This window comes from Enterobacter sp. MGH 33 (genome assembly GCF_000534535.1).
Taxonomy (GTDB): domain Bacteria; phylum Pseudomonadota; class Gammaproteobacteria; order Enterobacterales; family Enterobacteriaceae; genus Enterobacter; species Enterobacter hormaechei_C.
In genome coordinates this window covers 2,748,528-2,863,870 of sequence record NZ_KI973212.1, presented here as the reverse complement: position 1 = coordinate 2,863,870, position 115,343 = coordinate 2,748,528, and the positions used below count along the sequence as shown (strand labels likewise).

Genomic DNA, 115,343 nt, shown 5'->3' with positions numbered 1-115,343 from the left:
CTTTAACTACTACGGCACCGTAGGATCGAACCGCGATGAGTTCGTGGTGGTACGTAAGATGAAGAATATTAACTGGTTAGATGGCGAAGGTAATGACCAGGTACAGGAGAGCGTAAAATGAAAATTCGTTCACAAGTCGGCATGGTGCTGAATCTGGATAAATGCATCGGCTGTCATACCTGCTCAGTCACCTGTAAAAACGTCTGGACCAGCCGTGAAGGTATGGAGTACGCCTGGTTCAACAACGTGGAAAGTAAGCCGGGCACTGGCTTCCCGACCGACTGGGAAAACCAGGAGAAGTGGAAGGGCGGCTGGATCCGTAAAATCAACGGCAAACTGCAACCGCGCATGGGTAACCGTGCCATGCTGCTGGGAAAAATCTTCGCTAACCCGCATCTGCCGGGCATTGATGATTACTACGAGCCGTTTGATTACGACTACCAGAACCTGCACAACGCGCCGGAAAGCAAACACCAGCCGATCGCCCGTCCTCGCTCGCTGATCACCGGTCAGCGCATGGACAAAATTACCAGCGGTCCAAACTGGGAAGAAATTCTGGGCGGCGAGTTCGAAAAACGCGCCAAAGACCAGAACTTCGAGAACATGCAGAAGGCGATGTACGGCCAGTTCGAAAACACCTTCATGATGTACCTGCCGCGCCTGTGCGAACACTGCCTTAACCCGGCATGCGTGGCGACCTGCCCAAGCGGCGCCATCTACAAGCGTGAAGAAGATGGCATTGTGCTGATCGACCAGGACAAGTGCCGCGGCTGGCGTATGTGCATCACCGGCTGCCCGTACAAAAAAATCTACTTCAACTGGAAGAGCGGTAAGTCTGAGAAGTGCATCTTCTGCTACCCGCGTATCGAAGCCGGTATGCCGACCGTCTGCTCAGAGAGCTGCGTAGGTCGTATCCGCTACCTCGGCGTGCTGTTGTACGACGCGGACGCGATTGAAAATGCCGCAAGCACCGAGAACGAGAAAGATCTGTATCAGCGTCAGCTGGACGTCTTCCTCGATCCAAACGATCCGAAGGTTATTGAGCAGGCGCTGAAAGACGGTATTCCGCAGAGCGTGATTGACGCCGCACAGCAGTCCCCGGTGTACAAAATGGCGATGGACTGGAAGCTGGCCCTGCCGCTGCACCCGGAATACCGCACGCTGCCGATGGTCTGGTACGTGCCGCCGCTGTCTCCGATTCAGTCTGCGGCGGACGCGGGTGAACTGGGTAGCAACGGCATTCTGCCGGACGTGGAAAGCCTGCGTATTCCGGTTCAGTATCTGGCCAACCTGCTCACCGCAGGGGATACCCAGCCGGTACTGCTGGCGCTGAAACGTATGCTGGCGATGCGTCACTTCAAACGTGCGGAAACCGTTGACGGCGTTAACGATACCCGCGCGCTGGAGGAGGTCGGCCTGACCGAGGCGCAGGCGCAGGAGATGTACCGCTATCTGGCAATCGCTAACTACGAAGATCGTTTCGTGGTGCCGAGCAGCCACCGTGAACTGGCTCGCGAGGCCTTCCCGGAGAAAAGTGGGTGTGGCTTTACCTTTGGCGACGGTTGCCACGGGTCAGACAGCAAATTCAACCTGTTCAACAGCCGCCGCATTGACGCGATGGATGTGACCAGCAAAACGGAGCCGCACCAATGATTGAACTCGTCATTGTTTCGCGTCTGCTCGAGTACCCTGATGCTGCGCTTGTGCAGCATCAACAGGAACTCTTTGATGCACTCGCGTCATCTGAAAACCTGGATAAAGAGGATGCCCAGAAGCTGGGCGTTTTCCTCCGCGATCTGCTGGCACGCGATCTTCTTGATGCGCAGGCGGACTACAGCCAGCTGTTTGACCGGGGCCGTGCCACGTCTCTGCTGCTGTTCGAACACGTTCACGGTGAATCCCGCGACCGTGGTCAGGCGATGGTGGATCTGATGGGCCAGTACGAGCAGCACGGTTTGCAACTCGACAGCCGCGAGCTGCCGGATCACCTGCCGCTGTATCTGGAATATCTGGCGCAGTTGCCGAAAGAGGAAGCGCTGGGCGGGTTGCAGGACATTGCTCCCATTCTGGCGTTGCTCGGCGCGCGTCTCCAGCAACGTGAGAGCAGCTATGCAGTCCTGTTCGATCTGCTGGTGAAACTGGCTAACGCCTCGGTTGACAGTCAAAAAGTGGCGGAAAAAATTGCGGATGAAGCCCGTGACGATACCCCACAAGCACTGGATGCCGTCTGGGAAGAAGAGCAGGTGAAATTCTTTGCTGACCAGAGCTGTGGCGAATCTGAAATCTCCGCGCATCAGCGTCGTTTTGCCGGAGCGGTGGCTCCGCAATATTTGAATATCTCTAACGGAGGACAGCACTAATGCACTTCCTGAATATGTTCTTCTTTGACATTTACCCGTATATCGCGGGCACCGTATTCCTGGTGGGAAGCTGGCTGCGTTATGACTATGGCCAGTACACCTGGCGTGCTGCCTCCAGCCAGATGCTGGATCGTAAAGGGATGAACCTGGCGTCAAACCTGTTCCACATCGGGATTTTGGGAATTTTCGCCGGCCACTTCCTGGGGATGCTGACCCCGCACTGGATGTACGAAGCGTGGCTGCCGATTGAAGTGAAGCAGAAGATGGCGATGATTGCCGGCGGCGCCTGTGGCGTGATGACCCTGGTGGGTGGTCTGTTGCTGCTGAAACGCCGTCTGTTCAACCCACGCGTGCGGGCTACCACGACCGGAGCGGACATCCTGATCCTCTCCCTGCTGATGGTGCAGTGTGCGCTTGGTCTGCTGACCATTCCGTTCTCTGCGCAGCATATGGACGGCAGCGAAATGATGAAGCTGGTGGGATGGGCACAGTCTGTCGTGACCTTCCGCGGGGGCGCTTCTGAGCATCTGGACGGCGTGGCGTTTATCTTCCGCGTTCACCTGGTGCTGGGTATGACCCTGTTTGTGCTGTTCCCGTTCTCTCGCCTGGTGCACATCTGGAGTGCGCCGGTGGAGTACCTGACGCGCAAATATCAGGTTGTGCGTGCTCGTCGCTGATTCGCTGTATTAATACAACCCCGCATTTGCGGGGTTTTTTTTGTCCCCGATCCAGGGGGGCGTGCGGATGCCGGGTGGCGGCTGCGCCTTACCCGGCCTACAGACCCTATTCGTAGCCCCGGTAAGCGAAGCGCCACCGGGGAAAACAGGCAGGGAAGGATTACTCCCGGCATCGAGAAATATGGAGCATTGTGCTTGAGTGAGTGCTTAAGAATCTGGAAGTGATGGTGGTGGGGGAAGGATTCGAACCTTCGAAGTCGATGACGGCAGATTTACAGTCTGCTCCCTTTGGCCGCTCGGGAACCCCACCAGGGATAATTCATATTTTGAGGTAAAGCTGGAGATGGTGGTGGGGGAAGGATTCGAACCTTCGAAGTCGATGACGGCAGATTTACAGTCTGCTCCCTTTGGCCGCTCGGGAACCCCACCACGGGGTAATACTTTTAACTGGCCTGCTTCCTGTTGGAAGCGGGGCGCATCATATCAAATGAGACGCCCCTGTAAAGCATTCCTTTAGGAAAATGAAGCTGTTTGCCTGCTTTTTATCCGTAAAGGCGTAAAGCTAATCAATTCATTTTCCGAGGGATTAAAGAATAATCGTTCTGTTGCCGTACACAAAGACGCGCTGAGCAAGTACCTGATACAGCGCACGGCTCAGTACATTCTTCTCAACGTCACGGCCAGCACGCATCATATCTTCTGCCGTATAGGTGTGATCCACGTGAATCACGTCCTGCATGATGATTGGACCTTCGTCCAGATTGTCATTCACGTAGTGCGCGGTTGCGCCAATGATCTTCACCCCACGCTCGTATGCCTGGTGATACGGACGCGCGCCAATAAAGGCTGGCAGGAAGGAGTGGTGGATGTTGATAATTTTGTTCGGGAAGCGTGCCACAAAGGATGGCGTCAGCACGCGCATATATTTCGCCAGCACCACGTAGTCCGGGTTATGCGCTTCAATCGCAGCTGACATCAGGTTGTCGTGCTCTTCACGGGTATGGCCTTCGTGACTGACCAGTTCAAACGGAATGTCGAAACGTTCTACCAGCGTACGCAGCGTCTCGTGGTTGCCAATGACGGCGGCAATTTCGACGTCCAGGCCACCGTAGTTGGCTTTCATCAGCAGATCGCCCAGGCAGTGTGCCTCTTTGGTGACCAGAATGACAATGCGGCGACGGCCCGCCGGGTTCAGCTCGCGCACCGAGCCTTCCGGCAGGGCGCTGTCCAGATCGGCAAGCAGGGTTGTGTCGTTGAAAATGCCTTCCAGTTCGGTACGCATAAAGAAGCGACCGGTACGGTGGTCAACGAACTCGTTGTTCTGCACGATATTCAGTTCATGCTTGTAGCAAATGTTGGTAATTCGTGCGATCAGCCCTTTTTGATCGGGACAGATAGTGCGCAGAACTTTACGTTGTAATGATTGCATCGCCGGGAAATCCTGTTTATGTATTTGCGAAGTCTGAGTTGTCAGGCATTACTGCCGCAACACTTTTTAAATTTTTTTCCTGAACCACAGGGGCAGGGATCGTTACGACCGAATTGCGGACGTGTGCCGTCAATATAATACCATTGCCCGCTGTCCTTTAAGAACCGTGAGCGTTCAATGATGGCGCCGGGCTTGTTTTGTTCGCTAAAGCGGGCGACAAAACTGACATAGCCCTCGTTGGCATCGCGGCCGGGAGCGGCTTCAAAGACGGTGAGGCCCAGCCAGACGGTGTTGGCAAATCCGGCTTCAATCTCCTGGCGAAAATCGGCAGCATGGCAGGACGGATGCCAGGTTTTAATCAGGTAGTCTGCGTTTTTGATCACAAAAGCAGTATACCGCGAGCGCATAAGGTGTGACGGGTCTGGTGCAACCTGCTCGCCAGAAAGATATCGCTGGCAACATAGGCTATACTCCAGAGCGCTACCACAGGGGCAGAGTTGAGACACGATTCTCTTCCTGGAACAAAAAATAAGGCGTTAAACGCTTAAGGTAGCAATATGTTAACTGAGCAGGTGCGTTGACGCTATGTCAGGAATCCAGGGGAAGTAAAACAGGGCTAATGAGAAAGGTAAAAATTGGACTGGCGTTGGGCTCAGGTGCAGCCCGGGGTTGGTCACATATTGGCGTTATCAATACCTTAAACCAGATGGGGATTGACGTTGATATTGTCGCAGGATGTTCTATCGGGTCGCTGGTCGGATCCGCGTACGCCTGCGGTAAGCTCCCGGAGCTTGAAAGCTGGGTGCGCTCCTTCAGATACTGGGATGTGCTGCGCCTGATGGATCTCTCCTGGCAGCGTGGCGGCCTGCTGCGCGGCGAACGCGTGTTCAATCAGTTTCGTAAGATAATGCCCCTCGCTGACTTCAGCCACTGCCAAATGCCTTTCGGTGCCGTTGCAACCAACCTCAGTACGGGCAGGGAGTTATGGCTCACCGAAGGGGATATACATCTCGCCGTTCGCGCATCCTGTAGCATGCCGGGGTTAATGGCGCCTGTGCCTCACAACGGCTACTGGCTCGTTGATGGGGGCGTAGTGAATCCTGTACCCATCTCTCTGACCCGCGCCATGGGGGCGGATATCGTTATTGCCGTGGATTTACAGCACGACGCACATCTTATGCAGCAAGATTTGATGCCGGTTAATCTTCAGAGCGATGACGCGGAAGAAGAGAAACTTGCCTGGCATGCGCGATTACGCGGCAGAATAGGGCGCCTGACCGCCCGTCGCGCGGTGACCGCGCCGAACGCCATTGAAATCATGACGACCTCTATTCAGATCCTTGAGAATCGCCTGAAGCGAAACCGTATGGCTGGCGATCCTCCGGATATTCTTATTCAACCCTATTGTCCACAAATCTCTACCCTTGATTTCCACCGGGCTGAGGCCGCCATAGCAGCGGGCTCGTTAGCCGTCGAAAAGAAAATAGATGAACTGTTGCCTTTTGTGCGTACAGCACGTTGAGCACTTTTTTGATTACTTCAGCAAAATCTGACAGGCGATAGTACCAATAGCATGCCACTATTGAGTAACTGTCAGCCAGGGGAGGAACCATGACACAGCCATTGGCCGGAAAACATATTTTGATAGTAGAAGACGAGCCCGTTTTCCGATCGCTACTGGATTCGTGGTTATCCTCACTGGGTGCAACCACGTCCCTTGCCGAAGATGGCGTCGAGGCACTGGAAAAAATGGCCAGCATGGCGCCTGATCTGATGATCTGCGACCTTGAGATGCCGCGCATGGACGGATTAATGCTGGTGGAAAACCTGCGTAATGAAGGTTATCAGACACCGATACTGGTGATCTCGGCAACCGAAAATATGGCGGATATTGCTAAGGCGTTGCGTTTAGGTGTGCAGGATATTCTGCTCAAACCGGTTAAAGATTTGAACCGTCTGCGTGAAACGGTGTTGGCCTGCCTGTATCCCAATATGTTTAATTCCCGGGTGGAAGAAGAAGAACGTCTTTTCCAGGACTGGGATGCTTTAGTCAGTAATCCGCTCGCGGCCGCGAAGCTGCTTCAGGAACTTCAGCCGCCGGTGCAGCAAAATATCTCTCATTGCAGAGTAAATTATCGCCAGCTGGTAGCGGCTGACCAGCCTGGACTGGTGCTGGATATTGCGCCGCTATCAGATTCTGACCTCGCTTTTTATTGCCTGGATGTTACCCGGGCGGGAGATAACGGCGTTCTGGCGGCCTTATTACTCCGTGCGCTGTTTAATGGATTGCTACAGGAACAATTATCCCATCAGGGGCAACGACTTCCTGAGTTAGGCAGTTTACTAAAACAGGTCAACCAACTTTTTCGCCAGGCCAATTTGCCGGGGCAGTTCCCGCTTCTGGTTGGCTATTATCACAGCGGGTTGAATAACCTTATTCTGGTCTCTGCGGGTTTAAATGCCACGCTGAATACTGGCGAACACCATATTCAGGTGAGTAACGGTGTGCCGTTGGGTACGCTGGGAAATACTTACCTTAATCAAATTAGCCATCGCTGCACCTCCTGGCAGTGCCAAATTTGGGGTGCCGGAGGGCGGTTACGCTTAATGTTGTCCACGGAGTAAGCAGTCAGATTTTATTTTTCAGATTGCTTTACCTGTGTTTTTGCTGGCAGTGCTACTATCGCTGCAAGTTTCATGCGTATTTGTCTTAATTGATCGGCAACGCGTTCTTTTCAGACCCGGATTAGTGGCTGAGACTGTATACTCAACGCGTTATTCAATGCATAAAAGTTCAAAACTTGAACAGTTCAGGAGAATTTCAATGGCTGCCCTTAATTCGAAAGTCAGAAAGGCCGTTATCCCGGTGGCGGGATTGGGTACCAGGATGTTGCCAGCGACGAAGGCAATCCCAAAAGAGATGCTGCCTCTGGTTGATAAGCCATTAATCCAGTATGTCGTGAATGAATGTATTGCAGCAGGTATCACCGAAATTGTGCTGGTGACGCATTCATCTAAAAACTCTATCGAAAACCATTTCGATACCAGTTTCGAACTCGAAGCAATGCTGGAAAAACGCGTTAAGCGCCAGTTGCTGGAGGAAGTGCAGTCTATTTGCCCTCCACACGTTACCATTATGCAGGTTCGTCAGGGCCTGGCGAAAGGCCTGGGGCACGCAGTATTGTGTGCACACCCGGTAGTGGGTGATGAGCCGGTCGCGGTTATTCTGCCTGACGTGATTCTTGATGAGTACGAGTCCGATCTTTCCCAGGAAAACCTGGCGGAAATGATTAAACGCTTCGACGAAACCGGCAGCAGCCAGATTATGGTTGAGCCAGTCGACGACGTGACCGCTTACGGCGTGGTTGACTGCAAAGGCGTTGACCTGCAACCTGGCGAAAGCGTACCGATGGTTGGCGTTGTTGAAAAACCTAAAGCGGACGTCGCGCCGTCTAACCTTGCTGTCGTTGGTCGTTACGTACTGAGCGCTGAAATTTGGGCTCTGCTGGCGAAAACGCCTCCGGGTGCGGGCGATGAAATCCAGCTGACGGATGCTATCGATATGCTGATCGAGAAAGAGACCGTGGAAGCCTACCATATGAAAGGTAAGAGCCATGACTGCGGGAATAAGCTCGGTTATATGCAGGCATTCGTCGAATATGGTATTCGCCATAACAGCCTGGGTGAAGAATTTAAAGCCTGGCTCAAAGGTAGCGTGGGTATTAAGTAATAAACTCACAGCCCAGTGAACAAGACCGGTGGAGCGATGCCCACCGGTTTTTTTATGCCTGTCGCTCCGTAATTGGCGGAGGATTGTCAAGGACGTTAAATAGGGAGCCTCACAATATGACAGAATGTAAGGAGATGTTCGGGCAAATATTACAGGCATAAAAAATCCCGCATTAAGCGGGATTTTTCAGAATCTTTCCAGATTAATCCTTGATCAGGAAGTCATCCAGTTGTTTACCTTGTTCGTCCATTGCTTTCTTGATTACAGCAGGAGTACGGCCCTGGCCGGTCCAGGTTTTCTCTTCGCCGTTCTCATCGATGTAGCTATATTTAGCAGGACGTGCCGCGCGTTTTGCTTTGGTACCGGTTTTAGCCGCAGCCATGCTGTTCAGCAATTCGTTTGGATCGATACCATCGGCAATCAGCATTTCACGATACTGTTGCAGTTTACGTGTACGTTCTTCGATTTCAGCCGCAGCAGCGCTTTCTTCTTCACGACGTTCGTTAACTACAACTTCTAATTTTTCGAGCATTTCTTCAAGCGTCTCAAGGGTACATTCTCTTGCCTGCGCACGAAGAGTACGGATGTTGTTCAGAATTTTAAGTGCTTCGCTCATTGTAGTAATCTCAAACTTATAATGGGGGTGGGTTTGTTGTCCTAATAATAGAGCCTTAATTTCACTTGTGCAATAGGTGGGAATGTAAGGAATTCAAAAAATACAAAATAAACGACGCTATTATTAATTACGCTAAGGAAGGTGCGAATAAGCGGGGAAATTCTTCTCGGCTGACTCAGTCATTTCATTTCTTCATGTTTGAGCCGATTTTTTCTCCCGTAAATGCCTTGAATCAGCCTATTTAGACCGTTTCTTCGCCATTTAAGGCGTTATCCCCAGTTTTTAGTGAGATCTCTCCCACTGACGTATCATTTGGTCCGCCCGAAACAGGTTGGCCAGCGTGAATAACATCGCCAGTTGGTTATCGTTTTTCAGCAACCCCTTGTATCTGGCTTTCACGAAGCCGAACTGTCGCTTGATGATGCGAAATGGGTGCTCCACCTTGGCCCGGATGCTGGCTTTCATGTATTCGATGTTGATGGCCGTTTTGTTCTTGCGTGGATGCTGTTTCAAGGTTCTTACCTTGCCGGGGCGCTCGGCGATCAGCCAGTCCACATCCACCTCGGCCAGCTCCTCGCGCTGTGGCGCCCCTTGGTAGCCGGCATCGGCTGAGACAAATTGCTCCTCTCCATGCAGCAGATTACCCAGCTGATTGAGGTCATGCTCGTTGGCCGCGGTGGTGACTAGGCTGTGGGTCAGGCCACTCTTGGCATCGACACCAATGTGGGCCTTCATGCCAAAGTGCCACTGATTTCCTTTCTTGGTCTGATGCATCTCCGGATCGCGTTGCTGCTCTTTGTTCTTGGTCGAGCTGGGTGCCTCAATGATGGTGGCATCGACCAAGGTGCCTTGAGTCATCATGACGCCTGCTTCGGCCAGCCAGCGATTGATGGTCTTGAACAATTGGCGGGCCAGTTGATGCTGCTCCAGCAGGTGGCGGAAATTCATGATGGTGGTGCGGTCCGGCAAGGCGCTATCCAGGGATAACCGGGCAAACAGACGCATGGAGGCGATTTCGTACAGGGCATCTTCCATGGCACCGTCGCTCAGGTTGTACCAATGCTGCATGCAGTGAATACGCAGCATGGTCTCCAGCGGATAGGGCCGTCGGCCATTGCCCGCCTTGGGATAAAACGGCTTGATGACAGCGGTCATATTCTGCCATGGCAGAATCTGCTCCATGCGGGAGAGGAAAATCTCTTTTCGGGTCTGACGGCGCTTAGTGCTGAATTCACTATCGGCGAAGGTGAGTTGATGGCTCATGATGTCCCTCTGGGATGCGCTCCGGATGAATATGATGATCTCATATCAGGAACTTGTTCGCACCTTCCCTAACTTAAATTTCATTGTTTGTTGGGTCTGTGAGATATCGTTTCAAACGGCAAAAGCGCGTCATTTGCGTGTATGTTTTGTGACTTTTACCTCAGGAATTATAGTTGCGATTGATAAATATCAGCCTTTTGTATTACCCCGAGTAAGCGCAGCGAAGACAAGAATAGTTAATAAATAGTGAATTTTAATGAACGAAGAAGACACTATAAAAAGAAGTGTTATCTCTGGTTGCGGACTCACCTTATTGTCAGTGTTTAATGCCTTTACTGCCTGTTTTAACGCATTATTTTGCCCTATTCGCGAAGGATTTACTGATGCATGGCAGGCTGGAGAGCGCAGCCCGCCGCTGATGACGGTACAAAATATGGTACAATGATCCATCGGGAATATTACACATTGATTAGGGTTCTTCGGCCAATGGCACAACTTTATTTCTACTATTCGGCAATGAATGCAGGGAAATCGACGGCGTTACTGCAATCCTCATACAATTATCAGGAGCGGGGGATGCGTACCGTTGTTTATACCGCCGAAATCGACGATCGCTTTGGGGCAGGGAAGGTGAGCTCAAGAATAGGGCTCTCGTCGCCTGCAAGGCTGTTTAACCCTGAAACGGACCTGCTGGAGGACATTCGTGCCGAGCATGCCTTCAAGCCTGTCCATTGCGTTTTGGTAGATGAAAGCCAGTTCCTGACCCGAGAGCAGGTCCATGCGCTTTCAGAGGTCGTTGATGAGCTGGATATTCCCGTTCTTTGCTATGGATTACGTACCGATTTTCGTGGGGAATTATTTGCCGGCAGTCAGTATCTACTGGCCTGGTCGGATAAGCTGGTTGAGCTGAAAACAATCTGCTTTTGTGGCCGCAAGGCAAGTATGGTTCTTCGCCTGGACCAGTCGGGTAAACCCTATGCTGATGGCGAGCAGGTGGTGATAGGAGGCAATGAACGTTATGTCTCGGTCTGCCGCAAGCATTATAAAGAGGCGCTGGCTGTAGGCTCGCTGACGGCGTTACAGGGCGACAATCGAAAATAATAAGAATGTTTTACGGATCCTCAGATATAAAAAAACCCGCCAGCGGCGGGTTTTTTTATCATACTGTCAATCAAGCATTTTTCTTCGCTTTCTTGTCAGCCTTTACAACTGCGGGGATTTCAACTTTTACGGCAGCGACATCGCTTTCAGTGAAGTTACGACCGTAATAAGTATCCAGCAGGATCTGTTTCAGTTCGGAAATCAGTGGGTAGCGCGGGTTAGCACCAGTACACTGGTCATCGAATGCATCTTCAGACAGCTTATCTACGTGAGCGAGGAAGTCAGCTTCCTGAACGCCTGCTTCGCGGATAGATTTAGGAATACCCAGTTCAGCCTTCAGGCTCTCCAGCCATGCCAGCAGTTTCTCGATCTTCGCGGCAGTACGGTCGCCCGGTGCGCTCAGACCGAGGTGATCTGCGATTTCAGCATAACGACGGCGCGCCTGTGGGCGGTCGTACTGGCTGAATGCAGTCTGCTTGGTTGGGTTGTCGTTGGCGTTATAGCGGATAACGTTGCTGATCAACAGGGCGTTCGCCAGACCGTGAGGAATGTGGAACTGTGAACCCAGCTTGTGCGCCATGGAGTGACAGACACCCAGGAAGGCGTTAGCAAACGCAATGCCCGCGATGGTTGCCGCACTGTGTACACGTTCACGCGCAACAGGGTTTTTCGAACCTTCGTTGTAAGAAGCTGGCAGGTTTTCTTTCAGCAGTTTCAGCGCCTGCAAAGCCTGACCGTCAGAGAACTCAGAAGCCAGTACGGAAACGTAAGCTTCCAGAGCGTGAGTTACCGCATCCAGACCACCGAACGCACACAGTGATTTCGGCATTTCCATGACCAGGTTGGCGTCAACGATAGCCATATCTGGCGTCAGTGCGTAGTCAGCCAGCGGGTATTTCTGACCGGTTGCGTCATCAGTCACAACGGCAAATGGCGTCACTTCTGAACCAGTACCGGAAGTGGTGGTGACGGCGATCATTTTCGCTTTCACACCCATTTTCGGGAACTTGTAGATACGTTTACGGATATCCATAAAGCGCAGCGCCAGTTCTTCGAAGTGAGTTTCCGGATGTTCGTACATCACCCACATAATTTTCGCGGCGTCCATTGGGGAACCGCCACCCAGTGCGATGATCACATCAGGTTTGAAGGAGTTCGCCAGTTCAGCGCCTTTACGTACAACGCTCAGGGTTGGGTCAGCTTCAACTTCAAAGAAGACTTCAGTTTCGACGCCAGCCGCTTTCAGAACAGAGGTGATCTGGTCTGCATAGCCATTGTTGAACAGGAAACGGTCGGTCACGATGAGCGCACGTTTGTGGCCATCAGTAATCACTTCATCCAGCGCGATTGGCAGAGAGCCGCGGCGGAAGTAGATAGATTTCGGAAGTTTGTGCCACAACATGTTTTCAGCTCGCTTAGCAACGGTTTTCTTGTTGATCAGGTGTTTTGGACCAACGTTTTCAGAGATGGAGTTACCACCCCAGGAACCACAACCCAGAGTCAGGGAAGGTGCGAGTTTGAAGTTGTACAGGTCACCGATACCACCCTGAGAAGCAGGGGTGTTGATCAGGATACGTGCCGTCTTCATCTTCTGACCGAAGTAAGCAACACGCTCAGGCTGGTTATCCTGGTCGGTGTACAGGCAAGAGGTGTGGCCGATACCGCCCATCGCCACCAGCTTCTCTGCTTTATCTACCGCGTCATCGAAATCTTTCGCACGGTACATTGCCAGCGTCGGGGAGAGTTTCTCGTGAGCAAACGGCTCACTTTCATCAACGACTTTCACTTCACCAATCAGAATCTTGGTGGTAGCAGGGACGCTAAAGCCAGCGAGCTCAGCGATTTTATACGCAGGCTGACCTACGATAGCCGCGTTCAGCGCACCATTTTTCAGAATCACGTCCTGAACGGCTTTCAGTTCTTTACCTTGCAACAGGTAGCCGCCGTGGCTGGCGAAACGTTCACGAACGGCGTCGTATACCGAATCAACCACGACAACAGACTGTTCAGATGCACAGATAACGCCGTTATCGAAGGTTTTAGACATCAGCACAGAGGCAACAGCACGCTTGATATCAGCCGTTTCGTCGATCACCACAGGGGTATTACCTGCGCCTACGCCGATGGCTGGTTTACCGGAGCTGTACGCAGCTTTAACCATACCAGGACCACCGGTCGCCAGAATCAGGTTAATGTCCGGGTGATGCATCAGGGCGTTGGACAGTTCAACAGAAGGTTGGTCGATCCAGCCGATGAGATCTTTTGGCGCACCCGCCGCAATGGCAGCCTGAAGCACGATATCTGCTGCTTTGTTGGTGGCGTCCTTCGCACGTGGATGCGGGGAGAAAATGATTGCGTTACGTGTCTTCAGACTGATGAGAGATTTGAAGATGGCGGTAGAGGTTGGGTTAGTGGTTGGAACGATACCGCAAATGATGCCGATCGGTTCTGCGATGGTGATGGTGCCGAAAGTATCGTCTTCTGACAGCACACCGCAGGTTTTCTCATCTTTATAGGCGTTGTAGATATACTCTGAAGCAAAGTGGTTTTTGATCACTTTATCTTCAACGATACCCATGCCGGATTCGGCAACAGCCATTTTAGCGAGAGGGATTCGAGCATCAGCAGCAGCCAGAGCGGCCGCGCGGAAGATTTTATCAACCTGTTCTTGGGTGAAATTGGCATATTCACGCTGGGCTTTTTTTACGCGCTCGACGAGGGCGTTCAGTTCAGCGATATTGGTAACAGCCATAATGCTCTCCTGATAATGTTTAAACTCTTTTAGTAAACCAGCGCTCGATACGTCTGACAGTATAGTCAGAGCCGATCCCACTTGCGTAACACACAGTAAAACAAAGGATTACTCACTGCTCCAGCTCACTAATTTACTAAAAGAGCCTTACCTTAGCATCATACCTTTTTGATAGGTGATCTCCCTGGCGGCGTAACCAAGATTACTCACTTCTGAGTACGAAAATTATGATCGAGATCAATTTTGTCCTAAGCTGATACCTTTCAGCAGGGTTATTTTGTGCTAATTATTCTACTGTTAAATAATTAAGTAACTATTGGAAGCAGCGATATCATTGATTACACAAATGTTTAACATCATGAATTGATAACGTTTAAGAACAGATTTCTGGTGAAGTATGCGGCTAAAAAGCGTATCTTCAGCGCGGATTTATCATGACACGCAGTTTATCCCTGGCCATGCTCAATTGCGGAGCTTAATGTGATTCAAACGCTCTTTGATTTCCCTACATATTTCAAGTTTTTTATCGGCTTGTTTGCTCTGGTTAACCCGGTAGGGATCATCCCTGTCTTCATTAGTATGACCAGTTATCAGACGGCTGCGGCACGAAATAAAACCAACCTGACGGCAAACCTGTCGGTGGCGATCATCCTACTTACCTCTCTTTATCTCGGAGACGCCATTCTTCAGGTCTTCGGCATCTCAATTGATTCGTTCCGTATAGCAGGCGGGATCCTGGTGGTGACGATTGCCATGTCGATGATCAGCGGCAAGCTGGGGGAGGATAAACAGAACAAGCAGGAAAAATCAGAGACAGCTATCCGCGAGAGCATCGGGGTCGTGCCACTGGCACTGCCGCTGATGGCGGGCCCGGGGGCGATCAGTTCCACTATTGTCTGGGGAACGCGCTACCACAGCCTGATGCACCTGATTGGCTTTTCCGTCGCTATTGCGCTGTTCGCGCTGTGCTGCTGGGGTGTATTTCGTATGGCGCCATGGCTGGTTCGCTTGCTGGGACAAACGGGCATCAACGTGATTACTCGTATCATGGGTCTGTTGTTAATGGCGTTGGGCATCGAATTTATCGTTACCGGTATTAAAAGTATATTCCCCGGGTTAGTACACTGACTTTCATTTGAAAGAGCGGAGCCAGCGGCTCCGTTTTTTTTACGTGATTATCTGCAAATCATATAAATAAAGTTGAAATAGGCGCCAGTCATAATAAGTTCTACTAATAATCCTCTTTTGTTGTTTTTCAAGGGGTTGTTTATTTTCATTTCCCCGTGCCGCGCATAAATCCCTCAAACCCTCTGTTATTTTACTCACATGATACTCTGGGGCTTGCTGACAGATAACCGAAATGATATTAGTAATTTCGACGCTGACTCAGACGAATGTGCTAAATAATAATCAATTGTTAAATTATCGTGAAAAATCGTTCAGCCAAGCTTTGTCGTCGCGTTTGTAGCAACAAAATTTCTTATCTGTATGAATTACATCTCTTTTTGTTGATTTCGGCGTAAGCCAGGGCTGGCACCATAGTTATGCCAGCCATCGTAAAAGAGAAATGCTTAACAAATTTGCAAAATGTATTGGCGAGAGTTGGCACCATTTGGTACTTTCCGGCCTTATATTTTGCAGCATTAAACAAGTTGATGAGAACTATTTTCATATAGCCCTCACATAAGATATCCAACGCATCTCTCTGACAGGGGAGAGGTGTAAAGAATCGACGCAAGACCGCCGTACGAGCGGTCAGTAATAATGAAGTCGGTGATAGCAAGAAGTAAAAAAAGAACCTGACAGTAGCAAAAAAAACTCCTGCGCTGTACAGGCCCCAACAGGGGATTACACAACTGGCGAAGGCCGGTCATTATAATGAGTGGAGTATCAACACAATGTCCATCATCACAAAAAAAAGTCTGGTAGCGGCGGGGATTTTAACTGCGCTAATCGCGGGCAACGCTGCAATGGCTGCGGACGTTCCTGCTGGTGTTCAGCTGGCTGAGAAGCAAACGCTGGTACGTAATAACGGTGCGGAAGTGCAGTCTCTTGATCCGCACAAAATTGAAGGTGTTCCAGAGTCTAACGTTAACCGCGATCTGTTTGAAGGTCTGCTGGTGACTGACGTAGACGGCCACCCGGCTCCGGGCGTGGCGGAAAAATGGGACAACAAAGATTTTAAAGTCTGGACCTTCCATCTGCGTAAAGATGCGAAATGGTCCGACGGTACGCCGGTTACCGCCGAAGATTTCGTCTATAGCTGGCAGCGTCTGGCGGATCCGAATACCGCCTCCCCGTATGCGAGTTACCTCCAGTATGGCCATATTGCCAATATCGATGACATCATCACGGGTAAAAAGCCAGTTACCGACCTGGGCGTAAAAGCCATCGATGCCAACACCTTTGAAGTGACGTTGAGCGAACCTGTTCCGTACTTCTATAAGCTGCTGGTTCACCCGTCCGTCTCCCCGGTACCAAAATCCGCAGTAGAAAAATTTGGTGAAAAATGGACGCAGCCTGCGAATATCGTGACCAACGGTGCATATAAGCTGAAGGACTGGGTCGTTAACGAACGTATGGTGCTGGAGCGCAACCCGCAGTATTGGGATAATGCGAAGACCGTTATCAATCAGGTCACCTACCTGCCAATCTCTTCTGAAGTGACGGACGTAAACCGCTACCGCAGCGGTGAAATCGACATGACCTATAACAATATGCCGATTGAACTGTTCCAGAAGCTGAAAAAAGAGATACCTAAAGAAGTTCACGTCGATCCGTATCTGTGCACCTACTATTACGAAATTAACAACCAGAAAGCACCGTTCACCGACGTACGTGTTCGTACCGCACTGAAGCTGGCTCTGGATCGCGACATTATCGTGAATAAAGTGAAGAATCAGGGCGACCTGCCGGCTTACAGCTACACCCCGCCTTACACCGACGGTATGAAGCTGGTTGAACCTGAATGGTTCAAATGGTCCCAGGAAAAACGTAACGAAGAAGCGAAAAAACTGCTGGCTGAAGCTGGCTATACCGCCGACAAGCCGCTGACCTTTAGCCTGCTGTACAACACCTCCGATCTGCATAAAAAGCTGGCTATTGCCGTCGCGTCAATCTGGAAGAAAAACCTCGGCGTGAACGTGAAGCTGGAAAACCAGGAATGGAAAACCTTCCTCGATACGCGCCACCAGGGAACCTTTGACGTGGCTCGTGCAGGATGGTGTGCGGACTATAACGAACCGACTTCATTCCTGAACACCATGCTGAGCGACAGTTCGAACAATACCGCACACTATAAGAGCCCGGCGTTTGATAAGCTGATTGGCGAAACCCTGAAGGTGGCAGATGACGCCCAGCGCGCCGATCTGTACGCGAAATCAGAACAACAGCTCGATAAAGACTCTGCGATCGTTCCGGTTTACTACTACGTTAACGCCCGCCTGGTGAAACCATGGGTAGGGGGTTATACCGGTAAAGACCCGTTGGATAATATTTCCGTTAAGAATCTTTATATTATCAAGCATTAATGGCAATACGTGGGGCGAGCGAGCTTGCCCCACTGTGTCTATTTTGTAACATTCATCAGGCACACGCCAGAAGGTACGGGCAATGTTGAAATTTATCCTGCGTCGCTGTCTTGAAGCGATTCCAACGTTATTTATTCTAATTACAATTTCCTTCTTCATGATGCGTCTTGCACCGGGCAGTCCTTTTACCGGTGAACGCACGCTTCCGCCAGAAGTTATGGCCAACATCGAAGCGAAATACCATTTAAACGATCCTATCACCACGCAGTACTTCAACTATCTGAAGCAGCTTGCACACGGTGATTTTGGTCCGTCATTTAAATATAAAGACTATTCCGTTAACGACCTGGTGGCGTCCAGCTTCCCGGTATCGGCTAAATTAGGGGCTGCTGCATTTATCCTGGCCGTTGTTCTCGGTGTCACTGCGGGCGTTATCGCAGCGCTAAAACAAAATACCCGATGGGATTACGCCGTAATGGGGGTCGCAATGACCGGGGTGGTTATCCCCAGCTTCGTTGTCGCGCCGTTGCTGGTCATGATATTCGCCATAACCCTGAAATGGCTTCCCGGGGGCGGCTGGAACGGCGGGGCGCTGAAGTTCATGATATTGCCGATGGTGGCATTATCTCTGGCCTACATCGCCAGCATCGCCCGTATTACCCGCGGTTCAATGATTGAAGTCCTGCACTCGAACTTCATCCGTACCGCCCGTGCGAAAGGGCTGCCGATGCGCCGGATTATTTTCCGTCATGCCCTCAAGCCTGCACTGTTACCGGTACTCTCCTATATGGGTCCGGCTTTTGTCGGCATTATCACGGGTTCAATGGTGATTGAAACCATTTATGGCCTGCCGGGCATCGGGCAGCTGTTTGTTAACGGGGCGCTTAACCGTGACTATTCGCTGGTGCTGAGCCTGACGATCCTCGTGGGCGCGCTGACCATTCTGTTTAATGCCGTTGTCGATGTGCTATATGCCGTTATCGACCCGAAAATCCGTTACTAACTGGAGCACGCCATGATGTTGAGTAAGAAAAACAGCGAGGCGCTGGAAAACTTCAGTGAAAAGCTGGAGGTCGAAGGTCGTAGCCTTTGGCAGGACGCCCGCCGTCGTTTTATGCATAACCGTGCCGCCGTTGCCAGCCTGGTCGTGCTGGTGCTTATCGCGCTGTTCGTAACCCTGGCACCAATGCTCTCCCAGTTCACCTATTTCGATACGGACTGGGGCATGATGTCCAGCGCGCCGGATATGGAATCCGGGCACTATTTCGGCACCGACTCCTCCGGGCGTGATTTGCTGGTGCGTGTGGCGATTGGCGGCCGTATCTCCCTGATGGTTGGCATCGCGGCGGCGCTGGTGGCGGTGATTGTCGGCACGCTTTACGGCTCGCTTTCCGGTTACCTCGGCGGGAAAGTGGACTCCGTGATGATGCGTCTGCTAGAAATCCTGAACTCCTTCCCGTTCATGTTCTTCGTCATTCTGCTGGTGACCTTCTTTGGTCAAAATATCCTGCTAATCTTCGTGGCGATCGGGATGGTGTCCTGGCTGGATATGGCGCGTATTGTGCGCGGCCAGACGCTGAGCCTCAAACGTAAGGAGTTTATCGAAGCCGCACAGGTTGGCGGCGTTTCTACCGCCAATATTGTGGTGCGTCATATCGTTCCTAACGTGCTGGGCGTGGTGGTGGTGTACGCCTCCCTGCTGGTGCCAAGTATGATCCTGTTTGAATCTTTCCTGAGCTTCCTGGGATTAGGTACGCAAGAGCCGTTGAGTAGCTGGGGCGCTCTGTTAAGTGATGGCGCAAACTCCATGGAAGTGTCACCGTGGTTACTGCTGTATCCGGCGGGCTTCCTGGTCGTCACCCTGTTCTGTTTCAACTTTATCGGCGATGGCCTGCGTGATGCCCTCGACCCGAAAGACCGTTAAGGAGCGCCGTCATGACCATTATTGAAACGGCAACCGCGCCACAGGCGCAACAGCGGACCAGCGCACTGCTGGACGTTAAAGACCTCCGCGTGACGTTTAAAACCCCTGACGGTGATGTTACTGCCGTTAACGATCTCAACTTCGACCTGCGTGCCGGTGAAACGCTGGGCATTGTGGGCGAATCCGGTTCCGGTAAATCCCAGACCGCATTCGCGCTGATGGGCCTGCTGGCGTCAAACGGCGTGATCGGCGGTTCGGCGACGTTTAACGGGAAAGAGATCCTGAATTTGCCGGAACATGAGCTGAACAAGCTGCGCGCCGAGCAGATTTCAATGATTTTCCAGGATCCGATGACGTCCCTGAACCCCTATATGCGGGTGGGCGAACAGCTGATGGAAGTGCTGATGCTCCACAAGGGGCTGGGCAAAGCCGAAGCGTTTGAAGAGTCCGTCAAAATGCTGGATGCGGTGAAAATGCCTGAGGCACGCAAGCGCATGCGCATGTATCCGCACGAATTCTCCGGCGGTATGCGCCAGCGCGTCATGATCGCGATGGCATTGCTTTGTCGGCCAAAACTGCTGATCGCTGATGAACCAACCACCGCCCTGGACGTGACCGTCCAGGCGCAGATCATGACGTTGCTGAACGAGCTGAAGCGCGAGTTCAACACCGCCATCATTATGATCACCCACGATTTAGGCGTCGTTGCCGGGATCTGCGACAAAGTGTTAGTCATGTATGCAGGCCGCACGATGGAATACGGTAATGCCCGCGATGTGTTCTATCAGCCAGCCCATCCGTACTCTATCGGGCTGTTGAATGCCGTTCCGCGTCTTGATGCGGAAGGGGAGTCGCTGCTGACTATCCCGGGTAACCCGCCAAACCTGCTGCGTCTGCCAAAAGGCTGCCCGTTCCAGCCGCGTTGTCCGCATGCGATGGAAATCTGTAACAGCGCACCGCCGCTGGAAGCGTTTGCCCCAGGCCGTCTGCGCGCCTGCTTTAAGCCGCTGGAGGAGCTGGTATGAACGCGATCGACGAAAAAAGAAATGTGCTGCTCGAAATCGCTGACCTGAAGGTCCATTTCGATATCAAAGACGGTAAACAGTGGTTCTGGCAGCCAGCCAAAACCCTGAAAGCGGTGGATGGCGTCACGCTACGCCTGTACGAAGGCGAGACCCTGGGCGTGGTAGGCGAATCCGGCTGCGGCAAATCGACGTTTGCGCGTGCGATCATCGGCCTGGTGAAGGCCACCGACGGGAAAGTGGCCTGGCTTGGCAAAGATCTGCTGGGGATGAAGCCGGATGAATGGCGCGACGTGCGCAGCGACATCCAGATGATTTTCCAGGATCCGCTGGCGTCCCTGAACCCGCGTATGACCATTGGCGAAATCATTGCCGAGCCGCTGCGCACCTATCATCCGAAGATGCCGCGCCAGGAAATTCGCGATCGGGTGAAAGCGATGATGCTCAAGGTGGGTCTGCTGCCTAACCTCATCAACCGCTACCCACACGAGTTTTCCGGCGGTCAGTGCCAGCGTATCGGTATCGCACGCGCGTTGATCCTTGAACCAAAACTGATTATCTGTGATGAGCCGGTTTCGGCGCTGGACGTTTCCATCCAGGCCCAGGTGGTTAACCTGCTACAGAAACTGCAACGGGAAATGGGGCTGTCGCTGATCTTCATCGCCCACGATCTGGCGGTGGTAAAACACATTTCGGACCGTGTGCTGGTCATGTATCTGGGCCACGCCGTGGAGCTGGGCACGTATGATGAGGTGTACCATAATCCTCTGCACCCTTATACCAAAGCGCTGATGTCTGCGGTTCCCGTTCCGGACCCCGATCTGGAAAAAAATAAAACCATTCAGCTTCTGGAAGGTGAACTGCCTTCGCCAATCAACCCGCCTTCAGGCTGCGTATTCCGTACTCGATGTCCAATAGCCGGGCCGGAATGTGCAAAAACACGGCCGGTTCTGGAGGGCAGTTTCCGACATGCGGTTTCCTGCCTGAAAGTAGACCCGTTATAATCGCAAGGGCTGACATGATGTCAGCCCTTATTTTTCGAGGTTAATGTGTCGCGATTATTCACGTCGGCCCGCCAGCGGCTGTATCACCTTTTATTTGATCCTGAAACGGTTTCCGGTCGCCGCTTCGAAGGTCTGTGTGGTTTATTTGCGCTGATTAGCGTCATTATTATCTTTATCGAATCCGGCGCCGGAACGCAGTACCACATGACGTATGAGGAGTGGCACGTTTTCGTCTGGCTGGAATTGATTGTCACGCTGGTGTTTACTGCGGAATATGTGCTGAGGGTCATTAGCTGGCCAAATCCGGCGAAATACGTTTTCAGCTTCTGGGGATTTATTGATTTAGCCACCATCCTGCCGCTGTATGTCATGTGGCTGTGGCCTGAGATCAGCTTGAATTATGTGTTTGCCTGGCGTGCAATGCGGGCGATTCGTGTGTTACGGATTCTCAAACTGCTGCGCTTTATGCCGTCGCTGCGGGTTTTTTGGGTTGCCATTGTCAGCGCCCGCCACCAGCTGATTCTCTTCTATTCGTTTATTGCTATCGTGATGATCGTTTTTGGCTCCCTGATGTATTTAATCGAAGGGCCGAAATACGGGTTTACCACGCTTAATGCGTCTGTTTACTGGGCTATCGTCACGGTGACCACCGTGGGCTATGGCGATATTACCCCGCATACGCCGCTCGGACGTATTGTGGCATCGGTTCTTATCCTGATCGGCTATTCGGTGATAGCGATTCCGACGGGGTTAATTACCACCCATATGAGCAGCGCCTTCCAGAACTGCAAGCAGCAACGCAAATGTCCGAATTGTCAGCAGGGGAATCATGAACCCGGCGCGCGGTTTTGTCACCGCTGTGGAAATGCCTTACCGGATTAAATAAAAAGGCTGCGCGGGCAGCCTTTTTTATTATTCGCGCCAGAGGATATGGCACAGTTTGTGATCTTTCTCGCGGCACAGCAGGACGCGGGCAAAGATGTCGTTAATTTCTCCGCCGTCTTCATCTGCAAGGCCAATCACCACCTCGGCGAAGAAGTCCGGGTTGAGATCAAAATCGACATGTTCGGCCCAGTCTTCAGCCGGATCGAACAGCTCAGCACCGCCACGCTCTTCGAATTGCAGGTTGAAAAGAATGACGTCAGCAGGGTCGAGATTATCGACCGCCAGCTCGAGAAAAATATCGTAGGCCTGTTCGAGCGTTTCGTCTTCGGTCAGGCGATTGTTCAGATCCATTTCCATGATGACTACCTGTTAAACATCGTTGGGCACGTTTTACAGCAACGGACTAAAGAAGTAAAACAGTCGTTCGGCAATTCGCTGCCAGAGCGGACGTTTCGCCCACAATCTGGCGTCCAGCAGGCGTGAGCGGGAGATATAATCGTCCTGAACCGCCGCCAGATCGCCACCGAACCCGGCGTCATCAATGACCAGCGTAATTTCAAAATTCAGCCACAGACTGCGCATATCGAGGTTGACGGTACCCACCAGGCTCAGCTCTCCGTCCACCAGCACGCTCTTGGTGTGTAACAGGCCGCCTTCGAACTGATAAATTTTAACGCCTGCGGCCAGCAGCTCACTAAAGAACGCGCGGCTTGCCCATCCCACCAGCAGCGAATCGTTCTTGCGCGGCATAATAATGCTCACATCCACTCCGCGCTGTGCCGCTGTACAGATGGCATGCAGAAGGTCGTCGCTGGGAACGAAATAGGGCGTGGTCATGATCAGATATTCCCGCGCGGAGTAGGCGGCGGTAAGCAGTGCCTGATGGATCAGATCTTCCGGGAAGCCAGGACCGGAGGCGATAGTGTGGATAGTGTGCCCGCTGGCTTCCTCAAACGGCATGATATTGCCATCCGGCGGCGGGGGAAGAATGCGTTTCCCGGTTTCAATTTCCCAGTCGCAGGAGTAGACGATGCCCATTGAGGTCGCGATCGGTCCCTCCATCCGCGCCATCAGATCGATCCATTGCCCCACGCCGGAATCCTGCTTGAAGAAGCGGGGGTCAACCATGTTCATGCTGCCGGTGTAGGCGATATAGTTATCGATCAGAACCATTTTCCGGTGCTGGCGGAGATCCATGCGACGCAGAAAGACGCGGAAAAGATTCACTTTCAGCGCCTCGACCACCTCGATACCGGCGTTGCGCATCATGCCTGCCCACGGGCTACGGAAAAAGGCCACGCTGCCGGCGGAGTCCAGCATCAGGCGGCAGTGGATACCGCGACGTGCAGCGGCCATTAGCGATTCGGCGACCTGGTCCGCCATGCCGCCCGGCTGCCAGATATAAAACACCATCTCGATATTATGCCGGGCGAGCTGGATATCACGGATCAGCGCCTGCATCACATCATCAGAAGAGGTCATCAGTTGCAGCTGATTGCCTTTTACCCCAGCAATCCCCTGGCGGCGTTCGCACAGCTTGAACAGAGATGCGGCCACGCTACTGTTCTCTTCAGCGAAGATATGCTTGCAGGCTTTAAGGTCGGCAAGCCATTTCGCCGTGGAGGGCCACATGGCGCGGGCGCGTTCGGCGCGGCGTTTACCCAGATGAAGTTCACCGAAAGATAGATAGGCGATGATGCCCACCAGCGGCAGAATGTAGATAATCAGAAGCCAGGCCATGGCGGAAGGTACCGCTCTGCGTTTCATCAGAATGCGCAACGTCACCCCGGCAATTAACAGCCAGTATCCTAAAATGACCAGCCAACTCACCACGGTGTAGAAGGTTGTCATAAATAAAAAATCCTTTTGAAAGCGTATTGTTATGAGTTTACGCATCAGGATTCATCTGGCAAATAAAAACGGCAGATAAAAGCGCTGGTTTGCCGCCTGCTTAGGCATATAATGGCATCTCTGTTAGAGAAAGAGTTGTAGACATGAAGCGCAGTAGAACTGAAGTTGGGCGCTGGCGCATGTTGCGACAGGTGAGTCGTCGTAAGGCTCGTTGGCTGGAAGCACAATCCCGCCGCAATATGCGTATCCACGCCATCAGAAAATGTGGCCTGAACAGACACCGTAACGCGCTGTTGTTCGCGGTCCAAGACATCTGAAAAGCATGAAGGGCACCGTAAAGGTGCCCATTAAACATCCAGGCTATCAATTTTTGCAGTCTCTTCCCATCTGCTTCCGCGATATACTAACTTCCCATAACGTCATGATATTAAAAGATGAATCCTTATCTCTGGATTTTTATTGTACTTTTGGCGCTGGATGCGCTCAGGGAAGATTTAGGACTTTCGTCATTTTCCTCATTGGCAGATTATGTTTTCGCATGGGGAATACATTTTTATTAAAGGAAAAAAGGATGAACGGAAAAGTAATGGCAGCACTCTTTGGGATTGCGATATTAAGCGGTTGTGCCAGCAGCAAAACCTCACCCGAACGGCACGCGTTTTATTTCGTGTCGCATCAGTCCAGCTTTACTGGCGGCAATTACACCTCCAGCGTGCAGAAAAATTATCAGCTGAACGTGGCGCAGTTCCGCGAGCTTTATGCCCGGGGCAAAGCTGACCGCGCGGAAGGGCGGACTGAGGCTGAAGCCAGTGAATACGCGCAAAGCATTCGCGATCAGCTAAAAGAAAATGCGAAGTCGCAGGAATTGTTCGCAGGCAACGCGAAGGATAAATGGTCTTCGGACATGGACAGTAAAGACGCCCTATTATTTGGTAACGAACTGGCCGCGACTTATCTTGATGGCTATAACGGCGTACAATAGCGCAACTGATTCAGGGGATACCGTAATTACCGGTATCCCCGCTGTTTTTGAGCGAAAGGAGTGAGACGTGTTTGCGGAGTTTGGTGTACTGAATTTCTGGACCTATGTTGTCGGCGCATTTTTTATCGTGCTGGTTCCAGGACCGAACACCTTGTTTGTGCTGAAAACAGGGATTGGCCACGGCGTTAAGAAAGGCTATCTGGCAGCCACCGGTGTGTTTATTGGTGATGCCGTGCTGATGTTTCTGGCCTGGGCGGGCGTCGCCGCGTTGATCCAGACCACTCCGGTTTTATTTAATATTGTCCGCTATCTGGGCGCGTTTTATCTGCTGTGGCTGGGCGGAAAAATGCTCTGGTCCGTTATGACGCGTCAAAAAAATGCGCACGAAAGTAGCGCCGAACCGGCAAGCGCAATCCTTAAGCGTTCGCTGGTGCTGAGCCTGACGAACCCGAAAGCGATTCTCTTTTACGTGTCGTTCTTCGTGCAGTTCATTGATGTCAATGCGAAGAATACCGGCACGTCGTTCCTGATCCTCGCCACAACGCTTGAGCTGATCAGCTTCATGTACATGAGCTTCCTGATTTTCTCAGGCGCGTTTGTCACGCGTTACCTCAAAACCAAAAAGAAACTGGCGAAGCTGGGGAACGGGCTGATAGGTCTGCTGTTTGTCGGATTTGCGGCGAGGCTGGCGTCGCTGCACTGAATGAAGAAAAGGCTCCCGAGGGAGCCTTTCGTTTCAGAATACTTTTTTATACGGACGAACCGTGACTTTCTCGTACACGCCGGCTGCGACGTACGGGTCTGCTTCTGCCCAGGCCTGCGCGGCTTCCAGAGATTCAAACTCGGCAATCACCGTGGAGCCGGTAAAACCCGCCGCGCCCGGATCGTTGCTGTCAACGGCAGGCATCGGGCCTGCGGTCAGCAACCGACCTTCATCCTGTAGCAACTGTAAACGCGCCAGATGAGCAGGGCGAACGGAAAGACGTTTTTCCAGAGAATCAGGTACATCTTCAGCGTAAATCACGTAAAGCACGGCAAAGCTCCTTAACCGGTAAAAGTGACAATTACGTTATGTGAAAGCACAAATGACTGCAATGTAAAGATAATAACAATGTTAAAACCCTGATCTGGATGCCCCTTTTTTGCCCTCATGTACGCTTAAATTGCGCCAGGACAAAGTGTCTTATTGAATATGATTGCTATTTGCATTTAAAATCGAGGTTCGGTTTTTTAACGTTGATGATTATGACTTCGATGACCCTTGATTTACCTCGCCGCTTTCCATGGCCGACGCTGCTTTCCGTCGTGATTCACGGTGCTGTCGTGGCGGGTCTGCTCTATACCTCGGTTCATCAGGTTATTGAAATGCCGGCGCCTGCGCAGCCAATTTCTGTGACCATGGTATCGCCTGCGGATCTTGAGCCGCCGCAGGTTGCGCCGCCGCCGCCACAGCCCGTTGTTGAACCCGAGCCGGAGCCAGAGCCCGAGCCGGTTCCTGAACCGCCGAAAGAAGCGCCGGTAGTGATCCATAAGCCGGAGCCGAAACCTAAGCCGAAGCCAAAACCCAAGCCGGTCAAAAAGGTGGAAGAGCGTCCGAAACGCGAAGTGCGTCCGGTTGAGCCACGCGCCACGCAGCCGGTTGAAAATGCCGCCCCGTCACGTCCGCTGATGAATAACACCACGACCGCGACAAAACCGACGGTAACGGCGCCCGCGGGCCCGCGCGCGCTGAGCCGTAACCAGCCGCAGTACCCGGCACGTGCCCAGGCGTTACGTATTGAAGGGCGTGTACGGGTGAAATTCGACGTTACGGCCGATGGACGTGTCGATAACGTGGAAATCCTGTCCGCACAGCCGGCGAATATGTTTGAACGCGAAGTTAAATCGGCCATGCGCAGGTGGCGCTATGAAGCCGGTAAACCCGGCAATGGGTTGATTGTGAACATTGTCTTCCGCCTGAACGGCGGGGCACAGATGGAATAAAAGAAGCCTCCGCAAGGAGGCTTTTTTTACCTGAGGATCAGCTCCGTGGGAGCTGGCGGGGCTTACCGTCGCTATCCACCGCCACATAGATGAATAATGCCTCCGTCGCCTTATAGCGCTGACCAATCGGCTCAGAAGAGACTTTTTTCACCCATACTTCAATGTTGATGGAGACAGACGTATTGCCGCGTTTTACGCAGCGTGCGTAACAGCACACCACGTCCCCCACCGCGACAGGGCGCAGAAAGGTCATGCCATCGACCCGGACTGTCACCACGCGCCCGTGTGCAATCTCTTTTGCCAGGATTGCACCGCCCATATCCATCTGCGACATCAACCAGCCGCCAAAAATATCGCCATTGGCATTCGTATCCGCAGGCATTGCCAGTGTGCGTAAAACCAGTTCGCCCTGTGGGGCGTCATTTGTTGTCATTGTTTTTAAACTCGTAACTGAAGACTTCAGGCGGGATGCTACTATGATTTCTGGCTGGAGAGAATAGGGTTAGCGCCCGCAGAGCAGGCGCCAGCGGGTCAGAAGGACAGGGTCACGCCTGCGTAATACGCACGGCCTGGTTCGTTATAGGTCGATGCACCGTCATTTTCTCGGTAAATCTGCTTATCAAAGAGGTTGCTGATCCCGGCATTCAGGCGGAGATCTTTTGTCAGCTGATAATTGCTGCCGATCCCAACGATGGAATAGGCGCCAATCTCTTTATCTGACATCGCATTCTGCTCTTTGCGGATTTCAGCATTTTCTCTTGGCTTCTGGCGGCCATAAATCGTCCAGCTAAGGTTCGCTGAAAGTTTGCTGCTAACCTGCCAGTCGAGCATTGTGTTGACGGTATATTTTGGAATAATCGACAGAGGGTTGCCGGTGTCCTTACTTTCAGACTGAATCATATACGTCGCATTGGTACGCCAGGTTAGCGTGTCGCGGATAACCGGGACGGTGAGGTTGCCTTCCAGTCCCTCAACAACAGCCTTTCCTCCGTTCTGCCACTGAAGGATATTTGCGCCGCTGCTTGTCTGGCCCAGCACATCCGTTCCTGAAACGATCTTGTTTTTGTAATCGTTGCGGAACCAGGTTATGCCAGCCTCGTAGCCTTCCAGCGCAAAGGCCAGGCCAATCTCTTTGTTCACGCTGATTTCAGGATCCAGATCCGGGTTACCTAACAGGTAACAGCTTCCTTCGGAAACGTTGTTCGGGCAACCATTACCGCGGGTGGAAAGCAGATAGCCTTCGCTGGATTGATACAGGTTTGGCGCTTTAAATACCCGAGCGATACCCGCTTTAACCTTGAACATGTCACCCAAATCCTGAGAGAGGTTCAGGCTCGGGCTCCAGTTGCTGCCAAACTGATTGTGATAATCAAAGCGGAGCCCTGGGATCAGGTTGGTGCCCTGACGCGCTTCAATATTGTCCTCAAGATAGATGCCAGTGAGGTCAGCGCTGTTTTTGCTGTTGCGCTCAGAAGCCGTGCCGGGAACGCCGTTAATCACTTCTCCCGACACATTTGTCGCCTGCATTGAGGCCGGATCGTTCAGTTCATCACGGTTCCATTCTGCACCCACGGTTAGCGTCTGTTCGACCAGCCAGAAGAAAGGAATGTTCAGTTCACCCGTTGAACGGTATGACTCCAGCCGGCTGGTATCGTATTTATCGCTATTGATCATCCCCTCAACTTTGCCCGTAGAGCCTTCTTCCAGGCGGGTGTTGTTGGTCTTTTCATAATAAACACCGAACTTAGACTGACCCCAGTCCCAGATGCCGTTGTGCGTAATGCCATAGGACTGGCGGTACATTCGGTTCGTTTCGTGTCCATACAGGGACGACACCAGACCGTCAGGGCTGACGTTGCTGTTGCTGTATTGAGTATCACCCGCGTAGATATTGCCCTGGCGGCTGTAGCTGTAGTCGAAATCGATAATCTGCTGTGGCGTGAGTTTCCAGGAGAGCAGGGCATTAATGTCCTTGTTGCGCACGCCTTCACGTCCGGCGGCGTAAGAGCCGTTTTGCGCGGTGTTGATGTCCTGAGCATCTGCGTCAGTTTTGTTGATATTCCCGTACAGGCGCATCGTTAACGCATCGCCCGCAAGGGGGCCGCTCAGATCAAAATTAGCGCGTTTCGTCGCTCCCTCTTTATCATTTTCAGGCTGGTTAGTGTACAGGGAGAGCGAGCCGTGCCAGTCGTTGGTCGGGTGTTTGGTAATGATGTTGACGACGCCGCCGCGCCCCCGAACCATAGCGGGCGGCAGCAGGTCCCCGGAGCACTTCAATGCGCTCAACCATCTCTGGCGGAACCCAGTTGGTATCCCCGCGGGTGTCGCGCTCCCCGCGCCAGCTGTAGCGCACCGAGTTACGTGACGTCACCGGCACACCGTCAATCAGAATCAGCGTGTTCTCCGGCCCCATACCGCGGATGTCGATCTGGCGGTTGTTACCGCGGCTGCCTGTCGCGCTGTTTCCGGTGAGGTTAACCCCGGGCATTTTGCGAATAATTTCAGAAAGATCGTTAACCGGTGGATCCTTTTCTATGTCCTTTGCCGTGATGATGGAAACCCCCGGCTGTTGCTTCAGCGCCTCTTCAGCGGTGGCCTGAACAACCATTGTTTCACCATCGGCGAGAGGATCTTCCGCTGCGTGTGCGCTCTGATAAAGCGTTGAAAGAATGGCGAGCGTAAGTGTAGCCGGGGCAAATCTTATTATGTTATTCATCAACTCATTTCCATTTGTTAAAAATGCGATGACGAATATTAATGATAGTCATTCTCATTACAATAAAGTGACAGCAATCTCCATAAAATCTTCATGATTCAGACATTTTCGCAGGAAGGATGTAGAGAAAAGAGAAGGCGGGAAAAGAGGCCAGACCGCGCGGCGATCTGGCCAGAAGGATCAGTGCTTGTCATCCTGCGGCATGTGGCGATAAATATAAACGCCGCTGAGCAGGGTGAAGATAAGAGTCAGCGCCGTCAGGCCAAACACCTTGAAGTTGACCCAGATATTCTGCGGCAGCCAGAATGCGATATAGATATTCGCCAGACCACACAGAATAAAAAATAGTGCCCAGGCGATATTCAGACGCCCCCACACAGCCTGCGGCAGGGTCAGTTCTTTCCCCAGCATGCGCTGGATCAGCGGCTTCTTCATCACCCACTGGCTGATGAGGAGTGCGCCCGCAAACAGGCCGTAAATCACCGTGACCTTCCATTTGATAAATTCATCATTGTGGAAGAACAACGTCAGACCACCAAACACCGCCACCATCAGGAAGGTGATGAGCGCCATCTTTTCAACTTTGCGATAGCGAACCCAGCTGTAAATCAGCACCACAGCCGTTGCCACAATCAGCGCCAGCGTGCCGGCATAAATGTCGTACAGCTTATAAAAAGCGAAAAATACGATCAGCGGTAAAAAATCAAGAAACTGCTTCATTCTGCGATCCCAGTTACTGACGAATTAACATGTACAGGCGGAACAAATAGACCAGCAGCACGGCTGAAATCAGATTGCTCAGCGTATTGGCGACAACCGCTCCGACGTTTGGCGTTAACACCGCAAAATTCGGCGCAAACAGCAACAGCAGAGTTTTGGCCAGCAGCCAGCTGATAACGGCCGGGGCGACCAGTCGCATATTGGCCCATGCGAGCCTGATGCTGCTGCGCATGGCGGTGAAAATGCCCATTTTGTCCTGCACAATCATTACTGGCGCGAATGAAAGCACGATAGCCAGCAGCACGCCCGGAACGACAACCAACATTATCCCCATCTGAACCAGCAGCGTGGTCAGGAAGATGAGGATAAACAGTTTTGGCAGCACCGGAGCGCTGGCCCCGATTGCACGTAACGCGCTGACGCGTTGGCCGGCAGACACCAGCTGGATCATCAGCAACACGCCACCCGCCAGAATGGCGTTGCCAATCAGGCCCGAGAAGGTAGATGCCGCAGATGCGCGCAGCAAGATTTGCTGTTGCTCTGGCGTCATATTCTGCACAAGGTCAAACAACCCTGCGCTGCCTGCAAGATTTTCCCCCTGGCTCAGCGTGGCAATCTGTTCATCACTGGGTGAGAACGCATGACCCAGCACCACCGTAATAAAGGCGCACAACAACGCGATCAGTAAAAAGGTAATGAACTGATTGCGGAAAAAATTTCCCGTGTCACGGTAGACAGACTTCGCCGTGATAGACATGCACTCTCCTTGAGTATTGCAGGTGTTAATTAGCCGGCAATTGTACACCGGATAACACGCTGGTGGCAGCATCAAGGCTTGTATGGAAAAGCATATCTTTGTAAAGCGGCGGTAATCCATAGCGGGCGCGGGCGCGATTGCATGCCTCATTGACCTGCCCATCCTCTCCCGACATCGCGAAAGTGCGACACGGGCTGGGGCGATCCGCGTAAATGGAACAGCGGGTGGATACCCCAGGCTCACCTTGCAGTGCCACACAGCGGCTCTGTTTTTGGTTGGTGCCGCGCATACAGCGCAGAAAAGGGGTTAACGGTTCAGTGAGATCAACTGGAACGGTGCCGCCGCCATCGCTGGCTTCAGCCCAGTAGAAAGAGACTCGAAAATACGCACAACAGGCTCCGCACGTCATGCACGGGTTATGATCACTCATGGCACACCTGCAAAAGTAGAACGCATCAAATCACATTGTGAGAGCGATAAATTATCCAGCCGCTACAGGAAGCGCAAGAGAGGGAAAACAGAAAATTTTGTAACCATGAAATGCCAAAAATTGACGCGGTAACAACTTATTGCTTTATGAGGCGTCACCAAAAATTAACCTAGATCAATGAATGTTAACTTACTGGTTTTAATGTGATCTGTGTTAGATCACTTATTACTCATTTGTGAGTATATTCTCCTCCGCAATTAAAACCACAACGATGGAGCGGATATGAAAAAATTAGCGGTGGCAGCCCTTATCTTAAGCAGTCTCTCTGGCGGCGCGTACGCGCATGAAGCAGGCGAATTCTTTATTCGTGCCGGTTCGGCAACGGTACGTCCAACGGAAGGGTCCGATAATGTACTGGGTATGGGCGGGTTTAACGTCAGCAATAACACCCAGTTAGGCCTGACGTTTACGTATATGGCAACGGATAACGTTGGCGTCGAGCTTTTAGCCGCCACGCCATTCCGTCACCGCGTCGGTTTAGGACCGACCGGGGACATTGCCACGGTTCACCATTTGCCACCAACGCTGATGGCGCAGTGGTACTTCGGCGATTCCAGCAGCAAGGTGCGCCCTTATATTGGTGCAGGGGTTAACTACACCACCTTCTTTGATGAGAAATTTAACGATACCGGTAAAAAGGCCGGGCTCTCCGATCTCAGCCTGAAAGACTCGTGGGGTATGGCGGGGCAGGTTGGTCTGGATTATCTGATTAACCGTGACTGGCTGATCAACGCCTCGGTCTGGTATATGGACATTGATACGGACGTGCGCTTTAAAGCTGGCGGGCAGCAGCAAAGTATCAATACCCGACTGGATCCGTGGGTATTTATGTTCTCAGCAGGCTATCGTTTCTGACAGAAGATATATCCCCTGTCAGCCGGTGATTGCTGTATGGTGGTTGTTCCATACACCTGGCTGGAGGGGATATCCCCAACATCAAATTTGAGTGTCCGGTTTGTGCAGGTAAACAGTTTCAGTTCACGACGTTCAGCCCAGCACATAGCCTACCTCACGGTGCTATCTGTTCCGTTTGCGGAACACGTCTCACCATTCATTCATGCCTGCCGAAGCTCAGACGACGACGGTGGCCAAAGCCAGTAAACTAGAAAAGGCCTCTGAGAGGCCTTTTTCGATCGTGAAGTCACTTCTGAATTAAATAACGAATGGTTGGTCCGTCCTGCTGGATATCCAGCACGGTATAGCCGTGATTTTTGGCATCAAGAGGAATGTTATTGATCGACTGGGGGCAATCGCTCACCACTTCCAGAATTTCACCTTTCTTTAGCTGCGGTAGCGCTTCAAGCGTGGCGACGGCCGGGTAAGGGCAAGGTTCACCCACCATATCGAGACGATAATCAGGCACGATCTCTTTCATGCGGCATTCTCCTGAGTTTCAGTTTTGGCGGTGGCGCGTCGGAAGAAGCGCTTCTCTTGTGCAACAACCAGTAAGAAGGCGATAAGCAGCAGGGCATAGGTCACCAGGAGCCCCCCGAGTGGACCAAAGGTATTCAGCAGGTTGACCTTGTCCCAGTTTGTTGCCAGTACCGGAGAGACGTCATCCCAGTAGTAGGCCAGAATGGTAGAGCCAATCACGTTACCCAGACCCACCCACCAGTAATGCACCTGGCCTTCCACAGCGCGATACATCCAGCCGGTTTCACACCCGCCCGCCAGCACGATGCCAAAACCAAACAGCAGTCCGCCAATGACGGCATTTGGGCCCGCCCACATGATTTTCGGTTCCACGCCGAGCTGAACGTAGCTGAAGATGCCGATCGCGCTCACGGCCATACCGGCAATGATCGCCTTCGCCATCATGCTTCGTCCGGTGATCCACATATCGCGAAACGCGGAGGTAAAGCAGATCTGCGCGCGTTCAATCAGCAGACCAAAACCGACGCCGAACAGCATGGCCAGGCCGAGTTTTGGCTGATTCATCGCCGTGCAAATCGCCCAGGCAACCATGGCAAAAAAGACCAGCATACCGAGGCGGAAGCGACGACGCGCCTGATCGGGTTTTTGCGTTAACGGAGAGGCAGCGCTAACTTTCGTCATTTTCACCGGAATGCGGAACAGCGGCAGCAGGGTGAATTTAGCACCGAAGTAGGAGCCGATGGCGGTGGCGACGGCAAAGAACCAGGCATGCAGCGAGAACTGCGGAATACCGGTAAAGAACGCGGCCAGATTACAGCCCATCGCCAGGCGGGCGCCAAACCCGGCAATGATGCCGCCGACCACGGCCTGCATAATGCGGATGCGGCTTTTCGGCATGCGCAACTTAACGTTGTTGGCCCACAGCGCGGCCGCAAAACAGCCGCCGAACATGCCAATGATCATCATCCCGTCGATGCGGGTCAGCGGTGTGCCCTCAAGATGGATCAGTTTGAAGTAGCCCCACTCTTCGGCATGGACACCTGCCAGCTGTAATAGCTGCCCACCCCAGCGGGTAAACTCGCCCGTAACAGCCCAGAAGGTGCCGGTAATACCGAAATAATAAGTAGAGAGAATGCCTGCCGCGATAACGGCCGGAACAGGTGACCAGAACTTAACCAGGTAAGTCTGTTTGAAGGAATGCCATGACATGAATAACCTCTGAACTCAGAAGGGTAACGCTAAAAAGAGCCCAGATCATACGCTTACGCGAAAGTTTGGAAAGTCATTCACACCGAAAATATTGACAGGATCAATTTTGACCTGCTTCTTTCAGGAAGAGAGAAGGGAAAACCGCCTGACGCCGGGGCCAGACGGTGTTAACGGTTACGCCTTGCGCGTGGCCGCTTTCATGGATGTGACGAATGCGTGTAACTCAGCCAGCATCTGCTCTGGCTTATCCACGTTCTTCTCGATGATTTTCACGATAGCCGAACCGGAAATGGCTCCGGCGGCTTTCGCGTCAATTGCCGCAGTAACCTGATCCGGTGAGGAAATGCCAAAGCCCTGAAGCGGCGGTGCAGCATGGTATTCTGCCAGCTTCTCCACCAGATGATGCAGCGGCAGCGCGGCTTTGTTTTCCGCACCGGTGACGCCCGCACGGGAGAGCAGGTAGGTGTAACCTCGTCCGTAAGAGGCAATCTGGCGCAACAGATCGTCATCGGCATTCGGTGGACAGATGAAAATCGGCGCGACGTTGTGGCGCATTGCCGCCTGACGGAATGGCGCAGACTCTTCAACGGGCACGTCAGCCACCAGCACGGAGTCAACGCCCACGCGGGCGCACTCTGCGTAAAACGCATCAATACCGCGGCTGAACACCAGATTGGCGTACATCAGCAGGCCGATCGGAATGGTCGGGTGCTTCTGACGGATCGCCGCCAGCATTTCAAAGCACTGGCTCGGCGTCACGCCCGCGGCAAACGCGCGTAGCGTTGCGTTCTGAATGGTCGGGCCATCCGCCAGCGGATCGGAGAACGGAATACCGAGCTCCAGCGCGTCGGCACCGGCATCAATCAGGGTGTCGATAATCTTCAGCGACTGCTCCGGGCCGGGGTCGCCCAGCGTCACGAAGGGAACGAAGGCGCCTTCCTGGCGAGCTTTCAGTTGTGCAAATGCGTTGTCGTAGCGTTCCATCAGATTTCCCCTCGTGCTTTCAGAATATCGTGAACGGTGAAGATATCTTTGTCACCGCGCCCGGAAAGGTTTACCACCAGCAGCTGCTCTTTTTCCGGGTTTTCCTTCATCATTTTCAGCGCGTGCGCCAGCGCGTGGGAAGACTCCAGCGCCGGGATGATCCCTTCATTGCGGCACAGCGTTTTGAAGGCCTCCAGCGCTTCGTCATCGGTGATGGAGACATAATCCGCGCGGCCGGTGCTGTTGAGGAACGCGTGCTGCGGCCCTACGGACGGGAAATCCAGCCCGGCAGAGATTGAGTAAGACTCTTCAATCTGCCCTTCATCGGTCTGCATCATCGGGGCCTTCATGCCGAAGTAGATCCCCACGCGGCCATGCTTCAGCGGCGCACCATGCTCGCCCGTTTCAATACCGTGGCCGGCAGGCTCAACGCCAATCAGCCCAACGCTGGTTTCGTCGATAAAATCGGCAAACATGCCGATGGCGTTAGATCCGCCGCCAACGCAGGCGATCACCGCATCCGGCAGGCGACCCTCTTTTTCGAGGATCTGCGCTTTAGTCTCTTCGCCGATCATGCGCTGGAATTCACGCACGATGGTCGGGAACGGGTGCGGGCCCGCGGCGGTACCGAGCATGTAGTGGGCGGTTTCGTAGCTGCCAGACCAGTCGCGAAGCGCTTCATTACAGGCATCTTTCAGCGTGGCAGAACCGCTGTGCACCGGGATCACTTCCGCCCCCATAAGACGCATACGGAACACGTTTGGCGACTGGCGCTCAACGTCCTTCGCCCCCATGTAAATGCGGCATTTCAGACCGAGCAGGGCGCTGGCGAGCGCTGAGGCCACACCGTGCTGTCCCGCGCCGGTTTCGGCGATGATTTCGGTTTTACCCATCCGCTTCGCGAGCAGCGCCTGGCCAAGCACCTGGTTAGTTTTATGCGCGCCACCGTGCAGCAGATCTTCACGCTTAAGATACAGCGTAGTTTTAGTGCCTTCGGTCAGGTTGCGGCACTTTGTCAGCGCCGTCGGACGACCGGCGTAGTTTTTCAGCAGGTCGGTAAACTCCGCCTGAAACGCCGGATCTTTCTGTGCGCTCACGAACGCTTCTTCCAGCTGGCGCAGCGCGGGCATCAGGATTTGTGGGACATACATCCCACCGAACTCACCAAAATACGGGTTAAGTAATGTCGTCATCTTCTCTTCCTTAATATGCACGCAGAGTTTTAAATACCGATGCCAGCTTGCTGGCGTCTTTAATGCCCGGTTGGGACTCTACGCCTGAATTGAAATCGAGGCCTGCGCAGCCGGTTTTGGCCGCTTCCACACAGTTATCGGGGCTTAATCCCCCCGCCAGCAGGACATTGTCCAGCACTTCGCCACGCAGCAGTGACCAGTCAAAACGCTGCCCCGTGCCGCCCTGGCCGTTGTCGAGCACGTATTTATCAACATGCTTCAGGTTACGCGCGGGCAGGGTGGCGCCAACGCTTTGCGCTTTCCAGATCTGAACCTGAGGCGCCAGAACATGTCGCAGAGCATCGATGTACGCCTGATCTTCATCGCCGTGCAGCTGGATCGCGCTCAGGGATAACGCGTCCGCTTTTGCCGCAACTTCGTTAATATCCGCATTGCGGAACACGCCCACGTAGCTCAGTGGCGCAGCCGCCATCACCTTGCGCGCCTGTTCTTCATTTGCTGCGCGAGGAGAGGACTCAACAAAGATCAGACCACCATAGATTGCGCCCGCTTCATATGCGGCCTGCGCATCCTGTTCACGGGTCAGGCCGCAGACTTTGTTCTCACCCAACAGTACGCGGCGCACGGCCGCGTTAAGGTCTTCGTGTTCCATCATTGCGGAACCTATCAGGAAACCGTTGGCAAAGTGGCTGAGTTCGCGCACCTGAGCGTAGCTGTTAATCCCGGATTCGCTGATCACCGTGACGCCCGCGCCCAGACGCGGCGCAAGCTGGCGCGTACGGTTGAGGTCAATCGACAGGTCGCGCAGGTCGCGGTTGTTAATGCCGACCACTTTGGCTTCCAGCGCGATGGCGCGCTCCAGCTCCTCTTCGTTGCTCACTTCGGTCAGCACGCCCATATTCAGGCTGTGCGCGACGGCGGAGAGCTGGCGATACTGCTCGTCATCCAGAACGGAGAGCATCAGCAGGCAGGCATCTGCCTGGTAAAAGCGCGCCAGCCAGATCTGATACGGGTCGATAATAAAGTCTTTGCACAGAATCGGCTGCGGCGCGATGCCGCTGACAACGGGCAGAAAATCGAAGCTGCCCTGGAAATATTTCTCATCCGTCAGCACAGAAATGGCAGACGCATGATGCTTGTAGATACCGGCAATACGCGCCGGGTCGAAATCGTCGCGGATCACGCCTTTGGACGGAGACGCTTTTTTACACTCCAGAATAAACGCGGTACGCGCGCCCTGGAGCGCATCATAAAAACGACGGCTGCTCGGAACGACGTCATTCTGAAAACTGGCGAGCGGCTGCTGTTGCTTACGGGCTTCCACCCAGATGGCCTTATCGGCGACGATTTTCGCTAAAACGGTCTGCATTATTTACCCTCTTGCCGCAAGTGCGGTAACGCGATCGTAAGCTGCACCGGAGCGCAGTACGTCCAGAACTTTTTGGGCGTTGGCTTTCAGATCTTCCTCGCCATGTAAACGCATCAGCATGGCTACGTTGGCCGCCACGGCGGCCTCATGGGCGGCCTCACCTTTACCTTGTAATAAGCGCGTGAGAATGTCACGGTTTTCTTCCGGCGTGCCGCCCGCCAGGGCGTCCTGATGGTACGGGGTCAACCCGAAGTCAGCGGCCTCAAGCTGATAGTTCAGCACTTCGCCGTTATTCAGTTCCGCCACCAGCGTGGGCGCATGCAGGGAAACTTCATCCATCCCGCCGCTGTGTACCACGGCGGCGCGTTGGTAACCGAGGACGCGCAGCGTCTCCGCAATCGGCAGGACCAGTTCCGGGCTGTAAACGCCAATCAGCGCCAGCGGCGGGTGCGCCGGGTTAATGAGTGGACCGAGCACGTTAAACAGCGTACGGGTTTTGAGCTGCTGGCGAACCGGCATCGCGTGGCGGAAACCGGTGTGATACTTCGGCGCGAACAGGAAACAGACGCCCAGGTCATCCAGCGCTTCACGGGAACGCTCGGCGTTCATGTCCAGGTTGATACCGAAAGCCGCCAGCAGGTCGGACGATCCTGAACGGCTGGACACGCTGCGGTTGCCGTGTTTCGCCACCTTCAGACCGCATGCCGCGGCCACAAAGGCGCTGGCGGTGGAAATATTGATACTGTTACTGCCGTCGCCACCGGTCCCGACAATATCGGCAAACGGATAGTCCGGGCGCGGGAACGGGGCGGCATTTTCCAGCAGCGCGGTTGCCGCGCCGGCGATCTCCTGCGGGCTTTCGCCACGTACCTTCATGCTCACCAGCGCAGCGGCCAGCTGCTCAGGCTTCAGCTCGCCGCGCACGACGGCGGAGAATAGCTGATGGCTCTCCTGCTGGCTCAGGGTCTGAGCCTGATACAGTTTTTCCAGAATCGGTTGCAGGGTGTTGGTCTGCTCCAGCTTTTGTAGCGCCCAGTCGAGCGTTTGCTCCAGCAGACGCGCGCCGTTGGACGTCAGGATAGATTCCGGGTGGAACTGCATCCCGCAGACGCGATCCGCATCGTGACGCACCGCCATCACCATCCCTTCAAACGAGGCGTTAATGGTCAGCCCGGCCGGAATGTTGCTGCCGACCAGCGAGTGGTAACGCGCTACCGGAAGCGGGTTCGGCAGACCGGCAAACATCGCCTGACCGTCATGTTCAATACTTGACGCTTTACCATGGAGGATCTCCCCCGCCTGACCCACGTAACCGCCGTAGGCTTCGACAATCGCCTGGTGGCCGAGGCAGATGCCGATAATCGGCAGCTTGCCGCGCATACGGGTCAACAGCTCAGGCATACAGCCTGCTTCGCTCGGTGCGCCTGGGCCCGGGGAGAGCATCAGCACCGGGTTTTGCATGGTCGCCAGACGGTCAATTAGCGTCTGGGCCGGAACGTGGTTGCGATAGATAACGACATTGTGACCATTCGCACGCAGCTGATCTGCCAGGTTGTAGGTAAAGGAGTCGATATTATCGAGCAGCAGAATGTCAGCCATCAGAAAATCTCCTGTGCATGGTGTGCGGTAGCAATGGCGCGCAGTACCGCGCGCGCTTTACTGCGGGTTTCGTCGGCTTCCGACTGCGGAACAGAATCCAGCACAATTCCGGCCCCGGCCTGGACGGTGGCAATGCCGTCCTCAACGTAGGCGGAGCGGATCACGATGCAGGTATCAAGGTCACCGTGAGCGGTGAAATAGCCCACGGCACCACCGTAGCTGCCGCGACGGCGTCCTTCCGCTTCGGCGATCAGCTGCATGGCGCGGACTTTCGGCGCGCCGCTCAGGGTGCCCATGTTCATGCAGGCGCGGTAGGCATGCAGAACGTCGAGGTCGTGGCGCAGTTCACCCACCACGCGGGATACCAGGTGCATGACGAAGGAGTAGCGGTCGACTTTGGTCAGGTCCGCCACGTAGCGGCTGCCTGGGGTGCAAATACGTGCCAGATCGTTACGCGCCAGGTCAACCAGCATCAGGTGTTCGGAGAGCTCTTTATGGTCGGTACGCATTTCCAGTTCGATGCGGCTGTCGAGATCGCGGTCCAGGGAGCCATCGGCACGACGGCCGCGTGGACGGGTTCCCGCTATCGGGTAGATCTCAATCTGGCGGCTGGTGGCGTCGTACTTGAGGGAGCTTTCCGGCGACGCGCCAAACAGGGTGAAATCATTGTCCTGCATAAAGAACATGTACGGGCTTGGGTTGCTCTTTTTCAGCACATCGTAAGCCGCCAGCGGCGACGGGCAGGGCAGTGTGAAGCGACGGGACGGCACTACCTGGAAAATCTCCCCGGCACGAATCGCTTTTTGCATCTGACGTACCACCGCGCCGTACTGATCGTCGGTCTGACTCACCTCGCAGGTCATCTTTTCAACACGCTGCACCGGGAGCGCGGGCGGTGCTTCTGACATCTGCTGTTGCAGTTGGGCGATGCGCTGCGCGAGGCGATTTTTCTCAGACTCAGACGGAGTGAAGAGGCTGGCCTGGATGCGAGTATATTTTTTCTGATGGTCGATCACCAGCAGGGTTTCGGCCAGGTAGAAACAGTAGTCCGGGCAGCGGTTTCCCTGCTCGGTTTCCGGTAAATCTTCAAAGCCAGCAACCAGGTCGTAAGCAAACAGCCCGCCAAAAAACATTGCTTCGCGCTCAACTTCCGGCACGGCCACCAGATTTTGCAGCAGGCGAAAGGCGTCAAAAACGGAGAGCGAGCAGAGGCGGGCATCCTCATCCAGCAGCTGGCTCACCGGCGGGAAATGCAGAATACGCAGGTCCGGGTGGCGTTCATTTTCAATGCCTGAAGGCAGCGCCGCATCCAGCAGCGGCAGGAGCGACGCGCCATTGTCAGACAACGCCCTGATAGTGACGGTGTCACCTAACGCGGTAATGCGCAGCGCGCTGTCAACCAGCAGCAGGCTTTTGAGGTCGTCCTTACTGTCGATATCAGCTGACTCCAGCAGCAGCGTCGCGGGACGTGCGCCGCACACCTGATGAAACAGCGCGGTAGGGTTATGGCGATAGGCCGCCTCGCAGGTCAGCAGTTCGAGGTGGGGTTTGGCTGTTTGCATGTTGTTGTTCTCATATTCTGTTCAAAAAAAAGCCCGCTTGGGAGCGGGCCGGGTATCTGTTTGCTTATCGCAGACGTGTGACACTGCCCGAAGATCAGGAAGTACGCCACCAACCGTGCAGAGCGAAATGTGCTGTCATTTTCAGATACCTTTCTCGTGTGAACTTGCGTACTAGTTAACTAGTTCGTTGGCGTGTTGTCAACCCCTGATTTCAGTATTTCACGGTTAGTCGGTATCATAGGGGCTTCGGATGTCTCCAACCTGTTATGGGAAGTGCTTTGAGCGATACCACCTACGCCGTAATTTATGATTTACATAGCCATACGCAGGCTTCAGATGGCCTGCTGACACCCGAAGCTCTGGTCCATCGCGCCGTTGAAATGCGTGTCGGCACGCTGGCAATAACCGATCACGATACCACTGACGGCATTCCCGCCGCGCGCGCCGAGATTGCCCGCAGCGGACTGGCGCTGGATCTGGTGGCCGGGGTTGAGATCTCGACGGTCTGGGAAAACCACGAAATTCATATCGTTGGCCTGAATATCGATACAGAACATCCGGCCATGCGTGCTTTTTTGCAAGAACAAAAAACACGCCGCAATCAACGCGCGGAGATGATTGGCGAACGTCTGGAAAAAGCGCATATTCCCGGTGCACTGGAAGGCGCGCGAACGCTGGCGAACGGTGGGGCGGTGACGCGTGGCCATTTCGCCCGTTTTCTTGTGGATGCCGGTAAGGCGACGACCATGGCGAATGTCTTTAAAAAGTATCTGGCGCGCGGGAAAACCGGATACGTTCCCCCACAGTGGTGTACAATAAAACAAGCTATTGATGTGATTCATCATTCTGGCGGTAAGGCCGTGCTGGCCCATCCGGGGCGGTATAATCTTTCTGCTAAATGGCTGAAAAGACTGCTGGCACACTTTGCCGAATGCGGCGGTGAGGCGATGGAAGTTGCCCAGTGTCAGCAGGCACCCAATGAGCGTTCGCAGCTCGCGACCTACGCCCGTCAGTTTGGTCTGCTTGGGTCACAGGGTTCAGATTTCCATCAGCCCTGCGCGTGGATTGAATTGGGGCGCAAGCTCTGGTTACCCGCGGGCGTTGAGCCTGTCTGGCAGCTCTGGGAACAGCCACAGCAAATTGAAGAGAGGGAAGTATGAGTCAGTTTTTCTATATCCATCCGGATAACCCCCAGCCACGTCTGATTAATCAGGCCGTGGAGATCGTCCGCAAAGGCGGCGTTATTGTCTACCCAACCGATTCTGGCTACGCGCTGGGCTGTAAAATTGAGGATAAAGGGGCGATGGAGCGCATCTGTCGCATCCGCCAGCTGCCGGATGGCCACAACTTCACCCTGATGTGTCGCGATCTCTCTGAGCTGTCGACCTATGCTTATGTTGATAACGTGGCCTTTCGTCTGATTAAAAACAACACGCCGGGTAACTACACCTTCATTCTGAAGGGGACAAAAGAGGTGCCGCGTCGTCTGTTGCAGGAAAAACGTAAAACCATCGGCATGCGCGTGCCGTCGAACCCGATTGCCCAGGCGCTACTGGAAACCCTCGGCGAGCCGATGCTCTCCACATCGCTGATGCTGCCGGGCAGTGAGTTTACCGAGTCCGACCCGGAAGAGATCAAAGATCGTCTGGAGAAGGTGGTGGAGCTGATTATTCATGGCGGCTATCTTGGCCAGCAGCCGACCACCGTGGTGGATCTCACCGAAGACGCGCCAGAAGTGATTCGTGAAGGCGTGGGCGATGTTAAGCCTTTCTTGTAAGGGTGTAAGCAGATATACTACGCGGCCATCAAAGCAGGGCGCCGCCCTGTTTTTGACCTGATTCGACGCCTGTGAAGGCGACACCTGAGGAAGCTCAATGAGCGAGAAGTTACAGAAAGTGCTGGCGCGCGCCGGCCACGGTTCGCGCCGTGAAATCGAAGCCATTATTGAAGCAGGCCGCGTGAGTGTGGACGGTAAAATCGCCACGCTCGGTGACCGCGTTGAAATCGTACCGGGGCTGAAGATCCGCATTGACGGCCATCTTATCTCCGTGAAAGAGTCTGCTGAACAGATCTGCCGCGTACTGGCTTACTACAAGCCGGAAGGCGAACTGTGTACCCGCAACGACCCGGAAGGTCGCCCGACGGTGTTTGACCGTCTGCCAAAATTGCGTGGCGCCCGCTGGATTGCCGTAGGGCGTCTGGATGTGAACACCTGCGGCCTGCTGCTGTTCACCACCGATGGTGAACTGGCAAACCGTCTGATGCACCCGAGTCGTGAAGTGGAACGTGAATACGCCGTTCGTGTTTTCGGCCAGGTTGATGAGAACAAACTGCGCGATCTGTCGCGTGGTGTTCAGCTGGAGGACGGCCCTGCGGCGTTCAAAACCATCAAGTTTACCGGTGGTGAAGGCATTAACCAGTGGTACAACGTTACCCTGACAGAGGGACGTAACCGCGAGGTGCGTCGACTGTGGGAAGCGGTCGGTGTCCAGGTGAGTCGCTTGATTCGCGTCCGCTATGGCGACATTCTGCTGCCGAAAGGCCTGCCACGTGGCGGCTATACCGAACTGGATCTGACGCAAACCAACTACCTGCGCGATCTGGTTGGCCTGACGCCAGAAACCACGTCGAAAGTGGCGGTAGAGAAAGATCGTCGTCGCATGAAGGCGAATCAAATCCGCCGTGCGGTGAAACGTCATAGCCAGGTCAGCAGCAATCGCCGCTCTGGCAGCCGTAATAACAACGGTTAATTGAAAAGCCCGGTGAATATACCGGGCTTTTTTTTCAGTAATCAATCCCAATTTGCGCTTTGATACCCGCATCGAACGCATGCTTAACCGGACGCAGCTCGCTGACGGTATCGGCCAACTCCAGAATGTCCCGATGACACCCGCGCCCCGTGACGATCGCCGTTTGCTGTGCAGGGCGGTTCCTGAGGGCCTCCAGCACGGCTTGCAGCGGCAGGTAGTCATACGCCACCATATAGGTGATCTCATCCAGCAACACCATGTTCAGCGACGGGTCTGAAAGCATTCTTTTGGCATGCTCCCAGACGGCGAGGCAGGCTGCGGTATCGGTTTCCCGGTTCTGGGTATCCCAGGTAAAACCGGTTGCCATTACCTGAAACTCAACGCCATGCGGCTCGAGCAGATTACGCTCGCCGTTGGGCCATTCACCCTTGATAAACTGGATCACGCCCACTTTCTGCCCATGCCCGACTGCGCGGGTGGCGGTCCCAAATGCGGCGGTGGTTTTGCCTTTGCCGTTGCCGGTGAACACGATGAGGATACCGCGCTCGTCCTGAGCGGCCGCCACGCGTGCATCAACCTGTTCTTTCAGACGCTGCTGGCGCTGCTGATGCCGATCATCACTCATTGCGATATCCCCGGTTTGCGGCCTGGCTGGGCATCGAAGGTCATTCCGGTTTTGCGACGGCTGTCGTCACCCATCAGCCACAGGTAAAGGGGCATGATATCGGCCGGGGTTTTAAGCTTCTGCGGATCTTCTGTCGGGAAGGCGCTGGCGCGCATTTTGGTGCGCGTACCGCCTGGATTAATACAGTTAACCCGCAGGTGGCGGCTTTGGTACTCTTCGGCCAGCACCTGCATCATTCCTTCGGTGGCAAATTTTGAGACGGCGTAAGCCCCCCAGTTCGCACGCCCCTGACGCCCCACGCTGGAGGAGGTAAATACCAGCGAGCCGGAATCGGAGTTGAGTAATAAAGGAAGCAAGGCCTGGGTCAGGAAAAACGTCCCGTTGACGTTAACCTGCATCACCTGTTGCCAAATTTCCGGATCCTGTTCATCCATCGGGCGCACTTCGCCCAGTAACCCCGCGTTGTGCAGTACGCCGTCCAGACGCGGATAATGTGTGCTGATCCGCTGGGCAAGGGCCTGACATGACGCTGGCGTGCAGGTCAGCAGATCGAGCGTATACCAGGGCGTGGGGGTACCGCCGGCGTTTTCGATTTCACGGGCGACGGCCTTGAGCTTTTCTTCATTACGTCCCAGCAGAATAAGGCTCGCACCGTATTCAGAATAGGTCAGCGCCGCTTCGCGACCAATCCCGTCGCTGGCACCGGTAACCAGAATGATGCGGTTCTGTAGAAGGTTTTTTTGTGGCTGATAATGCACGGTGGCTCCTCAGGCGAATTGGGCGTGACTTGCACCTTTATTTATGACTTTTCGGCTTTATGCCCGAAACAGCGTCAGAATTCAATCAGTCTACAGGACAGAACGCTGGGAAATTAACAATTTGCAAAGATTTAAACCAGAAGCGGGGGATTCCTGAAGCCGCCTCGCAGAGGTAATGTCCAGAGCGAGACGCCTGCGCAGGGCTGTTGTACACTGGCGTGAAAGATTCGTGGTTAAATCAAGGTGGAACGCGTGGAATTACTTTCTCAGTATGGGTTGTTTTTGGCCAAAATCGCGACGGTGGTTATTGCTGTCGCGGTGATTGCCGTCCTGATTGTCAACCTGACGCAGCGTAAGCGTCAGCGTGGTGAGTTACGCATTACCCGCCTGAGCGAGCAGTATAAAGAGATGCAGGAGGAGATGTCTCTGGCGCTGCTTGACGATCATCAACAGAAGTTGTGGCTAAAAGCCCAGAAGAAAAAACATAAGCAGGACGCCAAAGCCGCGAAGGCGAAAGCTAAGCTCGCCACGCCACAGGCTGACGCAAAACCGCGCGTCTATGTGCTCGATTTTAAAGGTAGCATGGATGCGCATGAAGTCTCCTCTCTGCGTGAAGAAGTGACGGCGGTGCTGGCCGTGGCGACAGCCCAGGATCAGGTGGTGGTACGCCTTGAAAGCCCGGGCGGCGTAGTGCATGGGTATGGACTGGCGGCTTCGCAGTTACAACGTCTGCGGGATAAACAGATCCCACTCACCGTTGCGGTAGATAAGGTCGCGGCGAGTGGCGGCTATATGATGGCGTGCGTGGCGGATAAAATCGTCGCGGCACCGTTCTCCATTATCGGCTCGATTGGGGTGGTCGCGCAGCTCCCTAACTTCAATCGTTTCCTGAAAAATAAAGAGATCGACATCGAACTGCATACGGCGGGTCAGTACAAACGTACGCTGACGCTGCTCGGCGAAAATACCGAAGAGGGACGGCAGAAATTCCGGGAAGATCTGAACGAAACCCACCATCTGTTCAAAGATTTCGTGCACCGCATGCGCCCAACGCTGGACATTGAGCAGGTGGCTACGGGCGAACACTGGTACGGCACGCAGGCGCAGGAGAAAGGGCTGGTGGATGAAGTGGGTACCAGCGATGACCTCCTGCTCAACCTGATGGAAGGCCGTGAGCTGGTGGGGGTGCGCTTCACCCGACGCAAGCGCCTGCTCGACCGTTTTACCAATAGCGCGGCAGAAAGCGCGGATCGCCTGCTGCTACGCTGGTTGCAGCGCGGACAAAAGCCGCTGCTGTAAAGAAAAACGCGAGGCAGATGCCTCGCGTTTTCGTTTTAATCGACCAGGTGGTACTTCTCTGAGAGGGTATGCGCCAGGTATTTAAACATGTTAAACACGGCGGTGCTTTTCGGGGTGGGTAGCCCTTGTTCATCAAGGAAGTATTCACCGCTGAACACCAGCACGCCATTACGTTGTTCCACGCCAGTCGCTTCAATTCCCGCCAGGGTGTCTTCATGGTCGCGAATGAGTTTGTTTGCTTCGATAAGCAATGAAGCTCGGTCAATGGGTTGGGTCGTATTCTGCATATTCCACTCCTTAAACAGTGACAATAGTCTACGCCTGGGTCGCTTCGGGGGCAAATTTTCCCTGTTATCCGAGGGGATAAGAAACAGGGGCTGGCTGGCGGGATTTGCTTTTGCATGCTAATAAAGTTGCGTAACGAATTTTATCAGGTACAGTGTGCGCTTTCGTCATTCTGGCAACAGAATTGCTTGACATTCGACCGGGAATTCGTCACGAATGAACTTTGATGTGAGAAAAATACCCGAAAACTCAATGACCTGGATGTCGCCATTCTGACGTTCGGTAACACATAGGGGTTGATATCCCCTGACGATGTCGCAATATCAATGGCTCGTCGTCAGCGGAAGGGAAATCAACGTGCGGCGTATTCCTGGAAGAATTAAATTAGGTAAAGGTGAATATGGGTAAAGCTCTCGTCATCGTTGAGTCCCCGGCAAAAGCCAAAACGATCAATAAATATCTGGGCAATGACTACGTGGTTAAGTCCAGCGTTGGTCACATTCGCGATTTGCCGACCAGTGGCTCAGCCAGCAAAAAGAGCGCAGACTCTACCTCCACCAAAGGGGCTAAAAAGCCTAAAAAGGATGAACGTAGCGCGCTTGTCAACCGCATGGGTGTTAACCCATGGCACAACTGGGATGCACATTACGAAGTGCTGCCAGGCAAAGAAAAAGTCGTTAACGAGCTGAAACAGCTTGCTGAAAAAGCAGACCACATTTATCTCGCAACCGACCTTGACCGCGAAGGGGAGGCCATCGCATGGCACCTGCGGGAAGTGATCGGGGGTGATGACAAACGCTACAGCCGTGTAGTGTTCAACGAAATTACAAAGAATGCGATTCGTCAGGCGTTTGAAAAGCCGGGTGAACTGAATATCGACCGTGTTAACGCTCAGCAGGCGCGTCGCTTTATGGACCGCGTTGTAGGCTACATGGTCTCGCCGTTGCTGTGGAAAAAGGTCGCTCGCGGCCTGTCTGCGGGGCGTGTGCAGTCTGTGGCTGTTCGTCTTGTTGTAGAGCGTGAACGCGAGATCAAAGCGTTCGTCCCGGAAGAGTTCTGGGAAGTGGATGCGAATGTCACCACGCCGGGCGGCGATGCGCTGCCGTTGCAGGTGAGCCACCACAACGACAAACCGTTCCGTCCTGAAAATCGCGATCAGACCATGGCCGCCGTGGCGCTGCTGGAAAAAGCGCGTTATCAGGTTCTGGATCGTGAAGATAAACCAACCAGCAGCAAGCCTGGCGCACCGTTTATCACGTCAACTCTCCAGCAGGCGGCAAGTACCCGTCTGGGTTACGGCGTGAAGAAAACCATGATGATGGCCCAGCGCTTGTATGAAGCGGGTTACATCACCTACATGCGTACTGACTCCACCAACCTGAGCCAGGACGCTGTCAACATGGTGCGTGGCTATATCGAGGACAACTTCGGTAAGAAATACCTGCCGGACGGGCCTAATCAGTACGCCAGCAAAGAGAATTCTCAGGAAGCGCACGAAGCGATTCGTCCTTCTGACGTTTCTGTTCTGGCTGAATCGCTGAAAGATATGGAAGCGGACGCCCAGAAGCTGTATCAGCTGATCTGGCGCCAGTTCGTAGCCTGCCAGATGACGCCAGCGAAATACGACTCCACCACGCTGACCGTCGGCGCGGGTGATTTCCGCCTGAAAGCGCGCGGCCGCATTCTGCGCTTCGACGGCTGGACAAAAGTGATGCCAGCGTTGCGTAAAGGTGATGAAGACAGAACGCTGCCTTCAGTCAACAAAGGTGACGAGCTGTCGCTGGTTGATCTGGTCCCGGCTCAGCACTTCACCAAGCCACCTGCGCGCTTCAGCGAAGCATCGCTGGTGAAAGAGCTGGAAAAACGCGGCATCGGTCGCCCGTCCACCTATGCGTCAATCATTTCGACCATTCAGGATCGTGGATACGTTCGCGTCGAGAACCGTCGTTTCTATGCTGAAAAAATGGGTGAGATTGTCACCGACCGTCTGGAAGCGAACTTCCGCGAGTTGATGAACTATGACTTCACCGCGCAGATGGAAGACAGCCTCGATGAGGTCGCCAGCCATAAGGCAGAGTGGAAGAAAGTTCTCGACAGCTTCTTCAGCGATTTTACCAATCAGCTTGAGAAAGCCGAGAAAGATCCTGAAGAGGGCGGCATGCTGCCTAACCAGATGGTGCTGACCAGCATCGACTGCCCAACCTGTGGCCGTAAAATGGGGATCCGTACCGCGACCACGGGCGTGTTCCTCGGTTGCTCTGGTTATGCGCTGTCGCCGAAAGAGCGTTGCAAAACCACCATCAACCTCGTGCCGGAGAACGAAGTTCTCAACGTGCTGGAAGGTGACGATGCGGAGACCAACGCACTGCGCGCCAAACGCCGCTGTAAGAAATGCGGCACGGCGATGGACAGCTACCTGATCGATCCCAAACGCAAATTGCACGTTTGTGGCAATAACCCGACCTGTGATGGTTATGAGATCGAAGAAGGTGAGTTCCGCATTAAGGGCTATGACGGTCCAATCGTTGAGTGTGAGAAATGTGGTTCCGAAATGCACCTAAAAATGGGACGCTTCGGTAAGTACATGGCATGCACCAACGACGACTGTAAAAACACGCGTAAGATCCTGCGTAACGGTGAAGTTGCGCCGCCAAAGGAAGATCCGGTTCCGCTTCCTGAGCTGCCGTGCGAGAAGTCAGACGCGTATTTCGTGCTGCGTGACGGCGCTGCCGGGGTATTCCTGGCGGCCAACACCTTCCCGAAATCGCGCGAAACCCGTGCGCCGCTGGTAGAAGAGCTGTACCGCTTCCGCGACCGTCTGCCGGAGAAACTGCGTTACCTGGCCGATGCGCCACAGCAGGATCCAGAAGGCAACAAAACCGTGGTGCGCTTCAGCCGTAAAACGAAGCAGCAGTACGTGGCGGCAGAGAAAGAGGGCAAAGCGACCGGATGGTCAGCCTTCTTTGTCGACGGGAAATGGGTTGAAGGCAAGAAATAATCTTCCCTTACCGTAACTTACCTGTAAAAGGGCCGGACTTCCGGCCCTTTTTTATTACGTAGTTATTATTTTTTTTTCCGTACTATACAGCCTGGCTATAAATGATATAGTGGTTATAGTTAACCCGTTTCTTATTATCAAATCGTCTTAAGCGATTGACGCATGCGCTAAATCGGATGGTCTGGCATGAAATTACAGCAGCTTCGCTATATCGTTGAGGTCGTCAATCATAACCTCAATGTCTCTTCCACCGCAGAAGGTCTTTATACCTCTCAGCCCGGCATCAGTAAGCAGGTGCGTATGCTGGAGGATGAGTTAGGTATTCAGATATTTGCCCGCAGCGGTAAGCACCTGACTCAGGTCACCCCGGCAGGACAGGAAATCATACGCATCGCACGGGAAGTGCTCTCCAAAGTCGACGCCATTAAATCCGTCGCCGGGGAACATACCTGGCCGGATAAAGGCTCTCTGTATATTGCCACCACGCATACACAGGCGCGTTATGCGCTTCCCGGGGTGATCAAAGGCTTCATAGAACGCTATCCCCGCGTTTCCCTGCATATGCATCAGGGATCACCGACGCAAATCGCAGAGGCCGTGTCTAAAGGCAATGCAGACTTCGCTATCGCGACGGAAGCGCTCCATCTGTACGATGATCTGGTCATGCTCCCGTGCTACCACTGGAACCGCTCTATTGTCGTGACCCCGGATCACCCGCTGGCGGGGAAGGGCGAAGTGACAATCGAAGAACTGGCGCAATACCCGCTGGTGACCTATACGTTCGGCTTTACGGGCCGGTCTGAACTGGACACCGCGTTTAACCGCGCCGGATTAACGCCACGGATTGTCTTTACGGCGACGGATGCGGACGTCATAAAAACGTATGTACGTCTGGGCCTGGGCGTTGGGGTTATTGCCAGCATGGCGGTGGATCCTGTCTCAGACCCGGATCTGGTGCGTCTGGATGCGCATGATATTTTCAGTCACAGCACCACCAAGATAGGTTTTCGTCGCAGCACGTTCCTGCGCAGCTATATGTATGATTTTATTCAACGCTTTGCGCCACATTTAACGCGCGATGTGGTGGATACAGCTGTGGCGTTACGCTCCAATGAAGACATCGAAGAGATGTTTAAAGACATTAAACTTCCCGCCAAATAATCACTCCCGGTATCTTTCTCTTGCGGAAAGATACCGTCATTCCGCTTTAAACCTGAATTAGAATTATCATCATCTACGCCCACTGTCATATATCGTCATAACCCATTTGATGACTATGGTTTTACTGTCGCAAATTTGCGACAAAAGTAGAAACTAATTTACAGCTGTGCAAATTATTCTTTTCAATTATTTATTTCGGGTCAAAAGATTGAATTTTCCCGGGCTCGGATACGTAAATTCACTGGCTTTTCGGCTAAAGTTTCTTTAGGATTTATCTCATCAGATGATTACTTGTGCCAATTGTTTGGTCTCTAAATGATAAGCGATATCGATTGTATGAGGTTAGCAATGCCGTCAGGAAGTGAAGAACCGCAAAGGGATCCCGCGCTTAAGCGTAAAGCCTGGCTGGCGGTCTTTCTTGGCTCTGCCCTGTTCTGGGTGGTGGTTGCTCTTCTTGTCTGGAATTACTGGGGTTGATTATGGTCATGACGGTGCGTACAGAAGCGAGAAAAGAGATGTGTCAGCTTCGTGACAATGCTCACAAAGCCCGTAAGGCGCCAGCAACCAGCGTGCCAGCTTCCTGGAAACTGACGCCGCAGCAGCAGGCCTTTATTGATGTGTTCGCGGAAGACGAACCCAAAAAACAATAATTTTGATTTTTGCGTAATGATGCAAATAGTCTGAATATAGACTGTGCACTTTTGTACTCCTTAATAAATACACATCAGCAATATAGAACGAGGGCAGACCTCGCAACCTTAAATAATTAAAGTCTGGTGTCCCTATGATGAATAACATGACAACCGTAAAATACTGGTCATGGCTCGGCGTATTCTCAGCGTCGATCCTCTTCTGGTGTCAGCTCCTCTGGCTGGCCTTGCACTAAATCGTAAAACCTCGCCACGGCGGGGTTTTTGTTTTATCCCTCGCGTTGGACCATTCCTAAATTTATCAATTTGGGTTGTTATCAAAACGTTACGACATCTTTGTGTTATCTTTAATTACAGCCCTGATGATTGTCAGGACATCCCTGTTTTTAAGGAGGAGCTTATGTCGTTAACCCTACGCGAAGCCAGTAAGGACACATTACAGGCGGAAAATAAAACCTGGCGCTACTACAGCTTACCGCTGGCTGCCAGAACGCTTGGGGACATTTCGCGGTTACCCAAGTCGTTGAAAGTCTTACTGGAAAACCTCTTGCGCTGGCAGGATGGCGACTCGGTTACCGAGGAGGATATCCAGGCTCTGGCAGGGTGGCTGAAAAATGCTCATGCAGACAGAGAAATTGCCTATCGCCCGGCCAGGGTGCTGATGCAGGATTTTACCGGCGTGCCAGCGGTTGTGGATTTAGCTGCCATGCGTGAAGCCGTAAAGCGTCTCGGGGGCGATACAGCTAAGGTTAACCCCTTGTCCCCGGTAGACCTCGTCATTGACCACTCCGTCACCGTCGATCACTTTGGTGACGACGATGCTTTCGGCGAAAACGTCCGTCTGGAGATGGAACGTAACCATGAACGCTACGTATTTCTGAAATGGGGTCAGCAGGCGTTCAGCCGCTTCAGCGTTGTTCCACCGGGCACCGGCATTTGTCACCAGGTCAACCTGGAATATCTCGGCAAAGCCGTCTGGAGTGAATTGCAGGATAAAGAGTGGGTGGCTTACCCTGATACGCTGGTGGGCACCGATTCACACACCACCATGATTAACGGCCTTGGCGTTCTGGGCTGGGGCGTCGGTGGTATTGAAGCGGAAGCGGCCATGCTCGGCCAGCCGGTATCAATGCTCATTCCCGATGTGGTGGGCTTTAAGCTGACCGGTAAGTTGTCCGAAGGCATTACCGCCACGGATCTGGTTCTGACGGTCACCCAGATGCTGCGTAAGCATGGCGTGGTGGGTAAATTCGTTGAATTTTATGGCGATGGTCTGGATTCACTGCTGCTGGCGGACCGGGCCACCATCGCCAACATGGCGCCAGAATATGGCGCGACCTGCGGCTTTTTCCCGATTGATAGCGTTACGCTGGAGTATATGCGCCTCAGTGGTCGCAGCGAGGAGCAGGTGGCTCTCGTTGAGGCCTACACCAAAGCGCAGGGCATGTGGCGTAACCCGGGTGACGAGCCGGTATTTACCAGTACGCTGGAGCTGGATATGGGCACCGTTGAGGCAAGCCTCGCAGGGCCAAAACGTCCGCAGGACCGCGTCGCCCTGAGCAACGTTCCGAAAGCCTTTGCCGCCAGCAATGAGCTGGAAGTTAACGCCGCACAAAAAGATCACCGTCCGGTGGACTATGTTCTGAACGGGCATCAGTATCAGCTCCCTGACGGCGCCGTGGTGATCGCCGCTATCACTTCCTGTACCAACACGTCCAACCCGAGTGTGTTAATGGCTGCCGGGCTGCTGGCAAAAAAAGCGGTAGAGCTGGGGCTCAAGCCACAGCCTTGGGTTAAAGCCTCCCTGGCGCCTGGTTCGAAAGTGGTATCCGATTACCTGGCACAGGCCAGACTCACGCCTTACCTCGACGAGCTGGGCTTTAACCTGGTGGGCTACGGCTGTACGACCTGCATCGGTAACTCTGGTCCACTGCCTGAACCTATTGAAATGGCGATCAAGCAGGGGGATTTGACCGTTGGCGCGGTACTTTCCGGTAACCGAAACTTTGAAGGGCGTATTCATCCGCTGGTGAAAACCAACTGGCTGGCCTCGCCGCCGCTGGTTGTAGCCTATGCGCTGGCCGGAAACATGAACATTAACCTGGCGACCGATCCGATTGGTCACGATCGCAAAAATGAACCGGTCTATCTGAAAGACATCTGGCCATCATCGCGCGAAATTGCGCGCGCGGTAGAGAAAGTTTCCACCGAGATGTTCCGCAAAGAGTATGCGGAAGTGTTCGAAGGCACAGCGGAGTGGAAAGCGATCGACGTAGTGGGTTCCGATACCTATGACTGGCAGGATGATTCCACCTATATTCGCCTGTCGCCATTCTTCGACGAAATGCTGGCGGAGCCTGAACCGCTGAAAGATATTCACGGCGCGCGCATTCTGGCGATGCTGGGCGATTCCGTCACCACCGACCATATCTCTCCGGCGGGGAGCATTAAGGCGGACAGTCCGGCAGGTCGGTATCTGCAAAGTCGTGGCGTGGAACGTCGCGATTTCAACTCCTACGGTTCGCGCCGCGGTAACCACGAAGTGATGATGCGCGGGACCTTTGCCAACATCCGCATTCGCAATGAAATGGTCCCAGGCGTGGAAGGGGGTATGACGCGCCACCTGCCGGATACAGAGGTCATTTCAATTTATGACGCAGCCATGAAGTATCAGCAGCAGGGTACGCCGCTGGCCGTTATTGCCGGTAAAGAGTACGGCTCCGGTTCCAGTCGCGACTGGGCGGCAAAAGGTCCGCGTCTGCTCGGGGTTCGCGTGGTGATTGCCGAATCCTTTGAACGTATCCACCGCTCAAACCTGATCGGGATGGGGATCCTGCCGCTGGAGTTTCCGCAGGGCGTAACGCGTAAAACGCTGGGTTTGACCGGGGAAGAGCAGATTGATATCAGCGGTCTGCAAAATCTGCAACCGGGTAAAACCGTTCCGGTGAAGTTAACGCGCGCAGATGGAACGACAGAAGTGCTGGATTGCCGGTGTCGTATTGATACGGCAACAGAGCTGACCTATTATCAGAACGACGGCATTTTACATTATGTGATTCGTAAGATGTTGGACTGATAAAACTCGCCCGGCACATGTGCCGGGCGTTTTGCGTTTACTCGCTCAGCAGATGCCCCATTTTGGCAGCTTTGGTATCGAGGTAGTGCGCGTTTTTCGGGTTGCGGCCGACAATCAGCGGTACGCGTTCCACAATATTGATGCCCGCTTCAGTGAGGATTTCCACCTTTTTCGGGTTATTGGTCAACAGACGCACTTCGTCCACGCCCAGCAGCTTGAACATATCCGCGCACAGGGTGAAATCGCGCTCGTCAGCAGCAAAGCCGAGCTGATGGTTCGCTTCGACGGTATCGTAGCCCTGATCCTGCAACGCGTAGGCGCGGATTTTATTCAGCAGTCCAATATTGCGACCTTCCTGACGGTGATACAGCAGAACGCCACGTCCTTCCTCTGCGATATGAGAAAGGGCGGCTTCAAGCTGAAAACCGCAGTCGCACCGCAGACTGAACAGCGCGTCACCGGTCAGACATTCTGAATGAACGCGGGACAGCACCGGCGTTTGCCCCGAAATGTCGCCGAACACCAGGGCGACGTGATCTTGCCCGGTTGCCAGTTCTTCAAAACCCACCATCAGGAAATCGCCCCATGGGGTTGGCAGTTTGGCTTCTGCCACACGTTTAAGCTGCATGTGATTCTCCAGACCAGGCTGACACGTTTCGTGCCTTTGCCCCATTATGCTTTCTGTATCGGACTATTTTGCCACAAGCCCGGCAACTTCACCTAATCACCACCACGCTTTACAAACGTTAAACGCACAATCCGACATATCCACCTGAATGATGAAATTCAGTTATGATTGTGGTGCTTAGTGAAAAAGGAGAGGACATGCTTTCAATTGCCAGACGAACGGCCGCAGGCGCCGCCGTATTGCTCGTTATACCCCTGGTCGTTTGGTTCTCCGGCTGGATGTGGCAGCCCGGACAAAACGAGACGTGGCTGAAAGCCTTATACTGGATAACCGAGACGGTCACCCAGCCGTGGGGGATTATTACGCACGTGCTGCTCTGTGGCTGGTTCCTGTGGTGCCTGCGCTTTCGCCTTCGCGCGGCGCTGGTACTGTTCGCTATTCTCGGCGGTGCCATACTTATCGGGCAAGGGGTGAAGTCGTGGGTCAAGGATCGCGTGCAGGAACCCCGTCCTTTCGTCGTCTGGCTGGAAAAAACGCATCATGTTCCGGTGGATGAGTTCTACAATTTAAAGCGTAAAGATCGCGGTGCGTTGGTAAAGGAGCAGCTTGCAGAACAGCAGGATATCCCGACCTTTTTACGCAAACACTGGCAAAAAGAGACCGGCTTTGCGTTTCCTTCCGGGCATACGATGTTTGCTGCCAGCTGGGCGCTACTTGGCGTGGGACTGCTGTGGCCGCGTCGGCGTACCCTCACGATTGCGATTTTGCTGGTCTGGGCGACAGGCGTAATGGGCAGCCGGATGCTGCTGGGGATGCACTGGCCGCGTGATTTGGTGGTGGCAACACTGATCTCGTGGGTACTGGTGACGCTGGCAACCTGGCTTGCACAACGTTTTTGTGGACCATTGACGCCGCCGCCGGAAGAGAAGGAAGAAATAGCCGAAAGGGAGTCTGGCGGAACCTGAAGGTTGATATTCCGCATTTTGACCATAAATCCATGTAGGGCGCGTTACTTTTTCCATTTCGCGCCCGCCACTAAAATGGTAGCTTATAAGGCTGATTGCAGTGAGTTGAACACGCTTTATACGCTCGAACCACATAACGGGAAGTCATGTGAAATATTTACTCATTTTCTTACTGGTGTTGGCGATTTTTGTCATTTCAGTCACATTGGGCGCGCAAAACGATCAACAGGTAAGTTTTAACTATCTGCTGGCGCAGGGCGAGTACCGGGTGTCGAGCCTGCTGGCGGTGTTATTCGCGGCGGGTTTTGTCATCGGCTGGCTTGTATGCGGCCTGTTCTGGCTTAAGGTTCGTGTTTCTCTTGTTCGCGCTGAACGTAAAATTAAACGACTTGAACATCAACTTACGCCTGCGTCTGACATTCCGGCGAGCTCTGGTGTGCCGGTAGTCAAGGAATAATCGAATATGCTGGAGTTGTTGTTTCTGCTTTTGCCTGTCGCCGCAGCCTATGGCTGGTATATGGGCCGCAGAAGCGCGCAACAAACAAAACAGGATGAAGCAAACCGACTCTCCCGTGACTACGTAGCGGGGGTGAACTTCCTGCTGAGCAATCAGCAGGATAAAGCGGTGGATCTGTTCCTCGACATGCTTAAAGAGGATACCGGCACCGTTGAGGCGCATCTCACCCTGGGAAACCTGTTCCGCTCGCGCGGAGAGGTTGACCGTGCCATTCGTATCCACCAGACCCTGATGGAAAGCGCTTCGTTGACCTATGAGCAACGGTTGCTGGCCGTGCAGCAGCTTGGGCGGGATTACATGGCCGCGGGGCTTTACGATCGCGCCGAGGATATGTTCTCTCAGCTGGTGGATGAGACGGACTTCCGTATCGGTGCGCTTCAGCAGCTTCTGCAAATCTATCAGGCCACCAGCGACTGGCAAAAAGCGATTGATACCGCCGAACGGCTGGTCAAACTCGGTAAAGACAAACAACGCGTCGAAATTGCCCACTTCTATTGCGAGCTGGCTCTCCAGCAGATGGGTAGCGATGACATGGATAAAGCCATGGCATTGTTAAAGAAAGGCGCTGCGGCCGATCGCAACAGCGCGCGCATCTCGATCATGATGGGGCGGGTCTTTATGGCTAACGGTGATTACGCCAAAGCCGTGGAGAGCCTGCTTCGCGTTATCGATCAGGACAAAGAGCTGGTCAGCGAAACGCTGGAAATGCTGCAAACCTGCTATCAGCAGTTAGGTAAGCAGGACGAGTGGGTTGCGTTTCTGCGTCGCTGCGTTGAAGAAAACACCGGTGCCACAGCCGAGCTGATGCTGTCCGACGTCGTTGAAGAGCACGAAGGGAGTGATACCGCCCAGGTATACATTACCCGTCAGTTGCAGCGTCATCCTACCATGCGTGTTTTCCATAAGCTGATGGATTATCACCTTAATGACGCAGAAGAAGGGCGTGCTAAAGAGAGCCTGATGGTGCTGCGAGACATGGTGGGTGAACAGGTGCGAAGCAAACCGCGCTATCGCTGCCAGAAATGCGGCTTCACCGCCTATTCGCTTTACTGGCATTGCCCTTCCTGCCGGGCGTGGTCCACCATTAAGCCAATCCGAGGTCTGGACGGGCAGTGATTTTTTAAAACGCCGCATTTTAGTTACAACATACTAATGCTTGCAGTGATTTCGTCAGCACCGTGCGGTCTGGGGTTCGGCAGGAAAATCATTCGATTCTGTTCATTTACCCCGAGGGCAGGTAGAATGCACGCCGTTTATCTGTTCCGCGCCGCTGCGCGCCCATAGACGAAAAGGGCTGGTCATGACGTCTGTTACATCCTCCACTTCCCGCGTAGTTACCGATTCTCCCGTAGTTGTCGCTCTGGATTACAATAACCGTGACGCCGCACTGGCCTTTGTTGATGGCATTGATCCCCGCGATTGCCGTCTGAAAGTAGGCAAAGAGATGTTTACGCTGTTCGGCCCGTCAATCGTCCGCGATCTGCACCAGCGTGGCTTCGACGTTTTCCTCGACCTGAAATTCCACGATATTCCGAATACCACTGCGCACGCCGTAGCTGCGGCGGCTGAACTGGGCGTGTGGATGGTTAACGTTCATGCATCCGGCGGGGCACGCATGATGACGGCTGCGCGCGAAGCGCTGGTGCCGTTTGGTAATGACGCTCCGCTTCTAATCGCCGTCACCGTGCTGACCAGTATGGATGAATCCGACCTGCACGATCTGGGTGTGACGTTGTCACCTGCCGAACACGCGGAGCGTCTGGCGCGCCTCACGCAACAGTGTGGTCTCGATGGCGTGGTCTGTTCGGCTCAGGAGGCGGTTCGCTTCAAATCTGTGCTAGGCCGCGACTTTAAACTGGTAACGCCAGGTATCCGTCCGGCAGGCACCGAGTCTGGGGATCAGCGACGCATCATGACGCCAGAGCAGGCGCTGAGCGCGGGTGTAGACTATATGGTGATTGGTCGCCCGGTGACGCAATCCGCTCATCCGGCAGAGACCCTGAAAGCGATTAATGCATCACTGAAAAAGGGGGCATAATGCGTGACGCCAACAGTCGTCTGGTCTATTCAACGGATACCGGGCGCATTGAAGAGCCAAAAGAGAAAGCTGAACGTCCAAAAGGCGATGGCATCGTGCGAATTCAGCGCCAGACCAGCGGCAGGAAAGGTAAAGGGGTTTGCCTTGTCACTGGCATTGATCTGGATGATGCAGACCTGGTAAAGCTCGCCGCTGAACTTAAAAAGAAGTGCGGATGCGGTGGGGCAGTAAAAGACGGCATTATTGAGATTCAGGGTGATAAACGGGATTTAATTAAAGCGCTGCTGGAAGCCAAAGGAATGAAAGTCAAACTGGCGGGCGGCTAAAATAAATGAGCCACGGACATTGCCGTGGCTCTTTTTTTTTACGTGCGTAAGTCAGACCTGAAAATACAAAATATATTATTATACCGGTGAGAGCCGTTATGGTGATTATTTGCCCACCTGGTGACCGATAACACCACCTACGGCAGCACCACCTAATGTACCCAGCGTACTACCATCCGTTAATACTGCACCACCAAGCGCACCAGCACCGGCACCAATCGCGGTGTTACGGTCACGTTTAGACCAGTTAGAGCAAGCGCTCAGGGACATTGCTACAGTGATTGCCAGAACAGCGGCGGCTAATTTTTTGCTGGTAAAGGTCATAATACTTTCTCCTGAATTATCGATTCACGGAAAGGAATGCACTTTAAGTATAGACAATATCCATACTTAAATTCTGTTCCCGTGAAAGCTGGTCGCGCAGGCGTTTCATCATCACGCAGGTGATAGTCACTTCCTGTTATATCGCTAATATTAATTTTACGTGTTTAGAACGGTTTCAACAGGTAAAAACTCTTAAAGGCAGGGTCGGAATACTCTCAGAGAAAGGTTTAAGTGCGCCCATTATTCGGGCGCAGCAGGATAATCAGGCCGTTTTTTTCACAATATCGACAGTCAGGCCGTCTTGTTCTAATTGCTGGCGATGTTCATCGCGCAAACGCTCATCCGTAATCACACGGCTGAAGCGTGAAGCCGGACCCATCGTATAAGGGTGTACGGCGCCAAACTTAGAGCTGTCGGTCAGCACAATCGCTTCACACTCTTTGGCGAGCACTGCGTTAACCACGTCTGAACGCATCATATCGCGACCGGTAAAGCCGGTGTCGGGCTGCCAGCCGTCAATACCAATGAATGCCTTACTGAAGTGAACCTGCTGAACATATTGACGCGTTAATGGCCCCACCATGCTTTCGCTTTTCTTCTGGTAAATGCCGCCCAGCAGTATCACCTCGCACTGAGTTTCCTTCAACAGATGGGCGATATAGCTGCTTACGGTGATGATGGTAACGTCTTTTTGATCGGCGAGCGTGCGCGCCAGAAGGGCGTTACTGCTGCCATTTTCAATAAAGACGGTCTCACCGTTATTCACTAAGGATGCAGCAAACTCCGCCAACTCCCGCTTGAGCGCATAATTGTTCATCATGCGGGTTTCGACGTCGTCGCTGTCCAGTGGAACGGCATATCCGTGTGCACGCCGCAGGTAGCTCTGTTTTTCCAGCAGATTCAGATCCTGACGAATGGTGACTTCAGAAACGCCGGTGGCTTTAGCGAGATCGACCACGCTTACGCGTCCCTGATCGATCACCATCTGCAAAATGATTTGTTGTCGGGAATTCATAGCATCCATTTAAAAGGCAAGGGCGGAAACGACGTGGCTACACTTCCCACGGGGCTTTAGGTTGAGTGGATTCTGGAGCGTTATCAGCGCCGTTCTCAGCCAGCAGTTCAGACTTGAGGATTTCAAGGTTACGGATAGCAGAGTGATAATCGCCTGCGACAAGAATATCCAGCACAGTATCAATACGCTGTGCCACGGCTGTTGCATCAATGTTAGACATAAGCTCACCCTGAAGCGAAAAGTTAATATTATCAATGATGCAGAAAATTGATTCAAAAGAGAAGGTAAAAAATGCAATAACCAAAGTTCATAAATGAAAGTGATAAATTTGGCCCCCGTATGCTGCGGGTTGTAGGGGTGGATTAGTCTAAAACTGCGCGCAACGCGCTTTTTTATAAGAGGAATTCGACTATGACAGTTATCAACCAGACAACCTGCACATTGTTTACTGATGCTGAACGATTCACTCAACTGGCGGCTTATTATGAGGCCGAACGGCGTACGGTGTGGATGATGTTACGTGCCACGCCACGGCCTTGCTTCAATCATGCGCTGATCGAGGAGATCATGAATCTCTCCTGGCTGGTTCGACAGTCCGGATTTGTCGTTGATTTTTGGGTCACCGGATCGCTGGTCCCTGACATCTACAATACCGGCGGTGATTTACAGTTCTTCGTTGAGTGCATCAAAAACAACCGACGCGAAGCGTTACGCGCCTATGCCCGGGCCTGTGTGGACTGCGTTCATGCCGCCTCGCGAGGGTTTGATACCGGTGCTGTCACGCTGGCTATGGTGGAAGGAAGCGCGTTAGGGGGCGGGTTTGAAGCCGCGCTGGCGCATCATTTCATTCTGGCCCAGCGCGATGCCCGATTAGGCTTTCCGGAAATCGCGTTCAATCTGTTCCCGGGCATGGGCGGCTATTCACTGGTGGCGCGTCGCGCCGGCATGAAAATGGCGGAGGCGCTGATCTACAAAGGTGAGACGCATACGGCGGAATGGTATGAGCAGTATGGTCTTGTGGATCTCTTATTCGAGCCGTTACAGAGCTATGTTTCGGTGCGGACGTTTATCGACACGCTACAGCCGAAGCTCAACGGCGTAAGGGCCATGCTGCGTGCGCGTACGCGCGTGCTGCCACTTCCGCGAAGCGAGCTGATGGACATTACTGAGGATTGGGTTGATGCCGCCTTCTGCCTTGAACCGAAGGATATCGCCTACATGGAGCGGCTGGTTATGCTGCAAAATCGCCATCAGGCGACGGGCTTACGCAAAGCCAGCTAACGGACATTTCTGGCCTGATAGCGCTTTAGCCATCGCTCGAATGCGGCAGCGGGCATGGGCTTAGCAAAAAGATAACCCTGCCGTTCGTTGACGCCATTCTTCGTCAGAAAGGCGTCTTCTTTTGCACTTTCCACCCCTTCAGCAATGACCTGCAAATTTAACGCCTGCGCCACGGCGACTATCGCACGCACCAGCGACTGTGAAATGGACTGCTTATGGATGTCCCGCACGAAAGCCTGGTCAAGCTTAATGGCATCGATAGGGAAGCGCGCCAGCTGCGACAGGGAAGAGTACCCCGTACCAAAGTCATCCAGGTGAATTTGCGCTCCCAGGCGGCTAAATTGCTGGATCACTGACAGGGCCAGCTCTTCATTTTCAATGAGACAGCTTTCGGTCAATTCCACGTCAATCGGGCAGTATTCAAAACTCAGGTCTTTCAGCGCCTGCTTCAGGTCGCTGAAGATGGTCTGGTCCGCCAGCTGACGGGCGGAGACGTTGACCGCGACGCGAAGGTTGATCCCCTTGTCGCGCCATTTTGCCACCTGGCGCACCACATCAAGCATAACCCAGCGGCCCAGGGGCACAATCAGCCCTGACTCCTCAGCATAGGAGATAAACTCCATCGGCGGGATCAGGCCACGCTCTGGCGACTGCCAGCGCACCAGCGCCTCCAGACTTCTGACTTCGCCGCGCCAGGTTATTTTGGGCTGGTAGTGGATTAACAGCTGATCGTTATCCAGCGCTTTACGCAGGTTGGTATCCAGCCACAGGTATTCAAATACGCGCTGGTTCATCTCTGGCGAGAAGACGCAGAATTTGCCCCGGCCATTTTCTTTGGCGGTGTACATGGCGGTGTCGGCATTACGAATGACGCTTTCGCGATCGTTACCGTGCTGGGGCGCAAGCGCGATGCCCAGCGAGCAGCCGGTGTAAACCTCTATCAGCCCGATGCGGAAAGGCTGACGAAGTCGGGTCAGTATGCGCGATGCCATGGCTTCCAGCGCGCCCTGCGAGGTATCGGTGGCCAGCACGATAAACTCATCCCCACCCAGGCGCGCCAGGGTTTGTCCTTCGTCCAGGCAGCTCAGGATCGCCAGCGCAACGGCCTGTAGCAACTGGTCGCCAAACATATGCCCATAGGCATCATTCACTTTTTTAAAATTATCCAGATCGAGATAAACCACGCCTACCTGGGTGTCACCCCTAGCGGTGATGGCATCAAAGATCAGCTCATGGATGGCGTTTCGGTTAGGCAAACCGGTAATCGTATCCGTATTGGCGAGTACGCGCAGGCGCTCCTGGGCCCGACGCTCTTCGGTTATGTCGGTACCTGAACAGATGAGGAAAATTTCATTTTTCCCGCTGCCGCTGTGAACAAATTTATTTCTGAAGAGAAACAGGCGCTGCCCTTTGCGGGTCTTGATCCAGCGTTCAACTTCGTACGAGCTGCCGTTACGAAAAAAACCGGTGATGTTGCGTTTGGAGGCCGCGGCTTCGCTACGGCTCATAAACAGTTTGAACACGTTTTGCCCGATAACTTCCTGTTCCTTCAGGCCCGTATATTCTTCACTTAAACGGTTGAAGCGCTGAATATTCCCGTTCTGGTCGAGGATCACAATCACGGAGTTAGCCTCGGACACTACCTGTTCGGCGAAGGAGAGCCCCTGCGCCAGGTCCCGCGCCACGGAAGGAGTATCGTTCCAGGCTGATGCCGTTCCTGCCCACTCATTTTTGTTAATTTTACGGCCGACAAGATGAACCGGAACGTCCACACCGTACAAGGGCAGGGTCATGGCAATGCTGGAGGTTATCACGGTGAGCTGGCGGATCAGCGCGGCCTGCTCATCATCCAGCGCCACCACCTGAATGATGTCAGCGCTTTCACTGGCAGCAAGATGCAGAGCATTGCTGTCTGCTGTCAGTCGCCACCAGGGGCTATGCGTACCCATGTAACGAAACAGCAAATTCTGCTCCAGATCGTCCATCACGTTTTCTCCCGCGGCTGCTGAGTAGCGCACAAATTATTCATTTGCAGTCGACAATGACGGCTCTCTTTTACTGTAGATAATTCTGGCGAAATGTGGCGATGGGAAACAGAAAAGTGTGAGAAAAAACGATGATTTTGCGGGAGATAATACAGAAGAGAACTCCCGGCCACCCCTTAACGGAACGGCCGGAAGTTTACGCAGTTATCAGGCGACAGGGCGCGCGATAATACTGCGGGTTTCCATGCGCACTTCAGCGATGGTGACATCAATCACGTCAGTGACCTTGTAAACCGTTTCGCCTTTAATTTGCACGGTCCCGTTTTCCTGGCTACAAACCAGTTCGTCGCGAACGGCATGCAGGAACGGGGCAGGAATAAAGGCAACGGCGCCATTATCCACCAGACGAACGCGCATACCGCCGCGGCTGATGTCAATGATTTCAGCCGGGAAACGGGTGTCAGTCCCTGCCTTATCATTCAGGAAGCGCGCGTATAACCAGTCGCCGACATCACGCTCCGCCATACGGTTCAGTCGGCGACGTTCTGCCATCTGCAACGTCGTATCATCCTGTGGGCGGGCAACAGATTCCCCTTTGATGATCGCTTTCAGCAGACGATGGTTAACCATATCGCCGTACTTACGGATCGGGGAGGTCCAGGTCGCGTAAGCCTCAAGGCCAAGGCCGAAGTGCGGGCCTGGCTCGGTGCTGATTTCCGCAAAGGACTGGAAGCGGCGAATACGGCTGTCAAGGAACCCTGAAGGCTGCGCGTCCAGCTCGCGGCGCAGTTTGCAGAAACCTTGCAGGGTCAGCACTTCCTCAGGATCGACGTGTACGTCATGGGTTTTCAGCAGGGCAGCCAGCGCTTCGGTGTTCGCCGGATCAAACCCGGTGTGCACGTTATAAATGCCAAAGCCTAATTTGTCGCGCAGCACGCGGGCGGCACAAATGTTGGCGGATATCATCGCTTCTTCAACGATGCGGTTGGCAATACGGCGCGGCTCAGCGACAATATTCAGCACTTCACCTTTTTCACCCAGCACAAAACGGTAGTCCGGACGATCTTTGAAGACCAGCGCGTGAGTTTGACGCCATTCGCTGCGGCTCAGGCAGACGCGGTGCAGCAGACGAATTTGTGCGGCAATGTTGTCGGACTCAGGTTTCCAGCTACCCGTGTTCTCCAGCCAGTCGGACACGTCGTCATAGGCCAGCTTGGCTTTGGATTCGATGGTGGCGGCGAAGAATTCAATATCTTCTTCAATGGTACCATCAGCCGCAATGGTCATCCGACAGGCCAGCACCGGACGCACTTCATGCGCACGCAGCGAGCAAAGATCGTCGGAGAGTTCACGCGGCAGCATCGGAATGTTAAAGCCCGGCAGGTAGTTGGTGAACGAGCGCACTTTGGCCATCTCGTCCAGCTTGCTGCCTTCGACAATCCATGCGGTAGGGTCGGCAATGGCGACGGTCAGATGCAGTTTGCCATCGGCTGTATCTTCGGCATACAACGCATCGTCCATATCCTCGGTGCTGGCGCTGTCGATGGTGACAAAGTTCAGCGCCGTCAGATCGCGACGTTCCAGACCTTCGTCCTGCATTTCAGTCGCCACGCCCTCAGGCGCTTCTTTTTCGAGGTTGTGGCGCGCCAGCGTCACCCACCATGGGACGAAATGGTCGTCGCCGAAGGTAATGTATTGGGTAAGCTCGGCGTAAAAACCGCGATCGCCTTTTAAAGGATGACGGCGCATCTCAGCAACCGCCCAGTCACCCTCAACAAAATCATGCTCAACGCCACGCGCGGCGCGGCACGGAATAGCATCTTTCAGGAGAGGATGGTCCGGCACGACAGAAAGACGAGCGTCTTTTTTATGCACTTTCCCGACAAAGCGGGTCAGGAAAGGTTCGATCAGTGCTTCCGGCTCGGCAGACTCTCGTTCCTTTTCGGTATGAATAACGGCCGAAATGCGGTCGCCATGCATCACTTTCTTCATCTGAGGAGGCGGAATGAAGTAGCTCTTCTGCCCGTCAACTTCAAGAAAGCCAAAGCCCTTTTCCGTGGCTTTTACGACCCCTTCTGCACGCGGCGTCTGGGAATGCAGTTGCTGTTTAAGCTGCGCTAGCAGCGGGTTGTCCTGAAACATAATGTTCTATTTTCGTAGCCATTGAGCGGCTGACAGTTTTACGCGAATCTCACTGCTACAGCAAGCGCTCTTTAGGTAAAGAGTATGGTTATTCCTCTTTGCCGAGCGCCACGCGCAGACGGTCCAGCCAGCCATAAAATGCATCTCGGGTAAGCAGGTTGATGGCCTTCTCTGGCAAGAGACCTGACCCGGTCAGGGGCGTTAACTGGGCGGCGCTAAAGCGATCCGGAGAGGCGACAAGCAGCGCACGAGCGGCTGAGAGCATCGAAGACGCGGGACCTTCACTTCGCGGATGGTTAAGCAGAATTTCGCCCGTCAGATCAAGCAGCATCGGCTCATGGCACAGTACAGGGGTGAGCGCTTCAAGCGCCGGTTCCGCCTGCCAGCGTGAGAGCGCCTCAAGCTGAAGCGCACTGGCATATTTTAGCTCAACCACGGGTAGCGTGGCGGTCCATCTGCTGAAGCTGAGCGGCAGCGTATGGGGCTGAATGTGGTGCCCGGGCAGCCAGCGTACCGGATGGCCAAGCAATGCCTGAAATACCGCGACCACTCGCGCCTGAAAACCGACAAAGCCGATGATCTGGTTGATGAGCACAATGTCATACGTTGTGAGTCCAACCTCATCAAGCTGGTTTTGGGCTTTATCATCGATGACATCGGGTGAGCTGGCTAACTGGCGGGCATACTGGGTAATTTCTGCAAGGCGTCGATTGCTTTCCCGGGAGGAGTCCGGCCCTGGAAGAGGGGCGAGCAGAGCAGCGTAGTGGTTACAGAGCCGCTGAACGCCACACGCCTGGGCAACCGTTAATGCCGTGCTCAGCCTGTCGTAGGCGCTGAGCGTATGCAGACGGTTCACGGGAGTATCAAGTGGGAACAAAAGATGACAGAGGGTTCGGGCAGGCGTAAGCCAACCAGCACAGCTTGCGAGAATGTCATCGGGCAGGGCTAGATCGAGCAAAAAACGGTCGTCGACGTTAGCGGCTTCGGGCACCAGCGGCAGAACGTCCGTCTGCGAATGATTCGACTGGGTTTCATGATACCAGTGGCCTTTGCCGGAAAAACGGCGTTGTTCCATGGGCGTTCCTTGATCTCAAAATGGCGATCAATATCCTGGCGTAAGGCGGATGAGCGGAAAAATATTGTTAGGTGATAACAAATAGCTGAACGGAATAACGAGGGGCGGGGCGGGAGGAAACTCTCTTCCCTGGCGGGAAGAGAGTGACAAGCTTATTTGATTTCCAGCTCGTTCATTGCAGCGATGTTGAAGCCGCCGTCAACGTGAACCACTTCGCCGGAGATGCCCGCGGAAAGGTCAGAGCACAGGAATGCCGCAGAGTTACCCACATCTTCGATGGTAACGGTACGACGAATCGGGGTAACCGCTTCGCAGTGTGCCAGCATTTTACGGAAATCTTTGATACCGGAAGCGGCCAGGGTACGGATTGGACCCGCAGAAATAGCGTTAACACGCACGCCTTCAGGACCCATCGCGTTCGCCATGTAGCGCACGTTGGCTTCCAGAGACGCTTTCGCCAGACCCATAACGTTGTAGTTAGGGATAGCACGTTCTGCGCCGAGGTAGGACAGAGTCAGCAGGGCTGCGCCCGGGTTCAGCATCGCGCGGCAGGATTTTGCCATTGCAACGAAGCTGTAGGAGCTGATGTCGTGGGCGATTTTGAAGCCATCACGGGTAACCGCGTTCACGTAGTCGCCGTCCAGCTGGTCGCCAGGAGCGAAGCCGATGGAGTGAACAAAACCGTCGAATTTCGGCCATGCTTTTGCCAGTTCAGCAAACATGCCATCAATGCTTTCGTCTTGTGCAACGTCACATTCCAGAACAATGCTGGAACCCAGCTGCGCGGCAAATTCTTCAACACGGCCTTTCAGCTTGTCGTTCTGGTAGGTGAACGCCAGCTCAGCGCCTTCGCGATGCATTGCCTGTGCGATGCCGTATGCGATGGACAGTTTGCTGGCAACGCCAGTCACCAGAATGCGCTTACCGGAAAGAAAACCCATAGCTTTAATCCTTATATTCATTGCTTATTTTGCCTTGTAATTCATAGCGTTACAGGCAGTATTTCAAAATCATTCGAAATTAGCTCGAAATTATAGCCCACTCACAGCCCCTTGTGTCACGATATTTCTCGCTCCTGCGCCGTGAATGGGCTCACGGAAGAGGTTGAACTGACTCTTCATCAGGCTGTTTCGTGTGTATCCCAGCAGTATATCACCGCACGCGGGGTTCGCCTCATCCAACCAGCGGGCACCGTGACGCCGCCCTCATGCTGATGTGTCCAGCGCCTTTTGCGCAAAATGATCCGTTTAGCCCTTTAAACGCTTTAAAATTGCGCGAGGGTTGATAACGGCTATGCCATTTTGCGTCTTTATCTGTGTGCGGTAAGAAGGAAGATGAAAAATATTACGTTGGCCGAAAAACTGATCATGCTGTCAGGTGCGGTGCTTTTCGCACTAATGATCGCGGTGAACTCCTTTTGCGTGAATGATAATCCTGGTTTCAGGGTGCCTATGACCACCTATTTGATCGTCATGATTGCGCTGTTCTTTCTGGATACCATTATCTTTATTTTTATCCAGATGCTGTATGCCTCCGACCGAACGCGTTTTTCATTATTCATTCTGAGCCTGGCATTTCTTAGTGGGCTGGTTTATTTTATTGAGACGATCATTGTTATTCAGCTTCCGGAGCATGCTGGTTTTACCCAGGCGGCAAAAACCAACGATACGGCGGTATTCTATTTTTTCCGGCAGCTGAGCTTTATCGTATTACTGGCGCTGGCGGTCCGTGTGGAGAAAATCACGATACGATCTACGCTCAGATTCCGAAATAAGATCAGCATGACGTTAGCATTAATGATGTCACTGGTTATGTTTCCGATGCTGGCCCATTATCTCAGCAGCTACCATCCGGCCTGGACATTAACGATTGCAGCATACGAAGATGAACATCATCATCCTGTCTGGGATATCAGGTACGTAAACGTTCTGATCCTGCTCTGGTCGGTTTTACTTTGTTATATGATTTCAGTGACACGCCTGGCGTCCGGGATCTGGAACAGTATAATTGTGGTCTGCCTTTCCGCCATCGTTTACAATTTTTTCCTCTTACTGCTTGATACCTACAATCTGTCGCTCTGGTATATCAGCCGGGCAGTAGAGGTTCTCAGCAAATTATTTGTGATTTGTACCTTAATGTTCCACGTCTTTAACCTGTTGAAAATTTTCGGCGATCGGGTTGATCGCGATCCGCTTACTCAGATCTACAACCGTAAATATTTTTACGAGGCACTTCCGCGGGTCCGCTCGCTCAGGACAGAAAAGGGGGCCAGCATTATGATGCTGGACATCGACAACTTTAAGTCGATAAACGATAACTGGGGCCATCTTGTGGGGGATCGCGTGATTCTGGCGGTCGTGGATATTATCAAAGACAGCATTCGCGATAACGACATCTTTGCCCGACTGGGAGGCGAGGAGTTTGGTCTTCTGCTGCCGGATACCGACGGTAAGCAGGCTATTGCCGTCGCGGAGCGTATTCGCCAGAACGTTCAACAGCGCACCGGGCCGGGCTACCATTATGCTCTCCCTGTAAAGGTCACATTAAGTATCGGCGTGTGCTCAGCCATTCAGAATAACGTCAACAGCAATGATATTATGCGTGACGTGGACGAGGCGTTATATGAGGCTAAGCACAACGGTAAAAACAGAATCGTTATCAGACAGGCTGAATGCAGCTGAGGTCACAGGATGGGGATGAAAACATCAAAATCGACACGCTCATCGCTGTACGCATTAATTTTCATCAGGTAAATACCGTCACGCAACGTCAGGCGTTTATTTACCATCGCCTTAACGAAGCCAATCTTGTTAAACGCGCTGTAGCTTTCCCAGCTACCGCTAAAGGGCATTCTTGCGTATCTCCCACACACAGCGCAGAATTTTTTATTTTTCACCGTGTCGCTTTGTAAAGCGTACGATATTAATACCTCGACCAGATACGATCGGCTTTTGCCTAACTCGGGTCGGCGGGGCATCAGAATAATTCTATCGATATCATGGCGGTTTTCTGTCAGGAGCTTTTTGATTTTTTGAGTAATATCATGCACCGAGGTATCAAAAAGATGATCGTGCTCGATAATTTCATGTGTATAGACAAACGTTTCATTCAGATAGCAGACCTCTAGCTCAGGCGTTTCCAGTTCGCTTAATAAAAAAGAGGGCTGTAAGATGTCAAAATTCCACCCTCTGGCACATCTGTACTCAGAGGGTGTCAGCCCCATCATTTTTTTAAAGGCTCTGGAAAATCCCTGGCTGCTCTGGTAATGGAATAAATACGCAATATCCGTCACCGGAATCGACGTCATTCTCAGCATAATGGCGGCACGGCTTAACCTCCTTCGGAGAATATACTCACCTAAAGAGAGCCGATACTTCTCTTTAAACAATGTTTCGATGGTTCTTCTGCTGTATCCAATATCTGCAACCAAATCATCAATGTGTAAAATAGTAAAGTTATTTTCTTCTACCCAGGAGAGAATATAGTTACTGATGCTGTCTTTCATTTGTGCGTCAGTGATAGCTTAACGGTAAATCAGTTTGCAGCCTTATGTTAATTCGCGGGCGTAGGGATCCTGGCGATAACCTTAATTTCGAAATCAAAACCCGCAAGCCAGTTAACGCCTATTGCTGTCCAGTTTGGGTAAGGAGCGTGCGGAAATGCCAGTTTTTTCGCCGCCATGTTGACGGGAAACTGGTTTTCAGGATCGGTATGAAACGTCGTGACATCGATCAGATCGTCAAAAGTACATCCTGCGGCTGCCAGAGTCGCCCGTAAATTATCGAACGCCAGCTGCACCTGAGCGGGAAGGTCGGGTTCAGGTGTGCCATCGCTGCGGCTGCCAACCTGACCGGAAACAAATAACAGATCGCCAGAGCGGATTGCAGCTGAATAGCCATGCTCTTTATAGAGGGCATGTCGGTTAGCCGGGAAGACGGGATCACGTGAAGGCATGGCTTTTCCTTTTCTGTCAGAGGTATTGTTGTGCTTACGCGGTAGAAGTAACATACGCGATGTATGTGAAAAATGTAATTCACATACGTCGCGTATGTCAAATTATAGTTATCGCTTAATTAAGGAAGTCCCATGGCAACAAAACGTCGCGCTGAAACGGCCCAGGAAAATCGCGAGAAAATGATTCAGGCGGCGCGAAAGGCATTTGCTGAAAAAGGCTATGCCGCAGCGTCAATGGATGAACTCACGGCAAGCGTGGGGTTAACACGCGGCGCGCTATATCATAATTTCAACGACAAGAAGGGATTACTGGCGGCGGTGGTCGCGCAGATAGACAGCGAAATGGCAGCAAACGCAAAAGCGATTGCCGCCGCCGCCGAAGATGACTGGGAGCGACTGCTGGCGGAGGGCATCGCCTATATCAAAATGGCGCTCGTTCCGGAAGTTCAGCGTATCGTCCTCCTTGACGGCCCGGCTGTTCTGGGCGACCCGACGCAATGGCCCAGCCAGAACAGCTGCCTTGAGTCGACCCGTCAGACCATCGAAAAAATGATGGAGTGCAACGTAATCAAAAAGATGGATGCCAGAGTCGCAGCCCATCTGCTGAATGGCGCTGCTCTGAATGCGGCTCTGCTGATTGCCGCGAGTGATGAACCGCAGAAGACCCTCCCGCATGCCATAGAGGTGTTTACTCTGCTGGCAAGCGGGTTACGCAGCGGCTAACGATCTTTACGCCACGCGTCCGCCGTCAACGCTTCACCAAAGTGTCCGGCAATCAGGCGTTTTGTCAGGTCGTGGAGCGGGGAGGCCAGTACGTCAGCGGTACTGCCGCGCTCAACCACTTCTCCCTGGTGCATTACCAGCACCTGATCGCTGATGTGCTTCATCATGCCCAGGTGCTGAGTCACGTAAATATACGAGATCCCCTGCTTTTCCTGTAATTCCAGCATCAGGTTAATGAGCTGCGAACGCATCGACATATCCAGCGACGCCAGCGCTTCGTCGGCGATGATGACCTTCGGGCGCAGGATCAGCGCGCGGGCCAGACCGAGACGCTGTTTTTGGCCTGGGGCCAGCATGTGCGGGTAATAGCTGACATGGTCGGGCAGGAGGCCTACCAGACGCAGGGTTTCGACAATCCGTTTGCGACGCGCTTCCGGCTCCAGGTCGGTATTCAACCGCAGCGGGAAATCCAGGATCTGGGAAATACGCTGGCGCGGGTTCAGGGACGTCGACGGATCCTGAAAAATCATCCGGATGCGCTGACTGCGAAAAGAGTAGTCCCCAAATTCCAGAGGATGATCGTCAATCAGTATTTCACCGCCGCTCGGCTCGACCATACCCGCGAGCATTTTTGCCAGGGTCGATTTGCCCGAGCCGTTTTCACCGATAATCGCCAGCGTCTGCTTTTCGCGCAGCGTAAAGCTCAGCGGTTTAACAGCCTCGACGGTCTGACGGTGAAACAGGCCGGTGCGATAGCGAAAGGTCTTACTCAGGTTACGTACTTCCAGTAAGGTTTCGACCATTTCACTCTCTCTCCATGTTCAGCGGGAAATGACAGGCAAACAGATGGTTTTTCGGCCCTGTCAGGCGCGGTGTTTCAATGCATTTACGCTGAGCATACGGGCAACGCGGACCCAGACGGCAGCCAATGGGCAGCGATTCCAGCAGCGGTATCGCGCCAGGCAGCGTATTCAGACGGCTTTTGTGCGGCATCGCGCTGCCAAAGTCCGGGATCGCCCTGATCAGCGCCTGCGTGTAGGGATGATGCGGCGTCGTCACCAGGTCTTCGCTTGGCGCGGTTTCTACCGTCTGGCCGCAATACATTACGTCAATTTTATCCGCCCACTTGCTCAGCATTTGCAGGTCATGGCTGATCAACAAAATGGTGGTGTTGTTATTCTGGTTCAGACGCGTGAGCAGGCGGAAAATCTGGGCCTGGGTGGTTGGCTCCATCGCGTTCGTTGGTTCGTCCGCAATCAGCAGACGCGGCTGATTCGCCAGGGCGATGGCAATCATCACTTTCTGGCATTCACCGTCGGTCAGTTCGTAGGGGAAACTGCGCATCGCGTCTTTATGGTCTTTGATCCCGACACGGTGCAACAGCTCAATGGCACGGCGTTTACGCCAGCCGAAACGTTGCCACCAGCGGCCTTTATAGGTCCAGCCGGGAATGTTCTGCATCAGCTGTTTCCCTACGCGCTCGGACGGGTCGAGACAGGATTGCGGCTCCTGGAAAATCATCGAGACGTTATGGCCCACCAGTTTACGGCGTTCGCGCGGGGAGAGACGCAACAGATCGATGTCGTCGAAGCGCATACGATCGGCGGTCACCCGCCAGTTGTCCTTCGCCACGCCGCAAATGGCCTTGGCGATCAGACTTTTCCCCGAACCCGATTCGCCCACCAGCCCGCGGATTTCGCCCTCTGCGAGCGTAATACTGATGCGATCCACGGCCTTGACCCAGCCTTCGCCCGTTTTAATTTCGATCGTGAGGTTGCGGATATCGAGTAACGGCATTATTGCACCCCCGCATTGATTGCGCGGCGGATCCCGTCGCCCAGCAGGTTAACGAGCAGCACGCTCACCATGATGGCCGCGCCCGGCAGCATGACCGTCCACGGCGCAACGTAAATCAGCTCCAGCGCATCGCCGAGCATGGCGCCCCATTCCGGGGAGGGGAGCTGCGCGCCCAGGTCCAGGAAGCCCAGCGCTGCGATATCCAGAATCGCCATCGACAGGGCGCGGGTGATCTCCGTCACCAGCCCGGCGGCAATGTTAGGCAGCACGGCAAACCACAAAATATTAAACGTGGTGGCGCCATCCAGACGGGCGGCGACGACATACTCTTTCTCCAGCTCGTCGTGAACCAGGCTGTAAACCGAACGCACCATGCGCGGCAGAATGGCCAGCCAGACGGCGAACATCGCATGGGTGAGGTGCGGCCCCGCGAAGGCCACGACGATAATCGCCAGCAGCAGCGAAGGAATAGAGAGCAGGGTATCAAGAATATGATTAAGCACAGCCGACCGCAGCCCGTGGGTTGAGCCGGCAAAAATGCCCAGTGCCAGGCCGCAGATCGCGGCAGCCAGGGTGACCACGAACGCGCCGCCTACCGTCGGTGCGGCGCCGCTCAGCAAACGACTTAGCACGTCGCGTCCGAGATCGTCAGTCCCCAGGAAGAACGAAACCTCCCCGTAACGCGACCACGACGGCGGTAATAGTTGATAACCCAGGAACTGCTGATCGATGCCATACGGCGCAAACCACGAACCCAAAACGCACAGCAACACGAGGCCAATGCAGCCGTAAAAGCCGATCATCGCCGTGGTGTCGCCGTAAAAATTACGCCACACGGTACGTAGCGCACCGGGCGTGCGCTTTTCGCTGTAGACGTTATCGTAAGGCATACCATTCCTTATGCTTCAATGGGTTGGCCATGGCACCCAAAATATCGGAAACAACGTTAACAATAATGACCAGGGAGCCAATCACCATCACGCCGGCAGAGATCGCCGCGTAATCCTGCTGGCGAATGGCGTTGATCATCCAGCGCCCAAGGCCCGGCCAGCTGAAAACCATCTCAGTGATCATCGCCAGCGTCAGCATGGTTGAGAATTGCAGCCCAAGACGTGGGATTACGGGTGGCAACGCATTGTGCAGCACATGGCGACGTAGAATCGTCAGGCGAGACAGTCCGCGCGTGGCGGCGGCTTTCACATAGTTTTGATCGAAGACGTCGATAGTGCTGATGCGCATCAGGCGGATCACTTCGGTCGTCGGCGCGACGGCCAGCGTAAGCACCGGCAGCACCATGTGGCGCAGCGCGCTTACGATCATTTCGTCGCGCCAGACTGAATCAGAAAGCCAGGCGTCAACGATGGCGAAGCCGCTCACCGTTTGCACGTTATACAGCAGGTCAAAACGGCCAGACACCGGCAGCCAGCCTAACGTCAGTGAGAAGAAGAGGGTAAGCAGCAGCGCCAGCCAGAAAACAGGGATGGAAAAGCCAATTAAGGCAAGCGCGCTGATGAATTTATCCTGCCACTTATTACGATAAATACCCGCCAGCATCCCCACCGGGATCCCCACCATGAGGGCAAAGCCAAAGGCGAGTATACATAGCTCCATGGTGGCCGGGAAAACCACTTTCAGCTGCTCGGAGATGAGCTGTCCGTTGATGCTGGACACGCCAAAATCCCAGTGCAGCAGGCCATTAAACCAGAACAGCCAGGCGTCCCAGAGGGATGAGCCCTGAAGCGGGGCGTGCGGCGTAAAGTAGCTCAGGCTAAAGCCGACAAAGGTCAGGAAGAACAGGGTGACCAGCAGTAACAACAGCCGACGCAAGGTAAATATAATCATGGTTTCTTCACCTCTTGTTCTTTCTCACGGGTCACGCCCGCGAAGGAGGCGTTACCAAACGGGCTGAGTACCAGCCCTTTAATATCGTAACGGTAGGCCTGGAGGCGCAGGGAAGAGGCAAGCGGCAACACGGGAAGTTCTCTGGCCAGAATATTTTGCGCTTCATCGTAGGCCTCAATGCGTGAGGCAAGCTGTTGAGACGCCAGCGCTTTTTGCAGCACGGCATCAAATTCCCGGTTACACCAGTGGGCGTAGTTGGTCTGGGAGTTGATTGCCGCACAGCTCAGCAGCGGACGGAAAAAGCTGTCCGGGTCGTTACTGTCGGTGGACCAGCCAGCCAGCGTTAAGTCGTGATTCATGTCCATCAGACGCGCCTCCTGGAAACGGCCTTCGACAGGCACGATGATCACCTTAACGCCCACCTGCGCCATATCAGCCTGCAACAGCTCAGCCGTTTTCAGCGGGCTGGGGTTCCACGCCTGAGAGCTGGTGGGCACCCACAGCTGTAGCGTCAGGTTTTCTGCCCCCAGCGCTTTAAGCTGTTCGCGCGCTTTCGCCGGATTATATTCCGTAATCTTCGCCTCGCCGTCATAGGCCCAGGAGGCGCGCGGAAGAATAGAGGCGGCGGTTTCCGCGGTACCGTAGTAAATCGACTGCATCAGACGCTGGTTGTTGATCGCTAACGCCAGCGCATGGCGCACGGCCGGATTATTCAGCGGCGGCTTATCGGTGTTAAACGCCAGATAAGCGATGTTCATGCCCGGGCGCAGGGTCAGGCGCAGGCGTGGGTCGTCGCGCAAAATGGTCAACTGGCTGGCCGCAGGCCAGGCAAGCACGTCGCACTCGCCGGTCAGCAGTTTGGAGAGTCGGCCTGTTCCACCTGAACCCAGATCAACAATAACCTGCGGCATCAGCGGCTTGCCGCGCCAGAAACGATCGTGGCGTTGCAGGCGAATGTATTGTCCGGCGCGGTACTCTGCTAACTGGAACGGACCGGTGCCTACAGGCTCACGATCGAGACGTTCCTGACGATCCTTTTTCGTCAGCTGATCCGCGTATTCGGCTGACATGACCGAGGCGTAGTGCGTCGCCAGATGCCAGAGGAAGGAGGCATCCGGGCGATTCAGACGAAACTCAACCGTACGGTTATCCAGTTTGCGAACGCTTTTGACCGAGTCCGCGAATTGCAGACTGTCGAAATAGGGGAAGTTCCCGCCATTAACGTTATGCCACGGATGATTGCGGTTGAATATGCGCTGGAAGGTGAAAACCACGTCATCCGCGTTGAGCTTACGGGTTGGGGTAAACCACGGGGTGTGCTGAAAAGCGACGTCATCGCGTAAACGGAAGCGGTATGTGGCGCCGTTATCCATCACTTCCCAGCTCTCGGCAAGTTCCGGGACCAGCCGATAGGTGTAAGGATCGACATCAAGCAGGCGATCGTAGAGCTGTGCGGCCAGCGTATCGACAATCAGGCCGCTCCCCGCTTTTTGCGGATTAAAAATATCAACTTGACCGCTGACGCAGTAGACGAAACCACTATCACGGATATCAGGAGGCACAGCGCGATCGGGCGCAGCAAAGGCCAGATTGCTGAACAAACCGAGTGCAAACAGGGACGATAAAACCAGGCGCATAGTTTTTAAGGTTTTTAGATTCGATCTGCAAAGTGTATCGCACTTACGCCTGCTTCGTAAAAATGTCTGGGGGTAAGTGCTGATAATGTCAGCGCATTTGATGTTTTTTGAGCAATGCCCTTAACTGATGGTAGGTCAGGCCCAGCAGTTCAGCCGCCCGTTTCTGATTATATTTCGCCTCTTTCAGGCTCTGCTCAAGCAGCTGTTGCTCCTGCTGATGCTGGAACTGGCGTAAATCGAGCGGCAACGCCGGAGCCTGCTGGCGCGTCGCCGGAGCCGGGGGCTGTTTATCCTCACGCCGAAACGGATCGAGAATAATGTTGTCCAGTTCGGTCTCGCTGCTGCCATGCCGGTAAACGGACCGTTCCACCACGTTTTTCAGTTCACGAATATTGCCCGGCCAGTGGTAACCGAGCAGGGTCCCGGTGGCCCGTTCGCTGAAGCCCGGAAAGAGAGGCAGACCCAGTTCCCGGCACATCTGAATGGCAAATTGATCGGCCAGTAGCATGATATCGCTGCGCCGCTCCCGCAGCGGCGGCAGCTGTACAACATCGAAAGCCAGCCTGTCCAGCAGGTCGGCGCGGAATTTGTCCTCAGCCACCATCGCGGGCAGGTCGGCGTTGGTGGCGCATACCAGGCGAACGTTGACCTGGAGGGGCTGACTGCCGCCAACGCGTTCCAGTTCACCGTACTCAATGACGCGCAGGAGCTTTTCCTGCACCAGCATCGGCGCGGTCGCCAGCTCGTCGAGAAAGAGCGTTCCGCCATCGGCGCGCTCAAAGCGTCCGGGATGCCGTTTTTGTGCGCCAGTGAAGGCCCCAGCTTCATGACCAAACAGCTCGGTGTCGAGCAGATTTTCATTCAACGCGGCGCAGTTAAGGGAAATAAAAGGACCGTCCCAGCGGCCAGACAGAAAGTGCAGGCGGTTAGCGATAAGTTCTTTACCCGTTCCGCGCTCACCGATAATCAGCACCGGTTTATTCAGCGGTGCGAGCCGCGATACCTGTTCAAGCACTTCCAGGAAGCTGTTAGCTTCGCCAAGCAAATTATCTTTATATTCAGCCATGATGAAATTAACCACTCCTTAGTGATATTCACCAGGTGAGAATAGCCGCTGGCTGGATAAATATCAATCACACTCAGTAAAATCAATAAGATAAAAAGTTGGCATGGGATTTGTATTAACTACTCAGCAGGGCATCGCCCGATAACAGAACTATGAGGATTGAATTATGGGTATTTTTTCTCGTTTTGCCGACATCGTGAACGCCAACATCAACTCGCTGCTGGAGAAAGCGGAAGATCCGCAGAAGCTGGTGCGCCTGATGATTCAGGAGATGGAAGACACGCTGGTTGAAGTACGCTCCACGTCCGCCCGCGCGCTGGCAGAGAAAAAGCAGTTAACGCGTCGTATCGAGCAGGCAACTGCCCAGCTTAACGAATGGCAGGAAAAAGCGGAACTGGCGCTGCGTAAAGATAAAGAAGATCTGGCTCGCGCTGCGCTGATTGAGAAGCAGAAGCTGACCGACATGGTTGCCACGCTGGAACACGAAGTGACGCTGGTGGATGATACTCTGGCGCGTATGAAGAAAGAGATTGGTGAGCTTGAAAACAAACTCAGCGAAACCCGTGCACGTCAACAGGCGCTGGCGCTGCGCCACCAGGCTGCAAGCTCGTCCCGCGACGTGCGTCGCCAGCTGGACAGCGGCAAGCTGGATGAAGCGATGGCCCGTTTCGAATCGTTTGAACGTCGTATCGACCACATGGAAGCGGAAGCCGAGAGCCACAGCATCGGTAAACAGAAAACCCTCGATCAGCAGTTTGCTGACCTGAAAGCCGATGATGAAATTAGCGAGCAACTGGCTGCGCTGAAAGCCAAAATGAAACAAGACAACCAATAATAATTCCTGCGGCACCTGAGCGTGCCGCATCGTAAGACAAGGAGTACACATGAGCGCGCTTTTTCTGGCTATACCCCTGACCATTTTCGTGCTGTTTGTTCTGCCCATCTGGTTATGGCTGCACTACAGCAACCGCTCTTCACGCGGTGAGCTGTCGCAGAGTGAACAACAGCGGCTGGCGCAGCTCTCTGCCGAGGCAAATAAAATGCGCGAACGTATTCAGGCGCTGGAAGCGATCCTGGACGCGGAACACCCGAACTGGAGGGAACGGTAATGGCTGGACTGAATCTGAATAAAAAACTGTGCCGGATCCCACAGCAGGGCATGGTTCGGGGCGTTTGCGCCGGGCTGGCGCACTATCTGGATGTTCCGGTAAAACTGGTGCGTGTGGTCACCGTATTGTCGATTTTCTTCGGCCTGGCCTTTATTACGCTTGTGGCATACATCATTCTGTCGTTTGTACTCGATCCTATGCCGGAAGGTGAGCTGGATGCGGAGAACACGCCAACCAGCAGCGATCTCCTGAACGCGGTGGATGAACAGCTGAGCGCAGGGGAGAAGCGATTGCGCGAGATGGAACGTTATGTCACCTCCGATACCTTTACGCTGAGAAGTCGTTTTCGTCAGCTTTAAGAGAGAACTTACATGAAACAAAACTGGCAACAGGCCGGTCAGAAGGTAAAACCCGGCCTGAAAATCGCAGGTAAACTGGTTCTGATGACGGCGTTACGTTATGGCCCGGCCGGTGTGGCGGGTTGGGCGATCAAGTCTGTTGCCCGCAAGCCGGTCAGAATGATGCTGGCGGTCGCTCTGGAGCCGCTGTTACAGAAGCTGGCAAAACGCGTTTCCCGGCGCTACCTGTCACGCTAGTTCCTCCCGCATAAGCCCTTTCTCGCCCAGAGAAGGGGCATGACTTTCCCTTCTGCGTTTCTTCTGCTTTTCTGCTTTCTTTGCGGCAGCTCACAATAATGCGTTGCGCTGCGCTGAGATTGCTGCTTTCTGCCCCCGGGTCCGTTGACAGATATTTTTCATGGGAGTAGATTGCCACTCCGTGGGACCGCTACCATGGAAAATAATGTGAACGCAAAAATTAAAAAACTTATCAATCATATTTACGGTGAATCATTTTCAGATGCACACCTTAACGTGTTATTAACTAAGCTTGAAAAGGTGGCGGTTAATATTACGGAAAAGCGTAAGTCAGGCTGGGATGAAAAAGACGTTGTGCTGATTACCTATGCCGATCAGTTCTCCGCGAAAGGGGAGAAAGCGTTGCCGGTATTTACCCGGTTCTATAATGAATGGCTTTCTCGCACGTTTTCCCATGTCCATCTGTTACCTTTTTATCCGTGGTCTTCGGATGATGGATTTTCCGTTATTGATTATCACGAGGTTGCATCTGAAACCGGAACCTGGCGAGATGTCGCGGAATTAAAACAGTCTGCCAGCTTAATGTTTGACTTCGTTTGCAACCATATGTCAGCGAAAAGCGAATGGTTTGCTAATTATCTGGCGCAGAAGCCGGGCTACGAAGATTTCTTTATTTCTGTCGATCCCGAAACCGATTTATCGGCGGTGACGCGTCCACGCGCATTACCGCTGCTGACGCCGTTCACGCTTAATGATGGCAGCGTTCGTCATCTGTGGACCACATTCAGCGATGACCAGATCGATCTCAATTTCGCCTCGCCGCAGGTGCTGATTGCCATGGTTGACGTTCTGCTCCATTACCTCATGGAAGGGGCGCGTTATATCCGTCTGGATGCGGTCGGGTTTATGTGGAAGATCCCGGGAACCACCTGTATCCATCTGGAACAAACCCATTGCCTTATCCAGCTGTTCCGCGCCATTACGGACGCCGTGGCGCCTGGAACGGTGATCATCACTGAGACAAATGTTCCCCACAAAGACAATATCTCTTACTTCGGTGATGGTGAAAATGAAGCCCAGATGGTCTATCAGTTTTCCTTACCACCGCTGGTGCTGCACGCCGTTCATCGTCAGGATGTTAAAGCCCTGTGCCGGTGGGCGGGCTCGCTGGCGCTGCCTTCAACTTACACCACCTGGTTTAATTTCCTGGCTTCACATGATGGTATCGGATTGAACCCGTTACGCGGCATCCTTCCGGAATCAGAGATCCTCTCGCTGGTCGAAAAGCTTCAGCAGGAAGGCGCGCTGGTCAACTGGAAAAATAATCCTGACGGAACGCGAAGCCCCTATGAAATTAATGTCACCTATCTTGATGCGTTGAGTTTGCGAGACAGCTCAGATGATGAGCGCATTGCGCGGTTCATCCTGGCGCATGCTGTGTTGTTAAGTTTTCCTGGCGTACCAGCTGTATATATTCAAAGCATTCTTGGTTCGCGTAACGATTATGAAGGTGTCGAACGTCTCGGATATAATCGTGCGATAAACAGGAAGAAATACACCGCAGGTCAGGTTGATCGGGAGCTTAATAATAAGAAGAGTATTCGTTATCAAATTTATTCTCGTTTGAATGAGCTTATTGCTATTCGTCGCGGCGAGCGTGCGTTCCATCCGGATAGTCAGGCTATTTTTGACGCAATCGGTGAACATATTCTTAAAATTGTTCGTGTTGCTGAAAATGGCGAGCGAATGACAGCATTATTTAATTTTAGCAATAAAATGCAGACCGTTTATGGACAAACGCTCTTTGGTAGGGAATTACTCTCAGGACAAGATATTAGCGGTACGGAACTGACCCTCAATCCATGGCAGGTAATGTGGATTAAAGAAAACTAAAAAGGACCCTAAAATGAAAATGCCCAAAATTGTGCTGTTATCAGCACTGGTTTCGTGCGCCCTGTTATCAGGCTGTAAGGACGATAAAGCATCTCAGGTCACCATTGAGTTTATGCACTCGTCGGTAGAACAGGAGCGTCAGGCAGTTATTACGAAACTGATCGAAAAATTCGAGAAAGAAAACCCGACTATTACGGTGAAACAGGTCCCCGTTGAGGAAGATGCCTATAACACCAAGGTCATTACGTTGGCCCGTACCGGCGCGCTGCCGGAAGTGATTGAAGTCAGCCATGACTACGCCAAAGTCATGGATAAAGAGCAACTGCTGGACCGTGACGCGATCGGCAACGCGATTAAAGCCGTCGGTGAAGATACCTTTTACGACGGTATTTTACGCGTTGTTCGCACCGAAGACGGCAAGGCATGGACGGGGGTGCCGGTTAGCGCGTGGCTGTCCGGCGTCTGGTATCACAAAGATGCGCTCGCGGCAGCGGGAATCGAAGAACCGCACAACTGGGAGCAACTGCTGAAAGCCAGTCAGGCGCTCAACGATCCGGCGAAAAAACATTACGGTATCGCGCTTCCAACCGCAGAAAGCGTCATGACGGAGCAGGCCTTCTCGCAGTTTGCGTTGTCAGGCGGAGCCAACGTCTTTGATGCAAACGGCAACGTGAAAATCGATACCCCTGAAATGTCGAAAGCGCTGGCGTTTTATCGGGCACTGGCCGCGAACACCATGCCGGGCTCCAATGATGTCATGGAGATCAAAGACGCCTTCATGAACGGCTCTGCGCCGATGGCCGTTTACTCCACCTATATCCTGCCCGCGGTCTACAAAGATGGCAATCCGGCCAACCTGGGGTTCGTGGTCCCGACGGAAAAATCATCAGCCGTGTACGGCATGATCACCTCGTTGACGATCACGACCGGCCAGACCGAAGAGGAAACGCAGGCGGCAGAAAAATTTGTGACCTGGATGGAGCAGGCTCAAAACGCGTCTGACTGGGTGATGATGTCCCCTGGTGCGGCGCTGCCGGTGAACAAACTCGTGGTGGGCACTGAGAGCTGGAAAAACAACGACGTGATCAAAGCCTTTGGCCAACTGCCTTACGAGCTGATTGCGCAGTTCCCGAACGTCCAGGTATTTGGCGCCGTAGGCGACAAAAACTTTACCCGCATGGGAGACGTTACCGGCTCCGGCATTATCAGTTCCATGGTGCATAACGTGACGGTGGGACAAAAAGATCTCAATGCGACGTTAAGCAACAGCCAGAAGAAACTGACTGACCTGATATCACAACGATAGGAGCGCTTTGCGAAGGGAATTATGAAGACGTTGTTTTCTGGTCGTTCAGATATGCCTTTCGCCATGCTGCTGTTGGCCCCCAGCCTGATTTTGCTGGGGGGCCTGGTGGCCTGGCCAATGATTTCCAACATTGAAATCAGTTTTTTACGTTTACCGCTGAACCCGCGCATTGATGCGGTGTTTGTCGGCCTGGATAACTACATTCGCATTCTGGGCGATGCTGCGTTCTGGCACTCCCTGTGGATGACGTTCTGGTACACGGCGCTGGTCGTCCTCGGCAGCACCGGGTTGGGACTGGCCGTAGCGATCTTCTTTAACCGTGAATTCCGCATGCGGAAAACGGCACGTTCACTGGTGATCCTGTCCTACGTGACGCCGTCTATTTCACTGGTATTTGCCTGGAAATACATGTTCAACAACGGCTACGGGATTGTGAACTACCTGGGCGTGGATCTGCTGCATCTCTACGATCAGGCGCCGCTGTGGTTCGATAATCCTGGCAGCAGTTTTGTCCTGGTTGTGCTGTTCGCCATCTGGCGTTACTTCCCGTATGCCTTTATCTCGTTCCTCGCGATTTTACAGACCATTGATAAATCGCTGTACGAAGCGGCAGAGATGGACGGAGCGAATGCCTGGCAGCGTTTTCGTATCGTGACGTTGCCCGCCATCATGCCGGTGCTGGCCACGGTGGTCACGCTGCGAACCATCTGGATGTTCTACATGTTTGCGGATGTGTATCTGCTCACCACCAAGGTCGACATTCTGGGCGTATATCTCTACAAAACCGCCTTTGCGTTCAATGACCTGGGTAAAGCAGCCGCCATTTCCGTTGTGCTGTTTGTGATCATCTTCGCTGTCATTCTGCTGACCAGAAAAAGGGTAAACCTCAATGGCAACAAATAAACGCGTTCTGGGCCGTATCGGTTTTTATCTGGGACTGGCGCTATTTCTGATTATCACGCTGTTTCCGTTTTTTGTGATGTTGATGACGTCGTTCAAAAGCGCGAAAGAGGCGATCTCGCTGCACCCGACCATTTTGCCGCAGGAGTGGACGCTACAGCACTACATCGACATCTTTAACCCGCTGATTTTCCCGTTTGTGGATTACTTCCGTAACAGCATGGTGGTGTCGCTGACCTCCTCGGTCATTGCGGTGTTTCTCGGCACGCTGGGCGCGTATGCGTTATCCAAACTGCGCTTTAAAGGGCGCACGACGATCAATGCGAGCTTCTACACCGTCTATATGTTCTCCGGGATCCTGCTGGTGGTGCCGCTGTTCAAAATCATCACCGCGCTCGGCATTTATGACACCGAACTGGCGCTGATCATCACCATGGTCACGCAGACGTTGCCTACCGCGGTCTTTATGCTGCGCAGCTATTTCGACACCATCCCGGACGAAATCGAAGAAGCCGCGATGATGGACGGCCTGAACCGCCTGCAAATCATCTTCCGCATCACCGTGCCGCTGGCGATCTCGGGTCTGGTGTCGGTCTTTGTCTACTGCTTCATGGTGGCGTGGAATGACTATCTGTTCGCCTCCATTTTCCTGTCCAGCGCCAGCAACTTCACGTTGCCGGTCGGGCTGAACACGCTCTTCAGTACGCCAGATTACATCTGGGGTCGCATGATGGCGGCATCGCTGGTAACGGCACTTCCGGTCGTCATTATGTATGCCCTGTCTGAACGTTTCATTAAAAGTGGTTTGACCGCCGGCGGCGTGAAGGGCTGAGGCGGCCGATTTTAACAAGGAGTCAGTCATGAAAAAATTAGTTGCGACAGCGCCTCGTGTAGCGGCGCTGGTGGAATACGAAGATCGTCCTGTTGCAGCACATGAGGTGAAGATTCGTGCCCGTTATGGCGCCCCGAAACACGGCACTGAAGTCGTGGATTTCCGCGCGGCAAGCCCGTTCATTGATGAAGAGTTCAACGCTGAGTGGCAGATGTTTACCCCGCGTGAAGAGGGTGCAGCGCGCGGCATCGAATTTGGTAAATTCCAGCTGGGAAACATGATCGTCGGCGACATCATCGAATGTGGTGCGGACGTGACGGAATACCAGATCGGCGACAGCGTCTGCTGCTACGGCCCGTTGCAGGAAACGGTCATCGTTAACGCGGTGAACAACTATAAGCTGCGCAAAATGCCGCAGGGCGCATCCTGGAAAAACGCCGTTTGTTACGATCCGGCGCAGTTCGCCATGAGCGGCGTGCGTGATGCTAACGTCCGCGTAGGGGATTTCGTCGTGGTTGTGGGGCTGGGCGCGATTGGCCAGATTGCGATTCAGCTGGCGAAAAAAGCCGGCGCGTCAGTGGTTATTGGTGTCGATCCTATCGAACATCGCTGTGAGATCGCCCGCCGTCACGGTGCAGACCACTGCCTGAACCCAATCGGTACCGATGTCGGTCTGGAAATTAAGAAACTGACCGGCAAGCAGGGCGCAGATGTGATCATCGAAACCAGCGGATTTGCAGATGCGCTGCAATCTGCGCTGCGCGGTCTCGCCTACGGCGGCACCATCTCCTACGTGGCTTTCGCCAAGCCGTTCGCGGCGGGCTTCAACCTTGGTCGCGAAGCACACTTCAACAACGCCAAAATTGTCTTCTCCCGCGCATGCAGTGAACCCAACCCGGATTATCCGCGCTGGAGCCGCAAGCGTATTGAAGAGACCTGCTGGGAATTGCTGATGAACGGTTATCTCAATTGTGAAGACCTGATCGACCCGGTCGTCACCTTCACCACCAGCCCGGAAAGCTATATGAAGTATGTCGATCAGCACCCGGAACTCAGTATCAAAATGGGCGTCACTTTTTAAGCTAAGGACAGCAAATCATGAAAATCGCAACACAAAACCAGGCCTTTTTCCCGACCGCTATCATGGAAAAATTCGAATACATCAAAGCGATGGGATTTGATGGCTACGAAATCGATGGCCGACTGCTGGTGGAAAACCTCGACGAAGTAAAAGCGGCTATCAAAGCCACCGGCCTGCCGGTCACGACGGCCTGTGGCGGATACGATGGCTGGATCGGGGATTTCATCGAAGAACGCCGCCTGAACGGTCTACAGCAGATTGAACGCATTCTGGAAGCGCTGGCAGAAGTGGGCGGAAAGGGGATTATCGTTCCGGCTGCCTGGGGGATGTTTACCTTCCGTCTGCCGCCAATGACTTCGCCACGTAGCCTGGACGGCGATCGCAAAGCGGTCAGCGCTTCCCTGCGCTGGCTGGATGAGGTGGCAGCGCGCACCGGTACTACCGTCTACCTGGAGCCGCTGAACCGCTATCAGGATCATATGATCAACACCCTGGCCGACGCGCGTCGTTATATCGTAGAGAACGGCCTGAAGCACGTGCAGATCATCGGTGATTTCTACCACATGAATATTGAAGAAGACTCCCTGACGGAAGCGCTGCATCACAACCGCGACCTGCTGGGTCATGTGCACATTGCTGATAACCACCGCTATCAGCCGGGCAGCGGCAGCCTCGATTTCGCCAGCCTGTTCGATCAGCTGCGTGCCGATAACTATCAGGGTTACGTCGTGTACGAGTGCCGGGTGCGTGCCGACGATCCGGCTCAGGCCTATAAGGACTCTCTCACTTACTTGCGTGAATGCTAAGGATGACGAGCGTGATGAGTGCTTCTACACCTTTGCCTCTGCGCGTCGCCATTATTGGCGCCGGGCAGGTTGCAGACAAAGTGCATGCCTCGTATTACGCCACGCGCAGTGATGTTCAAATGGTGGCTGTCATGGACAGCCGCCTTGAGCAGGCACAGGCGTTCGCGGAACGTTATGCTATTCCATCGGCATGGCAGGACGCTCACGAGATGTTGCAGGAAGTAAAACCGGATGTGGTGAGCGTCTGTTCGCCTAACCGGTTCCATTTTGAACATGTGATGGCGGCTCTCGAAGCAGGCTGTCATGTGATGTGTGAAAAGCCGCCGGCGATGACGCCGCACCAGGCAGATGAGATGCGTCTCGCGGCGCGCAAGGCCGGAAAAGTCCTCGCGTACGATTTTCACCATCGCTTTGCCCTGGATACCCTGCTCCTGCGCGAGGCGGTAATGAACGGAACGCTCGGTGAAATTTACTTCACCTCCGCGCAGGCCCTGCGTCGCTGCGGTGTGCCGGGGTGGGGCGTGTTCACCAATAAATCGCTCCAGGGCGGCGGGCCGCTGATCGATATCGGCATTCACATGCTGGATGCCGCGATGTATGTGCTCGGCTTCCCGACCGTGAAACGGGTAACCGCGCACAGCTTCCAGAGACTGGGGAACCGGAAACACACCGGCCAGTTTGGCGAATGGGATCCTGCGCAGTTTACCGTGGAAGATGCCCTGTTTGGCACGATTGAGTTCTGCAACGGTGGCATTCTGCGTCTGGACACCTCTTTTGCGCTTAATATCCGCGAGCAGTCGATCATGAACGTCTCTTTCTGCGGTGAGAAGGCGGGTGCAACGCTGTTCCCGGCACACATTTATAACGACGAAGCCGGTGTTTTACAGACGCTGACCCAGCGGGAAGAGGCTGACGATCGCCGACATCTGCGCAGTATGGACGCGTTTGTTCGCCACGTATTGGGCGAGCCGGTCATGATTGCCGATGCGGAGCAGGGGCTGGTGATCCAGCAATTAGTCGCGGCGTTATATGAAGCCGCGGAAACAGGGGAAAGCGTGACGTTATGCTGAACCAGTCTGTATTAACCGATCCGGGCTTTTGCCCGCATAGCCTGAATAAGTACGCGTCCATTATGGCCTGCGGCAATGGCTACATGGGCATTCGCGCCACGCATGAAGAAGATTACACCCAGCAGACCAGAGGCATGTATCTCGCGGGGCTGTATCATCGCGCGGGACGCAACGAAACCACTGAGCTGATCAATCTGCCGGATGTCACCGGGATTGAAGTTGAGCTGGACGGCGTCAATTTCACGCTCCTTTCAGGCGAAATTCTTGAGTGGCAACGCGAGCTGGCCTTTGCTAACGGCGAACTGCATCGTAACGTTGTCTGGCGTTCGCCGGACGGAAAACGCTATCGCCTCGAGAGCCGTCGTTTTGTTTCGCTGGACCAGTTGCCCTTAGTGGCAATGCAGCTCTCGATCACACCGCTTGACGGCGCCGCTCAGGCCGTGCTGAAAACCGGCATAGATGCGACACAAACGAACAGCGGCAGGCAGCACCTGGATGAAATCTCGGTCAGGGTCTTTGACCAGCACTACATGCAGGGTGTGTATGAAACGCAGGACCGGGCGTCTGAAGTTGTTGTTTCGGCGTTTTGTCAGCTCTCCGCTAAGAGCGACAGTTGTTTCACCGCCAAAAATCGTTGCCTCAGCGTTCATCATTCTCTGACTATCTCGCAAGGTGACACTGTCACGCTTGAAAAAATCGTCTGGCTGACGCATCGCTGCGATAAATCGCTCTCGCAGGAGTCTTTCGCCCGCAACGCGCTGGCCGATCTCAAAGTCTGCGCCGCAAGAGGCTACGATGCGTTGCTTGAAAGCTCAGCGTACGCCTGGAAAGCGGTATGGCGTGACGCTCGGGTGGAAGTGACGTGTGCAGAACAGCAGGATCAGCTGGCGCTGGATTACGCCGTCTGGCATCTGACGACAATGACGCCTGCTCATGATGAGCGAAGCAGTATTGCGGCTAAAGGGCTGACGGGTGAGGGGTATAAGGGACACGTCTTCTGGGATACCGAAATTTTCCTGCTGCCGTTCCATCTGTTTACCCGTCCACAGATTGCCCGCAGCCTGCTGCGCTATCGCTGGCTGAATCTTTCGGGTGCGCGCGAAAAAGCACGGCGTAACGGTTGGCCGGGCGCGTTGTTCCCGTGGGAAAGCGCCGCCAGCGGACAGGAAGAGACGCCAGAATTCGCGGCCATTAACATCCGCACCGGGGTTCGCCAGAAGGTTGCTTCCGCACTCGCTGAACATCACATCGTGGCAGATATTGCCTGGGCCGTAGTCGCTTACTGGCAGGCAACACACGACGATGTCTTTATGCGCAATGAGGGCCTGACGCTGCTGATGGAAACCGCTTCGTTCTGGATGGGACGCGCGACGGAAATTAATGGTCGTCTTGAGATCCATGACGTGATCGGACCGGATGAATACACCGAGCATGTCAACAACAATGCCTACACCAACTATCTGGCCTGGCACAACGTTGCCTGCGCGCGTCAGTTTATGGCGATGTTTGGGCGTGAAGATGCGCGTTTTACGGAGAATGCCGGGAAGTTCCTGGCGCGCCTGTGGCTGCCAGAGGCCGATGCAGACGGTGTGATCCCGCAGGACGATACCTTCATGGCGAAACCTGCCATCGATCTGAGCCGCTATAAAGCCAAAGCGGGTAAGCAAACCATTCTGCTTGATTACTCTCGCGCGGAAGTGAACGAGATGCAGATCCTGAAGCAGGCCGACGTGGTGATGCTTAACTACCTGCTGCCGGAACGGTTTACGCCGCAGCAATGTGCCGCCAATCTGGCGTTCTACGAGCCACGCACGATCCATGATTCATCCCTGAGTAAAGCCATTCACGGCATTGTGCTCGCACGCTGCGGTGACACCGACGGGGCGTATGCCTTCTGGCGTGATGGGATTGCCATCGACCTGGGGGACGACCCGCACAGCAGTGATGATGGTATTCATGCCGCCGCCACCGGTGCGATCTGGTTAGGCGCCATTCAGGGATTTGCTGGCCTGCACATTAGCGAAGGGGAGCTGCATCTTGCGCCGAAGCTGCCTGCTCACTGGCAGAAACTCGCCTTCCCGCTGCGGTGGCGGAACGCAACAATGCACGTTACCTGTGAAGATGACCAGTTAACCATTGAAACCACCGCACCTGTCACGTTGACGCTGTGGGATAAAACGCTGCACGTATCAGGGCGAAAGGTCTGCGCGCGTAAGGACTTTCTTGCATCTGTTAATGGGACCGCTACCACGGAGGGGCGCCATGACGCTTAACGCTGTTGTATTCGATCTGGACGGGGTGATCACCGATACCGCGCATCTTCACTTTCTGGCCTGGCGCGCCGTGGCGGAGGAGATTGGTATCACCTTCGATGAAGTATTTAACGAACAGCTGAAGGGAATAAGCCGTATGGACTCCCTCCAGCGCATTCTGAAACATGGCGGGAAAGAGGGGATGTTCAGTGACGAGCAGCGCCTGGCGCTGGCGACGAAAAAAAACGCGCTTTACGTCCAGTCGCTGGCATCACTGACGCAGGATTCACTGCTCCCGGGGATTCGCGACGTGCTGGCGGATATTCGCGCCGCGAAGGTCAAAATTGGCCTGGCATCCGTATCGCTTAATGCCCCCGGGATTTTGCACGCGTTGGGTATTCATCAGGCTTTCGATTTTTGCGCCGATGCTTCGCGTATTAACCGCTCAAAGCCGGACCCGGAAATCTTCCTTGCGGCCTGTAAGGGACTGAACGTACGTCCTGAAGAGGCCATTGGTATCGAAGATGCCGCCGCAGGGGTAGATGCGATCAACGCCGCAGGAATGCTGTCGGTCGGGATTGGGCCTGGCCTGAACCATGCGGGATTACAACTTCATTCAACGCAGGAACTGACCTGGGAACGCCTGACGGCGTTCTGGGCATCCCGGGCGTATTGATAAGGAATTAATAATGGCTCAACTGTCTCTGAAACACATTCAGAAAATCTATGATAACCAGGTCCACGTGGTTAAAGATTTCAACCTCGAAATTGAAGACAAAGAATTTATCGTCTTCGTCGGTCCATCGGGCTGTGGGAAATCCACGACGCTGCGAATGATTGCCGGCCTCGAGGAGATCAGCGCGGGTGAACTGATTATTGACGGGGTTTGCATGAATGATGTTCCCGCCAAGTCCCGTGATATTGCGATGGTCTTCCAGAACTATGCGCTCTATCCGCATATGACGGTCTACGACAACATGGCGTTTGGCCTGAAAATGCAAAAAATTGCGCCCTCCGTCATTGAAGAACGCGTTACCTGGGCGGCACAGATCCTGGGCTTGCGCGACTATCTCCAGCGTAAACCTGGCGCGTTGTCCGGCGGTCAGCGCCAGCGCGTGGCGTTAGGCAGGGCGATAGTGCGCGAAGCGGGGGTCTTCCTGATGGATGAGCCTTTATCCAACCTCGATGCCAAACTTCGTGTGCAGATGCGCGCTGAAATCAGCAAGCTGCACCAGAAGCTTAACACCACCATGATTTACGTGACGCACGATCAGACGGAAGCCATGACGATGGCGACCCGCATCGTGATTTTAAAGGACGGCATCATTCAGCAGGTGGGTGCGCCGAAGCAGGTCTACAACGAGCCAGCGAATATGTTCGTTGCAGGGTTTATTGGCTCACCGGCGATGAACTTCATTCGTGGCGCGATCGACGATCGCTACTTTGTGACGGAAACGCTGCGCCTGGAGATCCCGGAGGACAAGCTGGCCGTACTGAATGCGCAAGGTTACCAGCGTAAAGCGGTTGTCTTTGGGATCCGTCCGGAAGACATTCTCACCGCACAGCGAAGCGGTGAAAACATCACGGCGAAGATCAGCGTTGCTGAGCTGACCGGGGCTGAATTTATGCTTTATGCCACCGTGGGTGGGCATGAACTGGTTGTCCGTGCGGGAGCGGCGGATGATTACGTTGCCGGAGAGAATATCGGCATCCAGTTCGATATGAATAAGTGCCATTTCTTCGATGCTGATACTGAAACAGCTATTAGATAAGAAAGGTGTTCGCCGGAAATGAAAGTTTCCGGTTTTTTGTGTGTTAATTATAAAGGAATATTTTAATGAGTACTCTACTAAGAAGTGCTGCGCTCGTCCTGTGCGCAGGGGTGAGCTGCGCGCAAGCAACAGAATCAGCCAAACAGTGGGAATTTAATATTGGCGCCATGTATGAAATTGAAAACGTCGAAGGTCAGGCCGACGATAAAGATGGATTATATGAACCCTCCGTGTGGTTTAATGCCACATGGGATGCCTGGACCATTTCGCTGGCTATGTATCAGGAAGGGCCGGTCGATTACAGTAGCATGACGCGCGGCACCTATTTCGATCGTCCTGAAGTAGAATTACGCTATCGTTTTATCGGCACCGATGATTTTACGTTCGGCCTGACCGGTGGCTTCCGTAATTATGGCTATCACTTTAAGGATGAGCATGGTGCTAAAGACGGTAGTGCTAATATGCAGCGCTATAAAGTTCAGCCTGACTGGGATATTAAACTAACCGACGACTGGCGTTTTGGCGGCTGGTTTGCCATGTATCAGTTTGCCAACGATCTGGAAAAAACCGGCTATTCTGACAGCCGCGTCGAGACCGAAACCGGTTTTACCTGGACAATTAACGAAACGGTCTCGGCAAAAGTTAATTACTATTTAGAGCGCGGTTTTAATATGGACGGCTCACGAAATAACGGTGAATTCTCCACTCAGGAAATTCGCGCCTATCTGCCGATTTCATTGGGTCAGACGACGCTAACGCCTTATACCCGTCTGGGACTCGATCGCTGGTCAAACTGGGACTGGCAAGACGATCCTGAGCGTGAAGGACATGATTTCAACCGTTTGGGTATGCTGTACGCCTATGATTTTAACAATGGTTTATCCATGACGCTGGAATATGCCTACGAATGGGAAAACCATGACGAAGGGGAAAGTGACCGCTTCCACTATGCCGGTATCGGCGTGAATTACGCGTTTTGATAACACTTCACCAGGGGCGTTTGCCCCTGGTTTTTAGCGTAATGAAGCCGCATCTGAAAAATGCGTTTCAACCAATATCTTATGCGGGGCAGGTTTACCCGCTATGCACCTGAACAACACATCGCAGCTCTCTTCGCCCAGCTTTCTGGTGGGGATATCAAAGCCGCCAGGCGCAGGGGTTAAAATGAGAGATAGCATTGGGTCGCTGTATCCTGCCATTGCGACCTGTTCCGGGATCGTCAGGTTTAGCGCATCCGCGGCACGATAAAGACTCAGCAATTTCATACTGTCTGTCGCAAAAACCGCATCGGGCGGGTTGTCTGAAGAGAGTAGCTGACAGGCCGCCTGAAGCGCGCTTTCATGGGTATACCCGCCATCAATAACCCAGTCCGGGTTAATCGCAATACCCTGCTTCTCAAGGCTCGATTTATAGCCCGCCAGGCGATCGATAGAAACGTGATAATCGAGCGGGGCATGCAGGCAGGCAATTTTAGTGCGACCATGTTTGATAAATGAGTCGGTTAATATGGCGCTGTCGCGGAAATTATCCGTGTCGACAGAATAGATATTCTGGTAATTACCTTCCACTTTACCAATAACGACCACGGGCACGCCATATTCGTCCAGCGTCTCGAAAAAAGACTCGTTCGCCGGGGAGCTTAGCATGATGATCCCCTTGATCATCTTCTGCTTTATTTTACCTACGCATTTTTGCAGATCATCTTCGCTGCTTTTGGACGTTTGTAAAATAACATCAAAACCCTCTTCTTCTGCTTTTGCCGTAATGGCATGTAGTACATCAGAGAAAAACGGATTGCCTGCGGTGGTTTTGGTTGAACGGGTCGAAATAACCATAATGGCGTCGAAGCCAGAAGAGGTGAGTGCGCGGGCAAGTTTATTCGGTTGATAATTTAATTCTTCTATCGCCTTCAACACCTTTTCGCGCGCTTCAGGAGAAATATTCGTTTGTTTATTCAGAACGCGCGACACGGTTGATTTCGAAACGCCAGCAACGCGGGCAATATCATAGATGGTGGGTGACATACACCTTACTCACTCCAGACGGACAGCAATTGCGCCCATCTTACTGGAGAGAAAACGGCAATAGCAATAATTAAGAATTGATAATCAACGATCTGCCCCAATTTACTGTATTCTGAAGTGACTTTTTTCAGGGTTCCAGGCAATGAAGGACGGCGATGAAGCGACTTAAAAACGAATTCAATTCTCTGGTGAACCGTGGCGTTGATCGCCATCTGCGTCTTGCCGTGACGGGGCTGAGCCGCAGCGGTAAGACAGCATTCATTACGGCGATGGTCAATCAGCTGTTGAACCTGCATGCAGGGGCGCGCCTGCCACTGCTTAGCGCAGTGCGCGAGGAGCGGTTGCTTGGGGTGAAACGCGTACCGCAACGTGATTTTGGCATACCCCGTTTCACCTATGATGAAGGTCTGGCGCAGTTATATGGGGAGCCTCCCGCCTGGCCCACCCCGACGCGTGGCGTGAGCGAAATCCGTCTTGCGCTTCGTTTCCGCTCGAATGAATCCCTGATGCGTCACTTCAAAGAAACGTCCACGCTCTATCTCGAAATTGTGGATTACCCGGGAGAATGGCTGCTCGATTTACCGATGCTGGCGCAGGATTACCTGAGCTGGTCCCGACAGATGACCGGTCTGTTGCAGGGGCAGCGGGCAGAGTGGTCGACCAAATGGCGCCAGCTTTGCGAAGGGCTGGATCCGCTGGCACCGGCGGATGAAAACCGTCTGGCCGTCATAGCCGAAGCCTGGACGGATTACCTGCATCAGTGCAAGCAGGAGGGGTTGCATTTTATTCAGCCGGGCCGCTTTGTTCTGCCGGGTGATTTAGCCGGTGCTCCCGCGCTACAGTTTTTCCCGTGGCCGGAAGTTGACAGCATCGGTGAATCGAAGCTGGCGCAGGCGGACAAGACCACCAACGCCGGTATGCTCCGCGAGCGATACAATTATTACTGTGAAAAGGTGGTTAAGGGCTTTTATAAAAATCACTTTTTACGCTTTGACCGCCAGATCGTACTGGTGGACTGCCTGCAACCGCTTAACAGCGGGCCGCAGGCGTTTAATGATATGCGGCTGGCGCTTACGCAGCTGATGCAAAGCTTTCATTATGGCCAGCGTACGCTGTTTCGCCGTTTGTTCTCGCCGGTCATCGACAAGCTGCTGTTTGCCGCCACAAAAGCTGACCATGTGACGGTCGATCAGCACGCCAACATGGTATCCCTGCTGCAACAGCTGGTGCAGGATGCCTGGCAGAATGCGGCCTTCGAAGGGATCAGCATGGACTGTCTGGGGCTGGCGTCCGTACAGGCTACGCAGAGTGGGTTGATTGACCTGAATGGCGAAAAAATTCCAGCCCTGCGGGGCAACCGTCTCAGCGACGGTGAGCCGCTCACGGTCTATCCGGGGGAAGTCCCGGCGCGTCTGCCGGGCCAGGCTTTCTGGCAAAGCCAGGGTTTTCAGTTCGAAGCCTTCCGTCCGCAGAGCATGAACGTTGACCAGCCATTGCCGCATATCCGTCTGGATGCCGCGCTGGAATTTTTAATTGGAGATAAATTGCGATGACGGAACCGTTAAAACCACGCATTGATTTTACCGGCCAGCTTGAGCAGTCCCCGCATGAGGCGTTTAAAACGGCGCAAACCTTCAGCGGCCCGCAGGCCGACAACTTTGCTCCCGTGCTGGCAGACGAGCCGATGGTTGAAGAGGGGCAGGCGGAAGCGGTGGTTGATGCGGCACTGCGCCCGAAACGCAGCCTGTGGCGCAAGATGGTTACCGCCGGGTTAGCCCTTTTTGGTGTGAGCGTAATCGGCCAGGGCGTGCAGTGGGGCGTCAATGCCTGGCAAACGCAGGACTGGGTGGCGCTGGGGGGATGCGCCGCCGGGGCGTTGATTGTTGGTGCGGGCGTTGGCTCGGTCGTCACCGAGTGGCGTCGCCTCTGGCGTTTGCGTCAGCGTGCCCACGAACGCGATGAAGCGCGGGATCTGCTGCGCAGTCACGGCACAGGAAAAGGGCGTGCTTTTTGTGAAAAGCTTGCGGCTCAGGCCGGGATAGATCACTCTCACCCGGCGCTTCAGCGCTGGTATGCGGCGATCCACGAAACCCAGAATGACCAGGAAGTGGTCACGCTCTATGCCCACATTGTTCAGCCGGTGCTGGATGCGCAGGCTCGTCGTGAGATCAGCCGCTCGGCGGCGGAATCTACCCTGATGATCGCCGTCAGTCCGCTGGCGATGGTGGACATGGCCTTTATCGCCTGGCGCAACCTGCGTCTGATCAACCGTATCGCCAGACTGTATGGCATCGAGCTTGGCTATTACAGCCGACTGCGCCTGTTCAAACTGGTATTGCTGAATATCGCCTTCGCCGGGGCAAGCGAACTGGTACGGGAGGTCGGGATGGACTGGATGTCGCAGGATCTTGCGGCGCGTCTCTCTGCCCGGGCGGCGCAGGGGATTGGTGCCGGTCTGCTGACGGCACGCCTGGGCATCAAAGCGATGGAGGTTTGTCGTCCACTCCCCTGGATCGATGGCGATAAGCCGCGGCTGGGGGATTTCCGTCGCGAATTGATTGGCCAGCTTAAAGAGACGCTCAATAAAAAAACTGCTCAGTGAGGTTTTGTTTACTAATCGTGCGGGCTGTCAATATTTGTTGACAGCCACCTTCCCGAATACCGTGATCTGACATATCATTTTACTGTTATTGGCTTAAACGGTGAATTTCCCATGCGTCTGGAAGTCTTTTGTGAGGACCGTCTCGGTCTGACCCGCGAGTTACTCGATCTTCTTGTTTTACGTAGCATTGATTTACGTGGCATAGAGATCGACCCTGTCGGGCGAATTTACCTCAATTTTGCCGAAATTGAATTTAATACCTTCAGTAGCCTGATGGCGGAAATCCGCCGTATCGCTGGCGTTACGGATGTACGCACCATCCCCTGGATGCCGTCCGAGCGGGAACATCTTGCGCTGAGCGCGCTGCTGGAAGCAATGCCGGAGCCGTTTCTCTCTCTCGATCTGAAAAATAAAGTCGAGCGCGTTAACCAGGCCAGCTGCCAGCTGTTTGCGCAGACTCAGGAAAAACTTATCGGGCACCACGCTACGCAACTGATCACCGGTTTTAATTTCCAGCGCTGGCTGGACAGCAACCCGCAAAATACCCATAGCGAGCATGTCGTTATCAACGGACAGAATTTCCTGATGGAGATCACGCCGGTCTACCTGAAAGGGGAAAATGCCGCGCGGGTGCTCACCGGCGCGGTGATCATGCTGCGCTCCACGGTGCGCATGGGACGCCAGTTACAGAATCTTTCCAGCCAGGACGTCGGCGCATTCAGCCAGATTATTGCGGTGAGCCCGAAGATGCGTCATGTGATCGACCAGGCGCGCAAGCTGGCAAATCTTACGGCGCCGCTGCTGATTACCGGGGATACCGGTACGGGGAAAGATCTGCTGGCGCATGCTGTGCACATGGCCAGCCCGCGTGCGGCAAAACCGTATCTGGCGCTGAACTGCGCGTCTATTCCTGAAGATGCGGTGGAAAGTGAGCTGTTCGGGCATGCGCCGGAAGGCAAAAAAGGCTTCTTTGAACAGGCGAACGGCGGCTCGGTGCTGCTGGACGAGATTGGCGAAATGTCGCCACGCATGCAGGCGAAACTGCTTCGTTTTCTCAATGACGGCACGTTTCGCCGCGTGGGGGAAGATCATGAAGTACACGTGGATGTGCGCGTCATCTGCGCCACCCAGAAAAACCTGGTGGAGCTGGTGCAGAAAGGGGTATTCCGCGAAGATCTCTACTATCGTCTCAACGTTCTGACGCTCAATATTCCGCCGCTGCGCGATTGCCCGCAGGACATCATGCCGTTGACAGAACTGTTCGTGGCCCGTTTTGCCGACGAGCAGGGCGTGCCGCGTCCGAAGCTCTCTGCCGACCTGGGCACCGTGCTGACGCGTTACGGCTGGCCGGGCAATATTCGTCAGCTTAAAAATGCGGTCTATCGCGCATTAACTCAGCTTGAAGGGTATGAACTGCGTCCTCAGGATATTCTGTTGCCGGATTACGATGCCGGGACGGTCTCGGTAGGCGAAGAGGCAATGGAAGGCTCGCTGGATGACATCACCAGCCGTTTCGAGCGTTCAGTGTTAACGCAGCTTTATCGCAGCTATCCGAGCACGCGCAAGCTGGCTAAACGTCTTGGGGTGTCACATACCGCGATTGCGAATAAGCTGCGCGAGTATGGGTTAAATCAGAAGAAGGGTGACGAATAAATAAAAAAGCCTCTTTGCAGAGGCTTTTTTACGTTTAGGCTTTAAGCGCCTCAAGTGCAGCGGTGTAATCCGGTTCGGTAGTGATTTCGTTAACCAGCTCACTGAAAACAACGTTGTCGTTTTCGTCGATCACCAGCACCGCACGAGCAGCCAGACCTTTCAGCGCGCCTTCGGAAATGGCAACACCGTATTTTTCCAGGAAATCCGGGCTGCGCAGAGTGGAAAGGGTGATGACGTTGCTCAGGCCTTCAGCGCCGCAGAAGCGGGACTGGGCAAACGGCAGGTCAGCAGAAATGCACAGCACTACGGTGTTGTCCATTTCGGTCGCCAGCTGGTTGAATTTACGCACTGATGCAGCACAAACGCCAGTATCGATGCTTGGGAAAATGTTCAGGACTTTACGTTTGCCAGCAAACTGGCTCAGCGTGACGTCAGACAGATCTTTAGCCACCAGAGTAAAAGGCTGTGCTTTGCTGCCAGACTGTGGGATGGAACCTGCAACAGCAACCGGGTTGCCCTGGAAATGAACGAGTTGTGACATAGATATCTTCCTGTTTACAAATAGTTAACGTCGTGGCTAGTGTATGTCATCCGCAGTTAGCACGGCAAACCAATTTTCTGCCTTTCCGGCCTGCAAGGAGTCAGTGATGAGAAGCGTTAAGGTCTATGAAGAAGCCTGGCCATTGCACACCCCGTTTGTGATCTCGCGCGGCAGCCGTAATGAGGCCTGTGTGGTCGTGGTTGAATGTGAAGAGGACGGCGTAAAAGGCGTCGGGGAATGTACCCCTTATCCTCGCTACGGAGAAAGCCTGGCGTCAGTCATGGCGCAAATTATGACGGTGGTGCCCGAGTTGCAGGCGGGTCTGACGCGCGAGGCTCTTCAGCTTCGGTTGCCGGCCGGCGCGGCACGCAACGCGATTGACTGCGCACTCTGGAGTCTGGAAGCGGCGAAACAACAAAAACCGCTGCCTGCGCTGCTGGACGTTGCGCTGCCGCAATCGATCGTCACCGCGCAAACGGTGGTCATCGGTGAACCAGAGCAAATGGCCGCCAGCGCTCAGGCGTTGTATGCCACCGGTGCAACATTATTAAAGGTGAAGCTCGACGATCGTCTGATTAGCGAACGCATGGTCGCCATTCGTGCGGCGGTGCCTGATGCCACTCTTATCGTCGATGCGAACGAATCATGGCATAGCGAAGGGCTGGCAGCCCGTTGTCAGCTGCTTGCCGATCTGGGCGTTGCCATGCTGGAGCAACCCCTCCCGGCAGAAGACGATGCCGCCCTGGCGAATTTTATTCATCCGCTTCCCGTCTGTGCAGATGAAAGCTGTCATATCCGTGAGAGCCTGTCAGCTCTCAAGGGACGCTACGAGATGGTGAACATTAAGCTGGATAAAACAGGTGGATTAACCGAGGCCCTGGCACTGGCACAAGATGCGCAGGCGCAAGGCTTTGCTCTGATGCTGGGCTGCATGTTGTGCACGTCCAGAGCGATCGGCGCTGCGCTCCCGCTGGTGAACAGCGTGCGTTTTGCCGATCTGGACGGCCCAACCTGGCTGGCGGTTGACGTATCACCCGCCCTGAATTTTACCACCGGCGTACTTCATCTTTGAGGCTGCCAGCGCAGGAGATCTGTCATCGCCCGCAGGTATTTTTCGCTCGCTTCATCCGAGGAGATGGGCGGAAACTCTGCGGTGATACAGTGAAGGCTGAGGTCTGCGCACCAGCTGCCAAACGACCCGGGTGTTTCATAGCCAACGCTGCTCACCAGAGGTAGAGCAAACGCATCCGCCAACCACTGCCCGAGCGCCGTATTACGAGGATCTTCAATACAGGCGAGGGGATCGTGGAAAGAGACAACCCAGGCCGGGTGGATCTTATGAATAAGCTGGCACAATGCCTGAGTCTCCGGTTCGGAACCGGGTTTGTCTCCCGTGAGCAGGACAACATCTCGCTCCTGCGCCGAACTGTTCCAGCGATACACCGTTTCACCGGCGCGCCAGTTTGCCGCCGGGAAGTTCCTGTTCAGGTCAACGCCGCGTGCATTCGCCCGTAATCCAAGCTGACAACCGTCCGGATTGACGGTCAAAATCACATGATGACGTCGTAAATCGGGGGCCAGCGTACGTAGCGCGCACGAGAGCGTCACGACAGACGAGTTTTCATCGCCATGCGTGCCCGCAATGATTAAGCCGCTATTGCGATCGGCCTCGGGTGCCGGAAACCAGATCAGCGGCGCGCCTAAAAACGAGCGTCCATAATGTTCAGTCCCGGGCGGGAAGGCGCCGCGTTCCGTTCTTGGTCGGGTAGTTGCCATAGTAAACCCTGATCATAAAGTCACTTCTGGCAGTGTTGTGCAAAAGCCGCGCTTAATCAAATAGTTTCCGTGTGTGTGGAAAATTGCCTGACATCAACTTTCCGGAGGAAGCATTTGCATTTCTCCGTTTCGAAACAAATAATTACGCATCTGCCTGTTACCTGACATCATTAAGGGGATCGTATGAAGCATCCTGTTTCGCTTCTTTGTACTGCGCTGTGGCTGTGCGGGCTTTCTTCACTTTCATATGCCGCGGAGGTTCCCGAAGGAACGGTTCTGGCGCAAAAGCAGGAGCTGGTTCGACATATCAAAGATGAGCCCGCTTCGCTCGATCCGGCAAAAGCGGTGGGATTGCCCGAGATACAGGTGATCCGCGACCTCTATGAAGGGCTGGTGAATCAGAACGAAAAAGGGGAGTTAGTTCCCGGCGTGGCGACGCGCTGGCAGAGCAATGATAACCGCGTCTGGACATTCACGCTGCGGGATAACGCTAAGTGGTCTGACGGAACCCCGGTGACGGCACAAGATTTTGTCTATAGCTGGCGTCGTCTGGTTGATCCTAAAACAACGTCACCTTTCGCCTGGTTTGCGGCGCTGGCGGGCATTAACAATGCCCAGGCCATTATCGACGGCAAAGCTGCTCCGGATACCCTCGGCGTGACGGCGGTGGATGCTAAAACGTTGCGCGTGCAGCTGGACAAACCGCTGCCCTGGTTCAGCAATCTGACGGCTAACTTCGCGTTTTATCCTGTTCAAAAGGCCAATGTGGAAAGCGGTAAGGAATGGACGCGCCCTGGCGCGCTCATTGGCAACGGTGCGTATGTGCTGAAAGATCGCGTGGTGAATGAAAAACTGGTGGTTGAGCCGAACTCTCATTACTGGGATAACGCCAGGACGGTGCTTAAAAAAGTCACCTTTGTGCCGATCAACCAGGAGTCCTCAGCGACCAAACGCTATCTGGCGGGCGATATCGATATTACAGAATCGTTTCCGAAAAACATGTACCAGAAGCTGCTTAAAGATATTCCGGGACAGGTATACACACCGCCACAGCTTGGGACCTATTACTACGCGTTTAATACGCAAAAAGGCCCAACCGCGGATGCCCGCGTACGTCTCGCGCTCAGCATGACTATCGACAGACGTATTATGGCGGAAAAAGTCCTGGGGACCGGCGAGAAACCGGCCTGGCATTTTACTCCCGATGTCACTGCGGGTTTTACGCCGGAAACCTCGCCATTTGAGCAGATGTCGCAACAGGAGCTAAATGCGCAGGCGAAAACGTTGTTGCAGGCGGCAGGCTATGGCCCTCAGCGCCCGCTTAAATTAACGCTGCTGTACAACACGTCTGAAAACCATCAGAAAATTGCGATTGCCGTTGCATCCATGTGGAAGAAAAATCTGGGTGTTGACGTTAAGTTGCAGAATCAGGAGTGGAAAACCTACATCGACAGCCGCAATACCGGGAATTTTGACGTCATCCGTGCATCGTGGGTAGGGGACTACAATGAGCCGTCAACATTCCTGTCGCTGCTGACATCCTCCCATAGCGGGAATATCTCACGATTCAACGATCCTGCTTACGATAAGATTATTCATCAGGCGACGCTCGAAACTACTGAAAAAGCGCGTAATGCCGACTACAACATGGCCGAGAAGATCCTCACCGAGAAAGCACCGATTGCCCCTATTTATCAGTACACCAATGGCCGTCTCATCAAGCCATGGGTTAAAGGTTATCCGATAAATAACCCAGAGGATGTTGCGTACAGCCGTACAATGTATATTGAAAAGCACTAAAAAGAGCTCAGGGCGCTACGTGATTATGGTTAACATCCATTAACCGCATAAGCGCCCGCTCTCAGGGTTGATTGTTTTACAGCCTGGTTATTTCCGAATATCCCCTTCATATCAGCCCATCACTCATTGTCATGATGAATATCTTCAGAGAGATTCTTCCTCCCGTATATCGAAAAACGCGTAGTCATTTATTCGCCATTCCAGTAGCAGTGTAGTCATTACTTTTTTTAAGATTAAATTTGTCCGATACAGGATTTTTCATATTCAGGCCATTTATTGAATTAAAACCTTATTTCTCTGCACTGTTAAGGGACGCGTTAATAAATGCATTGATGTAAATCAATTATTCAACCTCATGGAACAATAAGTTCAATATTTCCAATCAAAGCAGTCATTTCTGCCAAATTAATGTGAATAAATAGTTAATTTTTACTGCGTGTCATGTATCTATGGCATTTATGAGTACAATAATTTAGTGGAATATTCTTAAGAAAAGTCTAATGGTAGATCTTTGATCTGATAAGTTGATTTTAAATGGGCTTTTGCTCTAATATGGTTTTGTAAAGAAACGTCACTCACTTAACATTTATTTCTTTTAAAGAAAGGGACTGCTATGGCCGATTCATTCCAGAATGAGGTGCCCAAGGCACGCATAAACTTAAAGCTGGCTCTGCATACAGGTGGCGCGCAGAAGAAAATCGAACTGCCGCTTAAACTCCTCACCGTCGGTGATTTCAGTAATGGAAAAGAGAATCGTCCATTATCGGAAAGGGAGAAAATTAACGTCAATAAAAATAACTTCAACAGCGTACTTTCGGAATTTAACCCGGAAGTGAATCTGACGGTTCCTAACACAATGGCCGGGGATGGTTCGGAAGAAAGCATAAAACTGAATTTCTCCGATATTAAGGATTTCGAACCTGAACAGGTTGCCCGCCAGATCCCCCAGCTCCGCGCCATGCTGGCCATGCGTAATTTATTACGCGACCTCAAATCCAATCTCCTTGATAACGCCACTTTCAGAAAAGAACTCGAGAAAATTCTTAAAGACCCGGCGCTGTCTCAGGAATTACGCGACGAAATGAGTGCACTGGCCCCGAAATAAGCGGCATGTGTAATTTAATGGATTAACCGGGAATATGCTGATGTCTGTGAATACTGAAACCGCCTCCGCGCAGGGGCAGACCACCGTACTGGAAAAAGAGGGCGTTTACGCCTCCCTGTTTGAAAAAATCAACCTGACCCCGGCCTCCAGCCTGGGGGATATCAATGCGTTTCTGGATGACGCCGCGCTTTCTGACGCTCCGGCGGGTGAACGCCTGACGGCGGCGATGCAGGTGTTTATGGACTGCATCCGCAAATCCGGTCAGCCGGTGGAGAAGCTCGACAAAACGCTGATTGACCACCATATCGCTGAGCTGGATTTCCAGATTAGCCGTCAGCTGGATGCCGTAATGCATCACCAGGAGTTCCAGAAGGTGGAGTCCCTGTGGCGCGGCCTGAAGCAGCTGGTGGACAGCACCGACTACCGCCAGAACGTGAAAACCGAAATTCTGGATGTGTCGAAAGAAGATCTGCGTCAGGACTTTGAAGACGCGCCGGAACTTATCCAGAGCGGCCTCTACTGGCACACCTATACCGCCGAATACGACACCCCGGGCGGCGAGCCGATTGGCTCCGTGATTTCATCCTATGAATTTGACGCCAGCCCGCAGGATGTGGCGCTGCTGCGCAACATCTCTAAAGTGTCAGCTGCCGCACATATGCCGTTTATTGGCTCTGTCGGTCCGAAATTCTTCCTGAAAGACTCCATGGAAGAGGTCGCTGCAATTAAGGATATCGGCAACTACTTCGACCGCGCCGAGTACATTAAGTGGAAATCCTTCCGCGACACCGACGACGCCCGCTACATCGGCCTCGTGATGCCGCGCGTGCTGGGGCGTCTGCCGTATGGCCCGGACACCGTACCTGTACGCAGCTTTAACTACGTTGAGCAGGTGAAAGGCCCGGATCACGAGAAATACCTGTGGACCAGCGCGTCGTTCTCCTTTGCGTCAAACATGGTGAAGAGCTTCATCAATAACGGCTGGTGCGTGCAGATCCGTGGCCCGCAGGCGGGCGGGGCGGTGAAAGACCTGCCTATTCATCTGTACGATCTGGGTACCGGCAACCAGGTGAAAATCCCGTCTGAGGTGATGATCCCGGAGACCCGCGAGTTTGAGTTCGCCAACCTCGGCTTTATCCCGCTCTCGTATTACAAAAACCGCGACTATGCCTGCTTCTTTTCGGCGAACTCCGCGCAGAAACCGGCGCTGTACGACACCGCAGATGCCACGGCCAACAGCCGCATCAACGCACGTCTGCCGTACATCTTCCTGCTGTCGCGTATTGCGCACTACCTGAAGCTCATCCAGCGCGAGAACATCGGCACCACCAAGGACCGCCGTCTGCTGGAGCTGGAGCTGAATACCTGGGTGCGTAGTCTGGTGACGGAAATGACCGATCCGGGCGATGAGTTGCAGGCTTCTCATCCGCTGCGTGACGCGAAGGTGGTGGTGGAAGATATCGAAGACAACCCGGGTTTCTTCCGCGTGAAGCTGTTTGCGGTGCCGCACTTCCAGGTGGAAGGCATGGATGTGAACCTGTCTCTGGTGAGCCAGATGCCGAAAGCGAAAGCGTAAGGCGGTAACAGGGATGAAAATTTATCGTCCGCTGTGGAACGAGGGGGCGTTGCTGTCCCCTCAACAATTCCAGCAACAGTCCGACTGGGAAACGTTTCGCAGCACAGGCGTGGCGGCGCTCTCCTCGCCGTTTGCGTGGGGCGTTGAGCAGGTGGAATTTGATGAAAGGCTGCTGGGTACGGGTCTGATTCAGATTACCCAACTGCGGGTCTGGCTGCCGGATGGCACGCTAGTGGATACGTCAGTCAGCGATCTGCCTCCGGAGCCGCGCGAACTGGATTTATCGCAGCATTCAGACGCGGTCACGGTGGTAATTGCCCTGCCGTTAATGCAGTCCGGACTGAATAACGTGCTTCAGGAAACGGCAGTGGCCGATCGGCCTCTCCGTTACCGTGAAGAGTGGGTGCATGTTCAGGATGCGTTTGGCAGCGAAGAGGAGTCCGTCGCTGTTGCCCGCTTTAATCTGGCGATCCGTTTTGAGCATGAGGATAACGCGTCGTGGCAGTGCTGTCCGGTTGCACGGCTGATCCGGGACGGGCAGGGGAGCTGGCGTCATGATCCGGCATTCATTCCGCCTATGGCCCTGTTTTCTGCCAGCCCGGCGATGCGGGAAAGGCTGGTGTTACTGAACCGCCAGCTTCGCTCCCGCCGCCAACGGTTGATGTCCATGCGTCGGGAAAGTAATGAGCGCCTGGCGGATTTTGCTGTGGCGGATGTTTCTCTTTTTTGGCTTCTCAATGCGCTTAACTCTCATGCCAGGGTGCTGGTGGAGTTTGAACGTTTTCCGGCTCGCCATCCGGAACAGGTGTGGGCGGAGCTTGCGCGGCTTGCGGGCAGTATGCTGACGTTTTCTCTGGACAGCGATCTGGACGCAATCCCTGGCTATGACCACGCCCGGCCTGAAATGACGTTTCCACCGTTGTTTGAACTGATCGCCGGTTTACTGGAAGCTAGCCTGCCGTCCCGTGTGATAGCGCTGGAGATGTCCCGTCCTGACGCCCAGACCTGGAAAGCCTCGCTGCACGACATCCGGCTGCGTGAAGAAGCCGATCTCTGGCTCTCTGTCCGGTCTGACGTTCCGGCCTGGCAGGTGGCGGAGAAATTCCCGACATTATGCAAGGCGGGTTCCCCGGATGATGTGAATGCGATTTCCACCGTTGCGCTGCAGGGGATCCCACTCATTGCCGTGAATCGCGTGCCTGCTGCGTTACCGGTGCGAATGGAGAACCAGTACTTCGCGCTGGACATGGAAAGTGCTGCGGCACGGGACATGCTGGAGCAGGGGATATGTATGTTCTATGTGCCTGCTTTGCTGGGACAGCTTGAACTTGAACTGTTTGCGGTACTGCGATCATGAGAAAAGAAACCGATATCGATGCTCTGATGGCGGAGACCTGGCTCACCGTCACCCTGCTTAAGCAGGGGGCAACAACGCCTGACGGGAATGTGCTGTACGACACCTGCTGCAAACATGTGGAAAGCGTGCGCGAGGCGCTGGATCGTGCAGGATATGATGAAGCCAGTATCGATCATATCTCTTATGCGCAGTGTGCGCTACTTGACGAAGTGGTCATGAGCAGAAAACTGCCTGACGGGGCAGATGCTGATGCGGGCCAGGTAGCCTGGCGAAAAGCGCCGCTACAGGCGCGCTATTTTGGGTCGCTGCACGCAGGTGAAGCCCTGTGGGATCGTATTGCGGAAGTATTGCGCCAGCCAGCGCCAAACATGGCCGTTCTGACCTGCTATCACCGGGTGCTCGCGCTGGGATTCCAGGGGTTGTACAGCATGGGTTCTGTCAGCCAGACCCAGCGTGAAGAGGCAATGAAAGCGCTTGCTGAGCGGGTTCCGCCTCTTGATGCCGGCCTTTCTCTGGTGGTTCGCAGGACCGGAAAACACCGTTACAGCCTGCTGCGCTCTGTCTGGTTCTGGATCGCGGCGGCGGCGGTAATCACCGGTGCCGTATGGTGGGGCGGTCATCTCTGGCTCCAGGCTCTGCTGTCCGCGCAGTTACCGGAGTTGCCCCATTAATGCGTAAATCGGTCATGGTTTCTCTGATATTCCACGTACTGGCGGGTGCCGCGGCGCTTTTATGGCTTCTGTGGGGCTTCGTTCCGGCAGGCTCACTGTTTAAAGGCGTGATGACGCTGTGCATTGTTGCGCTGGCAATCTGGCAGATCCGGCGAAAAAGCCGTTTTAGCCAGGCTCAGGGCAATGGCGGGTCTGGTTTTGATCTGCCCGTACTTGCTGATGCGGGTCCGGTTGTTCTTGTCTGCGGAGACAGACTGGATGCCCTGTTCGGGGAGCATACTCTGCGTAAAACAGCGCATGGCTGGTGGCTGCGGGTGAATGACGTCAGCAGGCTCAGTGATATCGTGCGCGATATTCAGGAGCGGCAGCCGCGCCAGGCCGGACAGATCGCCGTTATGTATGCCACCCACCCCGACGGGCACCAGGATGAAGCGGTGCTGCGCGCGACCCTGAAAGTGTTGCGCCAGCAGATGAAACAGCTGAGCCTGATCGCCGGATTCTCACCGCCGGTGATCCTGAGCGGTGAGTTTTCCGGCCCTGAAACCCCGTGGGTTATTGTCCATGGCGACAAACCGGTTGTTTACCCTGTTGATGAGACGCCACAGGCTACGGACGACTGGCAACAGGCAAATCGTCTGGCGCTGATGCCTGTGCTGCGGGAAGGCTTTGCTTTTATGCGCACCCTTCTTATGGATGAACTGGCGAAAGAAGATCGGTTATTTCCGCCGGTCCACCCGTTTGCGGTGGCTCTGAAAAGCGGGGGCGCTTCAGCCAGCAATACGTCTTTATGGGCACTCTGGCTTTGTCGCCTGACACACCTGCTTCTGCCGCAGACAGACGAAATAGCGGCGGCATCCGGTCGTTTTCCTGATGCGGTACTACCGTTGCTCACGCCTTACTGCGCACCTGTTCAGGGCGGGAAGCGCACCCGCCGTCTCATTGTGTGGGTCCTGGCCTGCGTTCTTGCTGCCCTTGGTTTTTCTGCCATGAATAACGCGGCGCTGATCCGCCAGGTGGGAATGAATCTACAGCGCTGGTATGCCATCCCCATGAACCATTATGAGCCGAAGGCGCAGTCACTTGCCGCACTGAAACAGGACGCCCTTCTGCTGGAGCGCTGGCAGCGGCAGGGGGAACCGCTCAGGTATGCGCTGGGCTATTACCCCGGTCAGCGTCTGTGGCTGGCGTTACAGAAGGCGATTGACACGTATGTGCCGCCACCGGCTCCCGCCATGGAACCGGTACCGAAAATCATCCGCCTCGACAGCATGTCACTGTTCGATACCGGAAAGTGGGCGCTTAAACCCGCCTCAACAAAGCTGCTGGTGAACTCACTGGTGGGGATCAAGGCGAAGCCCGGCTGGCTGATTGTGGTGGCGGGCCATACCGACAGCACCGGGGATGACCAGTCCAACCAGGTGCTGTCGCTTAAGCGCGCGGAGTCGGTGCGCGACTGGATGCGGGATACAGGCGACGTGCCGGAAAGCTGTTTTGCGGTGCAGGGCTATGGTGAAAGCCGTCCTGTCGCCACCAACGACACGGCGGAAGGCCGGGCGCTGAACCGCCGTGTCGAAATCAGTCTGGTACCGCAGGCGAATGCCTGTCAGGCGCCGGGCACGACCCATGCGTCATCGCAGGATGATGGCGCTGGTAACAATGTAACGGAGTAATTAACATGGCAATTCCAGTCTATCTGTGGCTGAAGGACGACGGCGGCGCGGACATCAAAGGTTCCGTGGACGTGAAAGACCGTGAAGGCAGTATCGAAGTGGTGGCCCAGGAGCACAACCTGTACATCCCGACCGATAACAATACCGGCAAGCTGACCGGCACCCGTATCCACACCCCGTTCCTGTTCACCAAGGAAATCGACTCCTCCAGCCCGTACCTGTACAAGGCGGTGACGACCGGCCAGACCCTGAAATCTGCTGAGTTCAAATGGTACAGAATCAATGACGCAGGCCAGGAAGTTGAGTACTTCAACACGAAGCTTGAGAACGTGAAGCTGGTGAAAGTGAATCCGAAGATGCATGACATCAAGGACCCTGCTTTCGAGAAGCACAACCACCTCGAGCAGATTGAACTGCGCTACGAAAAAATCACCTGGACCTACAAGGACGGCAACATCATTCATTCCGATTCCTGGAACGAACGCGCCACTGCGTAAGAGCCCTGAGCAGACGGTCAGCCGTCTGCTTTTTTTGCTGAGCGCCTGCACTGACGGGTGGTCAGCAAAGAAAAACACAAACTGCCTGCCCGACCTGATGCGCTTTGGGTTCCTGAATAACAGGGAACAGCGACGGGCGGTAGCGTGTCCGGAACTGATAAAGAGAGAGTCTCATGGAAAATCCAGCCATCCTGTTACGCCGTCTTAACCCTTACTGTGCCCGCGCGATGGAGGGGGCCGCTTCCCTGTGCCAGACCCGCGCCCATGCGGAAATCCTGCCTGAGCACTGGCTGCTGAAACTGCTGGAGCAGGGTGAGGGCGACCTGACGGTGCTGGCGCGGCGCTACGAATGGGATATGGATACGATATGGCAGGATATGCTGGGTTTTCTGGACAGCCTGCCACGGTCAGTGCGCAGCCGTCCGCAGCTTTCGGAGGGCGTGCAGTCACTGATGCAGGACGCCTGGCTGCACGCCTCGCTGGCGGGGGAAGAGCATATCCGCAGCATTCACCTCCTGATGGCGCTGGTGGAAAAACCGAAACTGCTGCGCTGCGACGGCCTGTGGCCGCTGCTGACGCTGGCGCAGAGCCAGCTTGAGCGCCTGCGTGGACTTCTGGATGCGCAGTCGGATGAACGCCCGGAGGTGCAGCAGGAAGCGGAGCTTACGCAGGGTGATGAGGTGGAGTTTGTCGGCCGTCCGGTGAATGCGGATATAACAGGAGAGCTGAACCCGGCGTTGCAGAATGCGCTGGACAGGTTCACCCTCGACGTCACCGCCCGCGCCCGTGAGGGCAGAATCGACCCGGTCTATGGCCGCGACAATGAAATCCGCCAGATGGTGGACATTCTTTCCCGGCGCCGCAAGAACAACCCGATTCTGGTCGGCGAACCGGGCGTCGGCAAGACCGCGCTCGTGGAAGGACTGGCGCTGCGCATTCATGAGGGCAATGTGCCGGACCCGCTGAAGCCGGTCGCGGTGCGCACCCTTGACCTCGGCCTGTTACAGGCCGGGGCGGGTGTGAAGGGGGAATTCGAGCAGCGCCTGAAAAACATCATCGACGCGGTGCAGCAGTCACCCCTGCCGGTTCTGCTCTTCATTGACGAGGCGCACACCATTATCGGCGCGGGCAACCAGGCGGGCGGCGCCGATGCGGCCAACCTGCTGAAACCGGCGCTCGCCCGCGGTGAGCTCAGAACCATCGCCGCCACCACCTGGAGTGAGTACAAACAGTACTTTGAGCGCGACGCCGCGCTGGAGCGTCGTTTCCAGATGGTGAAGGTGGACGAACCGGACGACGACACCGCCTGCCTGATGCTGCGCGGACTCAAGTCACGCTACGCGGAGCACCATGGCGTGCATATTACCGATGAAGCGGTTAAAGCTGCCGTCACGTTGTCCAGACGCTATCTGACCGGACGCCAGCTTCCTGACAAGGCGGTGGATTTGCTGGATACCGCCTCTGCCCGTGTCCGTATGAGCCTGGATACGGTGCCGGAGCCGCTGACCCGCATGAAGGCGCAGCTCACGGCACTGGCTATGGAGAAGCAGGCGCTGCTGGAGGATATCGCGGTGGGCAACACCGCCCACGGCGAACGTCTGGCGGCCATTGAACAGGACGAAATCCGCATCATCCTGCAACTCGACGAACGGGAAATCCAGTACGGCCAGGAGCTGGCGCTGACGGAACAACTGCTGGCCTGCCGGGCTGATATCTCCCGTCAGGCGGAGATGGCGGACCTGCAACAGCAACTGAGCGATATACAAAAGCATACCCCGCTGCTGGGGCTGGATGTGGATGCGCGTACCGTCGCCACCGTTATCGCCGACTGGACGGGCGTACCGCTCTCTTCCCTGATGAAGGACGAGCAGACGGAACTGCTGAGCCTTGAGCACAGTCTGGCGAAACGCGTTGTCGGTCAGGACAGTGCACTGAATGCCATTGCGCAGCGCCTGCGCGCCAGCAAAACCGGTCTGGCGCCGGAGAACGGCCCGCAGGGCGTGTTCCTGCTTGTGGGGCCGAGCGGCACCGGCAAGACCGAAACCGCCCTGGCGCTGGCCGATGAACTGTTCGGCGGCGAGAAGTCCCTTATCACCATCAACCTCTCGGAATACCAGGAGCCACACACCGTCTCGCAGCTCAAGGGCTCACCGCCGGGCTACGTGGGTTACGGTCAGGGCGGCATTCTGACCGAAGCCGTCCGTAAGCGCCCCTACAGCGTGGTGCTGCTGGATGAAGTGGAAAAGGCGCACCGGGATGTGATGAACCTGTTCTACCAGGTCTTTGACCGGGGCTTCATGCGCGACGGCGAGGGACGGGAAATTGACTTCCGCAACACGGTGATTCTGATGACCTCTAATCTCGGCAGCGACCTCATCATGCAGATGCTGGAGGAACAGCCGGAGGCGACAGAGCCGGATCTGCATGAACTGCTGCGCCCTGTCCTGCGGGACCACTTCCAGCCCGCGCTGCTGGCGCGCTTCCAGACGGTGATTTACCGTCCGCTGGCGCAGGCAGCGATGCGCACCATCGTGGAAATGAAGCTGGCGCAGGTCAGTAAACGCCTCAACCGTCACTACGGTATGAAGACCGATATCCACGAAAGTCTGTACGACGCACTGACCGATGCCTGCCTGCTGCCGGACACCGGGGCGCGCAATGTTGACAGCCTGCTGAACCAGCAGATTCTGCCGGTGCTGAGCCAGCAGCTGCTGATGCATATGGCGGCGGGGAAGAAGCCGCAGCATCTTACATTGGGTTGGGATGAGGAGGAGGGGATTGTGCTGGCATTTGACGAACAAGCAGAAGGAGAAGCCTCATGAACAGTTCCCTGGTCAACCAGGCAACCGATGCGGTACAACAGCTGCTGGGCCAGTCACGTTACCGGGTTGATGTGCATGGATGCGGCGATTTCCTGGATGTTCTGCGTTACAACGCGGTTGAGTCACTCAGCCAGCCATGGCGGTATGATGTGACAGTCACCTGTTCTTCTGCGGATATTGCCTGCGACACGTTACTGCTGAAACCGGCGTCATTTACTTTTCAGACCCCGATGTTTGACGGGGCACCGGCGCTGCCGGTCCGGACGGTTTATGGGGTGGTGGCGTCATTTCGCCGGATTTCCACGTCAAATGACGAGACCCGTTACGCACTGAAGATCGTTCCCCGCATCGCGCTTTTGGGTTTTACAAAGGGCAGTCAGATTTACCTCAACCAGTCGGTAACGGAAGTGGTTGAACAGGTACTGTGTAAACACGGCCTGGAAGGACCTGACTTTGAGTTCCGGCTCTCAAGGGAGTACCCGGCTCGGGAGCTCATCACCCAGTGGCGGGAAACTGACCTTGAATTTATTCAGCGCCTGCTGGCTGAAGTCGGTATTTACTGGCGTTATGAAATGGACAGCCGTCTTGAACAGGATGTGGTAATTTTTCAGGACAGCCAGCAGCAGTATGAATTTGGCCTCACGCTGCCATTGCGCAGCCAGGCCGGGATGAGTGACTGCGGCCAGGAGAGCATCTGGGGTATTCAGACCGCATACAATGTGGTGAGCGGGAGTGTGGTCACCCGTGACTACAACTACCGCGAAGCGCTGATGCCTCAGGACAGCGCCGAAAGTATTTTCAGCAAGGAAGGGATCACCACCGGGGAAACGTACCATTACGCGGAACCCTTCCTGTCAGCAGGTGATACTGAAAGTACAGAGACCGGGGCATACTTCGCTCGTCTGCGTCACGAACGCATTCTGAACGCGCAATATCGCGTCAGCGGGCATTCTTCCAGTCCGCTTCTGGTCCCGGGTCAGGTACTGGAAACGGACGGCACGTTACCCGATGCCGTCAAGGAAGGCATCGTCATCACCACGGTGCGCACTCGCGGTTCACGCAAAAGTAGCTTTACGCTGAGGTTTGAGGGTATCCCCTACAGCGAAACCGTCTGCTGGCGTCCGGCACTGCTCAGTCGTCCGGTGATATCCGGTTCGTTGCCTGCCCGGGTGGAAAGCACACAGAAAGGTGACACCTATTCCTGGCTCGACCCGGACGGGCGATACCGGGTAAAACTGGACTTTGACCGCAGCAGCACTGAACACGGTTATGCCTATTTGTGGCTGCGGCTGGCTAAACCGTATGCCGGTGATACGTACGGATTCCACTCCCCGCTTATCGACGGAACTGAAGTGGCCGTCGTTTTTGACGGCGGAGACCCGGATCGTCCCTACATCGCTTATGCCCTGCATGATTCAGAACATCCGGACCATGTCACCAGTGACAATCATACGCGGAACGTGTGGCGTACCCCGGCGAACAATAAGCTGCGGATGGAGGATAAGCGCCAGGAAGAGCATATCAAGCTCGCGACAGAATATGGCAAAACGCAGCTGAATATGGGTCATCTGGTCAACGGCCAGCGAGAAAAACGCGGTGCCGGTTTTGAATTGCGTACGGACGAATTTGGTGCAGTACGTGCGGCAAAGGGTCTGTTCCTGACGGCGGATGCCCAAGCCAAAGCCCAGGGGCCGGTGCTGGAAATGGCTCCTGCCATCAACCAGATTAACCAGGCCAACAGCCAGATGCAGGCGCTGAATAGTGCTGCTGAAGCCGCCGGAGCGCTGGTCTGTGATATCAGTACCCAGATTAGTCTTGTGACGGACAAAATCAAAGATCTCCAGTCTGCGGTCCTGCTGGGTAGCGCTCCGCAGGGGGTGGCACTGTCCTCAGGTGAACACCTTCAGCTCAGTAGCACCCGCAACACCATGATCAATGCAGGTCAGCATCTTGATATCGGTGCGATGAAAAATCTGTCCGTCACGGCAGAAAAAGCTCTCGGTCTGTTTGTCCATAAAGACGGGGCTAAACTGGTTGCGAATCAGGGAGATATTGAAATTCAGGCTCAGCACAACACGATGGCCCTGTTTTCAGAAAAGCAGCTGACGGTGACCAGCAGTGAAGACGAAATCATCATCAGCACCCCGAAAACGCTGACGCTGAACGGTGGTGGGTCTTACCTGAAGCTGAACCAGAACGGGATAGAGCATGGCTCAGAAGGGATGATGATAATGAAAGTTGCAATGTATCTGGTTCCCGGTACTCCTGCGAGTCTTCCCTACGACACTCCCGATTTTCCGTTAACCTCTTTAAATCTGGGCGCTAACAACGAGCCAGGAACGGATAATTCGGACTCATCGAAAAATGGTGATCAAAATCGACAGAAACAACCTGAAAAGGATTCTGTTAAAGGTTCTGCAAAACGGGCATGTGATTAACACGGAGGTTTTTTATGGCAGCAGTTATACCTAAACAGAGTTTTCCCGTTCCTTCAGATGCTAAAGGCCAACCGTTCACTTCTGCAGAAGAACTGTTATCGAAGCTTGAGCGGGAAAGTTCAGGTCTGTATCTGGTAGGAAGCCAGGGAATGTGGCATGGCGGTATTCATATTACCGATGCCACCATCCCCTGGTGTGCCCTTGGGACGGAGAGTGCGGAAGAAAAAGCCTACCGTAACGGGGAGCCTTATAAAGGGGAGCAATTTATCCGTTGCATGGCTGATGGTGAGATAGTCGCATGGCGCGTGTGTAAGGACTATGAAAATGCCGCTATAGAGTGGCGAGGTGAAAACCTGTTTTACTCAACCTCGTTTGTACTGGTAAAGCATTACATCCAGCCGGGTGAGACAAAAGACAGCGAACTGACATTTTTCACCCTATATATGAACCTGGCCCCTTTTGCTGCATATAAACAGTTGGATGATCTTCATGGCAGAATAGTGTCGAGCCGCCAGCGCTATTATAAAAGCAAGGATGATCTGCAGGGGGGGCGGGCAGCTGGAAATCTGAGAGCAGGCACAATTGTCATGCTAAGCAACAATATTGTAACCCGCAGCAGCGACAGACGTCAGTTCACGGAAGTTTCTATTTCTACTGAGACGAAAAATGCAGCCGGAGAAATACTCGTCGCGGGCACTAAGGTCTGGACGGTTTCTGACCAAGGTTCTCTGAAAGCATCTGTGTCGGCCCCCGTTCCGTCATGGTGGACAAAATGTACGCCACCTTACACTAATCAGCCGGAAGGTGCGATTAACTGCACTTCGCGTACCGTCCTGAATTACTATCTGAGTAGTGAAGATGTATTGCAATACACCAGTGCAGGCACATTGCCGGCAGATATTCCGCTCTCTTATGAATCCGGTAATACCACGCAACAACTTACCCGCCCCGGCAAAAACGCTGAAGACGCATCCAGAACATTCAGTCTGGTCACTCTTGGACGCGATCTGGGTAAGATGAAAAAGGGCGATCGGGTATGGGTGGTATCCGACGATGACAACCTTGCGCCAGTTACTCCGGCAGCATCAGGCAGTGCGCCTGTCTTTAATGATGTGCATGTTCCGGCCACGCCAGTGCCTGTCAGTGCCGGAGACAGTCTCGGGCATATGGGCTTTTGTCAGCTACCGGAAGAAAA

Annotated in this window: 108 protein-coding genes, 2 tRNA genes, 3 pseudogenes and 1 other annotated feature (1 of these 114 only partly in view); of the genes and pseudogenes, 68 read left to right on the top strand and 45 right to left on the bottom strand. The window is 54.0% G+C overall.

Going from position 1 to position 115,343, the window contains the following annotated elements:
• The 4 genes in view from L379_RS10580 to narI are tightly spaced (each overlapping or abutting the next) and all read left to right on the top strand, a layout consistent with a single transcriptional unit that may run on beyond the window.
• Positions 1-121: the final stretch of a nitrate reductase subunit alpha gene (locus L379_RS10580; protein ID WP_032653838.1), read on the top strand. It extends 3,623 nt beyond the left edge of the window; the window shows 121 of its 3,744 coding nt (coding positions 3,624-3,744); its start codon lies beyond the left edge, outside the window; its stop codon occupies positions 119-121.
• Complete coding sequence (gene narH / locus L379_RS10585; protein ID WP_017384243.1) at positions 118-1,653, top strand: nitrate reductase subunit beta; 1,536 nt, start codon at positions 118-120, stop codon at positions 1,651-1,653. The genes L379_RS10580 and narH overlap by 4 nt, the downstream gene beginning before the upstream one ends.
• Complete coding sequence (narJ, locus tag L379_RS10590; RefSeq protein ID WP_017384242.1) at positions 1,650-2,360, top strand: nitrate reductase molybdenum cofactor assembly chaperone; 711 nt, start codon at positions 1,650-1,652, stop codon at positions 2,358-2,360. The genes narH and narJ overlap by 4 nt, the downstream gene beginning before the upstream one ends.
• Entirely contained in the window at positions 2,360-3,037 is a 678-nt protein-coding gene (narI, locus tag L379_RS10595) for a respiratory nitrate reductase subunit gamma (protein WP_032653835.1), read from the top strand. The genes narJ and narI overlap by 1 nt, the downstream gene beginning before the upstream one ends.
• A 225-nt stretch (positions 3,038-3,262) precedes the next feature.
• Here the strand turns inward: narI and L379_RS10600 are convergent.
• The 4 genes from L379_RS10600 to L379_RS10615 form a co-directional block, all read right to left on the bottom strand.
• Positions 3,263-3,347 (bottom strand) — tRNA-Tyr (locus L379_RS10600).
• Positions 3,348-3,381: 34 nt separating this feature from the next.
• A tRNA-Tyr gene (locus L379_RS10605) sits at positions 3,382-3,466 on the bottom strand.
• 157 nt (positions 3,467-3,623) lie between these two features.
• Positions 3,624-4,466, bottom strand: coding sequence for a formyltetrahydrofolate deformylase (gene purU / locus L379_RS10610; protein ID WP_032653833.1), 843 nt, complete (start codon positions 4,464-4,466; stop codon positions 3,624-3,626).
• A gap of 41 nt (positions 4,467-4,507) precedes the next feature.
• Positions 4,508-4,972: a YchJ family protein gene (locus L379_RS10615; protein WP_023303849.1), complete on the bottom strand. Its 465-nt coding sequence runs from the start codon at positions 4,970-4,972 to the stop codon at positions 4,508-4,510.
• A 113-nt stretch (positions 4,973-5,085) separates the two neighbouring features.
• Between L379_RS10615 and rssA the strand changes: the two genes are divergently transcribed.
• The 3 genes from rssA (at position 5,086) to galU (ending at position 8,196) form a co-directional block, all read left to right on the top strand.
• A complete protein-coding gene (gene rssA / locus L379_RS10620; protein WP_032653830.1) occupies positions 5,086-5,988 on the top strand; it encodes a patatin-like phospholipase RssA in 903 nt (300 codons plus the stop codon).
• 89 nt (positions 5,989-6,077) lie between these two features.
• Positions 6,078-7,091, top strand: coding sequence for a two-component system response regulator RssB (rssB, locus tag L379_RS10625; RefSeq protein ID WP_003856721.1), 1,014 nt, complete (start codon positions 6,078-6,080; stop codon positions 7,089-7,091).
• Between the two features lie 199 nt (positions 7,092-7,290).
• Entirely contained in the window at positions 7,291-8,196 is a 906-nt protein-coding gene (gene galU / locus L379_RS10630; protein ID WP_003856723.1) for a UTP--glucose-1-phosphate uridylyltransferase GalU, read from the top strand.
• Between the two features lie 202 nt (positions 8,197-8,398).
• Here galU and hns read toward each other — a convergent pair whose 3' ends face one another.
• Positions 8,399-8,812 carry a histone-like nucleoid-structuring protein H-NS gene (gene hns / locus L379_RS10635; RefSeq protein ID WP_003856724.1) on the bottom strand — a complete coding sequence of 138 codons (414 nt, stop codon included), beginning with the start codon at positions 8,810-8,812 and terminating at the stop codon, positions 8,399-8,401.
• A gap of 282 nt (positions 8,813-9,094) precedes the next feature.
• Positions 9,095-10,075, bottom strand: coding sequence for an IS5-like element IS5 family transposase (locus L379_RS10640; protein WP_001575870.1), 981 nt, complete (start codon positions 10,073-10,075; stop codon positions 9,095-9,097).
• Between the two features lie 486 nt (positions 10,076-10,561).
• On the opposite strand from L379_RS10640, the gene tdk reads away from it, so the two are divergent.
• A complete protein-coding gene (gene tdk / locus L379_RS10645; RefSeq protein ID WP_026080678.1) occupies positions 10,562-11,176 on the top strand; it encodes a thymidine kinase in 615 nt (204 codons plus the stop codon).
• A 70-nt stretch (positions 11,177-11,246) separates the two neighbouring features.
• On the opposite strand, the gene adhE is transcribed toward tdk, so the two are convergent.
• Positions 11,247-13,928 carry a bifunctional acetaldehyde-CoA/alcohol dehydrogenase gene (gene adhE / locus L379_RS10650; RefSeq protein ID WP_032103375.1) on the bottom strand — a complete coding sequence of 894 codons (2,682 nt, stop codon included), beginning with the start codon at positions 13,926-13,928 and terminating at the stop codon, positions 11,247-11,249.
• Between the two features lie 480 nt (positions 13,929-14,408).
• Here adhE and L379_RS10655 point away from each other — a divergent pair, with 480 nt between their 5' ends.
• The 7 genes and pseudogenes from L379_RS10655 (at position 14,409) to L379_RS10685 (ending at position 22,290) form a co-directional block, all read left to right on the top strand.
• On the top strand, positions 14,409-15,056 hold the full coding sequence (locus L379_RS10655) for a YchE family NAAT transporter (protein ID WP_017384236.1): 648 nt from the start codon (positions 14,409-14,411) through the stop codon (positions 15,054-15,056).
• A 770-nt stretch (positions 15,057-15,826) separates the two neighbouring features.
• Complete coding sequence (gene oppA, locus L379_RS10660) at positions 15,827-17,458, top strand: oligopeptide ABC transporter substrate-binding protein OppA (RefSeq protein WP_003856736.1); 1,632 nt, start codon at positions 15,827-15,829, stop codon at positions 17,456-17,458.
• 82 nt (positions 17,459-17,540) lie between these two features.
• Complete coding sequence (oppB, locus tag L379_RS10665) at positions 17,541-18,461, top strand: oligopeptide ABC transporter permease OppB (protein WP_003856738.1); 921 nt, start codon at positions 17,541-17,543, stop codon at positions 18,459-18,461.
• Between the two features lie 12 nt (positions 18,462-18,473).
• Positions 18,474-19,382: an oligopeptide ABC transporter permease OppC gene (oppC, locus tag L379_RS10670; protein ID WP_003856740.1), complete on the top strand. Its 909-nt coding sequence runs from the start codon at positions 18,474-18,476 to the stop codon at positions 19,380-19,382.
• Between the two features lie 11 nt (positions 19,383-19,393).
• Positions 19,394-20,407: an ABC transporter ATP-binding protein gene (locus L379_RS10675; RefSeq protein ID WP_017384234.1), complete on the top strand. Its 1,014-nt coding sequence runs from the start codon at positions 19,394-19,396 to the stop codon at positions 20,405-20,407.
• A complete protein-coding gene (gene oppF / locus L379_RS10680) occupies positions 20,404-21,408 on the top strand; it encodes a murein tripeptide/oligopeptide ABC transporter ATP-binding protein OppF (protein WP_017384233.1) in 1,005 nt (334 codons plus the stop codon). Before L379_RS10675 ends, oppF begins: the two co-directional genes overlap by 4 nt.
• 14 nt (positions 21,409-21,422) lie before the next feature.
• Positions 21,423-22,290 (top strand): annotated as a pseudogene (locus L379_RS10685) (ion transporter).
• A 30-nt stretch (positions 22,291-22,320) separates the two neighbouring features.
• Here the strand turns inward: L379_RS10685 and L379_RS10690 are convergent.
• Positions 22,321-22,650 carry an HI1450 family dsDNA-mimic protein gene (locus L379_RS10690; RefSeq protein ID WP_003856748.1) on the bottom strand — a complete coding sequence of 110 codons (330 nt, stop codon included), beginning with the start codon at positions 22,648-22,650 and terminating at the stop codon, positions 22,321-22,323.
• Between the two features lie 33 nt (positions 22,651-22,683).
• Entirely contained in the window at positions 22,684-24,144 is a 1,461-nt protein-coding gene (gene cls / locus L379_RS10695) for a cardiolipin synthase (protein ID WP_003856750.1), read from the bottom strand.
• A gap of 143 nt (positions 24,145-24,287) precedes the next feature.
• Here cls and L379_RS25890 point away from each other — a divergent pair, with 143 nt between their 5' ends.
• The 4 genes from L379_RS25890 to leuE all read left to right on the top strand — a co-directional run bounded on the left by L379_RS25890 (position 24,288) and on the right by leuE (position 25,829).
• On the top strand, positions 24,288-24,461 hold the full coding sequence (locus tag L379_RS25890; protein WP_017384232.1) for a YciY family protein: 174 nt from the start codon (positions 24,288-24,290) through the stop codon (positions 24,459-24,461).
• A 117-nt stretch (positions 24,462-24,578) separates the two neighbouring features.
• Positions 24,579-24,704, top strand: a complete 126-nt coding sequence (locus L379_RS26440; protein ID WP_208971014.1) for a KPN_01571 family protein — start codon at positions 24,579-24,581, stop codon at positions 24,702-24,704.
• Positions 24,705-24,715: 11 nt separating this feature from the next.
• On the top strand, positions 24,716-25,126 hold the full coding sequence (locus L379_RS10700) for an Exc2 family lipoprotein (RefSeq protein WP_015570374.1): 411 nt from the start codon (positions 24,716-24,718) through the stop codon (positions 25,124-25,126).
• Between the two features lie 67 nt (positions 25,127-25,193).
• Entirely contained in the window at positions 25,194-25,829 is a 636-nt protein-coding gene (gene leuE, locus L379_RS10705) for a leucine efflux protein LeuE (protein WP_006810877.1), read from the top strand.
• Positions 25,830-25,862: 33 nt separating this feature from the next.
• Here the strand turns inward: leuE and L379_RS10710 are convergent, their stop codons facing one another.
• Positions 25,863-26,159 carry a YciI family protein gene (locus L379_RS10710; protein ID WP_003856755.1) on the bottom strand — a complete coding sequence of 99 codons (297 nt, stop codon included), beginning with the start codon at positions 26,157-26,159 and terminating at the stop codon, positions 25,863-25,865.
• A gap of 221 nt (positions 26,160-26,380) precedes the next feature.
• Between L379_RS10710 and tonB the strand changes: the two genes are divergently transcribed.
• On the top strand, positions 26,381-27,109 hold the full coding sequence (gene tonB, locus L379_RS10715; protein ID WP_017384230.1) for a TonB system transport protein TonB: 729 nt from the start codon (positions 26,381-26,383) through the stop codon (positions 27,107-27,109).
• 37 nt (positions 27,110-27,146) lie between these two features.
• On the opposite strand, the gene yciA is transcribed toward tonB, so the two are convergent.
• From yciA to L379_RS10735, 5 genes and pseudogenes are all read right to left on the bottom strand, one after another.
• Complete coding sequence (gene yciA / locus L379_RS10720) at positions 27,147-27,542, bottom strand: acyl-CoA thioester hydrolase YciA (protein ID WP_003856759.1); 396 nt, start codon at positions 27,540-27,542, stop codon at positions 27,147-27,149.
• Between the two features lie 98 nt (positions 27,543-27,640).
• Positions 27,641-29,825 (bottom strand): annotated as a pseudogene (locus L379_RS0124075) (TonB-dependent siderophore receptor).
• A 180-nt stretch (positions 29,826-30,005) separates the two neighbouring features.
• On the bottom strand, positions 30,006-30,545 hold the full coding sequence (locus tag L379_RS10725) for a septation protein A (RefSeq protein WP_003856762.1): 540 nt from the start codon (positions 30,543-30,545) through the stop codon (positions 30,006-30,008).
• A gap of 13 nt (positions 30,546-30,558) precedes the next feature.
• Positions 30,559-31,302 (bottom strand): YciC family protein, encoded by a 744-nt coding sequence (locus tag L379_RS10730; protein ID WP_032653823.1) that lies wholly within the window; start codon positions 31,300-31,302, stop codon positions 30,559-30,561.
• Between the two features lie 25 nt (positions 31,303-31,327).
• Positions 31,328-31,732, bottom strand: coding sequence for a YkgJ family cysteine cluster protein (locus L379_RS10735; RefSeq protein WP_017384228.1), 405 nt, complete (start codon positions 31,730-31,732; stop codon positions 31,328-31,330).
• 282 nt (positions 31,733-32,014) lie between these two features.
• Here L379_RS10735 and ompW point away from each other — a divergent pair, with 282 nt between their 5' ends.
• Positions 32,015-32,647 (top strand): outer membrane protein OmpW, encoded by a 633-nt coding sequence (gene ompW, locus L379_RS10740; RefSeq protein ID WP_023303840.1) that lies wholly within the window; start codon positions 32,015-32,017, stop codon positions 32,645-32,647.
• 286 nt (positions 32,648-32,933) lie between these two features.
• Here ompW and yedF read toward each other — a convergent pair whose 3' ends face one another.
• From yedF to trpL, 8 genes are all read right to left on the bottom strand, one after another.
• A complete protein-coding gene (yedF, locus tag L379_RS10745) occupies positions 32,934-33,167 on the bottom strand; it encodes a sulfurtransferase-like selenium metabolism protein YedF (RefSeq protein ID WP_003856774.1) in 234 nt (77 codons plus the stop codon).
• A complete protein-coding gene (yedE, locus tag L379_RS10750; protein ID WP_017384226.1) occupies positions 33,164-34,375 on the bottom strand; it encodes a selenium metabolism membrane protein YedE/FdhT in 1,212 nt (403 codons plus the stop codon). The genes yedF and yedE overlap by 4 nt, the downstream gene beginning before the upstream one ends.
• 174 nt (positions 34,376-34,549) lie before the next feature.
• Positions 34,550-35,359: a tryptophan synthase subunit alpha gene (trpA, locus tag L379_RS10755; protein ID WP_015570379.1), complete on the bottom strand. Its 810-nt coding sequence runs from the start codon at positions 35,357-35,359 to the stop codon at positions 34,550-34,552.
• On the bottom strand, positions 35,359-36,552 hold the full coding sequence (trpB, locus tag L379_RS10760) for a tryptophan synthase subunit beta (protein ID WP_003856780.1): 1,194 nt from the start codon (positions 36,550-36,552) through the stop codon (positions 35,359-35,361). The genes trpA and trpB overlap by 1 nt, the downstream gene beginning before the upstream one ends.
• A gap of 10 nt (positions 36,553-36,562) precedes the next feature.
• Positions 36,563-37,921, bottom strand: a complete 1,359-nt coding sequence (gene trpCF / locus L379_RS10765) for a bifunctional indole-3-glycerol-phosphate synthase TrpC/phosphoribosylanthranilate isomerase TrpF (protein WP_023303838.1) — start codon at positions 37,919-37,921, stop codon at positions 36,563-36,565.
• Positions 37,922-37,924: 3 nt separating this feature from the next.
• Positions 37,925-39,520, bottom strand: a complete 1,596-nt coding sequence (gene trpD, locus L379_RS10770; protein ID WP_017384223.1) for a bifunctional anthranilate synthase glutamate amidotransferase component TrpG/anthranilate phosphoribosyltransferase TrpD — start codon at positions 39,518-39,520, stop codon at positions 37,925-37,927.
• Positions 39,520-41,082 carry an anthranilate synthase component 1 gene (locus L379_RS10775; RefSeq protein ID WP_017384222.1) on the bottom strand — a complete coding sequence of 521 codons (1,563 nt, stop codon included), beginning with the start codon at positions 41,080-41,082 and terminating at the stop codon, positions 39,520-39,522. The genes trpD and L379_RS10775 overlap by 1 nt, the downstream gene beginning before the upstream one ends.
• Before the next feature lie 23 nt (positions 41,083-41,105).
• Positions 41,106-41,200 (bottom strand) — a sequence feature (Trp leader region).
• A complete protein-coding gene (trpL, locus tag L379_RS25885) occupies positions 41,177-41,221 on the bottom strand; it encodes a trp operon leader peptide (protein WP_071524153.1) in 45 nt (14 codons plus the stop codon). (Overlaps the previous feature by 24 nt.)
• 127 nt (positions 41,222-41,348) lie before the next feature.
• Between trpL and rnm the strand changes: the two genes are divergently transcribed.
• The 3 genes from rnm (at position 41,349) to rluB (ending at position 43,832) form a co-directional block, all read left to right on the top strand.
• Positions 41,349-42,242: an RNase RNM gene (gene rnm / locus L379_RS10780; RefSeq protein ID WP_023303837.1), complete on the top strand. Its 894-nt coding sequence runs from the start codon at positions 41,349-41,351 to the stop codon at positions 42,240-42,242.
• Positions 42,239-42,859, top strand: coding sequence for an L-threonylcarbamoyladenylate synthase (locus L379_RS10785; RefSeq protein ID WP_003856793.1), 621 nt, complete (start codon positions 42,239-42,241; stop codon positions 42,857-42,859). The genes rnm and L379_RS10785 overlap by 4 nt, the downstream gene beginning before the upstream one ends.
• A gap of 97 nt (positions 42,860-42,956) precedes the next feature.
• A complete protein-coding gene (gene rluB, locus L379_RS10790) occupies positions 42,957-43,832 on the top strand; it encodes a 23S rRNA pseudouridine(2605) synthase RluB (protein ID WP_003856794.1) in 876 nt (291 codons plus the stop codon).
• A 34-nt stretch (positions 43,833-43,866) separates the two neighbouring features.
• Here the strand turns inward: rluB and cobO are convergent, their stop codons facing one another.
• Both cobO and L379_RS10800 read right to left on the bottom strand, forming a co-directional pair.
• Positions 43,867-44,457, bottom strand: a complete 591-nt coding sequence (cobO, locus tag L379_RS10795; protein WP_023303836.1) for a cob(I)yrinic acid a,c-diamide adenosyltransferase — start codon at positions 44,455-44,457, stop codon at positions 43,867-43,869.
• A complete protein-coding gene (locus L379_RS10800; RefSeq protein WP_017384219.1) occupies positions 44,454-45,215 on the bottom strand; it encodes a YciK family oxidoreductase in 762 nt (253 codons plus the stop codon). Before L379_RS10800 ends, cobO begins: the two co-directional genes overlap by 4 nt.
• A gap of 252 nt (positions 45,216-45,467) precedes the next feature.
• On the opposite strand from L379_RS10800, the gene sohB reads away from it, so the two are divergent.
• Entirely contained in the window at positions 45,468-46,514 is a 1,047-nt protein-coding gene (gene sohB / locus L379_RS10805; RefSeq protein WP_032653820.1) for a protease SohB, read from the top strand.
• Positions 46,515-46,549: 35 nt separating this feature from the next.
• Here the strand turns inward: sohB and L379_RS10810 are convergent, their stop codons facing one another.
• Positions 46,550-46,801, bottom strand: a complete 252-nt coding sequence (locus tag L379_RS10810) for a YciN family protein (RefSeq protein ID WP_003856804.1) — start codon at positions 46,799-46,801, stop codon at positions 46,550-46,552.
• 398 nt (positions 46,802-47,199) lie between these two features.
• On the opposite strand from L379_RS10810, the gene topA reads away from it, so the two are divergent.
• From topA to acnA, 6 genes are all read left to right on the top strand, one after another.
• Positions 47,200-49,797, top strand: a complete 2,598-nt coding sequence (gene topA / locus L379_RS10815; RefSeq protein ID WP_017384217.1) for a type I DNA topoisomerase — start codon at positions 47,200-47,202, stop codon at positions 49,795-49,797.
• Positions 49,798-49,983: 186 nt separating this feature from the next.
• A complete protein-coding gene (cysB, locus tag L379_RS10820) occupies positions 49,984-50,958 on the top strand; it encodes an HTH-type transcriptional regulator CysB (RefSeq protein ID WP_006810844.1) in 975 nt (324 codons plus the stop codon).
• A 336-nt stretch (positions 50,959-51,294) separates the two neighbouring features.
• Positions 51,295-51,435, top strand: a complete 141-nt coding sequence (locus L379_RS10825) for a YmiA family putative membrane protein (RefSeq protein WP_213083754.1) — start codon at positions 51,295-51,297, stop codon at positions 51,433-51,435.
• 2 nt (positions 51,436-51,437) lie between these two features.
• The gene (locus L379_RS26095) at positions 51,438-51,608 is read left to right on the top strand and encodes a hypothetical protein (protein WP_006810843.1); all 171 of its coding nucleotides are present in this window, start codon (positions 51,438-51,440) and stop codon (positions 51,606-51,608) included.
• Positions 51,609-51,745: 137 nt separating this feature from the next.
• Complete coding sequence (ymiC, locus tag L379_RS26310) at positions 51,746-51,844, top strand: small membrane protein YmiC (RefSeq protein ID WP_032103392.1); 99 nt, start codon at positions 51,746-51,748, stop codon at positions 51,842-51,844.
• A gap of 164 nt (positions 51,845-52,008) precedes the next feature.
• On the top strand, positions 52,009-54,684 hold the full coding sequence (acnA, locus tag L379_RS10830) for an aconitate hydratase AcnA (protein WP_032653817.1): 2,676 nt from the start codon (positions 52,009-52,011) through the stop codon (positions 54,682-54,684).
• Between the two features lie 37 nt (positions 54,685-54,721).
• Here the strand turns inward: acnA and ribA are convergent, their stop codons facing one another.
• Complete coding sequence (ribA, locus tag L379_RS10835; protein ID WP_003856813.1) at positions 54,722-55,312, bottom strand: GTP cyclohydrolase II; 591 nt, start codon at positions 55,310-55,312, stop codon at positions 54,722-54,724.
• A 197-nt stretch (positions 55,313-55,509) separates the two neighbouring features.
• Here ribA and pgpB point away from each other — a divergent pair, with 197 nt between their 5' ends.
• The 5 genes from pgpB (at position 55,510) to yciH (ending at position 59,158) form a co-directional block, all read left to right on the top strand.
• Entirely contained in the window at positions 55,510-56,277 is a 768-nt protein-coding gene (gene pgpB, locus L379_RS10840; RefSeq protein WP_003856815.1) for a phosphatidylglycerophosphatase B, read from the top strand.
• A 148-nt stretch (positions 56,278-56,425) separates the two neighbouring features.
• Entirely contained in the window at positions 56,426-56,734 is a 309-nt protein-coding gene (locus tag L379_RS10845) for a LapA family protein (protein ID WP_003856817.1), read from the top strand.
• 6 nt (positions 56,735-56,740) lie between these two features.
• Entirely contained in the window at positions 56,741-57,910 is a 1,170-nt protein-coding gene (gene lapB / locus L379_RS10850; protein ID WP_003856819.1) for a lipopolysaccharide assembly protein LapB, read from the top strand.
• A 184-nt stretch (positions 57,911-58,094) separates the two neighbouring features.
• Positions 58,095-58,832 carry an orotidine-5'-phosphate decarboxylase gene (gene pyrF, locus L379_RS10855; RefSeq protein WP_032653814.1) on the top strand — a complete coding sequence of 246 codons (738 nt, stop codon included), beginning with the start codon at positions 58,095-58,097 and terminating at the stop codon, positions 58,830-58,832.
• Positions 58,832-59,158, top strand: a complete 327-nt coding sequence (yciH, locus tag L379_RS10860; RefSeq protein ID WP_015570389.1) for a stress response translation initiation inhibitor YciH — start codon at positions 58,832-58,834, stop codon at positions 59,156-59,158. The genes pyrF and yciH overlap by 1 nt, the downstream gene beginning before the upstream one ends.
• Positions 59,159-59,263: 105 nt before the next feature.
• Here the strand turns inward: yciH and osmB are convergent, their stop codons facing one another.
• The 3 genes from osmB to L379_RS10875 all read right to left on the bottom strand — a co-directional run bounded on the left by osmB (position 59,264) and on the right by L379_RS10875 (position 60,717).
• The gene (osmB, locus tag L379_RS10865) at positions 59,264-59,482 is read right to left on the bottom strand and encodes an osmotically-inducible lipoprotein OsmB (protein WP_017384212.1); all 219 of its coding nucleotides are present in this window, start codon (positions 59,480-59,482) and stop codon (positions 59,264-59,266) included.
• A gap of 262 nt (positions 59,483-59,744) precedes the next feature.
• Entirely contained in the window at positions 59,745-60,497 is a 753-nt protein-coding gene (locus tag L379_RS10870; protein WP_032653811.1) for a DNA-binding transcriptional regulator YciT, read from the bottom strand.
• Between the two features lie 37 nt (positions 60,498-60,534).
• Positions 60,535-60,717: a YciZ family protein gene (locus L379_RS10875; RefSeq protein ID WP_003856825.1), complete on the bottom strand. Its 183-nt coding sequence runs from the start codon at positions 60,715-60,717 to the stop codon at positions 60,535-60,537.
• A 191-nt stretch (positions 60,718-60,908) separates the two neighbouring features.
• Here L379_RS10875 and L379_RS10880 point away from each other — a divergent pair, with 191 nt between their 5' ends.
• Entirely contained in the window at positions 60,909-61,778 is an 870-nt protein-coding gene (locus L379_RS10880) for a crotonase/enoyl-CoA hydratase family protein (protein WP_017384209.1), read from the top strand.
• Here the strand turns inward: L379_RS10880 and pdeR are convergent.
• The 4 genes from pdeR to fabI all read right to left on the bottom strand — a co-directional run bounded on the left by pdeR (position 61,775) and on the right by fabI (position 67,921).
• The gene (pdeR, locus tag L379_RS10885; protein WP_032655630.1) at positions 61,775-63,766 is read right to left on the bottom strand and encodes a cyclic di-GMP phosphodiesterase; all 1,992 of its coding nucleotides are present in this window, start codon (positions 63,764-63,766) and stop codon (positions 61,775-61,777) included. The two genes, L379_RS10880 and pdeR, sit on opposite strands and share 4 nt — an antisense overlap.
• A 204-nt stretch (positions 63,767-63,970) precedes the next feature.
• Entirely contained in the window at positions 63,971-65,905 is a 1,935-nt protein-coding gene (locus L379_RS10890) for an exoribonuclease II (protein ID WP_032653808.1), read from the bottom strand.
• Positions 65,906-65,993: 88 nt separating this feature from the next.
• Complete coding sequence (locus tag L379_RS10895) at positions 65,994-66,980, bottom strand: CMD domain-containing protein (RefSeq protein ID WP_032653805.1); 987 nt, start codon at positions 66,978-66,980, stop codon at positions 65,994-65,996.
• A 152-nt stretch (positions 66,981-67,132) separates the two neighbouring features.
• A complete protein-coding gene (gene fabI / locus L379_RS10900) occupies positions 67,133-67,921 on the bottom strand; it encodes an enoyl-ACP reductase FabI (RefSeq protein ID WP_003856831.1) in 789 nt (262 codons plus the stop codon).
• 510 nt (positions 67,922-68,431) lie between these two features.
• Between fabI and L379_RS10905 the strand changes: the two genes are divergently transcribed.
• On the top strand, positions 68,432-69,661 hold the full coding sequence (locus L379_RS10905; protein WP_228100605.1) for a sensor domain-containing diguanylate cyclase: 1,230 nt from the start codon (positions 68,432-68,434) through the stop codon (positions 69,659-69,661).
• Between the two features lie 2 nt (positions 69,662-69,663).
• Here L379_RS10905 and L379_RS10910 read toward each other — a convergent pair whose 3' ends face one another.
• Both L379_RS10910 and L379_RS10915 read right to left on the bottom strand, forming a co-directional pair.
• Entirely contained in the window at positions 69,664-70,485 is an 822-nt protein-coding gene (locus L379_RS10910; RefSeq protein WP_032653800.1) for a helix-turn-helix transcriptional regulator, read from the bottom strand.
• A gap of 47 nt (positions 70,486-70,532) precedes the next feature.
• Positions 70,533-70,934: a RidA family protein gene (locus tag L379_RS10915; RefSeq protein WP_032653797.1), complete on the bottom strand. Its 402-nt coding sequence runs from the start codon at positions 70,932-70,934 to the stop codon at positions 70,533-70,535.
• Between the two features lie 132 nt (positions 70,935-71,066).
• Here L379_RS10915 and L379_RS10920 point away from each other — a divergent pair, with 132 nt between their 5' ends.
• The gene (locus L379_RS10920; RefSeq protein WP_032653794.1) at positions 71,067-71,657 is read left to right on the top strand and encodes a TetR/AcrR family transcriptional regulator; all 591 of its coding nucleotides are present in this window, start codon (positions 71,067-71,069) and stop codon (positions 71,655-71,657) included.
• Here the strand turns inward: L379_RS10920 and sapF are convergent.
• The 6 genes from sapF to pspF form a co-directional block, all read right to left on the bottom strand.
• A complete protein-coding gene (gene sapF / locus L379_RS10925; RefSeq protein ID WP_003856838.1) occupies positions 71,654-72,460 on the bottom strand; it encodes a putrescine export ABC transporter ATP-binding protein SapF in 807 nt (268 codons plus the stop codon). The genes L379_RS10920 and sapF overlap by 4 nt on opposite strands.
• Position 72,461: 1 nt before the next feature.
• Positions 72,462-73,454, bottom strand: a complete 993-nt coding sequence (gene sapD / locus L379_RS10930; RefSeq protein WP_003856840.1) for a putrescine export ABC transporter ATP-binding protein SapD — start codon at positions 73,452-73,454, stop codon at positions 72,462-72,464.
• Entirely contained in the window at positions 73,454-74,344 is an 891-nt protein-coding gene (sapC, locus tag L379_RS10935) for a putrescine export ABC transporter permease SapC (protein ID WP_003856843.1), read from the bottom strand. The genes sapD and sapC overlap by 1 nt, the downstream gene beginning before the upstream one ends.
• Complete coding sequence (sapB, locus tag L379_RS10940; RefSeq protein WP_032648486.1) at positions 74,331-75,296, bottom strand: putrescine export ABC transporter permease SapB; 966 nt, start codon at positions 75,294-75,296, stop codon at positions 74,331-74,333. Before sapB ends, sapC begins: the two co-directional genes overlap by 14 nt.
• On the bottom strand, positions 75,293-76,933 hold the full coding sequence (gene sapA, locus L379_RS10945; RefSeq protein WP_032653790.1) for an ABC transporter substrate-binding protein SapA: 1,641 nt from the start codon (positions 76,931-76,933) through the stop codon (positions 75,293-75,295). Before sapA ends, sapB begins: the two co-directional genes overlap by 4 nt.
• An 88-nt stretch (positions 76,934-77,021) precedes the next feature.
• Positions 77,022-78,014 carry a phage shock protein operon transcriptional activator gene (gene pspF / locus L379_RS10950; RefSeq protein ID WP_161799647.1) on the bottom strand — a complete coding sequence of 331 codons (993 nt, stop codon included), beginning with the start codon at positions 78,012-78,014 and terminating at the stop codon, positions 77,022-77,024.
• A gap of 151 nt (positions 78,015-78,165) precedes the next feature.
• On the opposite strand from pspF, the gene pspA reads away from it, so the two are divergent.
• The 15 genes from pspA to L379_RS11025 all read left to right on the top strand — a co-directional run bounded on the left by pspA (position 78,166) and on the right by L379_RS11025 (position 92,596).
• Positions 78,166-78,834 carry a phage shock protein PspA gene (pspA, locus tag L379_RS10955; RefSeq protein WP_015570399.1) on the top strand — a complete coding sequence of 223 codons (669 nt, stop codon included), beginning with the start codon at positions 78,166-78,168 and terminating at the stop codon, positions 78,832-78,834.
• A gap of 49 nt (positions 78,835-78,883) precedes the next feature.
• On the top strand, positions 78,884-79,108 hold the full coding sequence (gene pspB, locus L379_RS10960; RefSeq protein WP_003856853.1) for an envelope stress response membrane protein PspB: 225 nt from the start codon (positions 78,884-78,886) through the stop codon (positions 79,106-79,108).
• Positions 79,108-79,467, top strand: a complete 360-nt coding sequence (gene pspC / locus L379_RS10965) for an envelope stress response membrane protein PspC (RefSeq protein ID WP_032653788.1) — start codon at positions 79,108-79,110, stop codon at positions 79,465-79,467. The genes pspB and pspC overlap by 1 nt, the downstream gene beginning before the upstream one ends.
• Before the next feature lie 12 nt (positions 79,468-79,479).
• A complete protein-coding gene (pspD, locus tag L379_RS10970; RefSeq protein WP_003856857.1) occupies positions 79,480-79,704 on the top strand; it encodes a phage shock protein PspD in 225 nt (74 codons plus the stop codon).
• Between the two features lie 195 nt (positions 79,705-79,899).
• Positions 79,900-81,597: a sugar phosphorylase gene (locus tag L379_RS10975; RefSeq protein WP_032653785.1), complete on the top strand. Its 1,698-nt coding sequence runs from the start codon at positions 79,900-79,902 to the stop codon at positions 81,595-81,597.
• Between the two features lie 13 nt (positions 81,598-81,610).
• Entirely contained in the window at positions 81,611-82,903 is a 1,293-nt protein-coding gene (locus L379_RS10980) for an ABC transporter substrate-binding protein (RefSeq protein WP_017693335.1), read from the top strand.
• A gap of 21 nt (positions 82,904-82,924) precedes the next feature.
• Positions 82,925-83,806, top strand: a complete 882-nt coding sequence (locus L379_RS10985) for a carbohydrate ABC transporter permease (protein ID WP_003856862.1) — start codon at positions 82,925-82,927, stop codon at positions 83,804-83,806.
• Positions 83,793-84,635: a carbohydrate ABC transporter permease gene (locus L379_RS10990; protein ID WP_015570402.1), complete on the top strand. Its 843-nt coding sequence runs from the start codon at positions 83,793-83,795 to the stop codon at positions 84,633-84,635. The genes L379_RS10985 and L379_RS10990 overlap by 14 nt, the downstream gene beginning before the upstream one ends.
• 28 nt (positions 84,636-84,663) lie before the next feature.
• The gene (locus L379_RS10995; protein WP_015570403.1) at positions 84,664-85,716 is read left to right on the top strand and encodes a zinc-dependent alcohol dehydrogenase; all 1,053 of its coding nucleotides are present in this window, start codon (positions 84,664-84,666) and stop codon (positions 85,714-85,716) included.
• Between the two features lie 17 nt (positions 85,717-85,733).
• Complete coding sequence (locus tag L379_RS11000) at positions 85,734-86,522, top strand: sugar phosphate isomerase/epimerase family protein (RefSeq protein WP_032653782.1); 789 nt, start codon at positions 85,734-85,736, stop codon at positions 86,520-86,522.
• Positions 86,523-86,533: 11 nt separating this feature from the next.
• Entirely contained in the window at positions 86,534-87,592 is a 1,059-nt protein-coding gene (locus tag L379_RS11005; protein ID WP_096159821.1) for a Gfo/Idh/MocA family protein, read from the top strand.
• The gene (locus L379_RS11010; protein ID WP_032653779.1) at positions 87,586-89,865 is read left to right on the top strand and encodes a glycoside hydrolase family 65 protein; all 2,280 of its coding nucleotides are present in this window, start codon (positions 87,586-87,588) and stop codon (positions 89,863-89,865) included. The genes L379_RS11005 and L379_RS11010 overlap by 7 nt, the downstream gene beginning before the upstream one ends.
• Positions 89,855-90,520, top strand: a complete 666-nt coding sequence (gene pgmB, locus L379_RS11015) for a beta-phosphoglucomutase (protein WP_032653776.1) — start codon at positions 89,855-89,857, stop codon at positions 90,518-90,520. Before L379_RS11010 ends, pgmB begins: the two co-directional genes overlap by 11 nt.
• A gap of 13 nt (positions 90,521-90,533) precedes the next feature.
• Positions 90,534-91,616, top strand: a complete 1,083-nt coding sequence (locus L379_RS11020; protein WP_015570407.1) for an ABC transporter ATP-binding protein — start codon at positions 90,534-90,536, stop codon at positions 91,614-91,616.
• 65 nt (positions 91,617-91,681) lie between these two features.
• Positions 91,682-92,596, top strand: coding sequence for an OmpG family monomeric porin (locus L379_RS11025; protein ID WP_023303821.1), 915 nt, complete (start codon positions 91,682-91,684; stop codon positions 92,594-92,596).
• A 33-nt stretch (positions 92,597-92,629) separates the two neighbouring features.
• Here L379_RS11025 and L379_RS11030 read toward each other — a convergent pair whose 3' ends face one another.
• The gene (locus tag L379_RS11030; protein WP_032653773.1) at positions 92,630-93,640 is read right to left on the bottom strand and encodes a LacI family DNA-binding transcriptional regulator; all 1,011 of its coding nucleotides are present in this window, start codon (positions 93,638-93,640) and stop codon (positions 92,630-92,632) included.
• A 155-nt stretch (positions 93,641-93,795) separates the two neighbouring features.
• Here L379_RS11030 and L379_RS11035 point away from each other — a divergent pair, with 155 nt between their 5' ends.
• The 3 genes from L379_RS11035 (at position 93,796) to tyrR (ending at position 97,895) form a co-directional block, all read left to right on the top strand.
• Positions 93,796-95,193, top strand: a complete 1,398-nt coding sequence (locus L379_RS11035; RefSeq protein WP_032653770.1) for a YcjX family GTP-binding protein — start codon at positions 93,796-93,798, stop codon at positions 95,191-95,193.
• Complete coding sequence (locus L379_RS11040; protein WP_032653768.1) at positions 95,190-96,242, top strand: YcjF family protein; 1,053 nt, start codon at positions 95,190-95,192, stop codon at positions 96,240-96,242. Before L379_RS11035 ends, L379_RS11040 begins: the two co-directional genes overlap by 4 nt.
• Before the next feature lie 111 nt (positions 96,243-96,353).
• On the top strand, positions 96,354-97,895 hold the full coding sequence (gene tyrR, locus L379_RS11045; protein WP_003856887.1) for a transcriptional regulator TyrR: 1,542 nt from the start codon (positions 96,354-96,356) through the stop codon (positions 97,893-97,895).
• Between the two features lie 34 nt (positions 97,896-97,929).
• Here the strand turns inward: tyrR and tpx are convergent, their stop codons facing one another.
• Positions 97,930-98,436, bottom strand: a complete 507-nt coding sequence (gene tpx, locus L379_RS11050; RefSeq protein WP_003856889.1) for a thiol peroxidase — start codon at positions 98,434-98,436, stop codon at positions 97,930-97,932.
• A 106-nt stretch (positions 98,437-98,542) separates the two neighbouring features.
• On the opposite strand from tpx, the gene ycjG reads away from it, so the two are divergent.
• On the top strand, positions 98,543-99,508 hold the full coding sequence (gene ycjG / locus L379_RS11055; protein WP_032653765.1) for an L-Ala-D/L-Glu epimerase: 966 nt from the start codon (positions 98,543-98,545) through the stop codon (positions 99,506-99,508).
• Here the strand turns inward: ycjG and mpaA are convergent.
• Entirely contained in the window at positions 99,499-100,212 is a 714-nt protein-coding gene (mpaA, locus tag L379_RS11060; RefSeq protein ID WP_017382234.1) for a murein tripeptide amidase MpaA, read from the bottom strand. The two genes, ycjG and mpaA, sit on opposite strands and share 10 nt — an antisense overlap.
• Before the next feature lie 183 nt (positions 100,213-100,395).
• On the opposite strand from mpaA, the gene L379_RS11065 reads away from it, so the two are divergent.
• The 10 genes and pseudogenes from L379_RS11065 to L379_RS26090 all read left to right on the top strand — a co-directional run.
• Positions 100,396-102,012, top strand: a complete 1,617-nt coding sequence (locus L379_RS11065; protein WP_023303815.1) for a peptide ABC transporter substrate-binding protein — start codon at positions 100,396-100,398, stop codon at positions 102,010-102,012.
• A gap of 613 nt (positions 102,013-102,625) precedes the next feature.
• Positions 102,626-103,117, top strand: a complete 492-nt coding sequence (gene tssB / locus L379_RS11070; RefSeq protein ID WP_003856899.1) for a type VI secretion system contractile sheath small subunit — start codon at positions 102,626-102,628, stop codon at positions 103,115-103,117.
• Positions 103,118-103,157: 40 nt separating this feature from the next.
• Positions 103,158-104,693, top strand: coding sequence for a type VI secretion system contractile sheath large subunit (gene tssC, locus L379_RS11075; RefSeq protein WP_023324775.1), 1,536 nt, complete (start codon positions 103,158-103,160; stop codon positions 104,691-104,693).
• A 13-nt stretch (positions 104,694-104,706) separates the two neighbouring features.
• The gene (tssK, locus tag L379_RS11080; RefSeq protein WP_032653762.1) at positions 104,707-106,050 is read left to right on the top strand and encodes a type VI secretion system baseplate subunit TssK; all 1,344 of its coding nucleotides are present in this window, start codon (positions 104,707-104,709) and stop codon (positions 106,048-106,050) included.
• Positions 106,047-106,721 carry a type VI secretion system protein TssL, short form gene (gene tssL, locus L379_RS11085; protein ID WP_032653760.1) on the top strand — a complete coding sequence of 225 codons (675 nt, stop codon included), beginning with the start codon at positions 106,047-106,049 and terminating at the stop codon, positions 106,719-106,721. Before tssK ends, tssL begins: the two co-directional genes overlap by 4 nt.
• Positions 106,721-108,391 (top strand): OmpA family protein, encoded by a 1,671-nt coding sequence (locus L379_RS11090; RefSeq protein WP_032653757.1) that lies wholly within the window; start codon positions 106,721-106,723, stop codon positions 108,389-108,391. The genes tssL and L379_RS11090 overlap by 1 nt, the downstream gene beginning before the upstream one ends.
• Before the next feature lie 5 nt (positions 108,392-108,396).
• A complete protein-coding gene (hcp, locus tag L379_RS11095; RefSeq protein ID WP_022651331.1) occupies positions 108,397-108,888 on the top strand; it encodes a type VI secretion system effector Hcp in 492 nt (163 codons plus the stop codon).
• A 173-nt stretch (positions 108,889-109,061) separates the two neighbouring features.
• Positions 109,062-111,710: a type VI secretion system ATPase TssH gene (gene tssH / locus L379_RS11100; RefSeq protein ID WP_032653754.1), complete on the top strand. Its 2,649-nt coding sequence runs from the start codon at positions 109,062-109,064 to the stop codon at positions 111,708-111,710.
• Positions 111,707-114,148, top strand: a complete 2,442-nt coding sequence (locus L379_RS11105) for a type VI secretion system Vgr family protein (RefSeq protein ID WP_080276454.1) — start codon at positions 111,707-111,709, stop codon at positions 114,146-114,148. The genes tssH and L379_RS11105 overlap by 4 nt, the downstream gene beginning before the upstream one ends.
• 14 nt (positions 114,149-114,162) lie before the next feature.
• Positions 114,163-115,343 (top strand): annotated as a pseudogene (locus L379_RS26090) (hypothetical protein); the annotation flags it as partial.

What these genes read in the sequence shown, in the direction of transcription:
- narH (WP_017384243.1), top strand. Translation starts at nt 118, where the DNA reads ATGAAAATTCGTTCACAAGTCGGCATGGTGCTGAATCTGGATAAATGC.
- narJ (WP_017384242.1), top strand. Translation starts at nt 1,650, where the DNA reads ATGATTGAACTCGTCATTGTTTCGCGTCTGCTCGAGTACCCTGATGCT.
- narI (WP_032653835.1), top strand. Translation starts at nt 2,360, where the DNA reads ATGCACTTCCTGAATATGTTCTTCTTTGACATTTACCCGTATATCGCG.
- purU (WP_032653833.1), bottom strand. Translation starts at nt 4,466, where the DNA reads ATGCAATCATTACAACGTAAAGTTCTGCGCACTATCTGTCCCGATCAA.
- rssA (WP_032653830.1), top strand. Translation starts at nt 5,086, where the DNA reads ATGAGAAAGGTAAAAATTGGACTGGCGTTGGGCTCAGGTGCAGCCCGG.
- rssB (WP_003856721.1), top strand. Translation starts at nt 6,078, where the DNA reads ATGACACAGCCATTGGCCGGAAAACATATTTTGATAGTAGAAGACGAG.
- galU (WP_003856723.1), top strand. Translation starts at nt 7,291, where the DNA reads ATGGCTGCCCTTAATTCGAAAGTCAGAAAGGCCGTTATCCCGGTGGCG.
- hns (WP_003856724.1), bottom strand. Translation starts at nt 8,812, where the DNA reads ATGAGCGAAGCACTTAAAATTCTGAACAACATCCGTACTCTTCGTGCG.
- L379_RS10640 (WP_001575870.1), bottom strand. Translation starts at nt 10,075, where the DNA reads ATGAGCCATCAACTCACCTTCGCCGATAGTGAATTCAGCACTAAGCGC.
- tdk (WP_026080678.1), top strand. Translation starts at nt 10,562, where the DNA reads ATGGCACAACTTTATTTCTACTATTCGGCAATGAATGCAGGGAAATCG.
- adhE (WP_032103375.1), bottom strand. Translation starts at nt 13,928, where the DNA reads ATGGCTGTTACCAATATCGCTGAACTGAACGCCCTCGTCGAGCGCGTA.
- oppA (WP_003856736.1), top strand. Translation starts at nt 15,827, where the DNA reads ATGTCCATCATCACAAAAAAAAGTCTGGTAGCGGCGGGGATTTTAACT.
- oppB (WP_003856738.1), top strand. Translation starts at nt 17,541, where the DNA reads ATGTTGAAATTTATCCTGCGTCGCTGTCTTGAAGCGATTCCAACGTTA.
- oppC (WP_003856740.1), top strand. Translation starts at nt 18,474, where the DNA reads ATGATGTTGAGTAAGAAAAACAGCGAGGCGCTGGAAAACTTCAGTGAA.
- L379_RS10675 (WP_017384234.1), top strand. Translation starts at nt 19,394, where the DNA reads ATGACCATTATTGAAACGGCAACCGCGCCACAGGCGCAACAGCGGACC.
- oppF (WP_017384233.1), top strand. Translation starts at nt 20,404, where the DNA reads ATGAACGCGATCGACGAAAAAAGAAATGTGCTGCTCGAAATCGCTGAC.
- L379_RS10690 (WP_003856748.1), bottom strand. Translation starts at nt 22,650, where the DNA reads ATGGAAATGGATCTGAACAATCGCCTGACCGAAGACGAAACGCTCGAA.
- cls (WP_003856750.1), bottom strand. Translation starts at nt 24,144, where the DNA reads ATGACAACCTTCTACACCGTGGTGAGTTGGCTGGTCATTTTAGGATAC.
- L379_RS25890 (WP_017384232.1), top strand. Translation starts at nt 24,288, where the DNA reads ATGAAGCGCAGTAGAACTGAAGTTGGGCGCTGGCGCATGTTGCGACAG.
- L379_RS26440 (WP_208971014.1), top strand. Translation starts at nt 24,579, where the DNA reads ATGAATCCTTATCTCTGGATTTTTATTGTACTTTTGGCGCTGGATGCG.
- L379_RS10700 (WP_015570374.1), top strand. Translation starts at nt 24,716, where the DNA reads ATGAACGGAAAAGTAATGGCAGCACTCTTTGGGATTGCGATATTAAGC.
- tonB (WP_017384230.1), top strand. Translation starts at nt 26,381, where the DNA reads ATGACCCTTGATTTACCTCGCCGCTTTCCATGGCCGACGCTGCTTTCC.
- yciA (WP_003856759.1), bottom strand. Translation starts at nt 27,542, where the DNA reads ATGACAACAAATGACGCCCCACAGGGCGAACTGGTTTTACGCACACTG.
- L379_RS10725 (WP_003856762.1), bottom strand. Translation starts at nt 30,545, where the DNA reads ATGAAGCAGTTTCTTGATTTTTTACCGCTGATCGTATTTTTCGCTTTT.
- L379_RS10730 (WP_032653823.1), bottom strand. Translation starts at nt 31,302, where the DNA reads ATGTCTATCACGGCGAAGTCTGTCTACCGTGACACGGGAAATTTTTTC.
- L379_RS10735 (WP_017384228.1), bottom strand. Translation starts at nt 31,732, where the DNA reads ATGAGTGATCATAACCCGTGCATGACGTGCGGAGCCTGTTGTGCGTAT.
- ompW (WP_023303840.1), top strand. Translation starts at nt 32,015, where the DNA reads ATGAAAAAATTAGCGGTGGCAGCCCTTATCTTAAGCAGTCTCTCTGGC.
- yedF (WP_003856774.1), bottom strand. Translation starts at nt 33,167, where the DNA reads ATGAAAGAGATCGTGCCTGATTATCGTCTCGATATGGTGGGTGAACCT.
- yedE (WP_017384226.1), bottom strand. Translation starts at nt 34,375, where the DNA reads ATGTCATGGCATTCCTTCAAACAGACTTACCTGGTTAAGTTCTGGTCA.
- trpA (WP_015570379.1), bottom strand. Translation starts at nt 35,359, where the DNA reads ATGGAACGCTACGACAACGCATTTGCACAACTGAAAGCTCGCCAGGAA.
- trpB (WP_003856780.1), bottom strand. Translation starts at nt 36,552, where the DNA reads ATGACGACATTACTTAACCCGTATTTTGGTGAGTTCGGTGGGATGTAT.
- trpCF (WP_023303838.1), bottom strand. Translation starts at nt 37,921, where the DNA reads ATGCAGACCGTTTTAGCGAAAATCGTCGCCGATAAGGCCATCTGGGTG.
- trpD (WP_017384223.1), bottom strand. Translation starts at nt 39,520, where the DNA reads ATGGCTGACATTCTGCTGCTCGATAATATCGACTCCTTTACCTACAAC.
- L379_RS10775 (WP_017384222.1), bottom strand. Translation starts at nt 41,082, where the DNA reads ATGCAAACAGCCAAACCCCACCTCGAACTGCTGACCTGCGAGGCGGCC.
- rnm (WP_023303837.1), top strand. Translation starts at nt 41,349, where the DNA reads ATGGGAAGTGCTTTGAGCGATACCACCTACGCCGTAATTTATGATTTA.
- L379_RS10785 (WP_003856793.1), top strand. Translation starts at nt 42,239, where the DNA reads ATGAGTCAGTTTTTCTATATCCATCCGGATAACCCCCAGCCACGTCTG.
- rluB (WP_003856794.1), top strand. Translation starts at nt 42,957, where the DNA reads ATGAGCGAGAAGTTACAGAAAGTGCTGGCGCGCGCCGGCCACGGTTCG.
- cobO (WP_023303836.1), bottom strand. Translation starts at nt 44,457, where the DNA reads ATGAGTGATGATCGGCATCAGCAGCGCCAGCAGCGTCTGAAAGAACAG.
- L379_RS10810 (WP_003856804.1), bottom strand. Translation starts at nt 46,801, where the DNA reads ATGCAGAATACGACCCAACCCATTGACCGAGCTTCATTGCTTATCGAA.
- topA (WP_017384217.1), top strand. Translation starts at nt 47,200, where the DNA reads ATGGGTAAAGCTCTCGTCATCGTTGAGTCCCCGGCAAAAGCCAAAACG.
- cysB (WP_006810844.1), top strand. Translation starts at nt 49,984, where the DNA reads ATGAAATTACAGCAGCTTCGCTATATCGTTGAGGTCGTCAATCATAAC.
- L379_RS10825 (WP_213083754.1), top strand. Translation starts at nt 51,295, where the DNA reads ATGAGGTTAGCAATGCCGTCAGGAAGTGAAGAACCGCAAAGGGATCCC.
- L379_RS26095 (WP_006810843.1), top strand. Translation starts at nt 51,438, where the DNA reads ATGGTCATGACGGTGCGTACAGAAGCGAGAAAAGAGATGTGTCAGCTT.
- ymiC (WP_032103392.1), top strand. Translation starts at nt 51,746, where the DNA reads ATGAATAACATGACAACCGTAAAATACTGGTCATGGCTCGGCGTATTC.
- acnA (WP_032653817.1), top strand. Translation starts at nt 52,009, where the DNA reads ATGTCGTTAACCCTACGCGAAGCCAGTAAGGACACATTACAGGCGGAA.
- ribA (WP_003856813.1), bottom strand. Translation starts at nt 55,312, where the DNA reads ATGCAGCTTAAACGTGTGGCAGAAGCCAAACTGCCAACCCCATGGGGC.
- pgpB (WP_003856815.1), top strand. Translation starts at nt 55,510, where the DNA reads ATGCTTTCAATTGCCAGACGAACGGCCGCAGGCGCCGCCGTATTGCTC.
- lapB (WP_003856819.1), top strand. Translation starts at nt 56,741, where the DNA reads ATGCTGGAGTTGTTGTTTCTGCTTTTGCCTGTCGCCGCAGCCTATGGC.
- pyrF (WP_032653814.1), top strand. Translation starts at nt 58,095, where the DNA reads ATGACGTCTGTTACATCCTCCACTTCCCGCGTAGTTACCGATTCTCCC.
- yciH (WP_015570389.1), top strand. Translation starts at nt 58,832, where the DNA reads ATGCGTGACGCCAACAGTCGTCTGGTCTATTCAACGGATACCGGGCGC.
- osmB (WP_017384212.1), bottom strand. Translation starts at nt 59,482, where the DNA reads ATGACCTTTACCAGCAAAAAATTAGCCGCCGCTGTTCTGGCAATCACT.
- L379_RS10870 (WP_032653811.1), bottom strand. Translation starts at nt 60,497, where the DNA reads ATGAATTCCCGACAACAAATCATTTTGCAGATGGTGATCGATCAGGGA.
- L379_RS10875 (WP_003856825.1), bottom strand. Translation starts at nt 60,717, where the DNA reads ATGTCTAACATTGATGCAACAGCCGTGGCACAGCGTATTGATACTGTG.
- L379_RS10880 (WP_017384209.1), top strand. Translation starts at nt 60,909, where the DNA reads ATGACAGTTATCAACCAGACAACCTGCACATTGTTTACTGATGCTGAA.
- L379_RS10890 (WP_032653808.1), bottom strand. Translation starts at nt 65,905, where the DNA reads ATGTTTCAGGACAACCCGCTGCTAGCGCAGCTTAAACAGCAACTGCAT.
- L379_RS10895 (WP_032653805.1), bottom strand. Translation starts at nt 66,980, where the DNA reads ATGGAACAACGCCGTTTTTCCGGCAAAGGCCACTGGTATCATGAAACC.
- fabI (WP_003856831.1), bottom strand. Translation starts at nt 67,921, where the DNA reads ATGGGTTTTCTTTCCGGTAAGCGCATTCTGGTGACTGGCGTTGCCAGC.
- L379_RS10905 (WP_228100605.1), top strand. Translation starts at nt 68,432, where the DNA reads ATGACCACCTATTTGATCGTCATGATTGCGCTGTTCTTTCTGGATACC.
- L379_RS10910 (WP_032653800.1), bottom strand. Translation starts at nt 70,485, where the DNA reads ATGAAAGACAGCATCAGTAACTATATTCTCTCCTGGGTAGAAGAAAAT.
- L379_RS10915 (WP_032653797.1), bottom strand. Translation starts at nt 70,934, where the DNA reads ATGCCTTCACGTGATCCCGTCTTCCCGGCTAACCGACATGCCCTCTAT.
- L379_RS10920 (WP_032653794.1), top strand. Translation starts at nt 71,067, where the DNA reads ATGGCAACAAAACGTCGCGCTGAAACGGCCCAGGAAAATCGCGAGAAA.
- sapF (WP_003856838.1), bottom strand. Translation starts at nt 72,460, where the DNA reads ATGGTCGAAACCTTACTGGAAGTACGTAACCTGAGTAAGACCTTTCGC.
- sapD (WP_003856840.1), bottom strand. Translation starts at nt 73,454, where the DNA reads ATGCCGTTACTCGATATCCGCAACCTCACGATCGAAATTAAAACGGGC.
- sapC (WP_003856843.1), bottom strand. Translation starts at nt 74,344, where the DNA reads ATGCCTTACGATAACGTCTACAGCGAAAAGCGCACGCCCGGTGCGCTA.
- sapB (WP_032648486.1), bottom strand. Translation starts at nt 75,296, where the DNA reads ATGATTATATTTACCTTGCGTCGGCTGTTGTTACTGCTGGTCACCCTG.
- sapA (WP_032653790.1), bottom strand. Translation starts at nt 76,933, where the DNA reads ATGCGCCTGGTTTTATCGTCCCTGTTTGCACTCGGTTTGTTCAGCAAT.
- pspA (WP_015570399.1), top strand. Translation starts at nt 78,166, where the DNA reads ATGGGTATTTTTTCTCGTTTTGCCGACATCGTGAACGCCAACATCAAC.
- pspB (WP_003856853.1), top strand. Translation starts at nt 78,884, where the DNA reads ATGAGCGCGCTTTTTCTGGCTATACCCCTGACCATTTTCGTGCTGTTT.
- pspC (WP_032653788.1), top strand. Translation starts at nt 79,108, where the DNA reads ATGGCTGGACTGAATCTGAATAAAAAACTGTGCCGGATCCCACAGCAG.
- pspD (WP_003856857.1), top strand. Translation starts at nt 79,480, where the DNA reads ATGAAACAAAACTGGCAACAGGCCGGTCAGAAGGTAAAACCCGGCCTG.
- L379_RS10975 (WP_032653785.1), top strand. Translation starts at nt 79,900, where the DNA reads ATGGAAAATAATGTGAACGCAAAAATTAAAAAACTTATCAATCATATT.
- L379_RS10980 (WP_017693335.1), top strand. Translation starts at nt 81,611, where the DNA reads ATGAAAATGCCCAAAATTGTGCTGTTATCAGCACTGGTTTCGTGCGCC.
- L379_RS10985 (WP_003856862.1), top strand. Translation starts at nt 82,925, where the DNA reads ATGAAGACGTTGTTTTCTGGTCGTTCAGATATGCCTTTCGCCATGCTG.
- L379_RS10990 (WP_015570402.1), top strand. Translation starts at nt 83,793, where the DNA reads ATGGCAACAAATAAACGCGTTCTGGGCCGTATCGGTTTTTATCTGGGA.
- L379_RS10995 (WP_015570403.1), top strand. Translation starts at nt 84,664, where the DNA reads ATGAAAAAATTAGTTGCGACAGCGCCTCGTGTAGCGGCGCTGGTGGAA.
- L379_RS11000 (WP_032653782.1), top strand. Translation starts at nt 85,734, where the DNA reads ATGAAAATCGCAACACAAAACCAGGCCTTTTTCCCGACCGCTATCATG.
- L379_RS11010 (WP_032653779.1), top strand. Translation starts at nt 87,586, where the DNA reads ATGCTGAACCAGTCTGTATTAACCGATCCGGGCTTTTGCCCGCATAGC.
- pgmB (WP_032653776.1), top strand. Translation starts at nt 89,855, where the DNA reads ATGACGCTTAACGCTGTTGTATTCGATCTGGACGGGGTGATCACCGAT.
- L379_RS11020 (WP_015570407.1), top strand. Translation starts at nt 90,534, where the DNA reads ATGGCTCAACTGTCTCTGAAACACATTCAGAAAATCTATGATAACCAG.
- L379_RS11025 (WP_023303821.1), top strand. Translation starts at nt 91,682, where the DNA reads ATGAGTACTCTACTAAGAAGTGCTGCGCTCGTCCTGTGCGCAGGGGTG.
- L379_RS11030 (WP_032653773.1), bottom strand. Translation starts at nt 93,640, where the DNA reads ATGTCACCCACCATCTATGATATTGCCCGCGTTGCTGGCGTTTCGAAA.
- L379_RS11035 (WP_032653770.1), top strand. Translation starts at nt 93,796, where the DNA reads ATGAAGCGACTTAAAAACGAATTCAATTCTCTGGTGAACCGTGGCGTT.
- L379_RS11040 (WP_032653768.1), top strand. Translation starts at nt 95,190, where the DNA reads ATGACGGAACCGTTAAAACCACGCATTGATTTTACCGGCCAGCTTGAG.
- tyrR (WP_003856887.1), top strand. Translation starts at nt 96,354, where the DNA reads ATGCGTCTGGAAGTCTTTTGTGAGGACCGTCTCGGTCTGACCCGCGAG.
- tpx (WP_003856889.1), bottom strand. Translation starts at nt 98,436, where the DNA reads ATGTCACAACTCGTTCATTTCCAGGGCAACCCGGTTGCTGTTGCAGGT.
- ycjG (WP_032653765.1), top strand. Translation starts at nt 98,543, where the DNA reads ATGAGAAGCGTTAAGGTCTATGAAGAAGCCTGGCCATTGCACACCCCG.
- mpaA (WP_017382234.1), bottom strand. Translation starts at nt 100,212, where the DNA reads ATGGCAACTACCCGACCAAGAACGGAACGCGGCGCCTTCCCGCCCGGG.
- L379_RS11065 (WP_023303815.1), top strand. Translation starts at nt 100,396, where the DNA reads ATGAAGCATCCTGTTTCGCTTCTTTGTACTGCGCTGTGGCTGTGCGGG.
- tssB (WP_003856899.1), top strand. Translation starts at nt 102,626, where the DNA reads ATGGCCGATTCATTCCAGAATGAGGTGCCCAAGGCACGCATAAACTTA.
- tssC (WP_023324775.1), top strand. Translation starts at nt 103,158, where the DNA reads ATGTCTGTGAATACTGAAACCGCCTCCGCGCAGGGGCAGACCACCGTA.
- tssK (WP_032653762.1), top strand. Translation starts at nt 104,707, where the DNA reads ATGAAAATTTATCGTCCGCTGTGGAACGAGGGGGCGTTGCTGTCCCCT.
- tssL (WP_032653760.1), top strand. Translation starts at nt 106,047, where the DNA reads ATGAGAAAAGAAACCGATATCGATGCTCTGATGGCGGAGACCTGGCTC.
- L379_RS11090 (WP_032653757.1), top strand. Translation starts at nt 106,721, where the DNA reads ATGCGTAAATCGGTCATGGTTTCTCTGATATTCCACGTACTGGCGGGT.
- hcp (WP_022651331.1), top strand. Translation starts at nt 108,397, where the DNA reads ATGGCAATTCCAGTCTATCTGTGGCTGAAGGACGACGGCGGCGCGGAC.
- tssH (WP_032653754.1), top strand. Translation starts at nt 109,062, where the DNA reads ATGGAAAATCCAGCCATCCTGTTACGCCGTCTTAACCCTTACTGTGCC.
- L379_RS11105 (WP_080276454.1), top strand. Translation starts at nt 111,707, where the DNA reads ATGAACAGTTCCCTGGTCAACCAGGCAACCGATGCGGTACAACAGCTG.